Below are 109,328 nucleotides of genomic sequence, written 5' to 3'. Positions count from 1 at the left end.
CGCCGGGAGCGCCCGCCACTACGGCGTCGGGCGGATGGCCTACCCACCGCAGCTCGCCGACGTCGTCCGCGACGCGCTCGGGCTCGACGGGTCCGGCCGGCTCCTCGACGTGGGCTGCGGGCCGGGCTCGCTCACGCTGCTGCTCGCACCGCTGGTCGAGCAGGCGGTCGGCGTCGACGCGGACCGCGACATGCTGCACGAGGCTGACGCCGCGGCGTCGCGCGCGGGCGTCACGAACGTGGAGTGGCGTCACCTGCGGGCTGAGGACCTGTCCGCCGAGCTCGGCATCTTCCGGGTGGTGGCCTTCGCGCAGTCCTTCCACTGGATGGATCGCCCGCTGGTCGCGCAGAAGGTCCGCGGGCTGCTCGATCCGGCGGGGGCGTGGGTGCACGTGAGAGCGATGACCCACCGCGGCGTGCCCGGTACCGCCGGTGCGCCGCCCTGGGACCTCGTCGACGAGCTCGTCGTCCGCTACCTCGGCCCGGTGCGCCGCGCGGGCAGGTCGGTGCTGCCCGACGGCACGGCCGGTGGCGAGGAGGACGTGATGAGAGCGGCCGGCTACCGGGGGCCGCGACGCATCGAGATCGCGCGCGGAGATCTCGTGGAGCGGTCCACCGACGAGGTCGTCGCGGCCGTGCTCTCCCTGTCCAGCTCGGCCCCGCACCTCTTCGAGGACCGGCTGGCGGCGTTCGAGTCCGACCTGCGCGCGCTGCTCGGACGAGCCTCGCCGGAGGGCCGGTTCGTGGAGCGCACGGTGGACGTCGAGCTCGTGATCTGGACCCCGTGAGCGCCGGGGTCGTCCCGCGGTGCCAGCACCTGGGACAATGGGCGCATGACCGAGACTGATCCTGCCCTGGTGCTGCCCGACGAAGAAGGCGACGCCCAACGCGAGCAGGCTCTGCGCGCCGGCCTGACCGAGTACGAGCTCGAGGACGAGGACCTTGCCCTCCTGCACTCCGACGAGGACGGGGACGGCGCCGACGAGCGCGTCGTCGTCTACCCGGTGCTGGCCGTGGTCGGCCGCCCGAACGTCGGCAAGTCGACCCTCGTCAACCGCATCCTCGGCCGCCGCGAGGCCGTCGTCGAGGACAAGCCGGGTGTCACCCGCGACCGCGTGAGCTACCCCGCCGACTGGTCGGGACGCCGGTTCACGCTCGTGGACACCGGTGGCTGGGAGGTCGACGTCGCCGGCATCGAGGCGCGGGTCGCCCAGCAGGCCGAGGTCGCGATCTCGCTGGCCGACGCCGTGATCTTCGTCGTCGACGCGACCGTCGGCGTGACCGAGACCGACACCCAGGTCGTGCGGCTGCTCCGCCGCTCGGGCAAGCCCGTCGTGCTCTGCGCCAACAAGGTCGACGGTCCCGCGGGCGAGGCCGACGCCGCGAACCTCTGGTCCCTGGGCCTGGGGGAGCCGTTCCCGGTCTCCGCCCTGCACGGCCGCGGCACCGGCGACCTGCTCGACGCTGCGATCGACGTGCTGCCCGAGGTCTCCGCGCACGGCACCCCGATCCCCGACGGCCCGCGCCGCGTGGCCCTGATCGGCCGCCCGAACGTCGGCAAGTCGTCGCTGCTCAACAAGGTGCTCGGCTCCGAGCGCGTCGTCGTCGACTCCGTCGCCGGCACCACGCGGGACCCCGTCGACGAGCTCGTCGCGCTCAAGGGCAAGCCCTGGGTGTTCGTCGACACCGCCGGCATCCGGCGCCGCGTGCACCAGACCTCCGGTGCCGACTTCTACGCCTCGCTGCGCACCCAGGCCGCGATCGAGAAGGCCGAGGTCGCCGTCGTCCTGGTCGACGCGTCCGTGAAGATGACCGAGCAGGACACGCGCGTGATCTCGCAGGTCATCGAGGCCGGCCGCGCCCTGGTCATCGCCTACAACAAGTGGGACCTCATGGACGAGGACCGTCGTCCGTTCCTCGAGCGCGAGATCGAGCAGGACCTGGTCCAGGTGACCTGGGCCCCGCGCGTGAACATCTCCGCGATGACCGGCTGGCACACCGACCGCCTGGTCCCCGCCCTGGAGAAGTCCCTGGCGTCCTGGGACACCCGCATCTCGACGGGCCGCCTGAACGCGTTCCTCGGCGAGCTCGTCGCGTCGCACCCGCACCCGCTGCGCGGCGGCAAGCAGCCCCGCATCCTGTTCGCCACCCAGGCATCCACCCGCCCTCCGCGCTTCGTGATCTTCGCGACGGGCTTCCTCGACCCCGGCTACCGCCGGTACATCGAGCGTCGCCTGCGCGAGACGTTCGGCTTCGAGGGCACGCCGATCTCGATCTCGGTGCGCGTCCGCGAGAAGCGCAAGCGCTGATCGGCCGATTGCGTGCAGGGACGCCCCCGACTCTGAGGTAGAGTTTCCGAGGCTCCTGCGGGGGCCATCGGGCTGTAGCGCAGCTTGGTAGCGCACTTGACTGGGGGTCAAGGGGTCGCAGGTTCAAATCCTGTCAGCCCGACCGATGTACTTGCAGGTCAGAGGCCGTTTCCGGAGTTTCTGGGATCGGCCTCTGCTGCTGCCCGGAACCGTGATGACACGAAACTGACACGAGCTACGCCGGGTGTGTCACAGGCCCGCCCGCTGCATCGCGTCGCGCACCCGTTCGTGCTTGCCCGTCCTTCATCGCGCGGGCGTACACCTGCGTCGTGATGTGCACCGAGGCGTGCCCCATGATCGTGGACACCAGCGGGATCGATAGCCCAACGTCGATCAGGTTGGAGCCGAAGGCGTGCCGGGCGTCGTGCAGGCGAACCACCGGCACGCCAGCTGTCCGGCACATCGCCTTGAACCGGTCCGAGCACCGGGGGCTGACAGGCCGCCCGAGCGCGTCCACGGCCACCAGGCCGCTCTCCTCGACCCGGCCCGCGTCCTGGGCGCTGTTCAGCTGTGCAGCACCTGCCCGGTCACGGAGCACTTCCGAGCTGCGGGCGACGACGAGCCGGACGGCATCTGGGGCGGCATCCCACGCTCACCGGCCATGCGGCGGGCCCTGAAGGAAGCCCTGGCGGCGGAGGCTCAGAGTGTCAGTGGTGCCCCGTAGCTTGGGCCGTGGAGTGTCGTACAGCGGGGCCCCTCCCGGACGGTCGCCAGGGAGGGGCCTCGCCCTGTGTAGCGGCCTACACCCATTGAAGGGGCGCGATGCCCTACACCGGAGGGCCGCCTTCAGCGGGGTGCTCCCGGTCCCAGAGGTACAGGACGAGGGTGACCATCCCCACGAACCCGAAAGCTCCGGCCACCCAGTTCCCCGCGGTGTCGTCGATGAGCAAGCTCAGGACCGGCTTCGCCACGAACAAGCCCACAAGGAACAGGGCGAGCGGCGCCTTCCATGTCTTGACGCGGGGCATCGGGCTCCCTGCCTGTTCTGCGTCCGCCGTGGGCAACCCGCACGCTACCTCGCGCATCGGAGCGCCGCCTGGCCTACTGCTCGCCCTCCGGCCCGTCCCCGACGCGCTCCATGGCGTCGAGCCGGTCTGCCGCCTGGGCGGCACGCCTGGCCCGCAGAGCTGCGACGGCGCCCGGGTGGATCGTCTCGACCGGGACGGTCCGGCGTCGCTGCTGCGACTTCGGTTCGTCCACCGTGTCGCCGCCGGACGGGAGGGCCGAGCGACCAAGGATTGCAGTGAGCCTTCTGCCGCGCGATGCGCTTCTCCTCCCAGTCGAGCAGTTGGTCGAGTCGCCAGCGGTCGGGGTGGGTCATGACCGGCGGCAGTGACCTCGTCCCTGGCGGAGGCGTGGGACCACCGCGTCCCAGCTGGATACGTCGGCCCAGGCGCCCTGTACGAGCACGATCGTTGGGCGGGTTTCGGTCGGCGTTGTGGTGGTCGTCATGTCGCCTGTCCTGTCGCTGGTGGTGAGCGTTCAGTGGGAGTCCCTCAAGCGTGGATTGGTCCAGGTCCCGTGAGTGGACCGGACGCGCGAGAGCCTCCTCCCGCGGGGACGATTCGCACGGGAGGGTGCTCTCGTGGCGGGAGGGTTACGCGTGTGGGGTGTGACCAGGTAGAACGTGGGGGATGAGCGCTGTTCTCGATGAGCCGGGCGGGTCTGTGATCGCGGACCTGAGCCCGGGTGTGTGGGTGGTCCTGGGCAGCGCACCGTCGGGTGACTCGACGGGTGCACCGGCGGACGCTGCGGGGGCCGTTGTCGTCCCGGTCGTGGTCGGGTCTGGTGTTGCGCCGGGGGCGCCGCGGACGTTGTCGCGGTCCGCGGTTTGGCTTGAGGGACGCCCCGACGGTGCGGTGCGGGTCGTGGCTGCGCAGCGGCACGGGACGGTGCTGCTTGACCGGCACCGGTGGGGGCAGGAGGCAAGTCTGCCGTTCGGTGGGGAGCACGTGCTCCGGTCGGGGGTGTTCACGGTTGAGCTCGTCAATGGGGGGTCGTTGGCGAAATTCGCGGTGACGACCGGGTTGGGTGATGTGCGACCGCCGGGGGTTGACGGGCAGATAGATGGAACGGCGCCGCGGTGGTCGCGGCGGGACGTGTTCAACCCCGCGGTGCCGGCACGGACGGTCGCGGCGCTTTGCGTGCTGGCGTGCGGGTGGCCGGGTCCGGTGCAGTCGATCGGGTCGGCGAAGCTGGTGGGGCACATGGTTGACGACCTGCTCGGGTTGAAGAAGTCGGACGGGTTCCTCACGCGGCGTCTGGACCAGGCGCTCGCGGATCTAGGAGTGGTGGTGTTCCCCGGGCAGGACACGGTCCCGACGATCGCGGAGCAGATGCTGCGGGGCGGAATGCTCGAGGACGCCGTGTATGTCGAGCTGGGGCAGCTCCTGGAGCAACGCCGCCGTGAGGGTGCCCGCGCGGTGGCGGAGCGTGCACGTGCTGAGCATGGGCGCACAGCCCGTGTGCGTCCGGCGCCGCCTCAGTCGCCACCGTTTGGGGGTGCGCAGCGATGAGGGCTGGGCAGCTTGAGCAGATGTGTTGGTCGCGGTCCTGGGGCCGGACACCGGTGGTGGGCTGACGTCCATCCCGCTAGACCTGGGTGTCAACGTGGCAGCCGCATCGGCGCCGCCGTCCGGCGGTGACGAACCGGCGAGCTCGCCCGCAGCGCCTCCCGCCATAACGCCGCACACGGATGCGGTGAACTACCCGCGGGCGCTCAGGCTGAAGGGTCGGGCCAGCGTGTCGGGGCGTCGATGACGGGCGTCTCGACTCCTTCATAGACGGGAAGAATGTGGGTCTCGATCTCCGCGTCCGTCATGGTGCGGAGGTTCGTGGCGAGCGCTGCAACGTCCGCGGCGATAGCCGACGACGACCCGTCACGTGGTTGTCCCTGCCACATCTCGTGTACATCACGCGCGGGCCACTCGTTTTGAGGCATGCTTGAGAGGTCGGCGAGCGCGCGGTCGGCGGGGAGCGAAGCCCCGCGTTTACCCCACGAATTCAAGGCTCGGCGACGCTCAACAACAGTCAACGATGCGCGATGTTGACCGCCGCGGATCGCGTAAATGCGCAGATCACCTGCGGTTTCACCAGATGGTGCGAGAAGTCGGGGGAGAGGTTGTCCGCGCCGGGATTCTTCAAGGGGTCGCGGGTTCAAATCCTGTCAGCCCGACCGGTGAACGCACAGGTCAGGGGCCGTTTCCGTAGTCACGGAGACGGCCCCTGATCTCGTTCGGGGAGTCACGCGGGGAGTCACGCTCCGCCGCCGGGGAGTGAGCCGAGACCGTGCGCTCGGCGGCGTGCGGTTCGAGCAGGAGAGGCTTGTGTGGCCCGCGTGCCTCAGTGCACTCGGTCTGACGTGAGCGACCGCGTCGAAGCTCTTCACTCTCGGCGTCCCGTGTCGTTCGGTGTGAGCGATTCGCACGGCGGGGGCAGTGGACCTAGACCCCACGCGGACCTTGTTCGCCGCCGGCAAGGGTCGGTGCGCTGGTTGTGCCTCGGGGTCGCGGTGACCGGGTGGCTGGTGTGGGGTGTCACTTCTCCGGTGCCGCTGGGGTCATGCTTCGGGGGCGCTCTTGATGACGGTGAGCTCATGGATCTCGTCGACCTTTTCCAGGACGTCGGCGACGTTGGCGTCCTCGTTCTGGATGACCTCGATGCGGGACGCCTGCCACGCCGCGAGGTGACCTGCGACATTGGCGTAGATGGACACCAGGGCTAGGTAGAGGATCGACGCCTGCTTCCACGCATCGGGTGCCCAGATGTAGACCGCGATCACGGGCGGGAAGTTCAGCAGCCAGAAGATCGTCAACCACCCGTTGATCTTGCGCATGAACACGGGGTCCTCCTGGATGGAGGCCCACAAGCTCTGTGCCACGGTCATCAATGCCACGCACCTTCGGTTTCGGGAATTTGTCGTCGACGCATTTTGCGCGGTACTCGCAGCATCTGGGAGCGCGTTGCGCCTGGTGGGAGGGGTAGAGCGGCCAGCGGCGGACCGCCCGCGGGAGCGCGAGTCGCAGGTTCACGTGCGGTGAGAGGCCGCTCGCCGAAGGCCCACAGGGTCCTTCGCGACCCGGCCGCGGATGCCCCGTCGCCGGATGACCGGCGGTACGGGTCAGGACCTCGGGCCTGCGCGGCTCTCGAGGGCTTCGATGACGGTCTCGGCGATGTCGATGTCGTACAGCCTCTCGACGCTCTGGAACCCGCCGGGACTCTCCGGGTTGATCTCGACCACCTGGCTGCCGATCACGTCGATGCCCACGAGGAACAAGCCGTCGGCGACGAGCTTGTCGCCCATCGCCTCGACGACGGCGAGCTCGGCCTCACCGACCTCGAGGGGCACCGACCGACCGCCGGTGCTGATGTTGGCGCGCGGGTCGTTGCCGGTGGGCACGCGTCGGAAGGCGGCCGGCCTGCCGTCGCGCTCGAGGATGCGGCCCTCCAGCAGGAAGATCCGGGCATCGCCGTCCGTGGCTCCGTCGATGAACTCCTGGACGATGGCGTAGCCGTCCTGCAGCACCGCCTCCGTCATCTGCGCGAGGTTGGTCTCGCCCGGGCCCTCGATCATGAAGACATTGCGGCCCTTGGCCCCGTACAGCGGTTTGACGACGCAATGGCCGACTTCGGCGACGAACTGCTCGATCGCCTCCGGATTTCGTGTGACCAACGACCGTGGCCGGATCTTCTCTGGGAACTCCTCCAGGTAGAGCTTGCTGGTCGCTCGATGGAGGGTGTTCGGGTCGTTGACCACCGTCACACCTCGGGCCGCGAGCATCTGTCCGAACACCACGCCCATCGGGCTGGCCCACGGGCGCTGCTGGAGGTCGTCGATCGACTCGTTGCGCAGGAACAGTGCATCCAGGTCGTCCATGACGACCCGCTCGGCGTCGCGCGCCTTGATCCCCTGCATGAAGGTCGCGAGGGTGTCGTCGTTCTTCCATCTCGCGGCGCGAGCCCCGGCAGTGAGCAGCCCGTCGCTGCTGCCGAGCTCGAGGTCCCCGAGGCCGACATACCAGGTTTCGTGCCCGCCCTTGGCTGCGGCTCTGGCGAGTCGGGTGGTCGTGTACTCGTCCACCTCGGTCTCGACGTCGTTGACCAGAAATGCGATCCTCATGCCGCCACGTCTCCCTCGTAGAGGTCGGTGACCGTCGCCCCCGCGCGCAGCCTCTCCAGACGCTCGTGCGTACCGGGCATGTCCAGCCATCGTGGTCGAACCCACGGCGCGTGGAGCACCTCGCGGTCGAGCAGGTCCTGCACCAGGGGGATGTGGTCCAACGCGAGCTTGCCGACGAGCAGGACGTCGAGGCTGCTGCCCTCGGCGAGTGCGTCGAGGATGCGCGAGATCCCGCGCAGGTAGATCGCGTCCTTGACCCAACCGCCCCCGACGACGACACGGATAGCGATGGACCACGCGGTCCGTGCCGGGATCCGGTGGTCGGCCCGCAGCGACTCGAAGATGTCCAGGAATCCCGCGCCGTCGAGCAGCTTGCCGACCGCGACCACTCGCGCCGCGAGGACGCGCAGTCGCCGCGGGTCCAACCCGCCGGTCAGGTACTCGGCGAGCACGGCGAGGCCCTCCTGCGTCTCGTCGTAGCCGGGCAGGCCGATGGTCAGCAGCGTCAGTGGCTGTCGGGCACCGTTCTGGTAGGTGACCACGTGGGTGCCGACCTCGTGGTGCAGCAACGGCTCGACCCGGTCGGCCCGGAAGGCCGCGGACTCCGGGATGAGCAAGCGGCCGAAGGAGACCATCAGCTCGGAGATGTCGTCCCGTACCTCGACACGGACCGGGAAGTCCGGGTACACGGCGCGGTAGCGCTCGAACTCCGCACGGGCCGCGTCGGCGAACGCCCCGGCGGTGACGGTCTGCGTGCTGGGCGCCTGCGGGGGGATGGTCTCGAGCAGTTCCTGGGCCACCGCGGCCAGCGGAGGGGCCACCGTTCCGTAGAGCTGGAGCGACCCGTAGAGGAACCGTGACGTGTCGCGGTCCTCCAACGCGGTGATCTGCCGGGCGATCTCGTCCCTCTTCGCCCGGAAGAGCGTGTGCAGCGCCGGGTCGTCCACCTTCTCGACCTCGAGGTCGTACAGGTCCCGCTGCGCCAGGTCCGGGTCGAAGTCCAACGGCCGCAGCCGCAGCGTGGGGGCCGTGCCGAAGTCACTGCGTTCGAAGTCCGCCCAGGCCTCCGCCGCGTTGAGTGGCGTGACGTTGACGAGCAGGTTCACGCGGCGCTCGATCTCGGTCAGCCGGGCGTCGACGTCGAGCGCGGGCGCCAGCTCATCCAGAGACTCAAAGCCATCGTTGTGCACGTTCGTCATCGTTAGCCGCTCCTGTCGTCAGGCCGGGATTGCGGTTCGGCACAGATCACGTCCTCGGGATGTCGCCCGGCGCCCATCGAGCAGCCGCCCCAAAGAAGAACTCGCTTTCACGTTTGGGCCGCGTAGGTGCGGGTCCGCGCTCATCTCCCATGACAGGAAAATGGCACTGCAGGACGACGACGGCGCGGCGCGCGCCACTCTTCATCCTTGCGGGTGACCCGGCGCGGGGTCAGTTGGTGACCGAGCGGCGGCCGCCGACGCGGATCCAGATCAGCAGCACGATGATCGCGCCGATGATCGACCCGATGAGGCCGGCGGGCTGCAGGAAGCCGTCGTCGGCGTCCTTGTGGAACAGCAGGTAGCCCAGCAACCCGCCGACGAACGACCCGATGATCCCGATGACGATCGTCATGGCGATGGACAGGTTCTGCTTGCCGGGGACGATGAGGCGCGCGAGCAGCCCGGCGATGAGCCCGACGATGATGATGGTGACGATGAGTCCCAGCATGGTGGTGCCTCTCTAGTCGRTACGTACCGCACGACYTCACCACCCCTAGGGYSGGTGCRGYACACCCCTAGGGGSGTMTACGGTCGAGSSRTGMCYCRGTCTGGACGACCCATCACGGTTGCGCTCGTCGACGACTACGACGTGGTGGTCCTGGGCGTGGCCAAGATCCTGGACCAGTACCGMGATCGCGTGGTCGTGGCGGAGATCGACACCAACAAGCCGGTCGAGGACGTGGTCGACGTCGTGCTCTACGACGCGTTCGCGCAGCCGGAGTCCGACCAGCACGAGGTSGGCGTCCTGGTGCGCAACCCGAACGCGCGCCGGGTGGTCGTGTTCACCTGGAACTTCCATCCGGACCTCGTTGCCAGTGCCCGAGAGCAGGGTGTGCGCGGGTACCTGTCCAAGGCGCTGCCCGCGCGTGAGCTCGTCGCGGCCCTGGAGGCAGTGCACGCCGGCGAGGTGGTGATCAGCGAGGTCCCGGGCCGCGCGCGTCCGGCGAACGGGCTGGACTGGCCCGGGCGCGGGGAGGGGCTGACCGACCGCGAGGCCGAGATCCTCGCGCTGATCACGCAGGGCCTGAGCAACGCCGACGTCGCCGCGCACACCTACCTGAGCCCGAACACGGTGAAGTCCTACATCCGCTCCGCCTACGGGAAGATCGGCGTGGAGAGCCGGACGCAGGCGGTGCTGTGGGGCGTCGAGCACGGCTTCCTGCCCGACCACCGCCGCATCGACCACTGGCGCGGCGGCCCGTAGAGGGCCAGGTGTAGCTCGCCGTGACGTGTGAACGCGGTCTGAAGAGACGGCGCTGCCGATGCCGGTGTGGGGTCGGTGGTGGTTGCTGTGACGCAGCCAGGCGGCGCAGGTAGCTGCACGGGCTTCGTCATGGACGTAGGCCGTGGCGTAGGCCGTGGGCGGGCGCGGATCCAGAACGCCGCGGCGGTCTACTTGCGCTCGTCGGAAGGGTCTCGGAGTAGGCCAGCCGGGAGTGGTCGTCGACGGCGTGGTGGATGAACCGGTATCCGCGTGGGGTCGCCGCTCCGGCCCGGGCTGCGCGGTCCTTGGCGACACCGACTCCCTGCCCAGTGCGGTGTGTGCCCCCGTGCGGCTGCCGTCGCGGGCGATCGATTGTGGGCATACGTTCAGTTCTTCATGGGCGTGCAAGGGTGCTCGCCCTCAGCGATGGGCGGTACCGCATGTGGCTCCACAAGCTGTGGCTGACGGTCCGCAACAGCCTGTGGCTCGTGCCCGTGCTGTTCGTTCTCGGTGGCGTCGCCCTGGCGCTGGTCACCATCACCATCGACCGCCGATTCGACTACTCGTTGATCCCGACCTCCGTGGTGGGCGGCCCGGAAGCCGCGATCGCCACACTCTCGGTGGTCGCGGCCTCCATGGTCAGCATGGCGGCATTGGTGCTGACGATCACGATGGTCGTTGTCCAGCTGGCGATGGGACAGTTCTCTCCCCGTATCGTGCAGCGACTGCTGCGGGACAAGCCCAGCCAAAGCGCCATCGGGCTGTTCGTCGCGACATTCGCCTTCGCGATCGTCGCGCTGCACGAGGTGACGTCCAACGGCGACGGCACCGGCCATGTGCCCGGGACCGCCGTGCTCACCTCGTTCGTGCTCGTCATCATCAGCATCGCGATCCTGATCGTCTACGTGCACCACATCGGGCAGTCGCTGCGGGTCTCGAGCCTGATCGAGCTCGTCGGCGAGCAGACCCGCAAGCTCCTGGACGAGATCTACCCAGACAAGGGAGAAGGCGCCCCGGAGGACGGCCGGCGTCTGCTGCGTGCGCCGCAGTCGGGTGTCGTCACGGTGATCGGGTACCAGCATCTGGTGGACGAAGCCACGAAGGCGGGCTGTGTCCTCGAGCTGCTGCCCGCGCTCGGTGAGTTCGTCCCGTCCGGGGCTCCGCTGTTCCACGTGCACGGCGAGCCAGTCGACCTCGACGAGCGCAAGGTCAATGAGGCTGTCGTCCTGGGTCTCGAACGGACGCTCGATCGAGACGCCGCGTACGGGTTGCGCCTGCTGGTTGACATCGCGCAACGCTCGATGTCCGACTCCCCGCTGCAGGACCCGACCACTGCGGTGCAGGCGATCGACCGCCTGCACGACTGCCTGCGTCAGATCGCCCGGCGGCCGTTGTCGGACGGCATGTACCGGGATGCCGACGGCGAGATTCGACTGATGGAGCCGGTGATGGACTGGGAGGCCTACGTCCACCTCGCCTTCGACGAGATCCGCATCGTCGGCGCCACGTCGCCGCAGGTCTCCCGGCGCCTCACCGCTGCACTGAGCGACCTCGCCGATGTCGCGCTGCCAGACCGCGCGGCTGCCCTCGAGCGCCAGCTCGCACTGCTGGGCGAGACAGTCCGGGAGTCAGTGCCCCGGGCCGGTGATGTTGAGGTCGCGCTCGGAGCCGACCGCCAAGGCCTCGGTGTCGCCGCGGGCGACGGAGAGCGTCGCCCGTAGCGCGGGTAGGAGAAAGCGGCGCGACGCTCGTGCGGAAATCCCGAGCTCCAGACAACGCGAGCGGCGGGCGGCCGCATCCCAGAAGAAGACCGCCGACTCTCGGACGGCTCGAGGGCCAAAACCGCAGTCGCGGGGGTGGATTTGTCGGAAATGGGGTGTCTGACGGCGCCTTTCGGAGCATTCTTGTCTCCAGCGTGGCCATCCCGACCGCGCACCCCTTGGGCATCCATGTTCGAGAGAGAGACACGCCATGAAGACTGCGTATCGGGTCCTCGCCTACCTCGTTGCTGCGGGCGTCTTCATCCAGGCCGGTCTGATCGCCCTGGCCTGGTTCACCGCCATCAACGACGTCGACAACGGAGCGATCATCGACTCGAGCTATGAGGGCAACTTTGCGCACTCGGCGCACGGCACGGTCGGGATGATGGTGATCCCGCTCATTGCGATCCTCTTATTCATCATCTCGTTCTTCGCCAAGTTTGCCGGCGCCGTGCGGTTCGCGGCGATCATCCTCGGTCTCGTCGTCCTGCAGGTCGTCCTGGCGTTCGTCGCGTTCGGCGCCCCGGTCGTCGGCGCCCTGCACGGGATGAACGCGCTCGTGATCCTGGGCCTGAGCATCACCGCCGCGCAGCGGGTTCCGCGAGTGAAGTCGGCGCCCGCGCCGGCTGACGCCCTCGCTTGACGGCATGACGGAGCAGGCGGCCCTTCGACGCAGGCGACAGGTCGTTGCCGGCGTCGTGGCCGCGCTGCTCGTCGTCGCTCCGCTCGCGTGGTTCTGGTGGACCAGCCTCGTTCCGGCACACGCCTCCGTGATGGACATGGGCTATGAGGACCTGGGCGTGGCGACCACGACGACGCACGGGCACGGAGGCTCCGACGTGCGCGGCCCCACGGTGAGCGTCGCCGACCTGACAGGACCGGCCGACGGCGCCCCGGACGTCGACGTGACCCTCACGACGGACCGCGGCGACGTCGAGCTCGCCGACGGGCGCAGCGTGCCCGGCTACACGGTCAACGGGTCGTCGCCAGGACCGACCATCGACGCGACCGTCGGGGACCTGGTCCAGGTCACCTTGGTGAACCGGTCGGTTGCGGACGGAGTGACGTTGCACTGGCACGGCGTCGACGTGCCCAACGCGGAGGACGGCGTCGCGGGTGTGACGCAGGACGCCGTGCCGGAGGGCGGCCAGCACGTCTACCGCTTCGTCGTCGACGACGCGGGCACGTTCTGGTACCACTCGCACCAGGTGTCGCACGCGCAGGTCCGCGGGGGACTGTTCGGTGCGCTCGTCGTGCACCCTGTGGCGACCGCCGATCACGACGTCGACGTCGTGGCGCTCGCGCACACGTACGGCGCGACTCCGACGGTCGGCGGGAACCCGGGCCCGATGCGGGTGCCCGCCGACCCCGGGGCGACTGCGCGGGTCCGCGTGATCAACACGGGTTCGGGGGTCCTGCGCGTCTGGGTCCCAGGCGCGAGCTACCGTCTGCTCGCGGTCGACGGGCGCGACGTGAACGGCCCCGGCGCGATCGATGGCCTGGCGGTCGTCGTGGCCGCAGGCGGCCGAGCAGACGTCGAGGTCGCAGCCCCGGACGACGGCACGGCGGTGCGCGTCCGGCTCGGGTCGCTCTCGGTGCTCGTCGGCGGCGGCGACGCCGTGGACGGCGCGGATCCGCGCGCCACGCTCGAACTCCTCGACTACGGGACGCCGGCTGACGTCGGCTTCGACCCGCAGGCGGCCGATCGACGATTCACGTACGCGATCGGTCGTCGGCCCGGATTCGTCGACGGTCTGCCCGGACTGCAGTGGACGATCAACGGGCACACGTATCCCGACGTCCCGATGTTCATGGTGAGCGAGGGCGACGTGGTCGCCATGACCATCCGCAACTCGAGCGGTCAGCCGCACCCGATGCACCTGCACGGGCACCACCTGCTCGTCCTCTCCCGCGACGGCCAGCCGTCGAGAGGTAGCCCGTGGTGGGTGGACTCGCTGGAGGTCGAGAACGGCCAGACCTACGAGGTCGCGTTCGTCGCCGACAACCCCGGGGTCTGGATGGACCACTGCCACAACCTCCCGCACGCGCAGCAAGGTCTCGTCGCTCACGTCGCGTACACGGGGGTGACCGAGCCCTTCCGGCTGGGTGGCGACGCCGACAACGATCCCGAGTGACTCGCTGTCCCAGCGGTGGCGCGGGCGGCGGCTCAGCCGGTCAGAGCAGCGGACTCGGTCTGCGAGACCTCACCCTGGCCGAGGACGGCCCTCACGTGCGTCCTGGGTGCCGAGGCGGTGGTCAGCCCAGTGCAACGGCGCTTTGGAACCCGAGCGGTGTGAAGCCCAGGCGGGCCGCCAGTCGGTCTGACGCCGTGTTCCCTACTCTGCTGCGCCACTGCACGACGAGATCCGCGTTCAGCGCCTCCGTCATGGCCGCCACCGATGCTGCCGCCGCGTAGCCGCGTCCGCGTTCTGCCGCATCGGCAGCAACGCCGATGTGCGCGATGTGCGCACCCCACTGCTCGTAGCCGGCGATCGCGCCGATGGGGCCTGCCGGCGTGACTGCTCCCCATCGCTGCGGCATGGAGGAGAGTCCGCTCTCGTCCCACTCCTCGGCGTGGATGCTCGATCGGAGTTGATCGACCATCGCTGGCTCAACACTCGTGATGGGGATGCTCGGCCGCTCGACTGGACGCCCATCGCGAAACGCGAGCCTGGCTGTGCCGATGGGATGCGGGTCGAACTCCCCGAGCCTCGCGGCCACGGCTGGCGCATCGAGGAGAGCCCGAACTCCGAGACCTTCGAGCACGAGCGTCACGCGCCGGGGTGCAACGACCACGCAGGACTGGCCAAGTCGGAGGACCACGACGGCGGTCGCCGCCTCCCGTGGGAAGAACTGAGTCCCCGCTGAGGTCAGTGCGTCAACGGGCAGGGCGAGCCGCTCGGCCCATCCCACCTGGACGCGCCTCAGTCCGGAGGGTGACAGGGCCGAGGAGGACGCCAGAGCGGGGTTCGACGACACACGCGTCATCGTGCCAGGGCGAGCGCGTCGCACAGTGTCGGTGTTCTCGGAGCGCCGCGCGCGAGGCCGACCCGCGACCGACGAGCTCACCGCGTGGCCGCACGGCGCTGACGCACGACTCGACCTGGTGCTATTCCGTTTGTGGGGGACTCTCGCCATCATGAGGTTGAAGACGGAGGCGATCCCGATGGGCATCGTTCGACGGGCCGCAGTGGTGATGGTGTCGATCCTTCTTGTCGCGGGGTGCACGGCGACTCCGCCCCCTGCCGTGGAATCGACGACCGCGATCCCCGCGGCGGAGCCGGGTTCGTTGCCCTCGCCTACGCCGGACGGGACGGTGGAAGGGTCCGAACTCGTCACGATAGACACCGACGTGTACGGACTTCTGCCGGTTGCGGATTCACCGGACTCGATCGTTGCCTGGGCGGAGGACTACTGCGAAGTCGCGAACCTCTCGCCGTGCACGGGTGTTGCGGATCGCGCCGTTGCCATGTGCATCGAGAGACGGGACTGCCACCCGGCCGTGCTCGTTCCGTTCGACGAGGGAACAGCCGCATTCCTCTTCGGCGGTAATTTCCAGGACTCTCAGGTGATCGCAGTATGGCGTCCCGAATCCGACCCCGATGTCGCGCAGTACGGCGGCGCACGGAAACTCCTTGAGGCCTACCTTCACACCGTGGAGGTGTACCCGAACCCGGCGGTTGGGAACAGCTAGCCGTCAGCCCGACCTGCCTCAGACCCCGCGCACGAACATCTCGGTGCGCGGACCGGCTCCGGCGAGAGTTCTCCTGCTGGCCCGGTGCGAGGCAGGCACAGCGATCAGCGGGGCCAGGCCGCCAGGCTCAACGGCGCACCTGGTAGCGCACGTGAAGCACGCCGGTGCCCTGGATCACCGCGTCGGGATCCTCCAGCAGCTGCTGTGCGTGCACCGACCCGAAGTAGCGCTTGCCGGACCCGAAGACGACGGGCGCGACGTCCATGCGCACCTCGTCGACCAGGCCCGCGGCAAGGACCTGGCCGCCGACGTCGCCGGCGGCGACCTCGACGGTGCGCTCACCCGCAAGCTCTCGCGCGGTGGCCATGGCGGACTCGACGCCGTCGACGAAGTGGAACGGCGCCTCGGGGTCCCAGCCGTCGGGCGGCGGCCGGTGGGTCACCACGACCACGTGGTCGATCCCGCTCGGAGGCTTCCCGTCCCAGCCGTCCGTCAGGTCGAAGACGTGGCGGCCGACGAGCGTCACCCCGATCTGGTCCCAGTAGGGCCGGGTGTAGTCGAAGGACGTCTGCGACACCGTCAGCGCGCCGCTCTCGTCCAGCGGGACGTCGCCGCTGGTCAACCACTCGAAGAGCGGACCGGGCTGGTCGTTCTCGTCCGCGATGAAGCCGTCCACGGACACCGAGCCGTACATGACCACCTTGCCCATAGGGCTCTCCTCTCCTCGGCCGCACCTGAGTACCGGGTTCTACGGGAAGCGCTCGTCGCCCGTCGGCTCGTAGTGCGGCACCGCGTTCATGCTGTGCCGCAGCTGCGACAGCTCCCCGTACATCCGCTTCCTCACGCGGCTCTGGTTGCCCAGCGGACGGTGCTCGGCGATCGTGTGCCACGGGTTGTACGACAACCGCTTCGCGAACTCCATCTGCGCGGGGGAGTCGAAGGTCTGCCTCGGCAGGCGGAGCGTGGCGACGGGCACGCGCGGTGACAGCTTCTCGGGCCAGAGCACGCCGGCGTTCTCGATCGGCATGAGGTGCGGGTCGGTCTGCATCTGTATACGCACCTCCAGCTCCACGTCCCCCTCCGCCAGCGACGTGACCATCGCCTCGCGCAGGTAGTCGTCGGGCGGACGGAACGGCAGACGCGGGACGCGAGTCCTCGTTCTCGACGTCGGCCAGACGGAGTAGGACATCGCCTGCCCCTCGCCCATCAGATACGGCACGCAGCTGAAGTAGGGCGCCTCGAACGGGCTGCTCTGGGTCTTGGTGTAGAGCCCCTGCATGACCATGTCGAGCACGTGCGGAGCGCGCAGGTTCAGGAAGTAGAAGAGCTGCGCGTTCTGCACGCTCCAGCGCTGGAGCGCGGCGTTCGCCCTCGCGTCGGGCGTGACGAAGGTCGGGGTCGAGACACCGAACATGTCGAGCGTGTGCCGCTCGTCCTCGAGCAGCTTCGGCCCCTTCACGCCCATGAGCTTGATGCTGATGCTCAGGAAACCGACGTCGTCGATGTCGGGCGTGATGTACGGCCCCGGCCCGGAGAAGCGCACCCACGCCTTGAAGGTCTGCGGCTTCGCGTAGATCCCGCGCCGCAGGTGCTCGGGCAGGTCGTCGTGGACCGTGAACTCGCCCCGGCAGATGCCGTGCGTCTTGGTGTTGCCGCCGCGCTCGACGCCGCCGGGCTTCCACAGGTCGGTCATCTGTTGCGTGAAGCTGCGCACGATCGAGTCGGTGAAGGCTTCCTCGTCGACCATCATCCTTTCCTGGGCGATCCTCAGGTGCTGGTCGCGGCGCTTGACGTTGATGACCGAGGTGGTGAGCCGCTCGAGCCGGGTCTTCAGGAGCGCGTCGAAGGCCGGGCGGACGAACGGGTCGAAGCGGCGTTCCAGCCGGAGCAGTGCCCCGCTGGTGTCGGCGACGAAGTCGCGCCAGGCCACGCCGGTGGCGGCGCGCGGCTGCGGGCGGCTGGCGTTGGAGCTCGTCGTCGGGGGGGTCACGACCGGCAGCCTCGAAGATCCGCCCAGCGTGTGTCCTGGCCGTCGGATCGCATCAGAGCCTCTCGAGGCGGCCGCCCTCAGTCGCGGGCGGCGAGGATCGCGAGCGTCGTGTTGCCCGAGGAGATGAGCGCGGTGGTGACCGCCGCCCGTCGCGGAAGGTCGCCGCGGATGCCGGAGACGACGGCGGAGACGGTGTCCGAGGCGTGGATGAGGATGGCCAGGCGGGTCAGCCTGCGTCGCGAGGCGTCGTCGGCCGCGAGCAGCTCGACACCGATGAGGATCGTGCGGATGCCGAACATGCGGAACGGGTACATCCCCGCCCGGGCGGCCTGCTCGTCCGGGGACAGCCGCCGCAGGAGCACCTGGGGAGCCAGGAGGCCGAGGGTGCCGTTGACGATGCGGACCACCGCCAGGATCTGACCCGAACGGCGTGCCACGGTCGATGTCGCCATTGCGTCTCCCCTGATCGAGTCCCGTGCCACGTTGGCATCGGTGCCGGTCGCTGTCAACGCTCAGGCGCCGTCCGGTATCGCCCGGTTCACACCTTTACAAGCCTGGGCGGCCGGGCCAGTCTGGAAGGCGATCAGGCCGAGCTCGATCCACCGGCCTGCGGGCGGGGGGAGGCCTGACCGTGTGGGGCAGGACTGCGACACGTGAGCGGACGACCACCGAGGCCACCCTGATGCGGCTCGGCAACCTGCTCCTCGACGAGCTCTTCCGTGCAAGTCCACCGGGCCCCATCCCCAAGGGAAAGCTCCGCGGGACCGTTCTGGCGTTTCCCGGCACCCGCGCGGTGAAGCCCGTCTCGAGGGTTGCTCGAGCGTTGTTCTGGCAGGGGAAGGTCGTCGACGCGCAGCAGGCCAGCCTGAAGAACCTGGTGAGCCCGTTCCGGCTGCCGTTGATCAAGGCGACGTTGTCCACGGCGGACAGCTGGGTCGACGGCGACCCGATCGTCCTCATCGACTACTCGCGCACCTCGCTCGTCGCCCGCATGGTCCGCGACGAGATCCGTCTCGTCGGGCCCGGCCTGTACCTCGGTGTCGTGTTCTTGTGGCGCTGGCGCGTCGGCTGGTTCACCCTCCGGCAGCGGGGATCCAAGTAGCACTCCGAGCTGGCTCGCGACGGGTGGGGCACGTGGTCGCAGAGGGGGTTCCATGCCGGCACAGGTAGCGGTGTGCGTCCAGGCAGAGCTCGACGCGGACCGCGAGCAGGCCGCTCGGGACTACCTGGAGCAGATCAGCGGCGATGACTTCGACGCCCTGGGCACCGTGCACTTCGCCCGCGCCTTCGTCCTCGACCGGGTGCTCGACAACGGAGGCCGTCCGATCCCGTCGTCGATCGTGTACATGGCCGACGTGGATGGTTCGGCAGACGGGCACTTCCGAGCCCTGCCGTCCGACATCCACGCGCTGTTCGAGCACTGCCTGGGCTACCCGAGCGCGGCCGGCGCAGCGCGCCTCGTGTGGCTGCACGAGCACGCCCTGCGGCCGGCCGCCTACTACCGGCACACCGCCGATCGCCCGGTGGACCAGATCAAGCGCGAGGCGTACCTGCGCGAGGAGGTCGAGGTCGTCCTCGACGAGCTGGGTGCCGGCACGCACACCTCGGTCGACGAGGTCACGCACACCGTGTACCGCGCGATGAAGCGGCGCCCCGACCTCTCGTGGGCGATCCGACGGCCGTCGAGCCCGGGGCTCGCCTACGGGGTGCTCCGGATCGCGACGCTCGTCGCCCTCGTCGTCGGCCTGCTCTTCGCCCTCCCGTTCGTCGGACCGTTCCTCGTCGCGTGGGTCCTCGTCGTGCGGTTCCTGGAGCTGCGGGACACGCAGGAGAGCGGAGCCGTCGACGTCGGGCACGTCGAGGCGGTCCGCCGCTACGAAGACCACGGGGTCCAGAACCCGTTCACCGGCGTCGGGTTCGTCAAGCCCGGAGTGGTGCGTCGTCTCACCATGCGCGGCGCGCTGCTCGGGCTCGACCTCGCGTTCCGTCTCGTCATGTACCGCGACAACCTGTCCGGGGTGCGGACCATCCACTTCGCCCGGTGGCAGCCGGTCGACGGCGGCCGCAGGTTCATCTTCGCCAGCGCCTACGACGGCAACCTCGAGAGCTACATGGACGACTTCATCTCCCGGCTGGCCTGGGGCATCAACCTCGTCTTCAGCAACGGCGTCGGCTTCCCGCGGACGCGCTGGCTGTTCTTCGGCGGCGCCAAGGACGAGATCGCCTACAAGCACTACCTGCGCCGCCACCTGGTGCCGACCGTGCTGTTCTACTCGGCGTATCCCACGCTCGCCGCGATCCACATCGACCGGAACGCGGACGTCCGTCGGGCTCTTCGCGCCCAGGACCCGCGATGGCTCGAGGCGATGTGAGCCCGGCGACGAGCGAGCTCCTCGACCTGCCGGACGTCCAGGGTCTGGTGGTGCGCGGCTACGGGAAGCTCCCGTCCGCGGCCTACCTGCTGCTGCACGCGCCGACGCCCGACGGGCTCCGCCGGTTGACCCGATGGGCCGCGTCGCGGGTCACCACCGGCGACGAGAGTCCGACCGACCAGGCGATGAACGTCGCCCTGACGCACGACGGGGTGCGCAGCCTGACCGAGTGGGACGACCTTCCCGACGGGTTCTCCGAGCCCTTCCGCACGGGGATGGACACCGAGTACCGCAACCGGATCCTCGGCGACACCGGGACGAACGATCCCCGCGGGTGGCTGTGGGGGCGCTCGGGTGCAGAGCCGATCCACCTCCTGCTCCTCCTGTATGCCCAGGACGCCCCGACCCTGGCCGAGCTCGTCGCCGAGGTCAGCGGCGAGGCCGAGCAGGACGGTGTCCGGGTGCAGCGGGTCCTGCCGGCCGACGACCTGAGCGACCGGGAGCCCTTCGGGTTCAGGGACGGGATCTCGCAGCCGACGATCGCCTCGGTCACCGGCGGGCACAACCCCGCCGAGGCGCTCATGCCGGGCGAGTTCGTGCTCGGCTACGGCAACGAGTACGGCCAGCGGTCGGAGCGGCCCTTGCTCCCGTCGTCCGCGGACCCCGAGCGGATGCTGAGCCGCGACCGCTCTGGCGCGCCGGACCTCGGGCGCAACGGCACGTACCTCGTGTTCCGCCAGCTCCGGCAGGACGTCGAGGGCTTCTGGGGCTACGTGAACGCGGCGGCCGACGGGAACGCGGCCGAGGCCGAGCACCTCGCGGCGCGCATCGTCGGCAGGTGGCCCGGCGGGGCGCCCGTGGTGCTGGCCCCCTCGACCGACGACCCCGCCCTCGCGGACGCCAACGACTTCGGATACCACCACGTCGACGCCGGTGGCCAGCGCTGCCCGGTGGGTGCGCACGTCCGGCGCGCCAACCCGCGGGACTCCCTGCCGCCGAGCCCCGGGACGGACTCCTCCCTGCGCGGTGTGCGGACGCACCGACTGGTCCGACGGGGCCGGACGTACACCGACGACGGTGAGCGCGGCCTCTACTTCGTGTGCCTCAACGCCAACCTGGCCCGGCAGTTCGAGTTCGTGCAGCACGGGTGGTTGAACGGCAACGCGTTCGTCACGCTCGACGACGCGGACGATCCGCTGGTCGGCTCGAGGGTGAGCGGCCCGTCGTCGTTCACCGTCCCCGGGCACCCCGTCCGTCGCCGGTACCGGGACCTCCCGCAGTTCGTCCAGATGCGCGGGGGCGCCTACTTCTTCCTGCCCGGCCTCAAGGCACTCCAGTACCTCGCAGCCCGTCCGCGTCGCGGTCCGGTTGCTTAGCAGGCACGTCAACGACACGGACTCCGGGGGAGCGATGCGGCAGCAGTCAACGTTCGGCAAGGTCGTCGAGTGGTTCGACAAGCGGTTCAGGTGGCACAGGTTCCCGACGTTCCTGGGGGTCCTGGCGCTCATCGGCATCCGGAACACGCTCCGCGCCCGCAACCTGTTCAGCACGACGAAGGGGTCGGGCGTCAAGGCGCCCGTACCGGCTCCGCCACGCCACCTCGTCGCTCGCACGACGGACGGCTCGTACAACGACCTGGCGCACCCGGCCATGGGGATGGCGAACACGCGGTTCGGCCGCAACGTCCCGCTCGAGCTGACCAAGCCCGAGGTGGCGCCGCGGCTGTTCACCCCCAATCCCCGGACCATCAGCACCGTCCTGCTCCTGCGCGACGAGTTCAAGCCCGCGACGACGCTGAACGTCCTCGCGGCCGCGTGGCTCCAGTTCGAGACGCGCGACTGGTTCAGCCACGGCACCGACATGGAGCACCCGATCCAGGTGCCGCGCCCGCCGGGCGACGACTGGCCGGCCGACCCGATGGAGTGGCCGAGCACGCCGAAGGACCCCACCAACCACGCGACCGACGGGTCGGCGACGTTCGTCAACACCGAGACGCACTGGTGGGACGCCTCCCAGATCTACGGGAGCGTGCCGGAGTTCGAGCAGGCCATCCGGACCGGCACGGGCGGTCGCGTGCGGATCGGGGCCGACGGTCTGATCGACGTGGACCCGGCGCTGCTGGGCACCTCGGGTGGTCGGGACGGGTGGTGGGTGGGCCTGGAGCTCATGCACACGCTCTTCATGCGTGAGCACAACGCGATCTGCGACCGGCTCGCGGCGTCTTACCCCTCGTGGAACGACGACCAGCTGTTCGAGAAGGCCCGGCTGATCAACGCGGCCCTGATCGCCAAGATCCACACGGTGGAGTGGACGCCCGCCATCCTCGGGCACCCCGTGCTGCACATCGCGATGCGCGCCAACTGGTGGGGTCTGGCCGAGGAGCGGGTGCACAACCTGGTCGGCCGGCTCAGCTCGAGCGACCTGGTCAGCGGCATCCCGGGCTCGCCGACGGACCATCACGGCGTCCCGTACGCCATGACCGAGGAGTTCGTCGCGGTGTACCGGATGCACCCCCTGATCCCCGACGACTACGAGATCCGCGACGCGGTCACGGGCGCCGTGCGGGAGAACCTCGCGTTCACCGACCTGCACGGGTTGAGCTCGCGGCCTGTCCTGCAGCGAGCGTCGGCGTCCAACGTGTTCTTCTCGCTCGGTGTCGCCAACCCTGGGGCCCTGCGCCTGCACAACAGCCCCCGCTTCATGCACCGGCTGGATCGCGCCGACGGCAAGCAGATCGACCTGGCCGCGATCGACGTCCTGCGCTCGCGCGAGCGCGGCGTGCCCCGTTACAACGACTTCCGTCGCCTGATGCACATGGCACCGGTGCGCAGCTTCGAGGAGCTGGGCGACGACCCCGAGACGGTCGCGCAGCTCCGCGAGATCTACGACGACAACCTGGAGGACGTCGACCTGGCCGTCGGCATGCTCGGCGAGCCGCTGCCCCGGGGCTTCGGGTTCAGCGACACCGCCTTCCGCATCTTCGTGCTCATGGCGTCGCGGCGGCTGAAGAGCGACCGGTTCTTCGGCGCCGACTTCAACTCGAAGACCTACACGCCCGAAGGCATGGCCTGGATCGACGCCAACGACATGTCGTCGGTCATCGTGCGGCACTACCCCGAGCTCGCGCCGGCCGTGCGGGGCGTACGCAACGCGTTCGCGCCCTGGCCGCTGCCCGCCTCGTAGAAGGGCTCGACCGGGGCGGGCCGGAAGCCGAGCCCGGACGCTGGTCGACGACAACCCGCCGCCGGCTCAGGTCGCCGAGTGGTGGTCGCAGGGCAGCAAGGCCACGATGAGTGTTGGGCAACGAGCGATGTCGAGGTGACCCATGAGCGTGTACCGAGTGATCGACGTGATCGGGACGAGTGCCACGTCCTGGGAGGACGCGGCCGCGGAGGCGATCCGCACAGCAGGCGGGTCGCTCCACGACCTCCGGGTGGCCGAGGTGGCGAAGCAGGACGTCGTCGTCGGCGACGACGGAGCGCTCGTGTACCGGACCCGGCTCCAGCTGTCGTTCAAGTACAAGCCGGAGTAGGCGACCGAGGACCCGGCGCGCCGGGTGTCACGCCGCGGTGCCCTGCGCCGCGGCCGCCTTGTCGCGCTTGGCGACCTCCTCCTTGACGATCGGGATCACGTACCGACCGAAGTCGGTGGCGTCGTCCAGCAGGTCGTAGCCGCGCGCGGAGATGATCTGCACGCCGAGGTCGTAGTAGGCGAGCAGCGCCTGGGCGACGGTCTCGGGCGTCCCGACGAGGGCGTTGGAGTTGCCGCCGCCACCGGTGGCCTTGGTCGTCGCGGTCCACAGAGCAGTGTCGAAGCGCTCTCCCTGCTCCGCGATGGCCAGCAGTCGCTGCGTGCCGGCGTTCTGGGGCGGGCCCGAGGACCAGCGCGACGGACTGCCGGCGCCGGCGGCCTTGCGGGCCTCGATCCGCGCGACGACGTCGTGGGCCTTCTCCCAGGCCAGCTCCTCGGTGGGCGCGATGATCGGCCGGAACGCGGCGTGGATGCGCGGCGGTGTCGTGCGTCCGGCGGCGGCGGACTCGGCGTGGATCCGCGCGATCTGCTCCGCGGTGTTGACCAGCGGCTCGCCCCAGACGGCGTAGATGTCGGCCTCGGCCGCACCGACCCGGTAGGCCGCGTCCGAGGAGCCGCCGAACGAGATCGTCGGCGATCGACCCTCGAACGCCTTGGCGTCGAGGACGAAGTCGTCGAAGTCGTAGAACTCGCCGTGGTGGTCGAACGGCTCCGTGCTGGACCACGCCTGCTTCACGATCTGGATGTACTCGCGCGTCCGGGCGTACCGCTCGTCCTTGGTCAGCCGGTCGCCCTCGCGTGCCTGCTCGTGGTCGCTTCCGCCGGTGATGAAGTGGACGGAGAGCCGCCCTTGCGACACCTGGTCCAGCGTCGCGAACGTCTTGGCGGCGAAGGTCGGGTAGGAGACGTTGGGGCGGTGCGCCAGCAACAGCTCGATCGAGTCGAGGCGACCGGCGATGTAGCCGGCGAGCGCGGAGGGCTCCAGGCCGCCCGAGCCGTAGGCGAACAGCACGCGCGTCCAGCCGTTGTCCTGGTGCGTCCGCACGATGCGCTCCAGGTAGCCGAGGTCGATCGGCCGGGTGGTGGCGGCGGTGGTCTCGGAGGCGTCGCTCGTGGTGGCGATCCCGAGGAACTCGACGGGCATGGTCTGACCTTCCGGTGGGCGGAGCACGTGGTGCCGCGCACCGTAGGAACCGGGCGGGTCCTGGTCAACGGCTGGGCGCGACTGCTCACGATGCGGACCATCCGCGGCTCGGCAGGGTGGGCGGCGTCCCTGTTGCGGACGTCGAGGTCGACGGGTCGACTGGCGTCATGAGCCCGGGCGAGGAGGTGGCGGGCGCACCGCGACGGGCGGCGGCGCACGCGGACGGGTACGACGCGGAGCTCCAGCGGCTCGACCCCGCGTTCCGCCGAGCCTGCGCGATCCGGCCCGGCGATCACGTCCTGGACGTCGGGTGCGGGACGGGATCGACGACGCGAACGGCAGCGGCCGCCGCGCACGAGGGCAGCGTGCTGGGCGTGGACGTCTCGCCGTCGGCCGTCGACCGCGCCCGCACGCTCGCCGCGGCCGAGGGGCTCGGCAACGTGGCGTTCGAGTGCGTCGACGCGCAGGTCCACCCGTTCCCGACCGGGCGGTACGACGTCGCGATCAGCCGCTTCGGCACGATGTTCTTCGACGATGCCGCAGCAGCGTTCGCCAACCTCGCGAGGGCGCTGCGCCCGGACGGCCGTCTCGTGATGCTGGTCTGGCAGGCGGGCGACCGCAACGAGTGGGACGTCGCGATCCGGCGGTCGCTGGGGGCCGGGCCGACCGTCGCGCCGGCGTTCTCGCTCGGGGACCCGCTGGAGACCGAGCGGCTGCTCGCGGCCGCGGGGTTCGTCGAGTGCGCGTTCGGGGAGGTCGAGGAGCCGGTCTTCTACGGCCCCGACGTGGACACCTCGACGGCCTGGATCCGCGGCTTCACCAGCACCCGCGAGGTGCTGGAGCGGCTCGGTCCCGACGGCCGCGAGGGCGCGCTGGCGCGGTTGCGGGAGACCGTGTCCGCGCACCTGCGCGAGGACGGCGTCTGGTTCGGCTCGCGATCCTGGATCGTCACCGCGCGTCGGGCCGGCGGGGCTGTCCGATCGGACTGATGCCGTTCGTGGTGGGGGTAGGAGGCGGTCACCGGGACCGCCCTGAGCTGAGGAGAGTCCGATGACGAAGGTCGTCGCCATCATGTCCATGTCGCTCGACGGATTCGTCGCCGACCCCGACGGCGGCGTCGAGGAGGTGTTCGACTGGTACACCTCGGGCGACGTCGAGTTCCGCACCGGGGGATCGGACCCCATGACGTTCCGCCTGTCCGAGCCGAGCGCCGACCACTTCCGCGCTCTGACGTCCCGCCTGGGCGCCATGCTGACGGGTCGGCGCACGTTCGACGCCGCCGAGGGCTGGGGCGGCAACCACGGATGGGGACCGGCGTTCGTCCTCACCCACGAGATCCCCGACGGCTGGCCGCGGCCGGGTTCGACCGTCCAGTTCGTGACCGACGGCATCGAGAGCGCGGTGGCGCAGGCCAAGGCCGCGGCAGCCGGCAAGGACGTCGGCGTGCACGGCGCCGTCACCATCCAGCAGTGCCTGAACGCGGGCCTTCTCGACGAGATCGCGCTCGACGTGGCCGCGGTCCTCCTCGGCTCCGGCGTCCGACTGTTCGAGCACCTCGACGCGACACCGGCCGTCCTGGGCAACCCGAGCGTGATCGCAGGGGTAGGTGTCACGCACCTGCGCTACCCGGTGCGCGCGTCCTCGTGACGGGCTGTCAGCCGGCCCGTCGGGCCCGGAAGTCGTCGGCGATCTGCTGCGCCTGGGCGATGACCAGCCTCCGGTAGTCGTCGTAGAGGCTCGCGATGCGGTCGTTGTCGGGTACGGGAGCGTCCTGGGCGCGGTTCCACGCCCGCTTGGCGGCCCGGATGTCGTCGTCGGTCACGTCGACGGTCCATGCCATGTTCACGCTGTCGCTGTCCACGGCTTCCATCGTGCGGGTTGACAACCAGTCACACGCTGCCCGGCGTCGACCTTCACCCGCAGCGTCACTCGACCTGGTGACATTCCGGCAAATGGGAACAATCGGCGCGTGTGGGCGGGCTCACGTCATCAGCCGTCCAGTCGGGCGGCGACATCGGCCGGGAAGCCGCCGGTGGCGATCGGGCTCCACCGGGTCGGGGTGATCCGGATCAGCGACTTGTCCTGGAGGCGCATCGCCGCGCGGTACTCGTCCCAGTCGGGGTGCTCGCCCGCGATGCACCGGTAGTAGTCGACGAGGGCATCCTCGGCCTCGGGCATGTGCAGCACCTCGGCGTCTCCGTCGACCTGCACCCAGGCGCCCCCGAAGTCGTCGGAGAGCACGCAGACGCTCACCCGCGTGTCGCGCTCGGCGTTCACCGCCTTCGCGCGGCCCGGGTACGTGGAGATCACGAGCCGGCCCTGCTCGTCGACACCTCCGCTGACCGGGGAGATCTGCGGGCGGCCGTCCGCGCGGGTCGTCGCGAGGACGAAGTGGTGCCGGTCGCGGACGAAGTCCAGGAGGGCGGTCAGGTCGACGGTGGTGGTGGTCGCGACGGTTCGGGGCATGGCCCCAGGCTAGGAGAGAGGCCACCCGCGTGTGGCTCGGGAACCCGCTACACGTACTCCTGGCGGCGCAGCCAGCGCATGGCGGCCGAGCCCCAGACGGGCGGGAGGTAGAAGGTGACGAGGCGGTAGGTGATGGCCACGGAGACGGCGATCGCGCTCGGGACGCCGATGGCCTGCAGGCCGACCGTGAACCCTGCCTCGGCGACCCCGATCCCGCCCGGGACGGGCATGAGACCGGCGAACAGGCTCACGGCGGTGTTGATCAGGACCAGCTGCGAGAAGTGCGCGGTCTCACCGAACGCGTGCAGGCAGAGGCCGAGCACGCAGGCCTGCAGGAGCTGCGCGCCGAGGTTCCCGCCGAGCATCGTCGCGACCTTCGCGGGCTTGCGCAGGACCCCGACCGCGCCACGGGCCGAGCCGACCTGCGCCGCGAGCCCGCTGCGGAGGCGGGGGACCACCGCGGTGGCGCGCCGCCGGAGCTGCGGCACCGCGACGACGACGAGCGCGCTGACCAGCACAAGGGCAACCAGCACGACGAGCAGCGTCGGGCCGGCGTCCTCGGTGCCCGAGGTCGAGCCACCGCGCGTCGCAAGGGTCGTGGTGAAGCCGGGCAGACCGCCGACGACGATCACCAGGATGAGCAGGCACTGCACGACGAACCCGCTGACGCTGTCGAGGAGGCTGAACGACAGCGCGGCGGCGGCCGGGATCCCGAACTTCTGGAAGAAGCGCACCAGGAGCGCGAGGCGTGCGGCGGTGGCCGGCAGCACCAGGGCGAAGAACTGGACGGCGTACTGCAGCATGAGGACCGGGAAGTAGCGCAGCCGTGCCGTCGTCGCCCCGATCGTCGACCACGCGGCCGCGGTCTGGATGAACGGCGAGAGCAGCAGCGCGGCGACGAGCCAGGGCACGCTGGCGGCGGCGAGCGCTGCGGCCACGCTGGCGAGGTCGGCACCGGCGAGCAGCGTGATGACCGCGTACGCCGCGACGGCGATGAGCAGCAGCCAGCCGATCGAGCTGGGAGTGACCCGTCGCAGGCGCTCGAGCGGCGGCTCCTCGACCCCGGCGGTGGCCACGGCGGCGGCGCGCAGCTCGTCGAGAGTCCAGTCACGGGCCCGGACCTCCGCCCGTGCGCCGTGCGCCAGGACGGCGGGCTGCAGGAAGGGCAGCACGGTCGCGAGCCCCTCCGGACCGAGGGCCGTCCCGGCAGCGGCGATCGCGCGCTCGGGCCCGACGACCAGGGCGGTCGCCACGAGGAGCTGGGCCTGGTCGGTGGCCAGGTCGCCCGGTTCGGCCGCCGTCTTGGCCGCGTCGAAGTCCGCGAGGGCGACCGCGTTGTCGGGCCGGACGACGACCCGGCGTCCGTCGATGCGTCCGTGGGCGATGCCGGAGCGGTTCAGGGTGAGCACGGCCCGCCACATCGCGGCGAGCAGCTCGGCGTCCACCAGCCCCGGCTCGTTCTCGCCGAGCTCCGTGAGGGTCGTGCGGGGCGCTCCGGAGACCAGCAGGGCGTCGCCCTGCTCGGCTACGCCCACGGCGACGACGTCCAGCGTCGCGACCCCCGCCTGGGCGGCGAGCAGCGTCATGAGCGCCTCGTGCTCGACGCGGGACCGCCGGCTGCCGCCCACGTGGGCCCGTTCACCGCGCCGGGTCAGGGCGGCCCAGAGCGAGCCGACCACCTGGCTGTCCCACGCGTCGCGCCCGTACACCCGGACGAGCAGCCCGGTGCCCGCGTCCGTGCGACCGACCAGCAGGTACGTCCCCGCATCCATGCTCGGGGCGGCGACGACCTCGACCGCATGGACTCCGAGGTCCTCGAGCGCGACCTGCACCTGCGCCGTCGTCAGGCGTCCCTGCGGTGACCCGAGGAGGAGGTGCGCGGCCGCGGCGGCGGCGATCCCGACCGCGATGGCGGCGCTCGCCCCGAGCAGGTGCGTCGTCTCCAGGCCGACTGCGCCCACCGCGCCGATCCCGACGACGAGGCGACCGGCCCACCGCCAGGGCCGCGCCAGGTGCGGCGAGACCGTCACGAGGACGGCCGTGAGCACCGCGACCCGGGTGGCGACGTAGACCACGGGCGGGCCGGACGCGCCGACGGCGTCGACGGCCACGGACGCGTCGGTCCCGGCGAGGGCTCCGGCTCCGATCGCCCCGACGAAGGCCAGGACCGAGGCCGTCGCCTGGTCGACCAGGAGCCGGCGTCGTCCCCGGCTGAGCAGCGCGAGCAGGACCACGGCCGCCGCCCAGACCGCGAGGAGGGCGTAGGCCAGGCTCCAGAGCCAGCCGAACACCGGGTCGAGCCAGGCGATCAGCGTGTCGAACGCCCGGTCCGCTCCGGTCGGCCCCGGCGCGGCCAGCGTGAGGACGCCGAGCGCGACGATCGAGGCGACGAGCAGGAGGACGTCGGTCGGCTGCCGCATCCGCGGGGCATCGGCAGACGACGACCACACCCGGACGAGCCCGAGCCGGTCGGGTCTGTCGGCCATGACGCCTCCTGACGATGTGTGACGTCGGCGCGGGAGAGCAGGACAGCGCGTCCGTGACAGACCCGCGCGCCGGAAGCCTAGTAGGCCCGGGCCGGCAGTTTGCCCGAGATGGGTGCGAATACCTCACGTGGGGAATAGGGTTGACTACGACCTGAGCCTGCGGACGGCGGTGAGGGGTCGGCGAGAGCCCCCCGAGGTCGGATCTGCTGGACGCCACGTGCCGGCGAGCAGCACGGCCCACCGCCCGCTCCGCGGGCTCTTCGCGTGCCCGCGACCTGCGGCGGGAGGCGACCGATAGTCTCCCGTCGAGTGGCAGGGCCGTGCTCCGGGGCCTCGCGCGCGTCGTGCCGTACGAGAGACCAGGAGGGCAAGCATGAGCACCGGTCCCGGGGAAGGTGTCGCGCCGAACGGCAGCCGTCGGTTGATGCTCCTGCTCGCCATGGCGATGTTCGTCCTCGTCGTCGACACGTCGCTGATGAACGTGTCGATCTCGGCGGTCGTCACGGACCTCGACACGACTGCCAGCGGCGTCCAGTCGGCCATCGCGCTCGAGGCCCTCGTGTCGGCGGCCTTCATCCTCATCAACAGCAAGGTCGGCGACCTCATCGGCCGCAAGAAGGCCTACGTCCTGGGCCTGCTCGCCTACGCGGTCGGCGCGCTGGCCATGACCCTGGCGCAGGACCTGACCGCAATCGTCGTCTTCTGGGCGATCATCGGCGGGCTCGGCGCCTCGTTGCTGCTCCCGGCGATGCAGTCGCTGATCCACGGGAACTTCGCCGGCGCCGCGCAGAAGCAGGCGTACGCGCTGGTCGGGGCGGCGGCCGCCATCGCCGCGGCGATCGGCCCGCTCCTGGGCGGCTTCGTCACGACGTACCTGTCGTGGCGCGTCGGGTTCGGGCTCGAGGTCGTCGTCATCCTGGTGGTGCTCAGCCAGATCCGCCTGGTCAAGGACGTGGCGTACACGGGCTCGCGCAAGGTCGACGTCGTGGGCGCCGTGCTCTCCGTGGTCGGCATGGGTGGCGTGGTGCTCGGCATCCTCGTCTGGCAGGAGGGTGGCGAGTACGTCCTCCTGCTGATGGTGCTCGGTGGCGTGGCTCTCGTGGCCCTCGCGCGCTGGCTCGTGAGGCGCAAGCGCCAGGGCCGCGTGACGCTGCTCGACCCGGACCTGTTCCAGCACCCCAACTTCACCGCCGGCGTCACGGGCCAGATGCTGCAGCAGGTCACGCTCGGCGGCGCGATGATCGCCCTGCCGTTGTTCTTCCAGATGACCCTGGAGTACAACGCCCTGCAGGCGGGGCTCTCGCTGGCCCCGCTGTCGCTCACGATGTTCGCCGCCGCGCTCGTGGCCGGGAAGCGGGCGGGCAACCGGCGTCCTGCGGCGATCATCCGCGCGGGGTTCCTGCTGGCCAGCCTCGGGATCGCGGTCATCATCCCGTTCGTCCCCCGGGTCGACAGCGGCTGGTACCTCGTCGTCCCGCTCGCGGTCGCGGGTGCCGGGCTGGGCCTGCTCGTGTCGCAGCTGAACAACTACACGCTCGCGCCGGTCGAGGAGGAACGCGTCAGCGAGGCGGCCGGCGTGAACTCCGCGGCCGGCTCGTTCGGGCTCTCGTTCGGCCTGGCGATGGCCGGTGGCCTGATGCTCGCCGCCCTCTCGTTCAGCTTCACCACCATGACCGAGAGCAGCGACGTCATCCCGGTGGCCGAGCAGCAGCAGATCGCGGCGGCGCTCGAGGAGGACGCCGAGATCATGAGCAACACCCAGCTCGCCGAGCAGCTCACCGGGCTGCCGCCGGAGGTCGAGGCCGCGGTGGTCGAGATCAACAACGACGCCCGCAACATCTCGCTGCAGATCGCGCTGCTGGTCCCGTTGCTCGCGGGCCTCCTGGGCCTGGCCAACTCGTTCCGGATGCTCCGCCTGCCCGACCAGAGACCGTCGTCGTCGCTCGAAGGGATGGACTTCGGGTGACCGAGACGTCGCGGCTCGTCCGCCTCCTCCCGATCGTCGGCTGGCTGCGGACCTACGACCGTCGGTGGCTGCGCGGCGACCTCATCGCCGGCGTCACCGTCGCTGCGCTGATCGTCCCGAAGAACCTGGGCTACGCCGACATCGCGGGGATCCCGCTGCAGAACGGCCTGTACGCCGCCGCCGCGGGCGCGCTCCTGTACGCGGTCTTCGGCACGTGCCGGCAGATCTCGATGGGTCCGAGCTCGGGCCTGGCGGCGGTCGCCGCCAGCGCCGTCGTCGCGGCCGGGATCACCGACGAGGTCGACATCGCGTCGTTCGTCGCCGGTCTGACGCTCGCGTCCGGTCTGCTCTTCCTCGTGCTGGCGGTCCTCAAGATGGGCTGGATCGCCCAGTTCCTCTCGCGCGCGGTGGTGACCGGCTTCCTGTTCGGGGCGGCGATCGACGTCGTCATCGGCGAGCTGCCCAAGATCAACGGGACGTCGGTCGAGGGGTCGAACTCGTTCCAGGAGCTGCGCTCGTGGATCGGGGCGCTGGGCGACGGCAACCGGGCGACCCTCGTCGTCGGCGTGGTGTCGCTCGTCGTCGTGTTCGGGCTGCGCGTCGTCGCGCCGCGGGTGCCGGGCGCCCTGGTCCTCGTCGTGGGCGGTCTCCTGGCGTCCTACCTGTTCGACCTCGGCGACCACGGCGTCGCGCTGGTCGGCGACGTGCCCCGCGGGCTGCCGACGTTCGCGCTGCCCGACCTCGGTCTCATGTGGGAGCACGTCGTGCCCGTGACGCTCGGGGCGTTCGCGCTCATGCTCATCGGGTTCTCGCAGACGGCGGGGGACGCCCGGGCGTTCGCCGCGAAGCACCGGTACCAGATCGACGTGAACCAGGAGTCGCTGGCGCAGTCGGCCGCGAACATCGGGTCGGGCGTGCTGCAGGGCATGCCGGTCTCGACGAGCCTGTCGGCGAGCTCGCTCAACGACCACTCGGGCGCCCGCACGGGGCTCGCGTCGATCACGTCCGGCGTGACCGTGCTCGCGACGCTGCTGGTGCTCGCCCCGGTGTTCTCCGAGCTGCCCAAGCCGGTGCTCGGGGCGCTCATCATCGAGGCCGTCGTGATGGGCATGATGAACCTGCCGGAGATGCGGCGGATCTACCGCGTCCAGCGGTTCGACTTCTGGGTCGCGATCGCGGCGATCCTGGGCACGCTCGTGTTCGGTGTGCTCGCGGGGGTCATGATCGGGATCGGCCTCTCTCTGCTCTGGCTCGTCGGGGTCGCCACCCGGCCCGGGATGCCCGTGCTGGCCCGTCAGCCGGGCACGCAGGTCTACCGCGACCTGGCCGAGAACCCCGACGACGAGCTCCCCGACGGTGTCGCCGTCGTCCGGATCGACGGCGGGCTCTTCTTCGCCACGTCGGACGCCCTCGAGGACCGGGTGCGCACGCTGATCCAGGAGACGCCCGGGGTGCACGGTGTCGTCGTGGTGCTCGAGGGAGTCAACTTCGTCGACTCGCAGGGCTCCGCGAAGCTCGACGACGTCCTGGTGCTCTGCCAGCAGGCCGGCGTGACGCTCCGGCTGGCCCGGTTGAAGCCACGGGTCCGGGAGGTGCTGGTGCGCGAAGGGTTCGTCGACCGGCTCGGTGCCGATCACATCCACGGCAACATCCATCGCGCCGTCGAGGCCCAGCGGGTCGGGGACGTCCCCTAGGCGCGACCGCGCGCGCACCACGCGACGGCGCTCACCTCGAACGCGCCCGTCGGCACCAGCTCGGCGGCGCGTGCCCGCAGGACGGCTCGTCGCTCGTCGGACAGCGACGCCACGTACGCGCCCGCAGGCCCGACACCGAGCGTGAAGGTCTCCCACCAGTCGTCGAACGACGCATAGGGCGCCCGGACGTTCTCGCTCCACGCCACGACGTCCGACAGGCCGGCGGCGCGGAACAGCTCGGCGAGATGCCCCTCGCGGGTGCCGGGGAGCTCGGCCTCCCCGGCCTCGTCGGGGTCGACGTCGTGCACCGCGCGCCAGAAGGTGTCCAGCGGGCCGTCCCGCCCGCCGTGGTCCCAGACGTTCGCGGCGACGATGCCGTCCGGCCGGGTCACGCGGGCCATCTCGGCGATGCCCGCGACCGGGTCGCTCATGAAGTGGACGACGAGCTGCGCGACGGTGAGGTCGAACGCGTCGTCGGCGAACGGCAGGGCCTCGGCGACCGCGACGAGCACCTGCGCGCCGGGGAACCGGGCCCGCGTCGCCGCGACGAACGACTCGGACGGGTCGACGGCCGCGACAGACCCCGGTCCCAGGCGTGCGACGAGATGGGCGGTCAGCACTCCCGGCCCGCAGCCCACGTCCAGCGCACGACCGTCGACGGCCGCGCCCAGGGCGCCGACGAGCTGTGCCGCGAGCGGCTCGGAGAACCGGCCCATGAACCGCTGGTAGGCCGTCGGTTCGACGTCGAAGCCCATCCGTCGACGGTACCTACGAGACGCGGCCCAGGGCGATCGCCGCGTACATGAGGGCGGCGACCGTCTCGCCGTCGGTGATGGTCCCGTCCGCGACGAGGCGCAGGACCTCGGCCCACGGCACGGTCCGGACGGCGGTGATGCCCTCCTCGGCCTGCTCGGCGGGCACGTCGGCGGGACGCAGCCCCCGGGCGAGGAACACGTGCTCGGGGGCGTGGCTCACGCCGTTGAGCGCGAACATGAAGCCGATGGGCTTCCAGCTGTCCGCGACGAGGCCGGTCTCCTCGCGCAGCTCGCGCTGCGCGGCGACCAACGGCTCCTCGCCGTCCGAGCCGCCCGCGGGGACCTCGAGCGAGCCGGCGCCCGTGGTGTAGCGCGCCACGTCCACCAGCACCACCTCGTCGTCGGCCGTGACGGGCACGACGAACACCGCGGGGTGGCGCATCTCGACCACGCCGTAGATGCCGGCGCCGCCGTCGGGGCGGTCGACCTGGTCCTCGCGCACGCGGATCCAGGCGTTCTCGTAGACGGTCGTCGAGGACCGGGTGCGCCACATGGTTCCCCAGCGTGCCGCACGATCCGGGCATCGCTCGCCGCGCCCCAAGGTTGCCGCGGTCCGTGCGCGGGCGGACAGTGGCGGCGTGGACACCTCGAGCGCGCTGCACCGCAGCCAGATCATCGACCTCACGACCACCGGCAGGAGGTCGGGGGAGCCTCGGCGGATCGAGATCTTCCTGCACGACCTGGACGGCCGGCTGTTCATCTCCGGCCGTCCGTCGCCGCACATCCGCGCATGGATCCACAACGTGAGCGCCGACCCGCACGTCGTGATCCACCTCAAGAGCGGGGTGTCGGCGGACGTGCCGGGGATCGCGCGGGTGGTCGACGACCCGGACGAACGCCGCCCGTTGATCGAGGCCGCGGCGAGCCGGTGGGGCCGCCACGACGTCGACCTGATGATGGCGCAGAGCCCGCTCATCGAGATCACGCCGACGACGGACGCCTAGCGAGGTGAATGCGCCGGCTGGGTTAAATGTTCGGCCGATCGATTCCGGCGCAGATCCGTTAATTGCGTCGAGTTGGGTGTTTGTCCAGGTCAGACGGCAGATGCGCGCAATGTCGATGCGGAGCGTGGCATTTCCGGCGAGGTAGCGCAGATGCGGGCCGCCGGGAATATGCTGGCGACCCGGACGGCTCGCCGACGTGCCGCCGATCCAACCGCTGCGGGGTGGGCATGAGCGAGATCGCAGGTGGCCGCGCGCCGGACCAGGCCGTCGAGGTCGCGCTGGCACTCGCTGCGATCGTCGAGTCGTCGCACGACGCCGTCATCGCCAAGGACCTCGACGGAGTCGTCACCACCTGGAACCACGGTGCGACGCTCGTCTACGGGTACCCGGCCGACCAGATGGTCGGCCGCAGCTACGAGACGCTCGTGGCACCCCAGGCGCTGGCCGAGGAGCGCGTCCGGCACGCCGAGGTCGCCGCCGGGGCAGCGGCCAGCGGCTTGCGTACCGTGCGGCTGCGGGCGGACGGCGAGCCGTTCGACGTCGTCATGTCGATGTCTCCGGTCCGAGCCGCGGACGGGACGATCGTCGGCGTCGCGTCGCTCTCCAGGCCGGTGAGCCACGAGGAGCGGGACGCCGAGCGCTACGCCTCGCTCCTCGAGGCGGCGCCCGACGCGATCGCGGGCTCCGACGCGAACGGCGTGATCGTCATGGCCAACGCACGGGCCTCCGAGATGTTCGGGTACGGGCGCGACGAGCTCGTGGGCATGCGGCTCGAGATGATGCTGGCCGCGGAGCTGCGCTCCCTCCACCTCGAGCGTCACCAGGAGTACCTGGACGACCCGGGTGCTCTCCCGAGGGGCGTCACGGTCGAGCTCGTGGGCTGCCGGCGGGACGGTTCGACGTTCCCGATGGCGGTCAGCCTGTCCCAGGACCGCAGCGACGTCGCCCACCCGATCGCGATCGCGGCGTTCCGGGACCTCACCGACCAGCGTGCGGCCGAGCAGAGCATGCGGGAGACCGAGACGCGGCTGCGGCAGCTCGCCGAGGGCGTCGACACGGTGTTCCTGCTGCTCCAGATCGAGCCGACCGCCTACCTCTACATCAGCCCGGGGACGGCCAAGGTGCTCGGGGTCGGGCCCGACGAGCTCCGGGCGGACCCGGAGGCGGTCGTGACACACCCTGAGGACCGCGACCGCGTCTGGCGGGACTTCGTCGAACCGACCCGGAACGGGATGGCGGCCGAGTCGGAGCACCGGATCGTCCTGCGCGGCGGAGCCGTCCGATGGATCCGCACGGTCTCGACGCCCGTCCTCAACCCGTACGGGCCGACCGAGCGCTACCTCATCACGATCGACGACATCACCGGCCGGATGAAGGCCGCGGCGGACCTGCGCGAGGCCGAGCTGGCCGCGCGGTCGGCCAACGCCGCGAAGAACGTCTTCCTCTCCCGGATGAGCCACGAGCTGCGCACGCCCCTGAACGCGGTGCTGGGGTTCGGGCAGCTGCTCGAGCTCGAGCTGGCGGGCACCCAGTACGAGGGAGAGCTGGCCCAGATCCTCAAGGGCGGGAGACACCTGCTCAACCTCATCAACGACGTGCTCGACGTGGCGCGCATCGAGGCCGGCGAGATGTCGATCAGCCTCGAGCCCGTCTCGACCGCCGAGCTCGTCGCGGAGAGCATCCAGCTCATGGCGTCGATGGCCGACGGCGCCGACATCGTGCTGGACGAGTCCCCGCTCGAGAGCTGGCACGTCGTCGCCGACCGGCAGCGGCTGCGCCAGATCCTGCTCAACCTCGTGTCCAACGCCATCAAGTACAACCGCGTCGGGGGGACGGTCTGGGTCGAGCAGCAGGTGCTCGGCGACACGGTCGCGATCACCGTCCGCGACGACGGCCCGGGGATCCCGCAGGCGCTCCAGGACCGGCTCTTCACCCCGTTCGACCGGCTCGGCGCCGAGGCGACCGGCATCGACGGGACCGGGATCGGGCTGGCCCTGACCCGCTCGCTCGCCGAGCTCATGGGCGGGACCGTCACCGCCGAGTCCGCACCCGGTCGCGGCTCGGCGTTCACGGTGACCCTGCCCCGGGCGGTCGCGACCCACGGCTCCCGCGCGGCCGGCCCGGACGCGGTGCTGGCCGGCGTGTCGCACGACCCCGCGACCCCCGTGCGGACCCTGCTCTACGTCGAGGACAACGCGCCGAACGTCGAGATCATCCAGCACCTGCTCCGGCTGCGGCCGCACTGGCGGCTCATCCACGCGGGGCTCGGTGGCCTCGGCCTCGACCTCGCCCGGGCCAACCACCCCGACCTGGTGCTGCTCGACCTGCACCTGCCGGACCGCTCCGGCCTCGACGTCCTGAAGTCCCTCAAGGGCGACCCGACCACGTGCGACGTCCCGGTGCTGATCCTCACCGCGGACGCCACGGCGGGGCAGGAGCGCCGCCTGCTCGACGCGGGCGCGGCCCGGTACCTCACCAAGCCGCTCGACCTGCGCGACGTCCTGGGCGCGCTCGACGAGGTCGGGGGTCGCGACGATGCTGGATAGGTCGCTCGAGCGCTTCTCGACCATGGTCGTGCTCGTCGTCGACGACAGCCCGAGCAACGTGCTGCTGCTGCGCTCGCTCCTGCTCCGGCAGGGCATGGAGCGGATCGAGACCGAGACCGACGCGCGTCAGGTCGGTGCGCGCCTGCCGCAGATCCACCCGGACCTGGTGCTTCTCGACCTGCACATGCCGGAGGTCGACGGGTTCGAGGTGCTCGCGCAGGTCCAGGCGTACGCGGCCGGCACCTACCTCCCCGTCCTCGTGCTGACGGCCGACACCACGACGACCGCCCGCAACCGCGCCCTCGGCCTGGGCGCTCAGGACTTCCTGACCAAGCCGCTGGACATCACCGAGACCTGCCTGCGGATCGCCAACCTGCTGCAGACGCGCGAGCTGTACTCGACGCTGCGCAGGTCGGTCAGCCCGGCCACCCCGCACCACGCCGACGACGAGGGCACGGCGCGGACCCGTGAGCGCATCGAGCACGTGCTGCGCAACGGGACGCGCGACATCGTCTACCAGCCCGTCGTCGAGACGCAGACCCTGCGGACCGTCGGCCATGAGGCGCTCTCGCGCTTCTCCGACCCCGCCCACGGCGGACCTGAGCGCTGGTACGCGGATGCGTTCTCCGTCGGGCTCGGCATCGAGATGGAGTGGTCCGCCGCGGTCGCGGCGCTGAGCTACCTCGACCGTGCGCCGGAGCCCCTGTTCCTGGCCGTCAACATGTCGCCGGCCACCGCGCTGTACATGCTCGAGCACGACCTCTGCACGCCCGAGATGGCCTCGCGCATGGTGATCGAGCTGACCGAGCACGTGCCGGTCGAGGACTACAGCGCCGTGCGTGGTGCGTTCGCCGGGCTGCGCACGCAGGGTGCCCGCCTGTCCGCCGACGACCTGGGCGCCGGGTACGCCGGCTTCCGGCACCTCGTGCGGCTCCGGCCGGACATCATCAAGCTGGACATCTCCCTGATCTCGGGGATCCACCGCAGCACGGAGAAGCGGGCGCTCACCCGCGCGATGGTGTCGTTCGCGCAGGAGGTCGGGGCGCAGCTCATCGCGGAGGGTGTCGAGGAGCCCCAGGAGCTGGCGGTCCTGCAGGACCTGGGCGTCCCGTGGGCGCAGGGCTACCTGCTGGGCCGACCGGGTCCGTTCGCGCCGGTGCCGGCAGCGAGCTGACCTGCTCCGTCGTCGGCTTCGGACGTGGCGAGGAGGCTAACCCTCGTCGGCGAGGTCCTCGACCTCGACGCGGTACGTGCCGTGGCCCTGGACCACGCGGCCGTCCTTGCCGAACACGAGGACCTCGTCGACGATGCTGCCGCGCTGGTTGCGGTACTGGAGCACCAGGGTGGTCACGCCGGCGAAGATGTCCACCACCGTGAAGCGCAGGTCGGGGAACACCCGCAGCCCCTCGGCCCAGTAGGCGCGGAGCTGCTCCTTGCCCCGCACGACGCCGTCGGAGCCGGGCAGGATCTGCGCGGCGACCGGGGACGTGAACACGACGTCGTCGTGGAAGTGGGCGAGCACGGCGTCGAGGTCGTGCGCGTTCCACGCGGCCTGCCATGCGGCACTGAACTGGACCGGGTCGGGGACGCTCATGACGCCAGTCTGGCACCGACGGCCCGCGCTGGACCGTCGGTGCCGCTCGGTCAGTCGATGGCGGCCAGGTCGCGGACGAGGATGGACCACATGGGGAACGCACAGGTCGTTCCGAGCATGCTCGGAGGCGCGACGACGAGGCTCTTCCCATGACCACGACGATGCGCGCCGCCCCGGCGGTCTCCGCGACGAGGCAGGCGGCGCCACGCCGACGCCTCTCCGCCGCGATGGCGACCCTGTGGCTGGGATCGCTGGCCGTCGTCGCGTTCTGGTGGTTCGGGACGTCGTCGGCCGCCGGTGCGACGCCTGGGGGAGCGCTGATCAGCGTCGGGGAGCTGTCCGGCCTGCTCGGCTCGTTCCTCGTCTGCGCGCAGCTCCTGCTCGTGGCGCGCGTCCCCTGGTTCGAACGCTCGGTGGGGCTCGACCGGCTCACGGCCTGGCACCGGTCGCTCGGCACGACGGTCGTCCTCCTGGTGCTGACCCACGTCGCGCTGGTGGTCGTCGGGGGCGCCCTGCTCGACCGGACGTCCGTCTGGTCGGAGGTGCCCGGCATCCTGGCCACCCAGCCGTACCTGTGGCCCGCACTGATCGGCACGGTCCTGTTCCTCGTCGTGGGACTCTCCAGCGCGCGGCTCGCCCGGCGCGCCCTCTCGTACGAGTGGTGGTTCGGGCTGCACCTGACCATCTACGTGGGGATCTTCCTGACGTTCTTCCACCAGATTGCGGGCGGGACGCACTTCGTCTCCGACCGGCTCGCGCAGATCGCCTGGATCGGCCTGTACTCGGCCACGGCGTCCGCGGTCGTCGTCTGGCGGGTCGTGCTCCCGCTGCTCGACACGCACCGGCACCAGCTCCGGGTCGCGTCGGTGGTGCCCGAGGCGCGCGGGCTGGTGAGCGTCTGGCTCACCGGCGCGTCGCTCGGCAGGCTCGACGCCCGCGCCGGGCAGTACTTCCTGGTGCGGTACCTGACGCGCGGGCACCTCGGCACCGCCCATCCGTACTCGCTGTCGATGGTGCCGACGGACGACAGGCTCCGGTTCACGGTCGGCGCGCTGGGCGACCACTCGTCCGCGGTCGACGCGCTGCGGCCCGGCACCCGCGTCCAGATCGAAGGTCCGTTCGGTCGGTTCACCGCGGACCGTGCGACGACGCACCGGGTGCTCCTGGTCGCGGGCGGCGCCGGCATCGGCCCCGTCCGCGCCCTGGCCGAGGAGCTGTTGCGCCGGGGCCACCACCTCGTCGTCCTGCACCGCGCCCACAGCGCCGACGCCCTGGCGCTGGCCGACGAGTTCACCGAGTCGCCGTGGCTGCACTACGTCCCGCTGCCCGGGCGCCGTTCCGAGCTGCGCTACGACCCGCTCGCCCCGGCGCACCTGCGGCGGCTCGTGCCCGACATCGCAGAGCGGGACGTGTTCGTCTGCGGGCCGGATGCCATGGCCACGACCGTCGAGCGCTCGGCCCGTGCACTGGGCGTGCCCGCGGGTGCGATCCACCGAGAGGAGCTGGGCTGATGGCCACCCGACCCTGGCGGGGGACCCTGCTGTACGTGGGTGCCGCCGCCGCCATGACCGCCGCCGGCGTCGCGAAGTTCGCCCCGGCGGTGCAGGACTCCTCCGCGGGAGCGACGACCGCACAGGGCTCGTCGACGGGTTCTTCGAGCGCCGACACGGCGACGAGCTCCGGGTCGTCCGACTCGTCCGCCACCGATCCCGGGTCCAGCACCGGTGGCGACACCACGACGTCGGACACCGTGACGATCGTCGGCGCGGTCGAGCAGACGCGGTACGGGCCCGTGCAGGTCTCGGTGACGTTCACCGGCAGCCAGATCGCGGACGTGCAGGCGCTCCAGGTGCCCAGCCGGGAGCGCGAGAGCGTCCGGATCAACGAGCAGGCGGTGCCGCTGCTCCAGCAGGAGGTCGTCGCGGCACAGTCGGCCCAGGTCGACACCGTCTCCGGGGCGACGTACACCTCGGAGGCCTACGCCGAATCCGTCCAGTCGGCGATCGACCAGCATGGCTGAGCGCGTGCGCCACCTCGAGACCGTGATGGGGATCCCCATGTCGGTCGACGTGCGCGACGGCGACGTCGGGACCGCGGAGCTCGTCGAGGCCGCGTTCGCGGTGCTGCGGGACGCCGACCGCCGGTTCAGCCGGCACGACCCCGACAGCGAGGTGAGCCGGTACGCCTCGGGTCGGCTTCGGCCCGCGGGGCTCTCGGACGACCTGCGTGAGGTCCTGGCCGTCGCGGGCCGGGCGTGGGAGGCCAGCGGGGGAGCCTTCCACGTGCGGCGGCCGGACGGGACGCTCGACACCGACGGCGTGGTCAAGGGCTGGGCGGCCCAACGGGCTGCCGACGTGCTGGAGGCGGGCGGTCTGCGCCGCTTCTGCCTGAACGCGGGCGGCGACGTGGTGACCCGCGGGGAGCCCGAGCCGGGTCGGGGCTGGCAGGTCGGCATCCGCCACCCCGCGGACCCGGGCGAGATGCTCGCGGTCCTCGAGCTGCGCGACGGCGCGGTCGCCACGTCGGGCACCTACGAGCGCGGTGCGCACGTCTGGGACGGGCGCACGGGCGCGACCGCGACCGAGCTCGTGTCCGCGACGGTCGTGGCCGCCGACCTCACGACCGCGGACGTGCTGGCCACGTCGGTGCTGGCGCTCGGGACCGACGGTGTCGCGTGGGCGGTGCAGCACGGTGCGGTCACCGTGATCGCGGTGACCGCGGACGGCACGGTCCTTACTGACGAGTCCGTCGTCAGCGGGCGTCGTGGAACGCCAGGAGGCGTCCGAGCAGCCGGGTGAGCTCGGCGCGCTCGGCAGCCGAGAGCGGTGTCAGCAGGTCGTCCTGGACGCGGCCGACCTCGGCGGCCAGCCGTTGGAGCCGCTCGCGACCCGGTGCGGTCACCGTCACGACGTTGCGACGGCGGTCCGCCGGGTCGGGCACGCGCTCGACGTAGCCGGCGCTCTCGAGGTCGTTGAGGCACCCGACCATGTCGCTCAGGTGGATGCCCGTGGCCCGACCCAGGTCCGCCTGGCTCGTCGCGCCGTGCTCGTCGAGCGTCGCGAGGACGCGGTAGTCGTACCCGCGCGCGCCGAGCGCCGACAGGCGTTCGACCAGGAGTCGGTGCGCGTGGGTCGACGTCTGGGACAGCAACCAGCTCGGCAGGGCCGTGATGCTCGACGGTCCGGGGGAGGTCATGGGGCGACGCTAGCAGGATCGTTCGTCACTCCAACGTCTTGTGCGTAATCATTCACCCGACTAACGTTAGCGACACCAACGAGGCACGGAGGAACGAACCATGACGCTCAACGGACGAGTCATCGGACAGGCCGAGCGCGCGACCCGAACCCTGCTGGACGTCCGCCTGCAGGGGTCGGGCCTGGCGTTCGAGGAGTGGGTCGCGCTGAACCAGGTGGAGGCAGGTGCCGGTGCGTACCCCGACGTCGTCGCACGCCTCGCCGGCGGGCTGAAGGTGGATGACGCGACCGCACGCGACGCGGTCGACAGCGTGCGCCGGCTCGGACTGGCGGACGAGGCCGACACGGGCGACCTGGCCCTCACGGCCGCCGGTCGGGAGCGGTTCGACGCCGTGATCGGTGAGATCGAGACGATCACCGCGCGGCTGTACGGCGACGTGCCGGCCGAGGACCTCGAGGTCGCGGGACGGGTGCTGACGCTGCTGACCGAGCGCGCGAACGCGGAGCTCGCCCGTCAGGCGGTCCCCAGCGTGTAGCGGACGTCCTGGTGCAGCCGGATCGCCCCGTCCTCGTCGCGGAACGCGTCGAGCTGGTCGGTCAGGAGCCCGAGGACCGACGCGTGGTCCTCGGGCGGCACCGCCTCCCACATCGCGCGCTGCCCGTGCGACCAGGAGAAGGTGACGTACTGGTCGGGGTCCCGGAACGTCGCGGTGACCGTCCGGTGCACGGTGCGGACGTCGTCGACGCCCGCGGCCGTGAGCAGGTCCTCCATGCCGGCGTCGTCGGCGAACGGTCCGCGGCGCCCGCTCGTGCGCGCGTCGAGCATGGCGGGCGGCAGGTACGGCGTGAACGCGGCGTCGAGCCCGAGCCAGCGCTCGTCCTGCTCGCCGAACGTCGTGATGCCGAGCCGACCGCCCGGGACCAGCAGGTCGGTCCACGCGCGGACCGCGGCGCCCGGGTCGGGCAGGAAGAAGAGCACGAGCGACGAGGCCACGACGTCGAACGAGCCCGCCGGCACCTCCGGGGCGCGGGCGTCGCCGACGCGCACCTCCACCTGGGGGAGCGACCGCAGGTCGTCGGCGGTGCGCTCGACCATCCGCGGCGCAAGGTCGATGCCCAGGACGCGCCCGGTGGGACCAGCGGCGACGGCGAGGGGGCGCAGCGCAGCGCCGCGGCCGCACCCGACGTCGAGCACGCGCTCCCCGGGCCGGACGGCCAGCTCGTCGACGAGGCCGAGCGCGATCGGCTCGAACCAGGGCACGCCCACGTCGTCGTACGTGTCGGCCGCTCGGTCGAACACGCCCGCGATGCCGTCCGGTGAGGTCATGGGTCCCACCCTGGTGCACGCCGCCGACGCGCGGAAGGGTCGAGCACCGTGCGGTGCGTCCTGGGAGGAGCCACCGGGACCTGCGCGGGGACGGGACCCCGACGTACTACGGTGACGGCAGGTCGCTGGCGAGGGGAGTCGTTCACGTGGTCGTCGACATCCGCGAGGTCGCGCGTCGCAGCGGGGTCTCGATGGCCACGGTGTCGCGGGCGCTCAACGCGCGCCCCGGCGTGAGTGCGGACACCCGTGAGCGGGTCGAGCGGATCGCGCGCGAGCTGGGCTACCTGCCCAACCAGCAGGCGAGGTCGCTCGTCCGGCGACAGTCGGACACGGTCGGCCTGATCTGGGACACCACCTACGCGTCCCTCGGTCGTCGCGTGCTGTTCCTCGGGGACCTGCTCATCGGGCTGAAGCTCGCGCTGGCGGACACCGGCTACCACCTGATGCTCGTGTCGCCCAAGGCCGCCGACGAGGACCTGCACGCGTTCGAGCGCGTCGCGGCGCAGCACAGCCTCGCCGGCGTCGTGCTGATGGGGGTCGACGAGCACCTGCCGGCCGTCCACGCGCTCATCACGTCGGGCATGCCCGTGGTGGGGCTGGACCTGCCGGTGCGCGGCGAACGCGCCAGCTACGTCAGCACCGAGAGCCAGGCCGGTGCCGTGGCGGCGGTGCGGCACCTGGCCGAGCTGGGTCACCGACGCATCGCCACGATCGCGGGACCGGCCGACCAGCTGCCGGCCATCGAGCGGCTGGCCGGCTACACCGAGACGATGGCCGACCTCGGGCTGGTGGTGCCGGACGGGTATGTCGTGCACGGCGACTACTTCCTCGACACGGGGCACCGGGCGATGCGTGAGCTGCTGGCCCTCGCGGACCCGCCGACGGCCGTCTTCGTCGCGAGCGACAGCATGGCGGTGGGCGCGTGCCGTGCGATCGGCGAGGCCGGGCTGCGCGTGCCCGACGACATCTCGGTCGTCGGGTACGACGACATCGAGCTCGCGGCTGTCGTCCGGCCCGCGCTCACGACGATCCGGCAGGACTACCTCGCCATGGGCGCGGCGGCGGTGACGCTGCTGACCGACCTGATCACCGCGCGCAGCGCGGGTGTCCCCCCGGACGACGCCGCCACCCTGCCGCGACTGCTGCCGGCCGTCCTGGTCATCCGGGAGTCGTCCGGCCCCGTGCCCGGCGTCCGGTAGAGCGACCGCACCTCGGCCCTCGGACGCCCGAATAGTCGTCTATGCCTCGACGTATCCCGGTCCGAGCCTCTACTGTTTCGACCGACGTAAACGTTTCCACATTTGCGCTCGTCTCCCGACAGAAGGTAGGACAACGATGTCCGAGCCCACCATCCACCCGCGCAGGGCGCGCTCACGGATCGGCCGTCAGGTGCTGATCGGCGTGACCGCACTGTCGATCGGTCTCGCAGGCGCCACGGGCGCGTCGGCCCACCCCAAGCCCGGACCGGGCCCGGCGAATCCCGACCTCGGCCCGAGCGTCACGATCTTCGACCCGAGCATGCCCGTCGCCGACATCAAGGCGAAGTTCGACGCGATCACCGCCGAGCAGTTCGACAACGAGTTCGGCCCGCGCCGCGACGCGGTCTACTTCCTGCCCGGCACCTATGGCACGCCCGAGGCGCCGCTCAACGTCCAGGTCGGCTACTACACCGAGGTCGCCGGCCTCGGGGCGTCGCCCACGGACGTCGTCATCAACGGCACGATCAACGTCTACAACCGGTGCCTCGAGGCCGACGAGACCAGCAACTGCCTCGCGCTGACCAACTTCTGGCGCTCGATGTCGAACCTCACGATCAACGTCAAGGGCGGGCTGCACACGGTGCTGGGCGAGGCAGCGCCGCGTCCGGACTGGTGCACCGACACCGAGTTCTGGGCCGTCTCGCAGGCCTCTCCGCTGCGCCGGGTCAACATCAACGGCGGCTTCTCGTTCATGGACTACTGCTCCGCCGGACCGCAGTACGCCAGCGGCGGGTTCATGGCCGACTCCCGGAGCAACGCCGCCGCGGTCGTCAACGGCTCGCAGCAGCAGTGGTACACCCGCAACAGCGAGATCACGTCCTGGTCGAACGCCGTGTGGAACGCGGTCTTCTCCGGCGTCGTCGGAGCTCCCGCGGAGACCTTCCCCACCCCGAACCCGTACACGGTGCTCGACACCACGCCGGTCAGCCGTGAGAAGCCGTACCTCTTCGTCGACGCGGCGGGCAAGTACCAGGTCCGCGTGCCGTCCGCGCAGACCAACAGCAAGGGCGTCAGCTGGGCGGCCGGCCTGACGCCGGGACGCACGGTGCCGATCAAGGACTTCTACGTCGCCAAGCCGGGCGACTCCGTCCAGACGATCAACAACGCGCTCGCCAAGGGGCAGAACCTGATCCTCACTCCTGGTGTCTACGACGTCGCCAAGACCATCAAGGTCAAGCGCGCCGACACCGTCGTCCTGGGCCTCGGCTACGCCACCCTGCACTCCGTCGGCGGCGCGACCCCGCTCGAGGTCGAGGACGTCTCGGGTGTCGTCGTCGCAGGCGTGACGGTCGACGCCGGCGAGGTCAGCTCGGCCGCTCTCGTCCGCGTCGGCAAGAAGAACGGCCACGGCGACCGGTCCGGCGCCAAGAACCCGACGACGCTCAGCGACGTGTTCTTCCGCGTCGGCGGCCCGTACGTGGGCCGCACCAAGGTCGCCCTCGAGGTCAACAGCGACAACGTGCTGCTCGACCACGCGTGGGTGTGGCGTGCCGACCACGGGGACGAGGGCTTCCCGACCGACACCGTCGTGCGGTCCGACGTCGACCGGCAGCGCACGGCCGACGGGCTGCCGCTGCTCAACGACGACGACACGCGCTGGGTGACGAACACGGCCCCCAACGGCCTGGTCGTCAACGGTGACAACGTGACGGCGACCGGTCTGTTCGTCGAGCACTTCCAGCAGTACAACACCGTGTGGAACGGCGAGAACGGCACCACGATCTTCTACCAGAACGAGCTGCCGTACGACCCGCGCACCCAGGCGGACTGGACGACTCCTGCCGGCACCCTCGGCTGGGCGGCCTACAAGGTCGGCGACCGCGTCAAGAAGCACAGCCTCTTCGGCGGCGGTGCGTACGTCTTCAACCAGAACGACCCGTCGGTCATCACCGAGAACGGCTTCGAGGTCCCGACGACCCCGGGTGTCCAGATCAAGCACGTGATGACGGTCAACCTCAGCCAGGGCACCATCCGCCACGTCATCGACGGGGTGGGCACCCAGGCGGACAACACGAACACCGGCACGCCGCAGTTCGTCGCGCAGTACCCGGCGCCGTGACCGCCGGGTAGTCGCACAGAGAAGGCGCCGGTGGGTCCTCGGACCCGCCGGCGCCTTTCGCTGTCCCTACACCTCGCCGGGGAGGGCCTTGCGGATGACGATCCGGGTCCACGCGCCGACGAAGAGCCGGTCGCCGTCCTCGAGCTCGCGGCGCTGGCCGGCCGGGACCGGGGTCGTCGGGACCGGCTCGCCCGGCCGGCTGACGTACGTGCCGTTGGCGGACTGCAGGTCCTCGACCCACCACCGCTGGCCGTCGGTGTTCAGCTGGCAGTGCCGTCGCGAGACGCCGGAGTCCGTGCCGCAGTCGACCTGCGGGTGGATGTTCCGCGAGACCGACGGCCGGCCCACGAGCACGCTGCGCTCACGCAGCGGCACCAGCCCGGGCAGGCCTGCGGACGGCATGGGGTCCTCGGGCTTCTGCGCCGCGTACCAGTCGGGGTCCACCCAGATCTCCGCCACCCAGGACTCGGTGCCCGGCGGCGGGGGAGTCGGGGACGACGGGACCGCCGGGGTCGGCGACGAGGGCGGCGCGACGACCGGGGTCGGCGCCGAGGCGGCGACGGGGAGCGACCCCGTCGTGAAGTCGTACCCGCAGGTCTCGCAGAACAGCGCACCGGCCGCGGCCGGCGAGCCGCAGTTCGAGCACGTGGTCGCCGCAGCGACGGGCGAGGGCGCCGGGTCGGCGGGGGCGGCCGGCGCCGCGGCGATCGGCGAACCGCAGACGTCGCAGTAGTCGGTCGACTCCGAGGCGTGGCCGTTCGGGCACTGGACCGTGCTCACCGGCGGACCCGGGTGGTCTTCGTGGAGGCGGTGTCGAGCGCCATCTCGTCGAGCTTGGCGGCGTCGCGCTTGAGGCGCACCGTGCCCTTCTCCTCGTCGTCGATGTCCACGACCCTGCGCAGGCGACTGGTCGCCTCCTCGTTCCCCGTCTCCTGGGCGAGCTGGACCGCGCGGCCGAGCTTGACCGTGGCCGTGGCCTCGTCGCCCGCCGCCTTGGCCGCCAGGCCCTCCTGGATGACCGACGCGAGCTCTGCCTGGCCCGTGTAGTGCGCGACCTCCGGGTTGATCCGGGCCGTGAGCGCGTTGTCGTCCGACCAGCGCGCCTTGACCAGGGCCGAGGTGAGCACCTGGCCGCCGACCGCGATCTGCACCCGGGCCGCGAGCTGCTCGGAGCCGACGGGCTTGGAGGGCACGCGGATGGCGACGTGGTAGTCGCGGGACTCGTCGCCCCACGCACCCGTCGGGTAGGCGCCGGTCAGCGCGTTCACCTCCGTGCGACGGGCGGTGAGGTCCTCGACCGTCGGGGCGACCCGGCGCACGAACAGCACCTGGGCCCCCTGCGGCGCCCACACCCGCAGCTCGGCGTCGGCGACGCCCTTCGACATCGACGCGGCGACGAGCTGGCGGAAGTCCTCCGCGATGTCCGCGGGGTTCGCGATGAGGTCGACGGTGCCGAGCAGCGCGGAGGCGATCTCCCGGAGCTCGGCGACCTCCCACCGGGCGCCCACGCCGCGGGCGTCGCACTGGAAGCGTCCCGTGACGTCCCGGATCGCGTTCGAGAGCTCCTCGCGCGGCTCGGACTCGTTCTTCCCGTCGGTGAGCAGGATCGCGTGCCGCTGCGTCGCCTGCGGGACGTGCGAGAACACCTGGTCGGCCAGGCGGAGCCAGGTGCTCATCGCGGTGCCGCCCGACGGCGACATGAGCGAGATCGCCCGCTTGGCCTCGCGGCGCGCGCCCGGCTCCATCTGCACGATCGCGACCGGGGCGTTCGGGTAGGGGAAGGCGCGCTGCGCGACGTGGCTGCCGCCGATGATCGCGAACCAGGTGCCGTCGGCGATCTGGTCGACGGCCACATGCGCGGCGTACTTGGCCGCATCGATGTTCGGTCCCTGCATCGAGCCGGACGTGTCCACCATGACGATCTCGGCGACGGTGCCCGCGGCCGACGCGGCGCCCGCGGTCCCGGCGCCCGAGCTGGTGACCGTCACGATCGCGTGCACGTCCGTGGCGCCCTCGGAGAGGAACTCGTTCTGGAACACCTCGGTGTGGAACTCGGCCACGTGTGGCTCCTTGTAGGTGAGCGGGTCAGCTGTGGACAGTATCGACCGTGACCGTGGCGTGCACGACCTCGATCCGGTGAAGCGCGGCGGTGATGTTGTCGGCACCGCCCTGCTCGTTCGCCCAGCGCACGAGCTCGGAGCAGATCGCCTCGGGTGCGTCCCCCGAGACCTTCTGCGAGCTGCGCACCAGGTCGGCCATCGCGACCGCCTCGGAGCAGTAGTTCCAGAGCCCGTCCGAGCACACCAGCACCCAGCCCGGTCCCTGGGCCCGGGTCGGGGCCGTGCGGGGGACGACGTCCTGGGCGTCCGCGCCGAGCCAGCGGGTGATCGCGTGCGCCTGGGGCGAGGACTCCGCCTTGGCCCGCGGCATGCCGAGGGCCATGAGCTCGTTGGCGCCCGAGTCGTCGCTGCTCAGCTGGATCGGGTCGCCCTCGTCTGGGATCCAGTAGACGCGCGAGTCGCCCAGCCACCCGGCGACGACGTGGGGTCCGTCGACGACGGCCGCGACGAACGTGCACGACGGCGGGTCGTGCCGGCCGGCCATGTCTCCGACCGCCGTGGCGATCGCCTCGTTGGCCGCCTCGGCGGCGCGCACCAGGGACGCGGACCAGGCGGCGACGCGCGCCGTGTCGCTTCCGCTCGGTGCGATGCCCGCCACCAGGACGTCACGCGCGGCGCGGGCGGCGGCGAGGCTCGCGATGTCGGAGTCCGGGACGCTCGAGACGCCGTCGCAGACGACGAGGACAGCGGCGTCCGCCGCGAGGCCGAGCGCCATCGCGTCCTCGTTCTTGTCGTGCCGGATGCCGCGGTCGCAGACGCCGCCGAGGGTGGGCCTCGGCGCCTCGGCCCAGTGGTCGCGCTCGGACGCCGCGGGCGTGCCGCAGTCCTGGCAGTACCCGTCGTCGGCGATGGTGCCGCCGCACGCGCGGCACGCCCGGAGGGCGGCCGTCTCGACGGGGGGCGCCGTGACGGCCACCGGTGCCGTGAGCGGTGAGCCGCACTGCTCGCAGAACTTGGACCCCTCCTGCGCGACGGTGCCGCACGACGCGCAGACGAGGCTCACCACGTGGTCCACCGGCGGACCTCGTGCGCCCGGTCCACCAGCGCGATGCGGTAGTCGTGGTCGTCGGTCAGCGACGCGAGCTGCTTCAGCGCCCCTTCGAGCGCGTCGCGCAGCTCGGGCTCGTGGGCCGGCACCCCGCCGAGGTCGACGTTGCGGACCGGGCCGTGCGCGACGACCGCGTCGAGCGCCGACCCGAGCACGACGACCTTGAGCTCGGCGTGCTGGAGCGGCGGCAGCACGACCGTCTGGACGCTCGCCAGGGCCTGCGACAGCGCCTTGACGTCACCGGTCGACTGCGCCAGGAGCCGCGCCCGCATCATGCGGGCGTCGACGTAGGAGCTTCGCGTGGACGCGACGAGGTCGAGCGCGTGCAGGGCGCCCTCGAGGTCGCCGCGCGCACTGCGGATCCGTGCGAGCCCGAACGCGGCAGGTGCCGTGTAGTTCGCGTCGGCGCGGGCGCAGATGACGTACAGGGACTCGGCGATGTCGGGCTCGTCGCTGCGTTCGCAGGCCGTGGCGAGGGCGAGCTTCGGGGCGAGCTCACCGGGCACCTGGCCGTACACGGCGTTGAACGACGCGCGCGCCGCCACCGGGTCGCCGTTCGCGAGCTGCGAGAGTCCGCCGAGCCAGGCCGCGCGCCACTCCCACGGGTCGTCGGCGAGCATCCGGGCGAGCGTCTCCGACAGGACGTCCTGGCGTCCCGCCTCGATCGCGGTGCTCGCCCGGCGCAGGCGCACCTCGACCGAGTCCTCGGGGGCGTTCTCCAGCGCCGTGAGCCGCAGGTCGGGGTCGCTGACGTTGACGCCGGACAGCCAGCTCGCCGCCGGGTCGCCCGCGTCGACCTTGAGCGCCGGCAGCTGGTCCCAGGCGAGCGGGTGGCCGGCCTCGTCCGACGCGGGCGCGTCGAACAGGACGGAGGCCGCCGAGTACAGGGCCGGGCTGCCCGGACCTCGGTCGGTCGCGACGACCTCCCGCAGGACGCCCAGCACCTGCGCACGTAGCTCGTCGACCGTCGCGAACCGGTCGGACGGGTCGACCGCGCAGGCCTTGGCCAGGAGGCGGTAGAACGAGTCGTACTTCTGGAACACGGGGGTGTCGGCCACCGACGGCAGCGACGCGACGAACGTCGTGGTGTTCCCGCGGAAGTCGAGGACGAGCGTCGCGAGCGTGCGACCGATCGTGTAGATGTCGGACGCCACCGACGGACCCACCTCGGGCACCTCCGGCGCCTGGTACCCGACGGTCCCGAAGATCGCGGAGCTCAGGTCGTCCAGCCGTCGCACGCCGCCGAGGTCGATGAGCTTGACGGCGTCCCCCTGCTGGATGACGTTGTCGGGCTTGAAGTCGCAGAACAGCAGGCCGACGTCGTGCAGGTAGGCGAATGCGGGCAGGATCTCCAGGACGAACGCGAGCGCCTGGTCGACGGGCAGGGGGCTGTTCACGCCCGAGTTCGCGTCCCGGCGGTCCTGCAGGATCTGCTTGAGCGACCGGCCGCCGACGAACTCCATCACCGTGTAGCCGGCGCCCTCGTGCATGGCGAAGTTGTAGATCTCGACGATCAGCGGGTGCTCGACCTCGGCGAGGAACTGCCGCTCGGAGATCGCGGCCGCGTACGCGTCGGGGTCGCCGGAGTTCAGCAGGCCCTTGAGCACGACCCACCTGCCGGAGACGTTGCGGTCCCGCGCGAGGTAGATCCAGCCGAGCCCACCGTGCGCGAGGCAGCCGACCACCTCGTACTGCCCGCCGACGACGTCGCCCGGGTTCAGCGCGGGCGCGAAGTCGAAGTGGTTGCCGCACTGCGGGCAGAACCCGGAGGTCCGGCCCGGCACGCCGTCGCGGGTGCGGCCCACCTCGTGCTGGCACGACGGGCAGAACCGCTTGCGCTCGGGCACCTCGGGGACGGCCATGACCGCCTGCAGGGGGTCCTGCACCGGGGAGGCGGGGACGGTCGTGAGCCCGGCGCCGAGGCGGGCACCGCGCAGACGCGTCGAGGACGTGCCGACGCGACGGGTCGGCCGGCTGCCGGTGGCCGCCGTCCGGGCCGAGCCGAGCGCGGCGGTCGCGAGCTGGGTGGAGCTGGTGCGCCCGGTGCGCGTGGACCGTTCCGCCTGCTCGTCCCCGGTCGCGGTGGTCGTGGCCTGCGCGACGCCCGTGCCGAGCAGCGTGGTGGCGGAGGCCGGCGAGGCGCCGGCGGGCTGCGGCGACCCGCAGACGTTGCACCACCCGTCCTCGTAGTAGCCGTCGCAGCCGAGCTCGGTGCAGTGGATGGCGGTCATCGCGATCCTTCCTGAGCTGCCGTGGGCAGGTCGCGGGTCAGGTACAGGTACTGCTCGACGAGGAATCGGGCCATGGTGACGTCGCAGGGTGACGCGGTCACGGCCGCGTGCGCCTCCTCGTAGCCCGAGCGGACGGTCGGCGAGGCGCTGCGGCCGTTCGCGTCGGCGGCGGAGTGCGCGCCGGTCAGCTTGTAGCGGAGCTCGGCGCGCTCGCGAAGCGGCGCGCTGTACGCGTCGGCGACCGCCTCGAACGCCCGACCGACGGCCGCGAGCCGGTCGATGTAGGCGTCCAGCTCCTGCCGGGTGTCGGGCACCGCCCCGAGCCGGGACACGTCGGGGACGGCCTGCTTGGGCGGGCGCGCGATCTCTCGACGGCACCGGTCGGCCAGCTCGTGCAGCGTGGGCTCGCGCCGTTCGAGGGCGGCGAGCGTCGCCTGCGCGTCCGCCCGCCCCTTCTCGAGGGTCCGACGCTGGGACACCTGGACGATCAGGTCGCGCTCGGTCCGCGCCGCGTCGACCTCGAGCTCTCCGAGCGGCCCGGTCACGTCGGCGCCGCGGGCGGCCTGCGTGACCAGCTTCTGCTCGCGCTGCCGGAGGGCCGCCACCCGCTCCGCCGACGCGGTGTCGGTCCCCGCAAGGTCCTCGCAGCGCACCAGACCGGCGCGCAGTCCGCGGAACCGCTCGGCCTGGTCCGCGCTGTCCGGGTCGAACGAGAGCCGGGCGCGGACCTTGGTGATCATCGCGTCGCAGAGAGTCACGGCCTCGACCAGCGAGACGAGCGCGGAGCCCAGCCCCGAGTCGAGGCGTCCCCAGATGAGGCGAGACATCTTCTCGCGGTCGACGACGTCGGCCCGGCCCGAGTCCCACACGACCACGAGCTCGTCGGCGCGCGTCCGGATGGCCTGCCACATCGTCATCGCGAGCAGCACGTCGGCCGTGTAGGTGTCGACCGTGGGGGAGGCCTGCGCTGCCGCGTCCAGGCGGTCCAGCTCGGTGCGCCGGTGGGTCAGCCAGGCGTCGAGCGCGCCGAGGTAGGTGAGCAGCTCCGGCGCGGGTATCGGCTCGCCGAGCCGCCCGGGGGCCTCCGGTGCGTCGGGCGCGATCACGAGGCCCGGCCGTACACCGACGGCGGCGGCACGGGCGCCGGCCCGAGCGCGTGCAGCCAGCGGTCGTACATCGCGGCCCAGGTGCCGTCCGCCTTGGCCCGGTCCAGCACCGCGTTGACGAAGCGGACCAGGTCGACCTGGTCCGCGGGCACCCCGACGCCGTACGGCTCGGAGCTGAACGCGTCGCCGACGACCTTGGCGTAGGGATCCTGCGCCGCGAACCCGGCGAGGATCGTGTCGTCGCCCGTGATCCCGTCGACGTCGCCCTCCTGGAACAGGACCAGGCAGCCGGTGTGGGTCGGGGCGCTCACGGCGGTGATGTCCGGGTAGTCGTCCTGGAGCCGCGTCAGGGTCGTCGTGCCCTCGGGTGCACAGACGCGCTGGCCGCCGAGGTCGTCGATGCTCGTGGCGGTCGAGTCGCGCGTGACCAGCACCTTCTGGCCCGCGTCGAGGTACTCCGCGGAGAACGCGATCTCCTGCCACCGGGCGCAGTTCATGGTGAACGTGCGCGCGACCAGGTCGACCTCGTGGTCCTTGAGCACGTCGAGCCGCTGACCGGAGGTGATGACCCGGAACTGGAGGCGGTTCGGGTCCCCGTCGAAGATCGCCGCGGAGACGAGGTGCAGGACGTCGATGTCGAAGCCCTCGATCTGGCCCGACAGCGGGTTGCGCGAGCCCATGAGCAGGGTGTCCGCCGAGACGCCGACGATGAGCGACCCGCGGTCCTTGATCGCCTGCACGGTCGGCCCGAAGGTCGCGTCGGGGGCGTACGACGTGGTCGCGTCGTCGCAGACGACGGCCGGTGCGGCGGGTGCCGCGGTCGGCTCCGGCGTCGCGGTGACCTGGGGCTCGGGCGTCGTCGAGGGGTCGCACGCGGACAGGACGACGACCGCGACGACGGCCAGTGCGCCGGTCAGGCCTCGCAGCATGCGGCTCACCGGTACTCCTCCACTCGCCTCGAGATGCCGCGCCAGCTCAGCACGGCCGCGATCAACCCGGCGACGAGGATCAGCCAGCCGACGAGGACCGCCGAGGTGCCGGCTCCGGCCAGCGCGTCGTGCGTCGCGGCCGCGGTGGCCTCGACGCTCGTGGACGCGGCGGTCGAGAAGTCGTCGAACGCCGCGTTCGGCGAGCCGGGGCCGTCGCTGATCGCCAGGGCGACCGCGTCGTCCCACTGACCGGCGTTGTCGAGGTCGCGGATCTTCTGGTGCTCGGCGGTCCACGCGTCGAGCGACTGCACGAGCGCGTCGTCGACGCCCGAGAGCAGGTCGCGGGCCTGCGCGGTCTCCTGCTGGAACGTCTCCTCGTACGCCTGGCCGGAGCCTCGCTTGATGAGCGTGAACGACTCCATCGACTTCGCGTCGTTCGCCAGCGAGTAGGCCTGCGAGACGGCCACGGTGTCCGCGTACGACCCGGTCTGCACCTGCGCGGCGTTCTTCGCGGTCGTGCCCAGGACGAACGCGCCGGCGATGCTCGCGGCGAGCGCCAGGATCGTGGCCCAGAACAGCCCGGAGTTGAGGCGGCGGTGCGTGCGGCGGGCGAGCCAGGTCTGCACGATGACGAAGGCGACCAGGGCGATCAGCCCGAACGCGAGCAGCCAGGGCGTGGCGGTCACCGCGGAGAACGACGAGTCGACGCGGTCGGAGTTGGTCTGGACCAGGTCGTCGAGCACCGGAAGCACGTCGGAGCGCAGCACCGCGGACGCCTGGTCGAGGTAGGCCGCACCCACCGGGAACCCCTGCCGGTTGTTGGCCCGGGCCTGCTCGACGAGCCCCGTGTACCGGGTCAGGCCCGCGGTCGCCTGGCCGAGCTGGTCGGCGTCGGCGTCGTTCGAGCCGGACAGCTGCGCCAGGCCGTTGGCGGCCGAGTCGATCGCGGCGTCGTACTTCGCCCGCTGCGCGGGAGGTTCGAGGCCGCCGACGAGGAACGCGTTGGTGGCCGTCGCGTCCGCGACGACGAGGTCGTTGCGGACGTCCTGGATGCCGACGAGCTGGCGGGTGTCGGCGTCCGCGCTGGCCAGCGCCGACGACTGCGCGAGACCGGCCTGGACGCCGAGCACCCCGACGGCGAGCGAGGCCAGGACGGCCACGACGCCGGCCAGACGCATCCGGCCGGGCGTCCTGCTCAGGGCCCCCCGGTGCGGGGTGGTCACGGGCGGCGCGGGGTCCGCCGGTGGAGGGGCCGGCTGCGGCGCTGCGATCGTCTGGGTCACGCGGGCTCCTCGATGTGTGTCGGCTCGTCGGCGGGTGGTGCGACCGTGTCGTCGGTGGGGGTCTCGTCGTCCGGTGCCGCCACCAGGTCCTCCGGGAGCAGCAGCCGCAGCTGCTCCACCGTCGGTTGCTCAACGTCCCGCAGGCGCCAGGCGTGCCTGGTGATCGCCTGGTCGAGCACGTTGCGTGCGTAGCGGCCGTTGCCGAAGCCCTCGTCGCGGATCTGCAGGGACGCGATCTCCTCGAACCGTTCGAGCGTCTCGGGTGCCGGCTCGAAGTCGGCCTTGCGGGCGGACCGCTCGAAGATCTCGCGCAGCTCCGTGTCGGTGTAGTCGGCGAACTCGACCGTGGTGGAGAAGCGGCTCTCGAGCCCGGGGTTCGTGGCGAGGAACGTGGCCATCGGCCGGGGGTAGCCGGCGACGATCACGACGAGGTTGTCGCGGTGGTCCTCCATGTCCTTGACCAGCGTGTTCACTGCCTCGGCGCCGTACTGGTCCTCGGCCAGCCCGTACGCCTCGTCGATGAAGAGCACGCCGCCGATCGCGGTGGCCACCACCTCGGACGTCTTCACCGCGGTCTGCCCGAGGTAGCCGGCGACGAGCTCGGAGCGGTCCACCTCGACCAGGTGCCCGGTCGAGAGCAGCCCGAGCGCGCGGTAGATGCCGGAGACCAGTCGCGCGACCGTCGTCTTGCCCGTCCCGGGGTTGCCCAGGAACACCAGGTGACGCGTGATCGTCGGCGCGGTCAGCCCTGCCTCGGTGCGCAGGCGCTCCACCCGCAGCAGCTGGGTCTGCTGCCGGATCTGCGCCTTCACGGCGGCCAGCCCCACGAGCGCGTCCAGCTCGGCGAGCAGCTCCTCGAGCGTGTGCTCGGGCGCGGCCGCGGGCGCCGGCTTGGTGGCGGGCGCCTGCGGACCGGGMACCGCGAGCGCCGGCGGAGCACCCGGCGCCGCCGACCGCTGGACGGCGGCGGTCGCCKACGCGCGCGCGATGACGCCGATGTCCGCCGTGCCGAGCTCGCAGGCGGCCGAGATGACGTCGGCGAGGGCGGCGGAGTACGTCGTCGCGGCGGGCGTGCCGGCGATCCCGGCCAGGAGGTCGGTCGGCGAGGTGCGCCACCGGCGCGCGCTGGCCGCCGCCTCGAAGAAGGCGCCGAACGACGCGTCGGGGGAGCCGACAGCGGCGAGCCACGCGCTCGGGGCGCCCGTGATCGACTCGGCCACCGCGGCGGACAGCCGGGCGCCCTCGTCGCGAGCGGCGGCGCCGTCCAGACCGGCGGCGGCGCCGGCGCGCTCGAGCGCGTCGAGGGCCTCGGTGAGGTTCATGGGTGCTCCGTCTGTGGGGTGTCGCGGCCGGCGTCGGGAGAGAGCTCGAGCGACGAGCCGCCGCCGAACTTCTCCGCGAGGAACAGGCCGTGCGCGACCAGCGCGTCGGCGTCCTGCCGGGAGATGGCGTCGGAGATCTTGTCGAGCGTGAGGTCGAGCAGGTCGAGCTGGTCGCACAGCAGCATGAGCGAGGTCTTGCCCCGGGACACCACGCGGCGGTCGGCGAAGTCGCGGGGGAGCCGCAGGTAGCCGCCCACCGCCTCCGGCAGGTAGCTCGTGGCCGTCGCGACGACGGTGAACGCCTGGTGGCTGCCCGCGCCGAGCCGGTCGAGCCGCGGCGCCATGTCCTCGACGGTCCGCGCGATGCTGTGCACGCGCGCGGTCACGGCTGCGGGCACGCGACCGACGATCTGCTGCTCGACCGCGTGCGCCGACGCGACGATCTCCGCCGACGTCGGTGCGGATGGCTCGGCGGGCAGCTCGGGCTCACGACGCCGCCCCCTCAGGCGTCCGAACCAGCTCATGCAGCGCTCGCTCCCCGAAGGTCCGGTGCCACTCAGCTCAGGCCGAGGTCGAGCGAGCCGCCGGCCACCTCGGTGGTGTCGGCCTTGCGGACGCGGTCGAGGTACGACTGCGCCTTGGTGGTCTCGGTCTGGAGCACGCCGACGGTCTGCGCCATCGAGTCGAGCGCCTTGACCTTGAAGTCGTCGATCGAGTCCATCGTCGCGTAGATGTCGCTGAACGCCTGCTGGAGCTGCGCCAGCCCGACCGTCGCGCTGGCGGCCTGCTGCTGGATGTCCGCGGACTGCTCCTTGAGCATCTTGGCCGTCGACGCGATCAGGCCCGAGGTCGTGGTGTTCAGCGCGGTGATCTGGTCGAGGACCAGCTTCTGGTTGTTCAGCGCCTGGGCCACGATCACGGCGGTGCGCAGGGCCGAGACGGTCGTCGTCGTGGCGCGGTCGACGCCCTTGGTGAGCTCGAGGTTGTTCTTGATGATGATGTCGATCGCCAGGTAGCCCTGGATGCTCACGGCGAGCTGCGTGAGAAGGTCCTGGTGCTTCTGCCGGACGTAGAAGAGCACGTCCTGGCGCAGCACCTTGGCCCGCTCGGGGTCCGTCGTGTCGAGCTGCGCGATCGTCGCCGACAGCCGGGTGTCCAGCGACTCGGCCACGTAGATGTACTGGTGCAGGCGGGCCATCGTGTCCCAGAGGTGCTGCTTCTCCAGGTTGAGCGCCGCGTTGTCCTTGAGCAGCTCGTCCTTGCCGTTGTAGAGCGCGCGCACGATGGCGTCGATCTGCTTCTGCGAGCTCTCGTACCGGCGGAAGTAGTCGGTGAGCGAGTCGCCGAACGGGATGAGGCCGAGGAGCTTCTTGCCGATCGTGGCCTCGCTGGGGTCGAGGTCCTCGACGGTCTTGCGCAGGTCGAGCAGCGACTTGCTGATCTGGGACGTGCTGGACACCCCGCCGTCGCGCATGGCCTTGACGGGCATCTGCAGCAGCCGGTTCGAGCTGTCCGCCGCGGCGCGGATGTCGGTGTCGCCCATGAGGCGGATGTCGTCGGCCTTCGCCGAGAGCTCGGGCGACCCTGCCTGCGCCGCCATGAGGCTGGTGACGTATGCGTCGACCTTGGCGTCGAGGCCCGGCAGCGCGGCCGCGTCGATCTTGGGGGCCATCGCGGGTGCCTGCGTGGTGGACACCGGTGCGGGCGGAGCGGGCGCCTCGAGCGCGAACACCGACTGCGGTGCCGGGGGCTGGAGGGGAGCTGCGTCGGTCATCGTCGTCCTTCACGTCCAGCACGGAACAAGCGATGCGCACGAGCGTCATCGCCATACCGCTCAATGGTCACGGGATGGTCAAGCAGGTCTCGCGCCGAACCTAGCACGGCCACCCCGAGAGCCTAGGCGTCCGGAGCCAGGGGCACGAGGGAGTCCGCTCAGGGTGGAAACCGGGGGGTACCCCGATGTTCTTGCGCACGACGACGAGACAGGCTGGAGGAACGCAGTCACCACCGACGAACAGGGCAGGGAACCACGATGGGAACGATCCACGACAGCATGACCGAGCAGGGGCTGGTCCGTCCGATCCAGGGCAGGGTGATCGGGGGCGTGTGCGCCGGCCTCGGGCGGCGGTTCGGCCTCGACCCGTGGCTGGCCCGGCTGCTCTTCGTCCTGATCCTGTTCGTGCTCCCGGGCAGCCAGCTCCTGGTCTACCCGATCCTCTGGATCCTCATGCCCTCGGAGCGCGTCGCGTACGTCCCGGTCACCCCGGCGGGTCCCACGCAGGCCGCCGCCTGAGCGACCGGGACAGCACGCGCTAGAAGTTGAGCGCGACCGGGTCGAGGAGCCGGAGCGCGTCGGGGTCCATCGTCAGGTCGATGGCCACGATCACGCCGTCCTCGATGGTGACCACGAACGCGGTGCGCGGGACGCCGCCGGGTGCCCACATGGCGCCGACGGCCCCGCCCAGCAGCGCGAGCTCCGCGGTCTGCGCCGCACCGTTGAACGCGACGGCGACCTCCCGGGCCCCGACGGTGTCCTTGAGGAAGCCGAACGAGGCGACCTTCGCGTCGACCCGCAGGACGACGTCGGGGTCGAGCGTCGCCAGCAGGGCCTCGAAGTCGCCGCCGCGGGCAGCGGTCAGGAAGGCGTCGACCACCTCGCGCTGACGGACCAGGTCGGTCTCCGCGCGGGCGGGGGCGCCCTGGACCCGGCGCCGGGCGCGGCTGGCGAGCTGCCGGGTCGCCTCAGGCGTCCGGCCGACGATCGGCGCGATCTCGTCGAAGGGCACGGCGAACATGTCGTGCAGCACGAACGCGAGCCGCTCCGCGGGCGCCAGGTGCTCCAGCACGACGAGCATCGCGAGCCCGACCGAGTCGGCGAGGACGGCCTCCTGCGCGGGATCGACGGCGTGGTCGTCGACCCGTGCGAGGGCGACGTCGAGCGGGTCCTCCCGCCGCGACGTCCGGGTGCGCAGGCGGTCCAGGCAGATCCGTGCCACGACGGTCGTGAGCCAGCCCGGCAGGTTGTCGACGCCGTCGGCATCGGCGCGGTCGAGCCGCAGCCACGCATCCTGGACGGCGTCGTCCGCCTCGGCGTTGGAGCCGAGCATGCGGTACGCCACGGCGGTCAGTCGGGTGCGGTTCTCCTCGAACCGGCGGGCGAGGTACTCGTCGTCGCTCATGGGGCCTCATCCTCTCGCGTCTTTTCACCCTGCTGACGGATCCCGGACGCATGGTGTGACCGTTGACCGCCGATGGGCGCGGTCCTACCGTCGAGAGAGCCGGCCAGCCGATGGTCGTCTGGCCCGCGCTGGAGGCCGTCATGCTCTCCGCCCACCCCGCGATCCCCGTCCTTGCCGTGACGGACGTCGAGCGGGCACGCGCGTTCTACGAGGGAACGCTCGGCTTCACCCCCGGGGACGACGAGGTCCCCGAGGGCGTCCTGTACACCACCGCCAACGGCGGGTTCCTCGTCTACCCGTCCAGCTACGCCGGCACCAACAAGGCCACCGGGATCTCGTTCCAGCTCCCCGGCGACGCGTTCGACTCCGAGGTCTCGGCCCTGCGCTCGGCGGGGGTCGAGCTGCAGACGTTCGACGTGCCCGACGGCGAGTGGGTCGACGGCGTCCTGGTGTCCGGGGGGATGAAGGCCGCGTGGTTCGCCGACCCGGACGGGAACGTCCTCAACGTGGAGACGAGCGCCTGAGCGGTCAGCCGTCGATCATCGTGCCGTCGGGTGCGATCACATACCAGACACCGTTGGCGTCCTGGCCGTTCACGTCACCCGGGGCCATGTCCTTGGCGAACGTGTAGATCGGCATTCCGTCGATGGTGATCTGCTTGCCGCCGTCCGCCGCCGGGATGGTTCCGACCGTCCCGGTGACGCCGTCTACGGTCGGGGTGTCGGAGGTCGTCTCGATCGCGGGCCAGGCCGTCGCGCAGTCGCCGGAGCACGCGCTCACGCCCGAGTCCTTCGTGTCCTTCGTGAAGTAGTACGCCGTCATGCCCTTCCCGTCGACGACGATGGTGCCGAGCGAGCTGTCGGCGGTGGACAGGTCGGCGCCCGTCGAGGCCCCGGCCGCGGTCGACTTCTCGGGGGTCGACTTCGCGCTGCTGGAGGAGTCCCCGCCTCCGTAGGCGCCCCCGCCGCCGGAGTCACCGTTCGAGTCGCCGCACGCGGCGAGGGTTCCGGCGAGGATCATGGCGATCGGGACAAGGGTCAAGATCCGCTGGGTCGTACGCACGATGCATCTCCTCGGTTCGGGCCACCGGTGCGACGACCGGCTACCTGGACCACGAGGCCGGGGCGGGTGAGGTTCACCGTTCGTTGAACCTCGTGCGTGCCGGTCCCGTTGACCGGGTAGGAGATCGGAGGGAGGGCCGTGGGCGACGAACCGGACGCGCTGATGCGCGCGCTGCACCAGGCGTACGCGCGTCCCCTGCAGTCGTACGTCGTCCGGCTGACCGGCGACCACGCGCTCGCCCAGGACGTGGTCCAGGAGGCCATGGTGCGGGCGTGGAAGCACCCCGAGGTGCTGGCCCGCGAGCAGGACGCGACCCGCGCGTGGCTGTACACGGTGGTGCGCAACCTCGTCATCGACGACCGGCGCAGCGCCCGGCACGTGCGCGAGCGGACCGTCGACCAGGCGCCCGAGCGCGAGCAGCCCGACGAGTCGCAGGCCGTCCTGGACGCCTGGCTGGTCTCGGACGCCCTCGCGCAGCTGTCCGCCGAGCACCGCGCGGTCGTCGTCGGCGCCTACTACGGCGGACGCTCGGTGGCCGAGCTCGCCGCCGAGCACCAGATCCCCGAGGGCACCGTGAAGTCGCGCCTGCACTACGGACTGCGCGCGCTGCGGCTCGCCCTGCAGGAGAGAGGAGTGTCGTCATGACCGGCCGCGACACGGAGGACCACCGGTACCGCGACTGGGACGCCGCGTACGTCCTCGGTGCGCTCAGCCCGCAGGACCGGCGCGCCTACGAGGAGCACCTGCGCACGTGCGACGAGTGCGCCGCGGCCGTGGCCGAGCTGGCCGGGATGCCCGGGCTGCTGCGGATGGTGCCGGCGCAGGAGGCCATGGACGGCGCCGACGACGCCGCCGCGGGCGACGTCGTGCAGCTGGCCGCGCTCGCGCACGCCGTCCGGCGCGTGCGTAGGCGTCGCATCGTCGCTCTCGTCGGCGCCGCCGCGGTCCTGCTCGTGGTCGGTGGCCTGGCCGGCACGTTCCTGGCGCGACCCGCGGCTCCGCCGCCGACCGCGAACCAGACGACCACCCTGCTCCTCGAACCGGTCGGCGACGTGGACGTCACGGCGGACCTCACGCTGGAGAAGAAGGGCTGGGGCACGCGGATCGACTGGCAGTGCACCTACCCGGCGGACGCGTGGCCGGACGGCGACGGGCCCACCTACGAGCTGGTCCTCGTCGACGACACGGGGGAGCGGACCGTCGTCGCGACGTGGCTGGCCCGCAACGCCGGCGCGCGGGGGCTCGGGGCGTCGTCGAGCATCGTCACGGAGGACATCCGCAGCGTCGAGATCCGGGTTGCGGGGTCGGACGCGCCGCTGGCGGAGGCGACGACCTAGGCTCGGTCGACCGTCGCCCGCCCCGACACCTGGATCGTGATCGCCGCGCGGTCGCCCAGCAACGCGCGCGCCGCGGGCGGAACCGGGACCCGGACCAGCCAGTGCCCCGGCGCGGTGTCCTCGTCCTTCAACGGCGGGGTGACCGCGGGGTCGGGCACCCAGTCACGGATCGCCCCGGCGATGGCCGAGCTCCAGACCGCCCACGACTGCGGCGGCGCCCCCTCCTCGAACGCGATGTCGACGACGAGGACGTCGGCCCAGTCGGCGGTCGACTCGAGGTGGTCGAGGAAGGAGAGGATGCCGCCCCTCTTGCGCAGCGAGACCAGCCTGAGCTGGAGCACGTGCCGCATCGTCGCGGACCGCTTCCCGGACGGATCGGTCGGTCGCGACGACGCCGTCGAGAGGTAGGTGCGCACCAGGGGCAAGGGGGTGCTCGCCTCGTCCGTCCGGGACGGGCGCTCGATCTGGATCGGGCACAGGTGGGCCGCGCTCTGCTCGTGCAGCACCACCGGGAGCCCTCGGATCGACAGCGACGCCTCGAGCTGCCAGTCCGTGTCGTCGTCGGGCAGGCCGGGCAGCGTGAAGTTGACCAGGTCGGCGCGGACCTCGACATCCCCGAAGAGGAAGCGCCGAAGGTTCTGGTAACCCTCCTCGGAGTTCACGATGCCGAACCGCCMGGAGTGGCTCCGGTGCACGAGCGCCCGCGGGGTCCCCTTCACGTAGGCGTTGTCGATCTGCACGAGGCCGTCGCTCCGGGCGCCCACCGCGCGGGCGGACAGGCCGGCGGCCGTCGCGTAGTCGGCCGAGTCCGTGCCGACGAGGCAGAAGAACCTGTCCTTGGGGAAGCCGTCGTCGGGCATCTCGGTCGCGTCGAACGCGTCCTGCTCGTGCGTTCCGGACCACGACAGGAACTCCCGCATGCGGGCCGGCCCGAAGATGTCGGCGCCGGCCACCCCCGTCAGGTCGCGCAGCCTCTCCAGCGATCCGAAGCCGACCGAGAACTCGATGCCGCCGTGCGGCGTGGCGTAGGTGAACACGCGGTCGACGAACGCCGTGGCTGCGTCCGCCCGCCCGCCCACCTCGGCGTCGTCCGGGATCGTGCGCTGGATCAGGGAGCGCACGATGAGGCCGCCCATCGAGTGCGCCACGAGGAACACCCGAGGAGCACCGGTCTGCTTGCGCACGAGCTTGATCAGGGTGAACAGGCTCTCGGCGGCGCGCTCGAGGCTGAACGCGTTGGGGTCGTTGGTGAGGTTCGGCGAGAACTCGTCGTAGAACCGGTGCACCCAGATCGACGCGGCCGGGATCGTGCCGGGCTCCTGGGTGCCCAGGTAGGCGAGCTGGTCCCCCTGCACGAGCAGCTGGTAGCCCTGGTCGATCATCAGGCGCAGCAGCGGACTCTCGAACTGGTGGAACACGGGCCGGTCGCCGCCGTCCACGCGGACCTGCACCGAGCCCTCGTTGAACCCGTAGAACGGGTCGTCCGTGGCTGCACCGATACCGGACGGACCGCCCGCGAACCCGCGGACGTAGATCACCGGAAGCCGGCCGTCGTTCGCGTACGTCATCGTCGCTCCTCGTCGTGCCCCGGTCTCTGTCCGGTCCGTTACCGGTGGATGTGGGCCCGCCAGTCGTCGGGGACCCGACCCTGCGGCCCGGGCACCGTCTGCTCGCGGGGCCGGTGCTCGGGCGCCGCGAGCGGCGGGCCGTCGGTGTAGTCGTCGGCCGGGAAGTCCCAGAACCAGTCCTCGTCGGGCTCGAACGTCCGCATGACCGGGTGGCCGGTCTCGCGGTAGTGCGCCGTCGCGTGCTGCGAGGGCGAGGTGTCGCAGCATCCGATGTGACCGCACGTCGCGCAGCGGCGCAGGTGGTACCACCAGCCGTCCGTCGCGTCGCACTCGAGACAGCCGGTGCCGCTGGGCGGTGCAGTCGGGTCGATCGTCACGCGGTGGGCCCCTCGGTCGGAGTGTAGGGAAGGCGGACGCGGAACCGGGTGGCGCCCGGCTCCGAGGTGACGGACAGGTCGCCGTGGTGCTTGCCGACGACGATGCGCCACGAGATGTCGAGGCCGAGGCCCGTACCCGAGCCCACCGGCTTCGTCGTGAAGAACGGTTCGAAGACGCGGTCGATGATCTCCGGCGGGATGCCCGGTCCGGTGTCGGCGACGACGACCTCGAGCCAGTCGTCGAGGCGCCGGGTGGAGATCGTCAGGGTCCCGGTGCCGTCCATCGCCTGGGCGGCGTTGTCGATGAGGTTCGTCCACACCTGGTTGAGCTCGGCACCGAACACGTGGATCGGCGGCAGGTCGCGGTCGAAGTCGCGCACGACCGTGATGCCGTCGAGCTTGCGGTCGAGCATCGTCAGCGTGCTCTCGAGCAGCTCGTGCACGTCGAGCACCTGGTCGGGTGCCCGGCCGATCTGCGAGTACTGCTTGGCGGCGCCGACGAGGGCCGAGATGCGCGTCGTGGCGTCCTCGACCTCCGACATCAGTGACTCGGTCTCGAGCGTGTAGGCGAGCCAGCGGACCGCCCCCTCGAGCACCTCGTCGCCGACGTAGGAGGCGACGTTGTCCAGCCACGCGGTGCTCAGACCGGCCGTCACGAAGCTCTCCGCGAGCTCCCAGCCGCCCTGGATGCCGTGGTCGTCCATCCAGTCGCCGACGGCGTCCTCGAGGTCCGACACCTCCATGGCGCTCGGCGTCTTGCCCGACGCGCGGGTCGCGGCGTACGCGGCGACCGCCTTCTCCTGCAGGTGGATGATCTGGGCCAGCTGCGCGCGGTCGTAGGTGCCGGACGCGATGAGCGCGAGCTTGTGGCGCATCCCGGCCACGCGTTCGCGCAGCGTGGCGGTCGCCCGCGTCGCCGCCGCGGCCGGGTTGTTGAGCTCGTGCGTGAGGCCCGCCGACAACGACCCCAGCGCCTGGAGCCGCTCGCGCTGGCCGATGACCTGCTGCGAGGTCTGCTGCCCGAAGAAGAGCCCCTCGAGCAGGTGCACCGCCATCGGGAACCAGTCGTTCATGAAGCTCGCGAAGTCGGCGGCGCCGAGGACGTAGTACCGCGACGGCTCGAGGACCCGCAGCGTCTGGGAGTAGACCTGCGGCACCCGGTCACCCAGGTAGGAGGCCCAGGCGCCGGCGTACACGCCCACCTGGCTGGTGCGCGCCACCTCGACGTCGTCGGTCCCGACCCGCCGGTACATCGCGAGCGACCCGTCGAGCATCACGTAGAAGTCCGTCGCCGGGTCGCCCTCGCGGTACAGGACGCCGGGGTCGATGTGCTCGACGTGGCCGCGAGCGCACAGCCAGAGCAGCTGCTCGGAGCTGAGCCGCTCGAACAGGAAGAGCGTCCGGAGCTCGTCGATGTCGCAGGCGAGCTGCTTGCGGGTGATCGTCGCCGGTTCGTCGATGGTGGTCACAGCTGCTCCAGGTAGCGGTGGAGGGTGATGGTCACAGCTGCTCCAGATAGCGGTGGACCAACATGACGGCCATGGCGCCCTCACCGACGGCGCTGGCCACACGCTTGGCGGACTCGGCGCGCACGTCGCCGGCCGCGAACACCCCGGGGACGCTGGTCTCCAGGTGGTAGGGCGGCCGGTCGAGCGGCCACGAGTCGGGCGTCTGCCCGTCGACGAGCAGGTCGTGCCCCGCGCAGACGAAGCCGTGCGAGTCGCGGTCGACCACGCCGTCGAGCCAGGTCGTCAGCGGGGCGGCGCCGATGAACACGAACAGCCAGCCCGTATCGACCGTGCGCTTCTCGCCCGTGCCGATGTCGCGCAGCACGAGCTGCTCGAGGTGGTCGTCCCCGACGGCCTCGACGACCTCGGTCTGCGTGACCACCCGGATCCGCGGGTTCCGCTCCACCTGCTCGATCAGGTAGTGCGACATCGACTGCGTCAGGGACGGCGCCCGGACGACGAGAGTCACCGAGCGCGCGTGGGCCGACAGGAACATCGCCGCCTGGCCGGCCGAGTTGGCGCCGCCGACGATGTAGATGTCCTTGTCGGAGCATGCGGTCGCCTCGGTGAGGGCCGATCCGTAGTACACGCCGCGACCGGTGAGGGCACCGATGCCCGGGCCGTCGAGCTCCCGGTAGGCGACGCCGCTGGCCAGGATCACCGTGTGTGCGTCGACGGAGCTGCCGTCGGCGAACAGGACCGACCGTGCGGCGCCGTTCACCTCGAGCCCGACCGCGTCCTGGGTCAGCACGATCTCGGCGCCGAACTTCAGTGCCTGCCGCCGCGCGCGGTCCGTCAGCTGCGCACCGGACACCCCGTCGGGGAAGCCGAGGTAGTTCTCGATGCGCGAGCTCTGCCCCGCCTGGCCGCCCGTCGCCGACCGCTCGACGAGCGCCGTCCGCAGACCCTCCGACGCCCCGTACAGCGCGGCGCTGAGCCCGGCCGGGCCGCCGCCGATGACGACGAGGTCGTAGAACTCCTCGGTCGGTGCGACCGAGAGCCCGACCTCGGCCGCGAGCTCGGCGTCGGTGGGGGCGACGAGGGCCTTCGCCGCCGTGGTGATCACTAGCGGGAGGTCAAGGCCGTCGGCGCCCGCGACCTCCAGGAGCCGCCGACCCTCGGGCTCGTCGGACGCGTACCAGCGGTACGCCACCTGGTTGCGGGCGAGGAACTCCCGCACCTCGGACGACCGCGCCGACCAGCGGTGCCCGACGACCTTCGTCTCGGGGACGGCCTTGCGCGAGGTCGTCTTCCACGCCTTGAGCTGCGCGTCGATGACCGGGTAGAACTTCTCCTCCGGCGGGTCCCACGGCTTGAGCAGGTAGTGGTCGAGGTCGATGACGTTGACCGCGTCGATCGCCACGTCCGTGTCGGCGTAGGCGGTGAGCAGGATGCGTCGCGCGTACGGGAAGAGGTCCATGGCCTGCTCGAGGAACTCCAGGCCGTTCATGTCCGGCATCCGGTGGTCCGCGAGCAGGATCGCGACCTGGTCGCCCCGCAGCTTCAGCTCCCGGCACGCGTCCAGCGCCGCGGCGCCCGACTCGGCGCGCACCACGCGGAAGTGCTCGCCGTAGTGGCGTCGCAGGTCACGTGCGACCGACCGGGACACGACCGGGTCGTCGTCGACCGTCAGGAGGACCGGTTGGCGTTGCACCTGCTCCACATGACTCCCTCGGCTCGTTCCTTCACCCACAGTCTGTGCTCCGCAGCCCGAATTGTCAGTCGCCGACGACGAGGGCACGACCCGCGGTGACGCGGACCAGCTCGTCGAACGACGTCGGGAAGATCGTGTGCGGCGTGCCGCCGGCCGCCCAGACCTGCGGATAGTCAGCGAGCGCGACGTCGACGACCGTCTCGACGGGCGCCGGGTGGCCCACCGGGGCGACGCCGCCGACGGCCTGCCCGGTCGCGGCGCGCACCTGGTCCGGCGTGGCGCGGGCGATGTGTCCCTTGCCCAGCGCGACCGCGAGTGCGGCCGTGTCGACCCGGTGCCGCCCGCTCGTCAGCACCAGCAGCGGTTCGTCGTCGGCCCAGAAGATGAGGCTGTTCGCGATGGCACCCACCTCGACCCCGAGCGCCGCAGCCGCCTCGGGCGCGGTCCGCGCGGAGTCGGGCAGCTCACGCACGACGCCGGTGACGCCCGCGTCGGCCAAGGCGGTCGCGACCAGTCGGGAGCGGACGGGAAGCTCGGTCACACGGACTCCTTCGGGGGCCGGCGGCGGCGGGGCTGCAGGCGGATGTTCGGCAGCTCCGGTGCGGGGATGCGCAGGTCGCCGTGACCCTGCACCACACCGAAGCGCTCCGCACGGTCGGGTGATTCCCAGTCGGCACGTGCGGCCGCGATGTCGGCGTGGTCGCGGCCGACGAAGTTCCACCACATCACGAGGTCGTGCTCGAACGGCGCCCCGCCGAGGAGCAGCACCCGCGCCCCGTCCCGGGACCGCAGGTGCACCGACGCGCGGCCGTCCCCGAGGTAGAGCAGACCGCTGGGCTCGTGAGGCGTTCCCGCGACCTCGAGCGCCCCGTCGACGACGAGGACGGCGTGCTCGAACCCGGGGACGAGGGGGATCTCGGCCGAGGCCCCGGCGTCGACCGTGACCTCGGCGCCCAGGAGGGGCGTGTGCACCCGTGCCGGCGACGCGAGACCGTCGACCTGCCCGATGAAGACGGTCGCCCGGACCCCGGGCGCCTCCCAGACCGGCAGGTCGCTCACCTGCTCGAACCCGGGGCCACCCTGCGACACCGGGTCGGGCAGCGCGACCCACAGCTGCGCGGCGTGCAGCAGCGGCTCGGAGCCCAGCGAGAACTCCGAGTGCGACACCCCGTGGCCGGCGGTCATGAGGTTCAGCTGCCCTGGCCGGACGATCGCCTCGGAGCCGACGCTGTCGCGGTGCAGGATCTCGCCCGCGATCGGCCACGTGACCGTCTGCAGGCCCGTGTGCGGGTGGGGGAGCACCCGCATGTCGACGTTCTGCGGACCGAACTCGTCGAGGAAGCACCAGGCGCCGACCAGCGGGAGGCCGCGCTGCGGGAGCGTCCGGCGCACCCGCATGGCGCGCACCCCGCCCAGCGGCACGTCGCGCGACGGATGGAGCTCGACCACGGGACCGTGCGTCGGCACCAGGTCGCACAGCTCGGGGACCGGTCGCACCTCGAGGTTCGTCACGAGCACCACCCTAGAAGTCGGACCTCACACGCGGCGACCGTCGCGCGTCTGCACACTGTGAGCGTGAAACAACCCTTCGAGCGGGTGGTCGCTGCGCACGGGCCCACCGTGCTGCGCGTCTGTCGCGCGGTCGTCGGTCCCGTGGACGCCGACGACGCCTGGTCGGAGACGTTCCTGTCCGCGCTGCGCGCGTACCCGGACCTGCCCGCCGACGCGAACGTCGAGGCGTGGCTGGTGACCATCGCGCACCGCAAGGCGATCGACGTCGTCCGCCGGGCCGCCCGCCAGGCCGTCCCGGTGGCCGACGTCCCGGACCGACCGGCCACGTACGACGGCCGCGACCTGGACCTGTGGTCGGCGCTGGCCGCCCTGCCCGACAAGCAGCGGCAGGTCGTCGCCTACCACCACCTCGGCGGCCTGCCCTACGACGACGTCGCCGCGCTGCTCGGCGGGACCGCCGCGGCCGCCCGACGCGCCGGCTCGGACGGCATCGCGACCCTGCGCAGGACCTACCCCGGCATCGACGGAGGACGACGATGAGCGACGAGACACCGACCGGCCTCCTGACGGCGGTCGACCCCTCCGACCTGGCGCGGCTGCACGCGCGGCTCGAGACGGACGCGCTGGTCGACGTCGCCTACCGGACGATGGACAGCCCGGTCGGCACCCTGCTGCTGGCCCGCACCCGCGAGGGCCTGGTCCGGGTCGCGTTCGCGGTGCAGGACCACGAGGCGGTCCTGCAGGCGCTCTCCGACGAGATCAGTCCGCGGGTGCTCGAAGCACCCGGACGGCTGGACGACGTCGCCCGCGAGCTCGACGAGTACTTCGCCGGCCGGCGCAGCGCGTTCGACGTGCCGCTCGACCTGCGGCTGCTGCGGGGGTTCCGCCGGGCGGTGGTCGAGCACCTGCCCGACATCGCCTACGGCCGGACCGCGAGCTACGCCGAGATGGCCACCCGGGCCGGCAGCCCGAAGGCGGTCCGCGCGGTCGGGACGGCGTGCGCGCTCAACCCGCTGCCGCTCGTCCTGCCCTGCCACCGCGTGGTCCGCTCGGACGGCTCCCCGGGGCAGTACGCCGGGGGAGCGGACGCCAAGCTGACCCTGCTCGCCCTGGAGACCCGGGGGATCGCCGCGTAGCGTCGGTGGCATGTGCCGGAACATCACCACGCTACGCGGCCTCGAGCCGCCCGCCACGTCCGAGGAGATCACCGCCGCCGCGCGCCAGTACGTGCGCAAGGTGACGGGGGTCCAGACGCTCACCGACAAGACGCGCGACCCGTTCGAGGCTGCCGTCGCGGAGATCGCCGCGATCACCGCCCGGCTGCTCGACGAGCTGCCCGAGCGCCGTCAGCCGCCCACCACCGTGCCGCCGCTGCGCCGCGCGGACGTGCAGGCGCGCATCGCGGCCCGCGAGGCGCACGAACGCGCCCACGAGCTGGGTCTGCCGCACGAGCACGAGGACGACGACGACCTGGCCCACGTCTAGCGCAGGGGCCACTCCACGAGCCGGGGGATCCCGGTCGGCGCGACCGCGGCCAGCGCCAGGAACCGTGCCTCGGCGCGGTGCAGGCGGATGTGCTCGTCGAGCGACCAGGTCGGGCCGTTGCTCAGCACCATCCCGCACGCGCAGCCGATGGTGACGCGGCCATCGTCTGTCTGGACGACCTGACCGACGGTGGTGTGCTCGGTCGCGGCACGCAGCTTGGCGTGCCGCATCTCGGCGCTGACGGCAGGTGGGGTCTCGTACGACACGGCCCCATCGTCCCTCATCGCTCGGAGTGCAGCTCTTCCATCTCCTGGTCGAGCTGGTCGAGCTCGAACGACTCGTCCCACGCGCCGCCGCCGAGGCTCGGCATCATGGCGCGCAGCCGGGGCTGCCACTCCTGCGCCCGGTCGGGGAAGCAGCGCTCGAGCAGGTCCAGCATCGTCGCGACGGCGGTCGACGCACCCGGCGAGGCGCCGAGCAGGCCGGCGATCGAGCCGTCGCCCGACGTGACGAGCTCGGTGCCGAACTCGAGCACGCCGCCGAGCTTCTTGTCCCTCTTGATCACCTGGACGCGCTGGCCCGCGGTGATGAGCTCCCAGTCGCGGGGGTGCGCGCCGGGCATGAACGCGCGCAGCGTGCGGAGCCGGTCGGTGTCGTTGGCCGTCACCTCTCCGACGAGGTACTTGACCAGGTCGAGGTTCTTCACGCCGACCGCGAGCATCGGGACCAGGTTGCCCGGGCGCACGGAGCGCAGCAGGTCGGTCCACGAGCCGTTCTTGAGGAACTTCATGCTCCAGCCCGCGTACGGGCCGAACATCAGCGCCGAGCCGCCGTCGACCACGCGGGCGTCGAGGTGCGGGACCGACATCGGGGGAGCGCCCACGTCGGCCTTGCCGTAGACCTTGGCCTGGTGCGCCGCGACGAGCTCCGGGTTGGTGGTGCGCAGGAACTGCCCGCTGATCGGGAACCCGCCGAACCCGCGCGCCTCCGGGATGCCCGAGCGCTGCAGGAGCCGCAGGGCGCCACCGCCCGCGCCGATGAACACGAACCGGGCGCTGACCTTGCGGGCACGCACGTGACCGTTCCAGCGACGGTCCTTGATGCGCAGGCGCCAGGTGCCGTCGCGCCGCTGCGAGAGCCGCGTGACCTCGCTCTCGAGGTGCAGACGGGCGCCGCGGGCGACCGCGTCGGTGACCATCGCGTTGGTCAGGCGGCCGAAGTCGACGTCGGTGCCGGCGGCCGAGCGGGTCGCGGCGACGACCTCGTCGCCGTCGCGGTCGGCCATGAGCAGCGGAGCCCACCGGGCGATCTGCTCGGGATCGGTGCTGAACTCGATGTCGTCGAAGAGCGGGTGCGTCCGCAGCGTCTCGTAGCGGCGACGCAGGTAGTCCGCGTTGGCCTCGCCACGCACGAACGTCATGTGCGGGGTGCTCGACAGGAAGCCGTCACCGCCCGGCAGCCGGTCCGCGGTGGCCAGGTGGTTCCACAGCTCGCGGGACAGCTCGAACTGCTCGTTGATCGCGACGGCCTTGCTGATGTCGATCGAGCCGTCGGGACGCTCGGGCGTGTAGTTGAGCTCGCAGAGGGCGGCGTGGCCCGTGCCCGCGTTGTTCCAGGCGTTCGTGCTCTCCTGGGCCAGACCGGGCCGGACCTCGTGGATCTCGACGGTCCAGGTGGGCTCGAGGGTGGTGATCAGAGCGGCCAGCGTGGCGCTCATGATCCCGCCGCCGACGAGGACGACGTCTACCGTTTCTTCGCTGTGCGCCACGTCTTCGATCGTATGTTGACGTCGAGATACCTCCACGTCCGGCGCCTGTGATCTTGGTCGCGGGCCTACGTCACACTTGTGCCGACCCGTGGTTCGTGCGTGCACCGAGGACCGGAGCGGGGTAGAACGAAGTCATGACCGCCGACCGGGACCTGACCTCCGACCCGTCCGCCGAGCACCTGGCGGACCGCCTGCAGTCGCAGGCCGATCTCGACGCGGCCGACGCCCGCTCGGGCGGCAACCCGTCGCGCGCGCCGCGCTCCCTGCACTCCGTCGAGCTCGAGGCCGACGACGAGGCGATCGCCAGCAGCGACGAGTGGGACGACCCCGAGCGCCTCTGAGCGGTCAGGTCAGCCGGATCCCGCGCGCCCGCAGCTGACGCGCCAACGACTGCCCGTCCGGACCCTGGATCACCGCGATGCCGTCGAGGCTCGCCCGGCGCTCGGCGCGCAGCGAGTCGGTCGTCGGCGCGGGGACGCCGTGCGCCAGGACGTGCTCGCCGAACGTCAGCTGACGGATCAGGATCGCGAGCACGTGCTCCGGGTGGTGCTGCGCGGCACCCGCGTAGATCTGCGGGTCGCGCTGCCCGTCGTCGCCCACGAGGATCCAGCGGACGTGCGGCAGCTCCCGCATGAGGCGGCGCAGCTGCGTGATCTTGTGGGCCGGCCCGCTGCGGAACCACCCGCTGTTCGTCGGACCCCAGTCGGTCATGAGCAGCGGCCCGGCGGGGAACCGGTACTCGCGCAGGAACCGGCCGACCGTCGGCGCCGCGTTCCACGCGCCGGTGGACAGGTACACGACCGGGAGCCGTTCGTCGCGGTCCAGCAGCTCGGAGTACAGGGACGACATGCCCGGAACGGGCTCGCGCGCGTTCTCGTGCCGCATGAACACGTTCCACGCCGCGACGAGAGGACGGGGCAGGCGCGTGACCATCACCGTGTCGTCGATGTCGCTGACGATGCCGAACCGCACCTCGGGCCCGATCACGTGCACCGGCGCGGTCGCCGTGGCGCCGTCCTGCGTGGTCAGCCGGATGTCGTGCCACCCAGGGTCGAGGTCCGCGGTCAGGACGACGTCGACGTACCCGCCGCGGTCCGTCGTGACGTGGTGCACCCGGCCGCCCACGTGGACGTCGATCACCGCGTCCGACACCTGCGCGGTCGCGAAGCTGCGCCACCCGCGCAGGGCGGGAGCGGCAGGCTCGCCGGCCTGCGCGTTCCCGCCCGCGCCGGGGAGGTCCTCGTCGCGCACGATGGGCGCCGCCAGCAGGGCCCGCGCCATGACGCGGACCCAGCCCGGGGCGCCGTAGCTGGCGTACGGCTCGATCCGGACCGTCCAGCCGCGCCGGCGCAGCCGGCTGGCCACGCGCCGGTCCAGCGCGCTCTCGAGGCGCGCCGCGACGTGCGGACGTGCGCTGCGCACCTCAGACGTCACGCACTGTCCTTCGTGGCGGCCTTCTTGGCCGAGGACTTCTCGGTGGAGGAGGTGCCGGTGGTCAGCTCGCCGCCCACGGACTCGAGGTGCGCGCGCACGAACCAGTGGAACAGCTCGAGCTCGTGCAGGTGCCCGATCAGCAGGTCGTTCGTCACGTCGTCGATCTCCTCGACGTCGGTGGCGGCCTTGCGGTGATCGGTGATGACGCCGACGTAGACCACGTCGAGAGCGCCGAGGTGCGCGATCGCGCTGTCCCGCCCGATCGAGTAGTCGTCCCAGGTGCGGTTCTTCACCAGCGCGCCCGGGGTGCCCACCGGAGCGACCCCCAGGGTCGCGATGCGCTCGGCGATCGCGTCGACCATGAGCCGCACGGCGTCCACCTGCGGATCGATCATCTCGTGCACCGCGATGAAGTGGGGTCCGACGACGTTCCAGTGGATGTGCTTGAGGGTGAGCGCGAGGTCGTTCAGCGCGTCGAGCCGCTGCTGCAGGACCGCGGCGACGTCGGCTCCCTGCTGGGCGGTCAGGGACGGGACGGTGTACTTGGGCAGTGCCATGACGACTCCTCGGATCTGTGTGTCACGCCACCGTGCCAAAGGTGTCGCGGTCTCGCCATCGCTCACGCGAAGGGGTCGCCTTTCTCCGCGTACCGCGCGACCACCTCGTCGGGTGTCAGCTGCTTCAGGCCGGGTCCGATCTCGTCCCACCAGCGGGGCGCCGCGACGTGCGGGTACTCACGGCCGCGCAAGGAGTAGGGCGTGATCGTGGTCTTCGCCGGGTGGTTCTGGGACCAGTCGATCAGCACCTTGCCGCCGCGCAGGTCCTTCTTCATGATCGCGACGACGAGGCTCGAGTTGGCCGCCGCGATCTCGTAGGCCAGGTCGTGGGCGTACTGCCGCACCTCCATGACGCTCTGGGTGCCCGGCAGCGGCGCGTACAGCTGCATGCCCTTGCTGCCCGAGGTCACGGGCACGATCACGTCGAGCCCGTCCTGGCGCAGCCGGTCGGCGACGAGGTGCGCGACCTTGGCGCAGGCCTCCAGGCCGGCCGGGGGACCGGGGTCGAGGTCGACGACGAGCCGGTCCGGCTTGTGGATCGCCCCGCGCGGCCCGACCCGCCACTGCGGGGTGTGCAGCTCCAGCGCGCCCTGGTTCGCGGCCCAGACGAGTCCCGCGAGGTCGTCGAGGAAGGGCAGCTCCAGCACCGTGCCCTCGTCGTCGGAGCCCGGGGCGGCGCTGATCTTCTGCCGACGGACCCATGCCGGCGCCCCGCGGGGCGTGTTCTTCTCGAAGAACTTCTCGCCGTCCACGCCGTCGGGCCAGCGGATGCGGGTCACCGGCCGGTCCTTCAGCTGCGCGAGCAGCGCCGGCGCGACGCCGACCGAGTAGTTCATGACCTCGGCCTTGGTCATCCCCGTCGCGGGGTACATGACCTTCTCCAGGTGGCTCACGCGGACCGCACGGCCCTCCACGTCCACCATCTGCCGTTCAGGCGTCACGGCTGCTCCCAGGGATCGGCGTCGGTGTCGGTGCGCACGCCGCGCACCACGGGCTGGCGCAGGCGCCCCGTCGGGTTGCGGGCCAGGTACAGGGTGTCGACGACGACGACAGGGTCGACCCAGTGCGTCCCGCGCGCATCCTCGGGCGGGATGTCCTCGTCGAACGGCGACCCGTCCCGCGCGTGCTCGTCCAGCAGCTGCCGCATCCGCGTCGCCTTCGCGCCGCTCAGCCCGCTGCCCGCCCGTCCCAGGTAGCGCAGCCTGCCGTCCGCGTCGCGGGCGCCGAACAGGACCGCCCCGAGCCGCCCGGACCCCGTGGTCTCGACCCGCCAGCCGCACACGAGAGCCGCCCGCGTCCGGCGGTGCGGGGCCTTGACCCACTCCTCGGACCGGCGGCCGGGGTGGTAGAGCGACGAGCGCTTCTTGGCGACGACGCCCTCGAGCCCGAGCTGCTTGGTCACGCCCCAGAGCTCCTGGCCGTCGGGGTAGACGGGCGAGAGCTGCACGTTCGCCGGCAGCTCGAGCTGCTGCAGGACGGCGCGGCGGTCGTCGTAGGTCGTCCGGGTGAGGTCGGCGCCCGCCAGCCGGAGGACGTCGAACACCATGAACGTCACCGGCTGACGCGCCGCGAGGGCGGCCGCCCGACGCACGTCGCGCACGTGCATGCGCTCGGCCAGGGCCGTGAACGAGGGGATCCCGTCGGCCAGGAGGACGATCTCACCGTCCAGGATCGCGTCCTGGACCGCGACCAGTCCGGCCAGCTCCGGGTAGGCGGGCGTGATCTCGCGCTCCTGCCTGCTCCACAGCCGCAGCGCACCGGACGTGGTGTCCGAGAGCGCCCGGACGCCGTCCCACTTGACCTCGTACGACCACTGCGGGCCGCGCGGAAGCTCCGTCGGACCGGTCGCGGGGGTGGCGAGCATGGGCTCCACGGGTACATCCTGCCTGGTAGCAGTCGTGCCTGGAGAGCAGCCGCGCGACCGAACCTCACACGGACGGAAGGCACACACACCATGCGAGCGATCTGGAAGGGCTCGGTCGCCTTCGGGCTGGTCAACGTCCCCGTGCGCCTGTACTCGGCGACGGGGGAGCACGAGGTGACGCTGCACCAGGTGCACCGCGAGGACGGCGGCCGGATCCGCTACCGCAAGTTCTGCAGCATCGACGGCGAGCCGGTCGAGATGTCGGACATCGCGAAGGGCTACGAGACCGAGGACGGCGAGCTGGTCGTGCTCACCGACGAGGACTTCCGCTCCCTGCCGCTGTCGACGGAGCGCGAGATCGAGGTGCTCGAGTTCGTGCCGGTGGACCAGGTCGACCCGATCCTGCTGCAGAAGACCTACTACCTCGAGCCCGAGAAGACCGCCGCCAAGCCGTACGCGCTGCTGCGCGGGGCGCTGGAGCAGGCCGACCGCGTCGCGGTGGTCAAGGTGGCGCTGCGGCAGCGCGAGTCGATGGCGATCCTTCGCGTCCGCGACAAGGTCATCGTCATGCAGACCCTGCTCTGGCCCGACGAGATCCGCGCCGTCGACTTCCCGGTCCTCGACGACGAGGTGACGGTCCGGCCGCAGGAGCTCGCGATGGCGTCGTCCCTGGTCGACTCGCTGGCCGCGGACTTCGACCCGAACCAGTACGAGGACCGGTACGCCGGCGCGCTCGAGGCGATGATCCAGGCCAAGGTCTCCTCCGGCGACACCCAGTCCGTGCCCGTGCCCCCCGGCGAGGAGGAGTCCGGCGAGGGCGGCGGCGACGTCGTCGACCTGCTCGCGGCCCTGCAGCGCAGCGTCGAGAAGGCCCGCAGCGCGCGGGGTGAGGAGCCGGCCGAGGCTCCCAAGGAGGAGCCGAAGAAGCGTAAGTCCAAGGCGTCGTGAGCCCGTCGGACCGCTCGGCGTCCGACCGGCAGGCGGACGCCGTGGCGGCCCTGCGCCGGATCGCGTTCCTGCTCGAGCGGGCCCAGGCGAGCGCCTACCGCAGCGAGGCGTTCCGCAAGGCTGCCGTGAGCGTCGAGAAGCAGGACGCGAAGCGGCTGGCCGTGCTCGAGACCACGGGTGCACTGGCGACCCTGCCGTCGGTCGGTGCACGCACCGCGGACGTGGTCGCGCACGTGCTGCGGGGCAAGCCGGTGGAGTACCTCGACACGCTCGAGGAGGAGTACGCGTCCTCGTCGCTGGAGCCCGCGGCGGCCGCGCTGCGCCGGGCGCTGCGGGGCGACCTGCACGCGCACACCGAGGCCAGCGACGGGTCCACGCCGATCCAGGAGATGGTGCTGGCCGCGATGGAGCTCGGGCACGACTACCTGGCGATCACGGACCACTCGCCCCGTCTCACGGTCGCGAACGGGCTGTCGGCACCGCGGCTGCGAGCCCAGCTGGACCAGGTCGCCGCGCTGAACGGCGTGGTCGGACCGTTCCGGGTGCTGACGGGCATCGAGGTCGACATCCTCGACGACGGCGGCCTGGACCAGGACCCGGACCTGCTCGACCAGCTGGACGTCGTCGTCGCGTCGGTGCACTCGAAGCTGCGCATGGACCGCGGACCGATGACCGAGCGGATGCTCGCCGCGGTCCGCAACCCGCGCACCGACGTGCTCGGGCACTGCACGGGGCGCCAGATCAAGGGCAAGAGCCGCCCGCAGAGCGAGTTCGACGCCCGCCGGGTCTTCGACGCCTGCGCCGAGAACGGCGTCGCCGTGGAGATCAACTGCCGACCCGACCGGCTCGACCCGCCGCACGAGCTCCTGGACGTGGCGATCGAGGCCGGATGCCTGTTCTCGATCGACACGGACGCGCACGCTCCGGGTCAGCTGGACTGGCTCGGTGCGGGCTGCGAGCGTGCCGCCCAGCACGACCTGGACCCCGCCCGGATCATCACGACGTGGCCCCTGGACGACCTGCTGGCGCGTGCGCACAGGTGACACGACACGCCCCGTCTCGGTCCCAGGGCCGTTCTCGGGTTAGTGTCAGCCGGTCGTCCCCGGGCAAGTCGGTTCTCCCTGCGCGCCCGGGCACACCTCGGCCCGCACCTGGGCCTGCATGTCCCGAGTGAACAAGGAGCACATCTAGTGAGCGTGAACCGCACCGAGCTCGTCCAGGCCCTCGCCGCCAAGGCGGGCCTCACCAACACGGACGCCGACAAGGCTCTGAAGGCCTTCCAGGAGGTCGTGGTCGAGAACCTTGCCAAGGGCGAGGCCGTCACGATCCCCGGTTTCCTCGCCGTCGCCCGCGCTGAGCGTGGTGCCCGCACCGGTATCAACCCGCAGACCGGTGAGAAGCTCGAGATCCCCGCGGGCTTCCGCGTGAAGCTCACCGCCGGCAGCGCCCTCAAGCGCGCCGTGCAGGGCTGACCCAGCACCTCCGTACGCCAGGCCGGGCCTCCGATCCTCACGGATCGGGGGCCTGACCTCGTATGATCTTGGGAACGACTCTCAGGAAGGTGGCTCTGCCATGGTGGTCGTCCCGCGTCAGACGCGGCAGCGTGCCGAGATCCTCGACCTGCTCGAGGACATCGACGAGTTCCGCAGCGCCCAGCAGCTGCACGAGATCCTGCGGTCCCGTGGCTCGAGCGTGGGTCTGGCGACCGTCTACCGGGCCGTGCAGAGCCTCTCCGAGCACGGTGACGTCGACGTCCTGCGCACGGAGGAGGGGGAGTCGGTCTACCGCCTCTGCGAGCAGCGCAGCCACCACCACCACCTCGTGTGCCGGTCCTGCGGTCGGACCGTCGAGATCGAGGCCGGGCAGGCCGAGTCCTGGGCCGCCCAGGTCGGCGCCGCCAACGGCTTCGACGACGTCGAGCACACCATCGAGCTCATCGGGACCTGCGCGGCCTGCCGCGCCGCCGCCGCGTCCTAGTCGGGAGTCCGGCGCCCCACGACCTGCGGCAGCACCCACCAGCACCCGAAGAGCACGACGACCGACGCGACGCCGATGATCCGCCCCTCGGTCCGGCCTAGGACGACGTCGAACAGCAGCATCGCGCCGCCGGCCAGCACGAGGGCGAGCACGAACAGCCCCACGCGGGCGAACGCGTTCCCCCAGGCGACGAGCTGCGGCTTGAGGCGTCGGCGGAACAGCACCCGGTGCATGCTGACGGGCGTGAGCAGCAGCGCCGTCGCGAGCACGGCCAGGACGACCAGGACCAGGTAGAGGTTGCGCTGGTAGGTGTCCAGCGACTCGAACCGCTGCTGGAACGGGATGGTCAGCAGGAAGCCCGTGAGGATCTGCGTGCCGGTCTGCGAGACGCGCAGCTCCTGCAGCAGCTCGTTCCAGTTCCGGTCGGCGCGCTCGTTGGCTGTCTCGGTCCGGCCGTCGTCCGGGGCCACGTCGTCGTGCTGCACCCGACACCTCCTCGTGAGTTGCCAGGATCATGCCGCACGGTCGGCCCCAGGGCACACTTGAGCCCGTGACCCGACTGCACGACGCCGACCGCCGCGACTTCGCCTCCGACAACTACGCAGGGACCCACCCCGAGATCCTCGCCGCGATCGCCGCGGCGAACGGGGGCCACCAGACCGCCTACGGCGAGGACGTGTACACCGCACGCCTCCAGACCGTGGTCCAGGAGCACTTCGGGCCGACGGCCACCGCGTTCCCGGTGTTCAACGGGACGGGCGCCAACGTGCTGTCGCTGCAGTCGGTGCTCCCGCGCTGGGGAGCCGTGGTGTGCGCCGAGACCGCCCACATCCACACGGACGAGAACGGCGCACCCGAGCGGATGGGCGCCCTCAAGCTGCTGACCGTCAGCACGCCCGACGGCAAGCTCACGCCCGACCTCGTCGCCACCCAGGCGTGGGGGTTCGGCGACGAGCACCGCGCCCAGCCGGGCGTCGTCTCGATCACGCAGAGCACCGAGCTCGGCACGCTCTACACGCCCGACGAGATCCGCGCCCTCGCTGACCAGGCGCACGCCCTGGACATGCGGCTCCACCTCGACGGCGCCCGGATCTCGAACGCGGCGGCCGCGCTGGACCTGCCCCTGCGCGCGTTCACGACCGACGCGGGCGTCGACCTCGTCTCGCTCGGCGGGACGAAGAACGGGCTGCTGTTCGGCGAGGCAGTCGTGGTGCTCTCGCCGGAGGCCGACGGCGGCCTGACCTACCTGCGCAAGATGGACATGCAGCTCGCCTCGAAGATGCGCTTCGTGTCCGCGCAGCTGATCGCCCTGTACGAGGGCGACCTGTGGCTGCGGTCCGCCGGGCACGCGAACGCGATGGCGGCGCGCCTCCGCACGGGCATCGAGAGCCTGCCCGGGGTGCACGTCACGCGGCCCACCCAGGCGAACGGCGTCTTCGTCGTGTTCCCGGCGGGCGTCGCCGAGGCGCTGCGACGCCGGTGGCGGTTCTACGACTGGGACGTGGCCACCGGCGAGGTCCGCCTCATGTGCTCGTTCGACACGACGGAGGCGGACGTCGACGAGCTGGTCGCCGCCGTGGCCGACGCCGTCGTCTGACGGATCACGCCCGCCGCGCGGCGTCCTCGATCCGCGCGCGGTGGGCTGCCCAGTCGGCGTCGTCGTGGCGCGACGGGCCCGGGCCGACGAGCCCCTCACGCAGGATGTCGGCGTGGCCGGCGTGCCGGTTGGTCTCGGTCAGGACGTGGACCATGACGTTGAGCAGGAGCACGTCGGGACGCGGCCACCACGGCACGTGGCCGGGGGCGTCGATCGGCAGCGCCTCGATCGTGTCGTCGGCGTGCCGGCACGCGCGCTGGTACCGGTCGACGATCTCGGCGCGGGACTCGCGCTCCGACACCCACATGTGGTCGGGGTTCGCGTAACCCGGCTCGTCGAACCGCGGCAGCGGATCGGAGAACGGTCGATCGAAGACCAGGCCGAGGTAGCACGCCTCCGACAGGGTCAGGTGCTTGACCAGGCCGAGCAGGTTCGTCCCGGTCGCCGTGAGCGGGCGGCGGACGTCGTACTCGGACAGGCCGTCCAGCGTCGCCAGGAGCGAGCCGCGCACGTCGCGCAGGTCGTCGAGGAGGTAGGCCTTGGCGAAGTCGTCGATCATCCGACAGAGCCTGTCAGACGAACGACGCCCCCGGCTCCGAGGAGCCGAGGGCGTCGTTCAGGGGTTCGTCAGCTGCGGCCGCGGGCCGGGCCGTGGCTGGGGCGCGAGGCGCCCTGGCCCGGACGCGGGCCCGTGTCCTGACGGATCCGCAGCGGACGGCCGGCGACGCGCGTGCGCGCCAGACGGTCGATGACCTCGGGGGTCAGGCCGGCCGGGATGTCGACCAGCGCGAAGCTGCCGAAGATGTCGATCTTGCCGACGTCCTTGCCGGTCAGGCCACCCTCGCCGGTGAGCGCGCCCACCAGGGCGCCCGGCTGGAGACCGTCACGGTGACCGACCGCCACGCGCCAGCGCGGGGACCCGCCGGCGATGTGCGTGCTGGTGTTGCGGCGCTCGCGCTCCGGACGGTCGTAGCCTCGCTCGTTGTCGCGGTCACGGCCGTTCCCACCGGTCAGGTGCGCACGCGACAGGGCGTCGTCCAGGTCGTCGCCGGACGCGGCCACGGGGCCCTCGTCGCCGACCGCGAGGGCGGTCAGGACAGCAAGGAGGTCGACCGGGTCGACGTCGGGGTTCTGGGCCAGGTGGACGGCGATGGCCTCGCGGTAGAGGTCCAGACGCCCGATCTCCTTGCGCTCGGCCGTGCGGGCGAGCAGCCCGGTGACCTTGTGCGCGGAGACCTCGACGGGCGTGGGGATCTCGACCTGGATCAGCGACTGGCGCGTGGTCCGCTCGATCTGGCGCAGGCGCGACTGCTCGGCGGGCGTGACGAACGACAGCGCCTCGCCCTCGCGGCCGGCGCGTCCGGTGCGGCCGATGCGGTGCACGTAGGTCTCGGGCTCGCGCGGCACGTCGAAGTTCACGACGAGGCCGATGCGGTCGACGTCGAGGCCGCGAGCCGCGACGTCGGTGGCGACGAGCACGTCGAGCGCGCCGGTGCGCAGGCGGTCGACGATCTTCTCGCGCTCGGTCTGGGCGACGTCGCCGGAGATGTACGCGGCGGAGATGCCGCGCTCGACCAGCGCGCTGCCGACCTCCTCGGCCGCACCACGGGTGCGGACGAACACGATCGCCGCGTCGGCCTCGGACACGGCGAGCACGCGGGCGAGCGCACCGGTCTTGTGGCGGTGGGGGACCACGGCGTAGGTCTGGCGGACGCTGGTCACCGTGGACGCCTGGCGCGAGACCGTGATCTCGACCGGACGGCTCAGGTGCTGCTCGGCGACGCGGCGGATGGGCGGCGGCATCGTCGCGGAGAACAGGGCGACCTGACGCTCCTTGGGAGCGGCGGACAGCACGCGGTCGACGTCCTCGGCGAAGCCCATACGGAGCATCTCGTCGGCCTCGTCGAGCACGAGGAAGCGGACGTCGTCCATCTTCAGGGTGCGGCGGTCGAGGTGGTCGAGCACGCGGCCGGGGGTACCGACGACCACCTGGGCGCCCCGGGCCAGCGCGCGCTGCTGCGGCAGGAACGGCGAGCCGCCGTAGACCGCGAGCACGTTCATGCCGGGCAGGTGCGTCGCGAACGACTGGATCGCGTCGGCGACCTGCATCGCGAGCTCACGCGTCGGGGTCAGGACGACCGCCTGGACGGCGTGCACGTCGGGGTCGATCGACGCGAGCAGCGGCAGGCCGAACGCGGCCGTCTTGCCGGTGCCGGTCTGCGCGACGCCGACGATGTCGCGGCCGCTCAGCAGGGCAGGGACGGCCTGCGCCTGGATGGCGGACGGAGTGGTGAAGCCGAGGTCGGCGATCGCAGCCTCGAGCGCCGGGGGGAGGCCCAGCTCGTCGAAGGTGCCGTTCTCGGGCATGGAAGAGGGCGCAACAGAACTCATGGAAAGGGGGAACCGATCATCGCGGGGCGGAGCCCTGAACCGTGCACCAGGTCGGCGAACAGCGGGTCGCAGCCCCGGACCACCCAGTGGCGACCGCATCTCGCGGTGCCTAGACCTCACAACAAGAGGCGGGCCCCGACCGCTGTCAGATGGACGACAACGGTGGTGGCGACGCCTCGAAGGGGGACGCGACGAACTCCAGATTCGACGTCAGTCTAGCCGGGGGAGCGGTCGCCTGTCCGGCACCGTGCGCGTGACGTCCGGCACAGGGTCACGGCAGGCCGAGTCGGGGGCCCTCGATGGCCGGGCAGGCGTTCATGACGACGTCGAGCCCGGCGGCCTCGGCACGCGCCGCGGCGTCCTCGTCGACGACGTCCAGCTGGAGCCAGACCGCACCCGCGCCGATCGCGATGGCCTGGTCGACCACCTCGCCGGCCAGGCTGCTGTTCACGAAGACGTCGACCACGTCGACATGGCCGTCCACCTCGGCGAGCGAGCTCACGCCCGAGGCGCCGTGCACCGTCTCGGCGCTCGGGTGCACGGGGACGATCTGGTGGCCGATGCCGCCGAGGTACGCCGAGACGCCGTACGCGGCCCGGGCCCGGTTCGACGACAGGCCGACCACGGCCCATCGCCCGGGGGTGCTCAGCAGCCGTCGGATCACCTCGGGGTCGTTGCGATGCGCCATGACGCCAGCGTCGCACCATCAGTCGGGATCCGCCGCGCGCCACGGTCGGGAGCCGTCGCGACGCCCGCATAGGATCGACGCCGCACAGTCGGCACGGGTACTCGGGGAGGCAGGCCATGGCAGACGACCAGGCCGTCTCCTCGCGCGTCCTGACGGTCCCGAACGCGATCAGCTTCGCCCGGCTCCTGCTCGTGCCCGTCTTCGCGGTGCTGCTGGCCATGGGCAGCGACGGCTGGGCGATCCTCGTCCTGGCGGTCTCCGGCGCCTCCGACTGGCTCGACGGGGTGCTCGCGCGCCGCCTCGGGCAGGTCTCGCGCCTCGGTCAGCTGCTCGACCCCGCCGCGGACCGCCTGTTCATCATCGTCACGCTCGTGGCCCTGGCCTGGCGGGACGTCGTCCCGTGGTGGCTCCTGGTCGTGCTGGTCCTGCGGGACGTGGTGCTCGGCATCATGCTCCTCGTGCTCGGCCGGGCGGGCTACGCACCGCTGCCCGTGCACCTGGCGGGCAAGGCCGGCACGTTCGCACTGCTCTACGCGTTCCCGCTGCTGCTGCTCGCCGAGGTCGACTCCTGGGTCGGTGTCGTCGCGGGTGTCGTCGGCTGGGCGTTCGCGCTGTGGGGCGTGGCGCTGTACTGGTTCGCCGGAGCGCTGTACCTGGCGCAGGCCGCCCGCCTGCTGCGCGCGCCCGCGGAACCGGCATGACGTCCCGGCACGGCGCCGACGGCGGCCTGCCGGTCGCGCCCACCCGTCCGCCCGACGCGTCCATGACCCTGCTGACGGAGGTCTACCGCCGGCCGCTCGACCCGGGGTACGCCGAGGCGGCGGCCCGGCGGGCCGAGGGCAAGGCGCACCCCCGCACGGCGCGCTCGGTCTCGACCCTCGTCGCGATCGCGGTGGTGCTCGGGCTCGGCACCACCGCCGCGACGATCGCCCTGCGCCAGCCCGCGAGCTCGGTGCAGCGCGCGCGCGAGATCCTCGAGGACCAGATCGGGGAGCGCACGGACAAGGCCGACGACCTGCAGACCCAGATCGACGACCTCACCGCGGAGGTCGGCACGCTCCAGAGCGAGGTCCTCGGCGACGACGACCTCGCTCTGCGGGACGCTGCCGACGACGTCGCGGTCGAGTCGGGCGTCGTGCCGGTCGAAGGGCGCGGGCTGCGCCTCGAGCTCTCGGACGCCCCGTCGGACGATCCCGACACCCAGGACCCGCGGGAGCGCGTGCAGGACGGCGACCTCCAGGTGGTGGTCAACGGACTGTGGGCGTCGGGGGCCGAGGCGATCGCGATCAACGGGCAGCGCCTCACGTCCATGACGGCCATCCGGTCCGCCGGCGACGCGGTCCTCGTCGACCTCGTGCCGCTGAGCAGCCCGTACAAGGTGGACGCGATCGGTGACCCCGTCGCGATGCAGACGGCGCTCGCCCGCACCACCGCCGGCCAGCTCATGTCCACGCTGCGCACGACCTTCGGTATCGGCGTGCAGATGTCGTCGCAGTCCCGGCTCAAGCTCCCCGGCACCGGACCGGTCACGCTGCACGACGCGACCGTCCTCGGCTCGTCGGAGTCCGACGGCTCGACGGAGCCGACGCCGGACGACACGACCGGGTCGACCAGCGACGCGGACGGCGCGGAACGTGCGCCCGACGAGTCGGGTGTGGCATGGTCGGCACGTCTTTCGGGGAGGGGAGTCAGATGATCGCCGTCATCGGGCTGCTCATCGGCGTCGTCGGTGGGCTGCTCCTGCAGCCGACGGTGCCCACGGAGCTGCAGCCGTACCTGCCGATCGCCGTGGTCGCCGCCCTCGACGCGCTCTTCGGCGGCCTGCGCGCCATGCTCGACGGCATCTTCGACGACCGCGTCTTCCTCATCTCGTTCCTGTCGAACGTCGTGGTCGCCGCCCTCATCGTCTTCCTCGGCGACCAGCTCGGTGTCGGCACGCAGCTGTCGACGGCGGTGGTCGTCGTGCTCGGGATCCGGATCTTCTCCAACGCAGCCTCGATCCGCCGGCACCTGTTCAAGGCATGACCGTGGCGGGCTCTCCGAACGACGACGACGACGGCCGCTGCGAGGCCGACGCCGTCGTCGACCGCCCGAGCGACCTCGAGGTCTTCGACGCGCTCAACGAACCGCGCCCCGACCTCGCCGGGCCGGTCGTCAACGACGACGAGTCGCCGCTCGCCGCTGCGGCCGCCGCCGAGCTCGCGCGCGCCGAGGCCATCGAGCAGGCGCGTGCCGAGGCGATCGAGGAGACGTTCGCGGACGCGCTCGGAGATGTCGAGCCCAGCGCGGACGCGCCCGAGCAGCTGGAGGCCGAGGACACGGGACCGCAGGCCGCGACCGTCGAGCCGGAGCTCACGGTCGGGCCTGACGTCGACGACGAGAACGCGGTCGCGTCGTCGGGCCCGGACACGACCGACGAGCCGAACGAGGCCGAACCCGGCCCGTGGTCGGTGCTCGGCCGCGCCCTGCGACCGCGGATGACCCGGGCGCAGGTGCTCGCCGGCGTCCTGTGCGCCCTGCTGGGGTTCGCGCTCGTGGTCCAGGTGCGTCAGGCCGCCGGCGCCGACCTCAGCACGATGCGCCAGCAGGACCTGGTGCGCATCCTCGACGAGGTCACCAACCGCGGGGACGCCCTCGCCGACGAGTCCGCGGACCTGACGCGCGAGCGCGACCAGCTGCTCTCCGGCTCCGACCGGCGCCAGGCCGCGCTGGACGCCCTGCGCCGCAGCGCGGAGACCCAGGGCATCCTCACGGGCCGTCTGCCGGCCGAGGGCCCGGGAGTCGTCGTGACGCTCACGGAGCCCGACGGTCTGATCAAGCCGAACACGATGCTCGGCGTGCTCGAGGAGCTGCGCAACGCGGGCGCCGAGGCCATCGAGCTGAACGGTCAGCGGGTGACTGCGAGCAGCGCGTTCACGGGGACGGCGGGCGCGATCGTGCTCGACGGTGTGAACCTCACCTCCCCGTACATGTGGATCGCGATCGGCGACCCCGACACGATCGACCCCGCCCTGCAGATCCCCGGCGGCGCGATGGCGCAGGTCCGCAACAACGGCGGGCAGGGTGACGTGGAGCAGCGGGACAACGTCCAGATCACGGCGTTGCGGGTGATTCCCGACCCCGTGTACGCCACGCCCGTGCCGCCGTCGGGCGGATGATCCGGGTTTCGCGACACCACGTCGGGGGCACGCTCGTCGACGGTGCTGCGCGGGGCGGCCCGGTCCGCATAGGGTGTGTGGACGCATGACGACGAGCACGCACTCGTCGTCGGTACCGGGCCGGGAGGTGGCATGAGCAGCGAGGACCCGCAGGTGGGTGGACCGCCGTCCGGACCGGACACGACCATGAGCTTCGGCGCGATCGAGCCCGTCGAGGTCGAGATCGAGGCCGGCGCCCCGGTCGGGCTGACCCCGGACGAGGTCGGTGCCGTCAACGCGCTGCCCCCCACCTCCGCGCTGCTCGTCATGCAGCGCGGCCCCAGCGCCGGCGCACGGTTCCTGCTCGACGCGGAGCGCACCGTCGCGGGCCGGTCGACGGGGGCGGACATCTTCCTCGACGACGTGACGGTCTCCCGCAAGCACGCCGAGTTCGTCCGCGAGGGCAACCAGTTCGTGGTGCGCGACATCGGCTCACTGAACGGCACGTACGTGAACCGCACCCGCATCGACCAGTCGGTGCTCCGCTCGGGCGACGAGGTGCAGATCGGCAAGTACCGCATGACGTTCCACCCCAGCCCGCACCGGGACGCGGCAGGCGCGTGAACGGACCGAACGGATCGACCGGGGGCACCGCGTGGTGAGTGCACGACCGCAGCGGCTGGACGCTGTCGAGACGCCTGCACCCACGCAGGAGACGCCCGCGACGGACGAGCTGTGGCCGCGCGGCATCTCCCGTCGGGCGACGATGCGGATCTCCGACGTGCTCGCCTCGCTCCAGCTCGAGTTCCCCGCCGTGACCACGTCCAAGCTGCGCTTCCTCGAGGAGCAGGGGCTGATCGAGCCGGTCCGCACGGCGTCCGGCTACCGCCAGTACTCGCCGGCCGACGTCGAGCGCCTGCGCTTCGTCCTGCGCCAGCAGCGCGACCGCTACATGCCACTGAAGGTCATCGGCGAGCGCCTGGCCGCCCTGGACGCGGGGGAGGAGGACGAGCAGGCGCCCCGCGCCCGGCTCGCCACCCGTGACGGCGTCCGTGAGTCGTCGGGCCCGCGCCTGACCCTCGAGGTGCTCTCCCGCGAGGCTGCCGTCGAGCCGTCGTTCATCGAGGACCTGGTCACCGCCGGGATCCTGCGGCCGCACCTGTCCGGGGCGTTCGACTCGTGGGCGCTGCAGATCGTCGTCTCGGCGGCCGCGCTGGCCGAGCACGGGATCGACCCGCGGCACCTGCGTCAGTTCCGCGCCGCCGCGGACCGCCAGGCCGACCTCGTCGAGCAGGTCGTCGCGCCGTGGCGCGGGCAGCGCAGCGCGTCGAGCCGTGCACGGGCCGGGACGCTGGCCGCCGAGGTCGGCGAGCTGTGCACGCAGATGCACACGGCGCTCGTGCGTGCGGCCGTCGCCGACCTCGCACCGTAACGGGACCGATACACGCCGATCCGCACAAGGGGGGCGCCGGATCGCCTGCGGCGTCGTAGGTTGGGCCGTATGGGGGAAGACGCCGAGCTGATTCCCGTCGAGATCGTGGGTGTGCGTCAGCACCTCGCGGACGACGAGATCGTCGTGCTGCTCCTGGACCCCGACTCCGAGCTGCTGGTCCCCATTCTCATCGGCCCGTCCGAGGCCAGCGCGATCGCGTCGGCGCAGGCCGGCATCGTCCCGCCGCGACCGATGACGCACGACCTTCTGCGCGACGTCCTCGTCGCCACCGGTTCGGGCCTGACCCGGGTGGAGATCACCCGGCTGGAGGAGGGCGTGTTCCACGCCGAGCTCGTGCTGCGCACCGGTCCGCGCGTCGACTCGCGCGCCTCGGACGCGATCGCGCTGGCGCTGCGGTTCTCCTGCCCGGTGCTGTGCTCCGCCGAGGTGGTCGCGGTCGCCGGCGTCGAAGTCCGCACGACGTCGTCGGAACAGGACCTGGAGAAGTTCCGCCGGTTCCTCGACCTGGTCACCCCGGAGGACTTCGGCACCGGCAGCGAGCCGGACGACGAGGGCCTCTGACCCGAACCTTCGCGTTCAGGTTGAAGGTGAGACTCGCGGACGCCGACACGCCCGGAGGCGTCATGGCATCTGCCCCTCGACGGGCCTACTGTGGCACGTAGCCGGGGGTACCCAGGGGCGCAGTCGACCCGACCGGCGTTCGACGAGTGGAGGATTCGTGACCAGCACCGAGAATGCCGAGAGCGTCGGCGGGGTCGTTCCCCAGCGCGCACAGGGCATGCTGTTCGACGACGACCTCCCTGATCTCGACACCTCGACCGGCTACCGTGGGCCCACGGCGTGCCGCGCGGCCGGCATCACGTACCGCCAGCTCGACTACTGGGCTCGCACCGGGCTCGTCGAGCCGTCGGTCCGCCCCGCGACCGGCTCCGGGACCCAGCGCCTCTACAGCTTCCGCGACATCCTCGTGCTCAAGGTGGTCAAGCGCCTGCTGGACACGGGCGTCTCGCTGCAGCAGATCCGTACCGCCGTCAGCCACCTGCGTGAGCGCGGAGTCGACGACCTCGCGCAGATCACGCTCATGTCCGACGGTGCCAGCGTCTACGAGTGCACGTCGGCCGACGAGGTCATCGACCTGGTCCAGGGCGGTCAGGGCGTGTTCGGCATCGCCGTCGGCCGTGTCTGGCGCGAGGTCGAGGGCACCCTCGCGGCGCTGCCCAGCGAACGCGCGGACGAGGACGAGGACGTGACCGCCGAGCCGTCGCCGCACGACGAGCTCGCGATGCGCCGTCAGGCCCGTACCGCCGGCTGAACCGACGATCTCGTCCTGCGCGCGTCCTGCCTAGCGGCGGGGCGCGCGCAGTGCTCTGTCCAGCAGCGCGTCGAACGTCCGACCGAGCTCGGCGGACGCCGCCCCGGGCCAGGCGTGCACCGGCTGCGCGGCCCCCTGGGCCTGCTGCAGGGCGGCACGCTCGGGCACGAACGGCGTGAGCAGGAGCGGTCCGTAGAGCGTCTGGAGCTCCTCGAGCCGGAACGCCTGCTCCACCGAGCGGGCACGCACGCGGTTGACCACGATCCCGAGCGGCTGGAGCGCCGGCGCCGGGCCGCGGCGGAGCTCGTCGATCGTGCGCATCGCGCGGCCCACGGCCATGACCGCGAACAGCCCCGGCTCCGTGACGACGATCGCGCGGTCCGCGGCGACGAGACCCGTCCGCGTGAGTCCGCCGAGCGACGGCGGGCAGTCGATGAGGATCAGGTCGTAGCCGTTGACCCACGAGAGCGCGTACCGCAGACGCTCGACGTCGTTGTCGCGCATCCGGTCGTGGTCGGCCGAGCGCTCCGAGCCCACGAGGACGTCGAGCCCCTCGTCGGCCCACGACGAGCGGACCGTCGCCGCCTCCATCGTCGCGGCGCCCGGGAGCTCCAGCACCGAGGCCACGTCGGCGGTGTCCGGGCGCGTGCCGAGCGCCATCGTGGCGTCGCCCTGCGGGTCCAGGTCGATCACGAGGGTGCGCAGGCCGCGTTCCAGGGCGGCCGACGCCAGACCGAGGGTCACCGACGTCTTTCCGACGCCGCCCTTGAGACTGCACACCCCGAGCACCAGCACGGGCGACACCGTATCGGGGCCACGTGTCGTTCACGAAACACGCGCCGTGCGCGTTCGAGCAGCACCGGGACGCGTGCCGAGAGAGACTGCGAGTCATGAGCACTCGCCTGTCCCGCTGGGGCCACTCCTGCGTCCGTCTCGACCGTGGCGACGACCACCTGGTGATCGACCCGGGCGCCTTCTCCGACATCCCCGGTGCCCTCGACGGCGTCTCGGCCGTCCTGGTCACCCACGAGCACGCCGACCACGTGGTCCCGGACGCCGTGGTGGCGGCGGGGGTCGAGGTCTGGGCGCCGCAGCCCGTGATCGACCTCCTGGCCGAGGCGGGCGCGCCGGGCGACCGGCTGCACGTCGTGCGCGCCGGGGACACCGTCGAGGCGGGTGGCTTCGACGTCGCCGTACTGGGGGAGTGGCACGCGCTGATCCACCCCGACGTCCCCCGGGCCGCGAACGTGGGGTACCTCGTCTCGGGAGTCCTGCACCCCGGCGACGCGTTCGTCGACCCCCTCGGATCCTCCGTCGACGTGCTGATGACCCCGATCGGCGGTCCGTGGCTCAAGATCAGCGAGGTCGTCGACTACGTGCGATCGGTCGGCCCGGGCCGCCTCGTCACGATCCACGACGCCCAGCTGTCGCCACCCGGGGTGGGGCTCGCCTCGACGCTCGTCGGCCGGCTCGGCGGTGCCGGCGACCCGGTCCTGCTCGGCCCGGGGGAGTCGATCGAGCTGTAGAGGCAGCGCGCCGGCCCGCGGGTGCGTACCGTGAACCTCGTCGGAGGGAGACGATCGTGACGCAGCCTGCAGGCCACGACGGCCACTCGCACGAGGTGCCCGAGCTCGAGTACGACGAGTCGGTGCCGCCCCGCCCGGAGGAGGAGATAGCGGACGCCGCCCGGTCCGTCCCCGACCCGGCGGGACACGGCGGCTGACGGATCCGATCGCGGCGCGCGACGCGCCCTGACGGCGTCCGTGCCCGACGTGCGGCATCCTGTCCTGGTGCTGATCCAACGCGTGGGTGAGGACGACTGGGAGATCGTCCGCGACGTCCGGCTGCGGGCGGTCCGCGAGAACCCCGAGATCTTCGGCGCGTCGCTTGCCCGGGAGAACCGGTTCGTCGAGTCGCACTGGCGCATGCGCCTGCGCACGAGCCCCACCTGGATCGCCCTGGACGACGCCGGCACCGGCCGCGGGATCGTCCAGATGCTCCAGGAGCCCGGTTCGCCGGTCGACGACCGGCACATCATCTCGTTGTGGGTCGCGCCCGAGTCTCGTCGCCAGGGCTTCGGCTGGGCGCTCCTGGACGCCGTGCGCCAGGCGGCTGTACAGGACGGCGCGAGCACGCTGTCGCTGTGGCTCGTCGACAACAACCACGCCGCCGGCGACCTGTACGTCCGGGCCGGCTACGCGCGGACGGGGGAGCGGCAGGCGCTCTCGCGCGACGGCTCCCTGACCGAGGAGCGGTACGTCCTCACGCTCGCGCCGGCCGACGACGCGCCGTAGCGGTCAGCGCCGCCCGCGGCCCACGCGCACGCGCTCTGCGCCGATCGTCATGACGTCGGCGCTCCCTCGGCCGCCGCGAACCGCGCGCACGCCGCCTGTCGGACCAGGTGTCTCATCTCCGTCACGTCCGTCGCCAGGCGTGCGCCGTCCGCGTACGCGTCGGCCGCCGACGACAGGTCGCCTCCGAGCTCGTACAGGTGGCCGCGGACGGCGTGCCAGCGATGCCGGTTCCCGAGGACCTCGCGCAGGCGGTCGGTCTCGCGCAGCCCGGCATCGGCGCCCAGGACGTGACCGACCGCGACCGCCCGCCCGAGCACGGCGGCGGGGTCGAGGCGCACCGGGTCCTGGGTGAGGGCGACGAGGTCGTCGTACCAGGCGAGGATCTGCGGCCAGTCGGTCTCGTCCGCCCGCGCCGCGTCGTCGTGCAGCGCGGAGATCGCCGCCTCGATCTGGTAGCGACCGGGCCGCTGGGCCGCGAGCGCATCCTGCAGGACGCGCACGCCCTCGGCGATCTGACGCGTGTCCCACAGGGTGCGGTCCTGCCGGTCGAGCGTGACGATCAGCCCGTCCGGGTCCAGCCGGGCGGGGAGCCGGGCGTGGTGGAGGAGCATCAGCGCGAGCAGCCCGCGTGCCTCGGGCTCCGGGGTGGCGAGCGTCAGCTGGCGGGTGAGCCGGATCGCCTCGGCCGCGAGGTCGACCCGACCCGCATGACCCGCCGTGTAGACGAGGTAGAGCACGCGCAGCACGACCGCCAGGTCGCCGGGCTGGTCGAGCCGCCGGCCGCGCAGGTCCCGCTTGGCGCGGCTGATCCGCTGCGCCATCGTCGGCTCGGGGACGAAGAAGGCGTCCGCGATCTCCCGCGTCGTGAGGCCGCCGACCGCTCGCAGGGTCAGGGCGACCTGGGACGCGGGCGAAAGGTCGGGGTGGCAGCAGCAGAACAGCAGGAACAGCGTGTCGTCGCCGTCCTCACCGGCACCGGGGACCGGCTCGGCGTACGTGACCTCCTCGCGCCGGTCGCGTGCGGCCTCGCTGCGGCGGGCGTCGACGAGCCGTCGCGTCGCCACAGTCGTCAGCCACGCCCGGGGCTCGCGCGGGGGATGCTCGGGCCACACCCGGAGCGCCTCCAGGAGGGCCTCCTGCAGCGCGTCCTCGGCGGCGTCGAAGTCCTCGCCCCGCCGGACCAGGCCGGCGAGCACGCGCGGGACGAGGGCGCGTAGGGCGCCCTCGTCCAGCCCTGGGTCCGGCTCGGACATCAGTCGTTCGCGGGGATCTCGGACATGACCTCGCGGACGTCGATCCACTCGTACAGGGGAGTGCCACCGGGCCCGGGCTCCGACGACACGTACGCCGCGAGCTCGACCGCCCGCTCGTACGAGTCGACGTCGATCATGTACCAGCCTGCGGCCAGGTCGCTGGTCTCGGGCAGCGGGCCGTCGGTGACGACGGGCGCGGCGTCCGGGCCGCCGTAGCGCACCCACGAGCGCGCCGGCGTGAGCGCCTGCGCGTCGACGTACTCGCCGTTCTTCTCGAGCAGCTCCGAGACGTGCCTGAGGAACGCCATGTGCGCCTCGATGTCCTCGGGTGCCCACTGGTCCATCGGCGGGACCTGGCGGATGTTCTCGGGGCCGCCGCGGTAGTGCTTGAGGAGCAGGTACTTCGGCATCGTCGTTCTCCTGGTGTGTCGTGGGCCCCGTCTGTCGCGGCCCTTCACCTGGAGAGCGGAGCCGGTCGGCGCTTCTCGACATGAAATCACCGATCGACTTCGCTGCGTCGTATGTTGGCTCGGCTGGAGTCGAGAAGGGCGACGCGTGACGACGAGGACAGAGGGGATCGACCTCCCGGTCGAGCAGTTCCGCGCGGAGCTGCTGGCGTACTGCTACCGCATGCTCGGCTCGGCCCACGACGCCGAGGACCTGGTCCAGGACACGTTCCTGCGCGCCTGGCGGGCGCGGGACCAGTACGACGCGGCCCGCAGCTCGCTGCGCACGTGGTTGTACCGCATCGCGACCAACGCGTGCCTGACGGCGCTGGAGGTCCGCGGCCGCCGGCCGTTGCCGTCCGGCCTGGTGGCGGCGTCCGACCCACGCGGCCCTCTGGTCCCGGGGGAGCGCGTCGCGTGGCTGCAGCCGCTGCCGGACCCGCTGCTCGACGCCGTCGATCCCGCCCGCACGGCCGTCGACCGCAGCACTCTGCGCCTGGCGTTCGTCGCCAGCCTGCACCTGCTGTCGGCTCGGCAACGGGGTGCACTGATCCTGCGCGACGTGCTGAGCTTCTCGGCGTCCGAGTCGGCGGAGATCCTCGGCACGACCGTCGCGTCCGTGACGAGCTCGCTGCAGCGGGCGCGGGCACGGGTCAGGGCCGCCGGAGTCGGTCCGGAACCGCTGGCCGAGCCGTCCACCGCCGAGCAGCGCGCCTGGGTCGACCGGTACATGGTGGCGTTCGAAGCGGCGGACGTGGAGGGTCTCAAGCGGCTGCTCACCCACGACGTCCTCATGGAGATGCCGCCGATGCTCAACTGGTTCGTCGGCACGGACGGCTACGGCGCGTTCATGGACTGGGTGTTCGAGGTCGGTGGCACGGACTGGACCCTGGTCCCGGTCGCCGCGAACGGCCAGCCGGGCTTCGCCGCCTACCGTCGCGCCGGCGACCGCTACGAGCTGCACACGCTGCAGGTCTTCACCGTCACCGTCGAGGGGATCAGCCGCAACTCGGTGTTCCAGGACGCCGAGGTCTTCGCGTCGTTCGGTCTGGCGGCCGTCCTGGATGACCGCACGGTCCCGCGATGAGTTTCGGTCTCCCCGCCGGTATGTACTGACGAGTTCGCCGGAGCCCCGGCCGAACCGTTCAGGAGGGAGACACCGATGTCAGACAGTCGCGCGCAGGACGAGGCCGCCATCCAGGCGGTGCTGGTCGACTCCTACCGGGCGTGGGAGGCAGGCGACGCCGCCGGGATGGTGGCCGACTACACGGCGGACGCGACGGCGATCATGCCCGGCTCGCTCCGGGCGGGTCGCGACGCGATCCGCGACAGCATGGCGCTGGCCTTCGACGGACCGCTCAAGAACACCTCGACCTACAACCGGCCGCTCAGCCTGCGCTTCGTCGGCCGGGACGCGGCGATCGTGGTCAGCGAGTCCGGCATCCTGTTCGCCGGCGAGACGCAGGTGCCCGAGGCGCGGAAGGTGAACGCGACCTGGGCGTTCGAGAAGCGCGACGGGCGCTGGCTGATCGCCGGGTACCACAACAGCCCCGTGCTGCCGCCCGGCCAGTAGCCGCTGGAATGCCGCCCCCGCACCCGCGGGGGCGGCACGTCAGGCGGCCAGGTGGAACGTGCTCGCGAAGCGGTCGAGGAGGTCGCCGCGTCCGCGCAGCACCTCGACGGCGCCCGTCGCGATCGCGTGGTCGGGGGCGAGCCGCCCCGAGATGAGCCGGTGGATCTCCGGACCCGTGGCGAACGCGAGGTCGACCGGCCCGTCGCCGCGCGTCACGTCGAGCGTGGCGCCGTCCACACGGACGAGCAGCTCGACGGGTCCGAGGTGCGCCGCATAGGCGGTCGACGGCAGGTCCGCGGCCACCTGCGGACGGAACGCGGTGCGAAGAGTCATGGTCATCGCATCCGGAGTGATGATCTGCCCCTCGCGCGGGTCGCCCATCGCCTTGTTGCCCCAGGCACCGAATGCCAGGACGACCGGCTCGAGCTCGTGCCCGTACTGCGTCAGCTCGTAGACGATGATGCGCGAGCGCGGCGCCCGGCGGATGATGCCGGCCGCCTGCAGCTCCTTGAGCCGCGTCGCCAGGATGTTGCTCGGGATGCGGGGGAGTCCCGCGGCGAGCTCTCCGTAGCGACGCGGCCCGACGAGCAGGTCGCGGACGATGAGCAGCGCCCAGCGCTCGCCGACGAGCTCGAGGGCCTGCGTGATGCCGCAGTACTGCCCGTACTCGCGTGCCGGCATCGAGGTCAGGCCTGCTGGTCCGCGAGTGCCTCGGGAGCCGGGGCCGCGGCGGACGGGTCGAACCAGCCGAACTCGAGGATGTTGCCGTCGGGGTCGTTGAGCTGGCGCTGGTACATGAAGCCGTAGTCGGTCGGTTCGTGCGGTTCCGTGCCGCCGGCGGCGAGGCCGGAGGTGACGCGCGAGTCGACCGCGTCGCGACCCTCGAGGAAGATCGCGGTCGACACCGACGGGTTGACGGCCGGGTCGCCGATCGGGAGGTCGGTGAAGGTCTGGAAGTACTCGCGCGTGAGCAGCATGAGGTAGCTGTGGTCCGCCTCGACCACGATGCAGAGGCCGTTGTGGTCGGACATGGCGGGGTTGAACGTGAATCCGACCGCCGTGTAGAACGCCTTGGCGCGTTCCAGGTCGGTCACCGGCAGGTTGACGAACATCGCGGTCATGTCGAGCTCTCCCTTGTGTGTGGCGGTGGTGAGCGACTACGCGACGACGCGGTAGTCGAGAATCAGGTACCCCGTCGGCGACACCGTGCTCCGGATCGGGGTGAGGCGGATCGGCGGCAGCCCGTCGAGGAGCTTGCGGCCGGAGCCGGGCGATCGTCGGTGCGACCACGAGCCGCAGCTCGTCGACCACGCCCGCCGCGAGCAGCGCCTGCGCGACCGAGATGCTGCCGTGGACGCCGATGTCGCCACCCGGCTGGCTCTTCAGCTCACGGACGGCGTCGACCAGCGGGCCGTCGATGGCGCTCGCTCCGGCCCACTCCGGGGTGAGCGGCGTGGAGGTAGCGACGTGCTTCGGGACCGTGTTGATGAACGTGGCGAACGGCTCGATCTCGCTGTCCGGCCAGAACCCGACCCACTCGTCGTAGCTGCGGCGGCCCAGGATCACCGCGTCCTGCGTGCCGATCCAGTCGGCGCCGGCAGCGTCCGCCTCGTCGTCCCACTCGGTGAAGAACGACTGGGGGCTCTCGCCGACGCCGTCGAGGGAGAGCAGGTGGCACACGACGACTTTCCGGTCTGACGACATGAGGCGTCCTTCGTCTGGTCTCGGGGTCCAGCAGGTCGACGACTCGATACTTGCAAAAAACAAGTGCTGCGGTCAAGACTTCAGGGGAGGGAGCTCGGGGGAGCCACGCGGGCGACCGCCGTCAGGCGTTCAGGGCGTCGTGGGTCAAGAGAGCGAGCGGCCGGAGCACCAGCGTCAGGACACCGAGGACGATCGCTGCGACGGCAGACTGCCGCCGTAGCGTCGCGTCGTCACGCCGGCTCGGCGCTGTGCTGATCCGCCGGCCGGTCACCGCCGGGAATCCGTCCAGTGGCGCCGGCGCAGCATGGGCAGGCTGACCGCGAGCAGCAGCAGAAGGACCGTGCGGACGAGCATGGCGGGTCGCTCGCCTCGGGGAGGGCCGTTTCGTGCAGGTGCGGGTCGACCGCGCGGCACTCCGGAACCGTATTGTCATAATGTGCATTATCGGCGTTTGCCTCGGTATGTGCCGCAGACGGCTTTCCCGCATATCACCCGCTCGGGACGATCCCAGGATGAACCGGGCGCGGTCTACGCTCCGATGGACGGTCCCGCGTGCGAGACCGGCCCGACGGCGGACGCGGCTCGCCCGTACACCCTGGCGACGGCGCACCGCGTCGACGTCGGACCAAAAGGAGAACACGATGCCGCGGATGCTACGTCGCGCAGCAGTACTCGGGGCCACGGCCCACGTCGCCTCGAACCGAGGTGCCGCCCAGGCGAACGCAGCGAACGCTGCGGCGCAGGAGGCGAGCGCTCCGGAGCAGGTGGCCGCCCCGGTGGAGGCCGCACCGCCGGCCGCACCGGCAGCCGCACCCACCGACGTCTACGCGGACCTCGCCAAGCTCAAGGAGCTCCTCGACGCGGGCGTCCTGACCCAGGCAGAGTTCGACGCGCAGAAGACGAAGCTCCTCAACGCCTGACGCGCGACGCAGGACAGGTGCCGTCTTCCGAGGGCACTCGAACATCGGTGTGAAGGAGCTCAGCATGCCCATCGGTCCCGTCCAGCTGCTCGTCGTCGGTTTCGAGGAGCCCAACTTCTCCGGGGAGATCCTGGAGGAGCTCGCCCGGCTGCGGGAGAACGAGCTCATCCGCCTCATCGACGTCCTCGTCGTCGAGAAGACGGTCGACGGCGAGGTCGTCGCCCTGAGCTGGAGCGACCTGTCGGTCGACGAGGCGGAGGACTTCGGCGCCACGGTCGGCGCGCTCCTCGGCCTCGGTCTGGCCGGCGAGGCCGGTCTCGAGGCCGGCGCCCTGCTCGGGCTCGAGGCGGGGTCCGACGGCCACGTCATCGACGAGGAGCGCGCGTGGGACGTCGCGGCGCAGATCCCGAACGGGTCCGCGGCCGCCATCGCGCTGATCGAGCACGTCTGGGCTGCACCGCTGCGCGACGCGATCGCCCGCGCCGGCGGCGTCCCGATCAGCGACGGGTGGGTGCACCCGCTCGACCTGGTCGAGATCGGGCTGCTCGCCTCCGAGGAGTTCGACGACGCCTGACCCGACCAGGCCTCCCCCGCGACGGTCGTCGACCGGGCGGCTCGCGCGTCCCCCACGACGCGCGGGCCGCCGCGGCGGCCGACGCACGGGTCAGGAGACGGGCCGTCGGCTCAGCTCACGGCCGCTCTCACGAGCGCGGCGATGCGCTTCTCGTCGTCGTGCGTCAGTGCCTTGAGCGCGAACGAGGTCGGCCACATCGAGCCGTCGTCCAACGATGCCGTGTCGTTGAAGCCGAGGGTCGCGTACCGCGTCTTGAACTTCCCGGAGGCCTGGAAGAAGACCACGACCTTGCCGTCCTTGGCGTAGGCGGGCTGGCCGTACCAGGTCTTGGGCTCCAGGTCCGGCGCGACGTCGGTGACGATGGCGTGGACCCGCTCGGCGATCGCGCGGTCGGCGTCGTCCATCTCGGCGATCTTCTCGAGCAGGTCGGTGAGCCCGTCGACCTTCTTGCCCCTGGGGCGGACCTCCTTGGCACGCTCCTTCATCGCGGCGCGCTCTTCGGCGGTGAAGCCTTCGGTCGTGGTGTCGGTCCGGTCAGCCATCGGTCGATCCCTCCACAGGTCGTGCCTCGGTGGACCCCACGTCGTCGTGGGGTGACGAGCACCGCTCAGCAGCCTACGCAGCCCGCCAGGCGTCCGCCGAGATCCCGGGACGCCAGCTCGTGGCCGACGTCCCGGGATCGCTCGCGTCAGCCGACCGCCCGGGTCACCAGGTCGGTGATCCGCTGCTCGGCGGCGGCGGTCAGCCGGGTCAGCGCGAACTCCGTCGGCCACAGCACGTCGTCGTCCAGCGCGGCCGAGTCGCTGAAGCCGAGCGTCGCGTACCGCGCCTTGAACTTGGCGGCCGGCTTGAAGAACAGCACGACCTTGCCGTCCTTCGCGTAGGCGGGCATGCCGTACCAGGTCTTCGGCTCGAGCCCGGGTGCGGCGTCCGTCACCAGGACGTGCAGACGCTCCGCCATCGTCCGGTCGGCGTCCTCCATCTCGGCGACCTTCTCGAGCAGGTCGGCCAGCCCGTCGGCCTTCTTGCCCGCGGACCGCACCTCCCGGGCACGGTCCTTCATGGCGGCGCGCTCGGCGGCGGTGAAGCCCTCGGTGGCCTCGGTCGTGTTCGTCATGGCGGGTTCCTCTCGTGAGTGCCTGTCACCCACTCGACGTTCCTCGTCGGCCATGTGTGACAGGCGCCCGCTCAGGAACCGACGTACGCCGCCAGGTGCTCGCCCGTGAGGGTCGACCGGTCGGCGACGAGCGTCGCCGGAGTGCCCTCGAAGACGACCAGGCCGCCGTCGTGGCCGGCGCCCGGACCGAGGTCGATGATCCAGTCGGCGTGCGCCATGACGGCCTGGTGGTGCTCGATCACGATGACGGACTTGCCGGAGTCGACCAACCGGTCGAGCAGCCCCAGCAGGTTCTCGACGTCCGCCAGGTGCAGGCCGGTGGTCGGCTCGTCGAGGATGTAGACGTCACCCTTCTCCCCCATGTGCGTCGCCAGCTTGAGCCGCTGCCGCTCGCCACCGGACAGCGTGGGCAGGGGCTGGCCGAGGCGCAGGTAGCCGAGCCCGACGTCCACGAGACGGGCGAGGATCGTGTGCGCCGCGGGGGTGCGTGCCTCCCCCGTCCGGAAGAACTCCTCGGCCTCGGCGACCGACATCGACAGCACCTCGCTGATGTCCCGGCCAGCCAGGTGGTACTCGAGCACCGAGGCGTCGAACCGCCTGCCCTCGCAGACCTCGCACGTCGTCGCGACCGTGGCCATCGGACCGAGGTCGGTGTAGATGACGCCGGCGCCGTTGCAGTTCGGGCAGGCGCCCTCGGAGTTGGCGCTGAACAGGGCGGGCTTGACGTTGTTGGCCTTGGCGAACGCCTTGCGGATCGGCTCGAGCAGTCCCGTGTACGTGGCGGGGTTGCTGCGGCGGGACCCCTTGATCGCGCCCTGGTCGATGGACACGACGCCCGCGTCGTCCGGGATCGACCCGTGCACCAGCGAGCTCTTGCCGGAGCCCGCGACCCCGGTGATGACGACGAGCACCCCCAACGGGATGTCGACGTCGACGTCGCGCAGGTTGTTCGCCTTCGCCCCGCGGATCTCGAGCGTGCCCGACGGAGCCCGGAAGGTCTCCTTGAGCACGGACCGGTCGTCGAGGTGGCGGCCTGTGAGGGTTCCGCTCGCGCGCAGGTCGTCGACGGTGCCCTCGAAGCAGATCGTCCCTCCGTCGGTCCCGGCGCCGGGGCCGAGGTCGACGACGTGGTCGCCGATTACGATCGTCTCCGGCTTGTGCTCCACGACGAGCACCGTGTTGCCCTTGTCGCGCAGCGCCAGGAGCAGGGTGTTCATCCGCTGGATGTCGTGCGGGTGCAGCCCGATCGTCGGCTCGTCGAACACGTACGTGACGTCGGTCAGCGACGAGCCGAGGTGCCGGATCATCTTGGTCCGCTGCGCCTCGCCGCCCGACAGCGTTCCCGACGGGCGGTCGAGCGACAGGTAGCCCAGGCCGATGTCGACGAACGAGTCGAGGATGGCCCGCAGGTTCTTCAGCAGCGGTGCGACCGACGGCTCGTCGAGCCCGCGCACCCACTCGGCCAGGTCGCTGATCTGCATCGCGCAGGCGTCGGCGATGTTGACGCCGCCGATCCGGGAGGACCGGGCGCCCTCGTTCAACCGGCTGCCGCCGCAGTCGGGGCACCGCGTGAAGGTCACGGCACGGTCGACGAACGCGCGGATGTGCGGCTGCATCGCCTCCTTGTCCTTCGAGAGCATCGACTTCTCGATCCGCGGGATCAGTCCCTCGTACGTCATGTTGATGCCGGCGATCTTCATCCGGACGGGCTCGTGGTAGAGGAAGTCGTGCAGCTCCTGCTCGGTGAAGTCGCGGATCGGCGTCGCCGGGTCGAAGAAGCCGGACTCCATGTAGAGCCGCGTGTTCCAGCCGCCCCCGGTGTACCCCGGGATAGTGAGCGCGTCCTGCGCGAGCGACTTGGAGTCGTCGTAGAGCTGCGTCAGGTCGATGCTCGTGGCGCTGCCCATGCCCTCGCACCGCGGGCACATGCCACCGGTCACCGTGAAGCTGCGACGCTCCTTGACGGTCTCGCCGCCGCGCTCCATCGTGATCGCGCCGGCGCCGGACACCGAGGCGACGTTGAACGAGAACGCCTGGGGCGAGCCGAGGTGCGGCTGGCCCACCCGGCTGAACAGGATCCGGAGCATCGCGTTCGCGTCCGTCGCGGTGCCGACGGTGGACCGCACGTTGGCGCCCATCCGCTCCTGGTCGACGATGATCGCGGTGGTCAGGCCGTCGAGCACGTCGACGTCGGGGCGGGCCAGGCTCGGCATGAAGCCCTGCACGAAGCTGCTGTACGTCTCGTTGATCATGCGCTGGGACTCGGCGGCGATCGTGCCGAAGACCAGCGAGCTCTTGCCGGAGCCCGAGACGCCGGTGAACACCGTCAGGCGGCGCTTGGGCAGCTCGACGCTGATGTCCTTGAGGTTGTTCTCGCGCGCCCCCTGGACGCGGATCAGATCGTGGCTGTCGGCAAAGAGCTGTGCGGGCAACTGTGCAGGCAACTGCGTGTCCGTCCTCGTGAGGTGGAAGGTGTGGGCACCATCGTGCCAGCAGGCACCGACGCGTCCCTCCCCCGGGCGCGCTCGCGTCCTCACGGGCGATATAGTTGAACGTTGTATCACTCGACGAAAGGCTCCAGGGTGCCCGACTACGGCCATGACCTCGTGTTTGGCAGCTTCATCACGCCGTCGGCCAAGGACCCGCACCAGGTCGTGGCGCTCGCGCAGGCGAGCGAGGAGGTCGGCCTCGACCTCGTGACGTTCCAGGACCACCCCTACCAGCCGGCGTTCCTCGACACCTGGACGCTGCTGTCCTGGGTCGCCGCCTCGACGCAGCGGGTGCTGCTGTCGGGCAACGTGCTCAACCTGCCGCTGCGTCCGCCGGCCGTCCTCGCGCGGGCGGCCGCGAGCCTGGACCTGCTCTCGGGCGGCCGGCTGGCGCTCGGGCTCGGGTCCGGGGCGTTCTGGGACGCGATCGTGGCGATGGGCGCACCGCGTCGCACCCCCGGCGAGGGCGTGACCGCGCTCGACGAGGCGATCGACATCATCCGCGGCGTCTGGGACGCCGACGAGCGGACTCCGCTGCGGGTGCGCGGCACGTTCCACCAGGTCGACGGCGCGAAGCGGGGCCCGTCGCCCGCGCACGACATCCCGATCTGGCTCGGCGCCTACAAGCCGCGGATGCTGCGGCTCGTCGGCACCAAGGCCGACGGCTGGCTGCCGAGCCAGGGGTACCTGCAGCCCGGCGACCTGGGGCGCGGCAACGCGGCCATCGACGAGGCGGCCGAGGCCGCCGGCCGCGACCCGCGCGAGATCCGCCGGCTCCTCAACATCGGCGGTCCCCAGGGCACCCCCGAGCAGTGGGTCGACGAGCTCCTGCCGCTCGCGCTCGAGGACGGCATCGGCACGTTCATCGTCGCGGCCGACGACGAGCGCACGCTGGCGGTCTTCGGGCAGGAGGTCGCTCCGGCACTGCGTGAGGCCGTCGCCGCCCAGAGGTCCTCGGCCGGCACGGCGACCGGCGCGGTCCGGCCCGCGGCCGCCCTGGCCAGACGGCGTCCGGGGATCGACTACGACGGGCTGCCCGCGTCCCTCGTCGGCAAGGCCGTCGAGCCCGGAGACCGCGAGTACGGGCGCGTCCGTTCCACGTACATCTACGCGGGCTCGCCGGGCCTCGTCATCCGGGCGACCTCGCCGCAGGACGTCAGCGACGCCCTCGCGTTCGCCCGAACGCAGGACGTGCCGCTCGCGGTCCGCAGCGGCGGGCACGGGATCAGCGGTCGGTCGACGAACGACGGCGGCATCGTGATCGACGTCGGGAAGCTCGACACGGTGGAGGTGCTCGACCGCAGCCGCGGACTCGTCCGGCTCGGGGCCGGGGCTCGCTGGGGCGACGTCGCGGCCGCGCTCACGCCGCACGGGCTCGCGATCAGCTCCGGCGACTACGGCGACGTCGGCGTCGGCGGGCTGGTGACCGCGGGCGGCCAAGGGTTCCTCGCCCGCTCGTACGGCCTCACGCTCGACCACGTCGTGGCCGCCGAGCTGGTGCTCGCGGACGGTCGGATCGTGCGCACCGACGCGGAGCACGAGCCCGACCTGCTGTGGGCCGTGCGGGGTGCGGGCGCCAACTTCGGCATCCTCACCGCCGTCGAGATCGAGGCCGCGCAGGTGGGCAACGTCGTGCACGCGACGATCGTCTTCGACGCCACGGACACGGCGGCGTTCATCGAGTCGTGGGCGACGTTCGTCGAGGGGGCGCCGCGCGAGCTGACCAGCTTCCTGAGCCTGATCCCCGCGAGCGGGCAGAACCCGGCCATCGGCTACACGATCGCCGTCTGGGCGAACGACGACACCGAAGCGGCGGTCGCGGTCCTCGAGCCGTTCCTCGACCTGGCGCCCGTGCTGCAGCAGCAGGCGCAGGTCGTCCCCTACGCCGCCACCGTCGAGGCGCACCACGGTCAGCACACCGGCGGACCCGACTTTGCGGCGCGCGGCGGGCTCGTGGAGCACGTGACGCCCGAGCTGGCCAAGCTGCTGGCCGACCTGGTGCGCTCCGGCGTGTCCGGCATGGTGCAGCTGCGGGCGGTCGGCGGTGCGGTCAACGACCTCGACCCCGCGGCCACCGCCTATGCCCACCGGACGCAGAACTTCTCGCTCGCCGCGACGGCCGGCGGGCGTCGTCGCGCCGACATCGACGCCTGGTGGGAGCGGCTCGCGCCCTACCTCGACGGGGTCTACCTCAGCTTCGAGACCAACCAGTCCCCCGCCCGCGTCGCCGAGGCGTTCCCGCCCGCGACTCTCGCCAAGATCGGCCGCCTCAAGGCGCTCTACGACCCGTCGCACCTGTTCGACAGCAACTTCGGGGTCGCCCCCCTGCCGTCTGCGACGATGTCGTGATGAGTGCCGACGACGTCACCGAGATCCAGCGCACCATCGCGACCATCGAGCAGCAGGAACGCGACCTGGTGTTCACCACCTTCACCCACGACGACGCCTGGCGGCTCGGCTGCCTGCTGATCGAGCTGGGACAGGAGCGTGACCTGCCGATCACCGTGGACGTCCAGCACGGGACTCAGCAGGTGTTCCACGCGGCGCGGGCCGGGACGACGGCGGACAACGACACGTGGGTGGCGCGCAAGGTCCGGGTGGTCCTGCGCTTCGGCGCGCCGTCCTACCTGGTCGGGCTGCGCGCGAAGGCGAAGGGCACGACGTTCAACGAGCAGCACGACCTGCCCCTGCGCGAGTACGCCGCGCACGGTGGTGCGTTCCCGATCCGGGTGCGCGACGTGGGCGTCGTCGGCGTCGTGACCGTGTCGGGTCTCCCCCAGGCCGACGACCACGCGCTCGTCGTGGAGGCGCTGACCGCTCACCTGGCGGCCTGAGCCGACCACAGCCCCCGCCGGGCCCCCGAGCCCGCCGCGAGCCCGTTCCGCGCCGTCGTCCGGGGGCAACCTGGACGCATGACGGCGAACGAGGACGACGACTGGCTCGACGAGGAGTGGGACACCCAGCTCAGGGCGGGGCGCGGGGCGTGGGAGGCGCTGGACTGGGACGACGACGGTCCGGACGACGACCTGCCGCCCCCGCCGGGCGGGCCGGTCGGGACGCCCGACGACGCCCTCGGGGTGCTCCTCGGCCTCGTCGGCTACGAACGGTCCGGGGAGCCGGCCCTGTGGTTCGTGCTGCTCGACGCAGGCGGGTACACCCTTCCGGTCGCGCTGCCGATCTCGGACGTCGCGATGCGCGCCGAGCCCGAGGTCGTGAGCGGCATCCTGCACGTCCTCGGCTCGGTCCTCGACGAGTACGCGCCCGGCGGGTCGGTGCTCGTGGGTCTCGTCCGGGAGGCAGGCGGAGACAGGGGCCTGTTCGAGGCGTCGTGGGCGGGTGCCCTGCGCGAGGGTGCCGACGAGGCCGGGGTCCGCGTCTCGGGGTTCGCCGCGATCGGCGCCGACCGCGCCAGGATGCTCGAGTGGTGAGCCGGTCAGCCGACCGGGCCCGGCGATGCGTCGTCGATCGCGGCGAGCTGGTCGAGCGTCGGCTCCCACAGGATCGCCGCCACGTTCGCGCGCAGCTGCTCGGGCGTCCGGGCGCCGGCGATGACCGTCGAGACCGCGGGCTGGGCGGCGAGGCCACCCAGCGCCAGCGTCGGCAGGTCGATGTCCCACTGCCCGGCCAGCGCGGCGAGCGCGTCGATCCGGTCGAAGTCCGCGGCCGCCAGCCGGTCGGGCCAGCGGGACAGTCGCGAACCCTCGGGCGCGGTCTCGTCGCGAGAGTACTTGCCCGTCAGGAGCCCCGAGGCGAGCGGCACGTACGGGATCAGGCCCACGCCGACCTGCTCGAGCGCGGGGATCAGCTCGGCCTCGGCGTCCCGGGCCAGCAGGTTGTACCGGTTCTGGGCCGAGACGAAGGCCGTCGCACCTGCGGTCCGCGCGCTCCAGTCGGCGTCGACCACCTGCCAGCCCGCGAAGTTCGAGGACCCGAGGTAGCGGACCTTTCCCTCGACGACGAGCTCGTGCAGGGCGGCCAGCGTCTCCTCGATGGGCGTCACGGGATCCGGCACGTGCATCTGGTACAGGTCGATCCGGTCGGTGCCGAGCCGTTGCAGCGAGGCCTCGACAGCGCGCCGCACGTATGCGCGCGAGCCCGCCGCCTCGCCCTGCGGCGCGCCCGCCCCGAACTTGCTGGCGAGGACGATCTCGTCGCGACGGCCGGCCAGCGCGGCGCCCAGCAGCTCCTCGCTCTGGCCGAACGACCCGCCGTAGACGTCGGCCGTGTCGAAGAAGGTGATGCCGGCGTCCAGGGCCGCGCAGACCAGGGCCGGAACCCCGTCCGGGGCCAGCGTTGCGCCGAACGTGTTGCACCCGAGGCCGGCGACGGACACGCTCGGTCCGCGCTCGCCGAGCTGTCGGAACGTCATCTGCCTGGTGGGAGCCTGCGAAGTCACCCTGCGACCCTAAGCCTCTCCGCCACATGCTGAGGGCGTTCACAGTCCCTTCACCTCGACCTGGAACACTGGAGGGGCCCCCACCGTTAACACCGGTGGAAGTTCACACTCTCGACGGCCGTACAACGGCACGGAGGATCCCAAGATGGCAAACCGGTCCCTGCGCGGCATGCGCATCGGGTCCCACAGCATGGAGACGGAAGACGGCGTCGAGTTCGCGCCCCGCCTCCAGGCTCACTACGACTGCCCCAACGGGCACACGATCATCCTGCCGTTCTCGGTCGAGGCCGATGTTCCGGTGGTCTGGGAGTGCCGTTGCGGCGAGGAGGCACTGCTTCGCGACGCCTCGCGACCCGAGGTGAAGGCCGGCAAGCCCCCGCGCACGCACTGGGACATGCTGCTCGAGCGCCGCACCGTCGGTGAGCTCCAGGAGCTGCTCGACGAGCGCCTCGACCTGCTCCGCTCGGGGAAGCTGCGCCGCAGCGCCTGACGCGCTCGACAGCTAGGAACGCCTGAACGCTCCCGCCACACGGCGGGAGCGTTCTGCTATCCCCCACCGCGTCACGCTGACCAGGGCCTCGACGACGATCGCCCGGCTCATCTTGGACGTGCCCAGCTCACGCTCGACGAACGTGATGGGAACCTCGACGACGCGCGCGCCCTGCCGGACGGCCCGCCACGCCATGTCGACCTGGAAGCAGTAGCCCTGGGACGCGATGTCGTCGAGCGTGAGGTCCCTCAGCAGCGTGGCGCGGTAGGCGCGGAAGCCACCCGTGGCGTCGCCGAGCGGGATGCCCAGGATGATCCGCGTGTACGTGTTGGCGCCCCGCGACAGGACGTGCCGGCTCATCGGCCAGTTGAGCACCTTGCCGCCGGGCACCCACCGCGAGCCGAGCACGAGGTCGGCGTCCTGCAGCGCGTCGAGGAGCCGGGGCAGGTCCTCGGCGCGGTGCGAGCCGTCCGCGTCCATCTCGACGACGACGTCGTAGGACCGCTCGAGCGCCCAGTGGAACCCCGCGATGTAGGCCGTCCCGAGACCGAGCTTCCCGGACCGGTGCAGGACGTGGACGCGACGCGGTCCGTCGACCTCCTGATCGGCGATCTTCTCGGCCACCTCGCCCGTGCCGTCGGGAGAGCCGTCGTCGACGACGAGGACGTCCGCCTGCGGCACGTGCGCGCGCAGCCGGTCCAGGGCGAGTGGGAGGTTCTCGCGCTCGTTGTACGTGGGGACGACGACCAGCACGCGTCCGACGGAGCCCGTCATGCGGCGGTGCCGACCCGGTCCTGGCGACGGATCCCGCGGGCGCCGGCGATCCCGGCGGCGACCATGACGATCGCCAGGCCGTCGACGATCCACGCCGGCCAGGAGCCCAGTCGGGTAGCGGGCGTCAGGGAGTCGCGCAGCGGAAGGGACGCCACCATCTGCGCGGCCGTGAACAGGTCGGTGTCCTGCGCGACCACACCGTTCGGCTCGATGACCGCGCTGACGCCCACCGTGGAGATCTGGACGGTGGCCCGGCCGTGCTCGATCGCGCGCAGACGCGACATCGCGAGCTGCTGCGTGGACTCGTCGGAGACGCCGAAGGACGCGTTGTTCGTCTGCACGACCAGCACCTCTCCCCCGGCCCGAACGGCGTCGCGGACGATCGCGTCGTACGCGACCTCGAAGCAGATGACGTCCCCGATCCCGACCGTGCGGCCCAGCCGTTCGGACTGCAGGGGGATGTACCCAGGCTTGTTGCCGGGCAGCATATCGCGCGTGACCAGGTCGACCGCCGACGAGAACGGACGCACCAGCGAGCGCAGCGGGATGTACTCGGCGAACGGCGCGGGGTGCTGCTTGCTGTAGTACTCGGTGACACCGACGCCGGGCACCCAGAGCACGGCGGTGTTGTACCGGCCGCCGCTCTCGGGGTACTGCACGGTGCCGACGAGCATCGGGGCATCGACCGCGGTCGCGGCGTCGTCGATCAGCTTCGCCGCCCCGGCGTCCACCTGCGGGTCGATGTCCGTGCCGTTCTCGGGCCACAGGACCAGGTCGAGATCGCCGGGCTCCACCTGGTCGAGCAGCGCGTAGGTGCCCGCGACGTGGTTGTCGAGGACCGCCTCCCGCTGCCCGAACGCGTCGAGCCCGGTGCCGGGGACGTTGCCCTGGACGGCACCCACCTTGAGCGAGCCCTGCTGGGCCTGGGTGTCGAGCGGGATGGTCAGGCCGACGACGAAGATGACCGCGACCACCGCGCAGGCCACGCCGAGGCGCACCAGGCGCAGCCTGCGGGCCGCGAGCCAGATCCGCGCCAGGAGCACCCCGACCGCCACGACGACTCCGGTGAGCAACGGCGTCCCGCCCCAGGAGATGAACGCGGCGAGCGGCGAGTCCGCCTGCGAGAAGGCGATCCGCCCCCACGGGAACCCACCGAAGGGCCACGACGCCGCGAGCTCCTCCGTGGCGGCCCAGAGCACCGCGAACACGACGACCTGCAGACCTCCGCTGCGCCAGACGGCCTGCCCGCGCCGGGCCCACGACCAGGCCGCGCCGAACAGGGCGAAGTACAGCGCCTCGAGCGTGGACAGGGCGAACCACGGGACCTGTCCCACGGCGTCGCCCGTCCAGCTGATCAGGGGGACGAACAGGGCCAGGCCCCAGACGAACCCGACGAGGGCGTTCCAGCGGGCGCTGTCCCGACGCATCGCGAGGTAGACGAGCGCGATGCCGACGAAGGCCATCCCCCACCAGCCGGGAGCGGGAAAGGCGAGCCGGGTCAGATAGCCACCGGCGACGGCGAGAACGAGAGTCCACCAGCGGGCGGGTTCACGGGCGGGCACCTCAGGAGAGTACGTCAGGTGCATGTGTCGGGAGGTCGTCGCGACCGGGCGCCTGAGAATCGCTCAGGCGCCGACCGACCGGCCCGCGTGTCCTTCGT

At 71.8% G+C, this 109,328-nt stretch carries 117 protein-coding genes, 1 tRNA gene and 1 pseudogene (1 of these 119 only partly in view); 59 read left to right on the top strand and 60 right to left on the bottom strand.

Annotation, left to right across the window (positions count from 1 at the left end):
* From AC1DZC_RS03380 to AC1DZC_RS03370, 3 genes are all read left to right on the top strand, one after another.
* A protein-coding gene (locus tag AC1DZC_RS03380; protein WP_477042245.1) for a class I SAM-dependent methyltransferase crosses the window boundary here: on the top strand, positions 1-787 show its 3' portion. Its footprint begins 17 nt before the window's first position; the window shows 787 of its 804 coding nt (coding positions 18-804); the start codon falls outside the window, past its left edge; the stop codon is at positions 785-787.
* A 45-nt stretch (positions 788-832) separates the two neighbouring features.
* Complete coding sequence (gene der, locus AC1DZC_RS03375) at positions 833-2,308, top strand: ribosome biogenesis GTPase Der (protein ID WP_477042244.1); 1,476 nt, start codon at positions 833-835, stop codon at positions 2,306-2,308.
* 68 nt (positions 2,309-2,376) lie between these two features.
* Positions 2,377-2,450 (top strand) — tRNA-Pro (locus AC1DZC_RS03370).
* A gap of 93 nt (positions 2,451-2,543) precedes the next feature.
* Here the strand turns inward: AC1DZC_RS03370 and AC1DZC_RS03365 are convergent.
* From AC1DZC_RS03365 to AC1DZC_RS03355, 3 genes are all read right to left on the bottom strand, one after another.
* The gene (locus AC1DZC_RS03365) at positions 2,544-2,831 is read right to left on the bottom strand and encodes a tyrosine-type recombinase/integrase (protein ID WP_477042243.1); all 288 of its coding nucleotides are present in this window, start codon (positions 2,829-2,831) and stop codon (positions 2,544-2,546) included.
* Positions 2,832-3,135: 304 nt separating this feature from the next.
* The gene (locus tag AC1DZC_RS03360; protein ID WP_477042242.1) at positions 3,136-3,336 is read right to left on the bottom strand and encodes a hypothetical protein; all 201 of its coding nucleotides are present in this window, start codon (positions 3,334-3,336) and stop codon (positions 3,136-3,138) included.
* A gap of 73 nt (positions 3,337-3,409) precedes the next feature.
* Positions 3,410-3,568 carry a hypothetical protein gene (locus AC1DZC_RS03355; RefSeq protein ID WP_477038968.1) on the bottom strand — a complete coding sequence of 53 codons (159 nt, stop codon included), beginning with the start codon at positions 3,566-3,568 and terminating at the stop codon, positions 3,410-3,412.
* Positions 3,569-4,236: 668 nt separating this feature from the next.
* On the opposite strand from AC1DZC_RS03355, the gene AC1DZC_RS03350 reads away from it, so the two are divergent.
* Complete coding sequence (locus AC1DZC_RS03350; protein ID WP_477042241.1) at positions 4,237-4,884, top strand: hypothetical protein; 648 nt, start codon at positions 4,237-4,239, stop codon at positions 4,882-4,884.
* Between the two features lie 1,043 nt (positions 4,885-5,927).
* On the opposite strand, the gene AC1DZC_RS03345 is transcribed toward AC1DZC_RS03350, so the two are convergent.
* From AC1DZC_RS03345 to AC1DZC_RS03330, 4 genes are all read right to left on the bottom strand, one after another.
* The gene (locus tag AC1DZC_RS03345) at positions 5,928-6,254 is read right to left on the bottom strand and encodes a hypothetical protein (protein WP_477038966.1); all 327 of its coding nucleotides are present in this window, start codon (positions 6,252-6,254) and stop codon (positions 5,928-5,930) included.
* Positions 6,255-6,488: 234 nt separating this feature from the next.
* Entirely contained in the window at positions 6,489-7,487 is a 999-nt protein-coding gene (locus AC1DZC_RS03340; protein WP_477042240.1) for an ATP-grasp domain-containing protein, read from the bottom strand.
* Complete coding sequence (locus tag AC1DZC_RS03335) at positions 7,484-8,686, bottom strand: flavohemoglobin expression-modulating QEGLA motif protein (RefSeq protein WP_477038964.1); 1,203 nt, start codon at positions 8,684-8,686, stop codon at positions 7,484-7,486. The genes AC1DZC_RS03340 and AC1DZC_RS03335 overlap by 4 nt, the downstream gene beginning before the upstream one ends.
* Before the next feature lie 229 nt (positions 8,687-8,915).
* Positions 8,916-9,194 (bottom strand): GlsB/YeaQ/YmgE family stress response membrane protein, encoded by a 279-nt coding sequence (locus tag AC1DZC_RS03330; protein ID WP_477042239.1) that lies wholly within the window; start codon positions 9,192-9,194, stop codon positions 8,916-8,918.
* A gap of 141 nt (positions 9,195-9,335) precedes the next feature.
* Between AC1DZC_RS03330 and AC1DZC_RS03325 the strand changes: the two genes are divergently transcribed.
* The 4 genes from AC1DZC_RS03325 (at position 9,336) to AC1DZC_RS03310 (ending at position 13,845) form a co-directional block, all read left to right on the top strand.
* Positions 9,336-9,950 (top strand): response regulator transcription factor, encoded by a 615-nt coding sequence (locus AC1DZC_RS03325; protein ID WP_477042238.1) that lies wholly within the window; start codon positions 9,336-9,338, stop codon positions 9,948-9,950.
* 410 nt (positions 9,951-10,360) lie between these two features.
* On the top strand, positions 10,361-11,671 hold the full coding sequence (locus AC1DZC_RS03320; RefSeq protein WP_477042237.1) for a DUF2254 domain-containing protein: 1,311 nt from the start codon (positions 10,361-10,363) through the stop codon (positions 11,669-11,671).
* 250 nt (positions 11,672-11,921) lie between these two features.
* The gene (locus tag AC1DZC_RS03315; RefSeq protein WP_477042236.1) at positions 11,922-12,353 is read left to right on the top strand and encodes a hypothetical protein; all 432 of its coding nucleotides are present in this window, start codon (positions 11,922-11,924) and stop codon (positions 12,351-12,353) included.
* Positions 12,354-12,357: 4 nt separating this feature from the next.
* Positions 12,358-13,845 (top strand): multicopper oxidase family protein, encoded by a 1,488-nt coding sequence (locus tag AC1DZC_RS03310; RefSeq protein WP_477042235.1) that lies wholly within the window; start codon positions 12,358-12,360, stop codon positions 13,843-13,845.
* Positions 13,846-13,966: 121 nt separating this feature from the next.
* Here the strand turns inward: AC1DZC_RS03310 and AC1DZC_RS03305 are convergent, their stop codons facing one another.
* The gene (locus AC1DZC_RS03305) at positions 13,967-14,485 is read right to left on the bottom strand and encodes a GNAT family N-acetyltransferase (RefSeq protein WP_477042234.1); all 519 of its coding nucleotides are present in this window, start codon (positions 14,483-14,485) and stop codon (positions 13,967-13,969) included.
* Positions 14,486-14,849: 364 nt separating this feature from the next.
* Between AC1DZC_RS03305 and AC1DZC_RS03300 the strand changes: the two genes are divergently transcribed.
* Positions 14,850-15,404: a hypothetical protein gene (locus AC1DZC_RS03300; RefSeq protein WP_477039290.1), complete on the top strand. Its 555-nt coding sequence runs from the start codon at positions 14,850-14,852 to the stop codon at positions 15,402-15,404.
* A 127-nt stretch (positions 15,405-15,531) separates the two neighbouring features.
* On the opposite strand, the gene AC1DZC_RS03295 is transcribed toward AC1DZC_RS03300, so the two are convergent.
* The 3 genes from AC1DZC_RS03295 to AC1DZC_RS03285 form a co-directional block, all read right to left on the bottom strand.
* On the bottom strand, positions 15,532-16,113 hold the full coding sequence (locus AC1DZC_RS03295; protein WP_477039291.1) for a dihydrofolate reductase family protein: 582 nt from the start codon (positions 16,111-16,113) through the stop codon (positions 15,532-15,534).
* Between the two features lie 39 nt (positions 16,114-16,152).
* The gene (locus tag AC1DZC_RS03290) at positions 16,153-17,394 is read right to left on the bottom strand and encodes a catalase family protein (protein WP_477042233.1); all 1,242 of its coding nucleotides are present in this window, start codon (positions 17,392-17,394) and stop codon (positions 16,153-16,155) included.
* 77 nt (positions 17,395-17,471) lie between these two features.
* Positions 17,472-17,846, bottom strand: a complete 375-nt coding sequence (locus AC1DZC_RS03285; protein WP_477039293.1) for a hypothetical protein — start codon at positions 17,844-17,846, stop codon at positions 17,472-17,474.
* Between the two features lie 230 nt (positions 17,847-18,076).
* Here AC1DZC_RS03285 and AC1DZC_RS03280 point away from each other — a divergent pair, with 230 nt between their 5' ends.
* The 5 genes from AC1DZC_RS03280 to AC1DZC_RS03260 all read left to right on the top strand — a co-directional run bounded on the left by AC1DZC_RS03280 (position 18,077) and on the right by AC1DZC_RS03260 (position 23,298).
* Positions 18,077-18,496: a hypothetical protein gene (locus AC1DZC_RS03280; protein WP_477039294.1), complete on the top strand. Its 420-nt coding sequence runs from the start codon at positions 18,077-18,079 to the stop codon at positions 18,494-18,496.
* Between the two features lie 52 nt (positions 18,497-18,548).
* The gene (locus AC1DZC_RS03275) at positions 18,549-19,766 is read left to right on the top strand and encodes a hypothetical protein (RefSeq protein ID WP_477042232.1); all 1,218 of its coding nucleotides are present in this window, start codon (positions 18,549-18,551) and stop codon (positions 19,764-19,766) included.
* Positions 19,748-21,142: a Dyp-type peroxidase gene (locus tag AC1DZC_RS03270; RefSeq protein WP_477042231.1), complete on the top strand. Its 1,395-nt coding sequence runs from the start codon at positions 19,748-19,750 to the stop codon at positions 21,140-21,142. The genes AC1DZC_RS03275 and AC1DZC_RS03270 overlap by 19 nt, the downstream gene beginning before the upstream one ends.
* Positions 21,143-21,176: 34 nt before the next feature.
* Complete coding sequence (locus tag AC1DZC_RS03265; RefSeq protein ID WP_477042230.1) at positions 21,177-22,949, top strand: peroxidase family protein; 1,773 nt, start codon at positions 21,177-21,179, stop codon at positions 22,947-22,949.
* Between the two features lie 142 nt (positions 22,950-23,091).
* Positions 23,092-23,298 (top strand): dodecin family protein, encoded by a 207-nt coding sequence (locus tag AC1DZC_RS03260; RefSeq protein WP_477042229.1) that lies wholly within the window; start codon positions 23,092-23,094, stop codon positions 23,296-23,298.
* Between the two features lie 27 nt (positions 23,299-23,325).
* Here AC1DZC_RS03260 and AC1DZC_RS03255 read toward each other — a convergent pair whose 3' ends face one another.
* The gene (locus AC1DZC_RS03255) at positions 23,326-24,441 is read right to left on the bottom strand and encodes an LLM class flavin-dependent oxidoreductase (protein ID WP_477042228.1); all 1,116 of its coding nucleotides are present in this window, start codon (positions 24,439-24,441) and stop codon (positions 23,326-23,328) included.
* 167 nt (positions 24,442-24,608) lie between these two features.
* Between AC1DZC_RS03255 and AC1DZC_RS03250 the strand changes: the two genes are divergently transcribed.
* On the top strand, positions 24,609-25,430 hold the full coding sequence (locus tag AC1DZC_RS03250) for a class I SAM-dependent methyltransferase (RefSeq protein ID WP_477042227.1): 822 nt from the start codon (positions 24,609-24,611) through the stop codon (positions 25,428-25,430).
* 61 nt (positions 25,431-25,491) lie between these two features.
* A complete protein-coding gene (locus AC1DZC_RS03245; protein ID WP_477042226.1) occupies positions 25,492-26,088 on the top strand; it encodes a dihydrofolate reductase family protein in 597 nt (198 codons plus the stop codon).
* Between the two features lie 7 nt (positions 26,089-26,095).
* On the opposite strand, the gene AC1DZC_RS03240 is transcribed toward AC1DZC_RS03245, so the two are convergent.
* The 3 genes from AC1DZC_RS03240 to AC1DZC_RS03230 all read right to left on the bottom strand — a co-directional run bounded on the left by AC1DZC_RS03240 (position 26,096) and on the right by AC1DZC_RS03230 (position 29,393).
* Positions 26,096-26,302, bottom strand: coding sequence for a hypothetical protein (locus tag AC1DZC_RS03240; protein ID WP_477039302.1), 207 nt, complete (start codon positions 26,300-26,302; stop codon positions 26,096-26,098).
* Between the two features lie 128 nt (positions 26,303-26,430).
* Positions 26,431-26,907: a PPOX class F420-dependent oxidoreductase gene (locus AC1DZC_RS03235; RefSeq protein ID WP_477039303.1), complete on the bottom strand. Its 477-nt coding sequence runs from the start codon at positions 26,905-26,907 to the stop codon at positions 26,431-26,433.
* Positions 26,908-26,954: 47 nt separating this feature from the next.
* Positions 26,955-29,393 (bottom strand): lysylphosphatidylglycerol synthase domain-containing protein, encoded by a 2,439-nt coding sequence (locus tag AC1DZC_RS03230; RefSeq protein WP_477042225.1) that lies wholly within the window; start codon positions 29,391-29,393, stop codon positions 26,955-26,957.
* Between the two features lie 373 nt (positions 29,394-29,766).
* Between AC1DZC_RS03230 and AC1DZC_RS03225 the strand changes: the two genes are divergently transcribed.
* The gene (locus AC1DZC_RS03225) at positions 29,767-31,359 is read left to right on the top strand and encodes an MFS transporter (RefSeq protein ID WP_477042224.1); all 1,593 of its coding nucleotides are present in this window, start codon (positions 29,767-29,769) and stop codon (positions 31,357-31,359) included.
* Entirely contained in the window at positions 31,356-33,053 is a 1,698-nt protein-coding gene (locus AC1DZC_RS03220; RefSeq protein WP_477042223.1) for a SulP family inorganic anion transporter, read from the top strand. The genes AC1DZC_RS03225 and AC1DZC_RS03220 overlap by 4 nt, the downstream gene beginning before the upstream one ends.
* Here the strand turns inward: AC1DZC_RS03220 and AC1DZC_RS03215 are convergent.
* Positions 33,050-33,808: a class I SAM-dependent methyltransferase gene (locus AC1DZC_RS03215; RefSeq protein ID WP_477042222.1), complete on the bottom strand. Its 759-nt coding sequence runs from the start codon at positions 33,806-33,808 to the stop codon at positions 33,050-33,052. The two genes, AC1DZC_RS03220 and AC1DZC_RS03215, sit on opposite strands and share 4 nt — an antisense overlap.
* A 13-nt stretch (positions 33,809-33,821) precedes the next feature.
* Complete coding sequence (locus tag AC1DZC_RS03210) at positions 33,822-34,361, bottom strand: NUDIX domain-containing protein (RefSeq protein ID WP_477042221.1); 540 nt, start codon at positions 34,359-34,361, stop codon at positions 33,822-33,824.
* A gap of 85 nt (positions 34,362-34,446) precedes the next feature.
* On the opposite strand from AC1DZC_RS03210, the gene AC1DZC_RS03205 reads away from it, so the two are divergent.
* The 3 genes from AC1DZC_RS03205 to AC1DZC_RS03195 all read left to right on the top strand — a co-directional run bounded on the left by AC1DZC_RS03205 (position 34,447) and on the right by AC1DZC_RS03195 (position 38,532).
* Positions 34,447-34,812, top strand: a complete 366-nt coding sequence (locus AC1DZC_RS03205; RefSeq protein ID WP_477042220.1) for a nitroreductase/quinone reductase family protein — start codon at positions 34,447-34,449, stop codon at positions 34,810-34,812.
* 227 nt (positions 34,813-35,039) lie between these two features.
* Positions 35,040-37,358, top strand: a complete 2,319-nt coding sequence (locus AC1DZC_RS03200; RefSeq protein ID WP_477039310.1) for a PAS domain S-box protein — start codon at positions 35,040-35,042, stop codon at positions 37,356-37,358.
* Positions 37,348-38,532, top strand: a complete 1,185-nt coding sequence (locus AC1DZC_RS03195) for an EAL domain-containing response regulator (protein WP_477042219.1) — start codon at positions 37,348-37,350, stop codon at positions 38,530-38,532. Before AC1DZC_RS03200 ends, AC1DZC_RS03195 begins: the two co-directional genes overlap by 11 nt.
* Positions 38,533-38,568: 36 nt before the next feature.
* On the opposite strand, the gene AC1DZC_RS03190 is transcribed toward AC1DZC_RS03195, so the two are convergent.
* Positions 38,569-38,952: a nuclear transport factor 2 family protein gene (locus AC1DZC_RS03190; protein WP_477042218.1), complete on the bottom strand. Its 384-nt coding sequence runs from the start codon at positions 38,950-38,952 to the stop codon at positions 38,569-38,571.
* A gap of 149 nt (positions 38,953-39,101) precedes the next feature.
* Here AC1DZC_RS03190 and AC1DZC_RS03185 point away from each other — a divergent pair, with 149 nt between their 5' ends.
* From AC1DZC_RS03185 to AC1DZC_RS03175, 3 genes are read left to right on the top strand one after another with little or no spacing between them, the layout of a single operon-like run.
* Positions 39,102-40,463: a ferredoxin reductase family protein gene (locus tag AC1DZC_RS03185; RefSeq protein WP_477042217.1), complete on the top strand. Its 1,362-nt coding sequence runs from the start codon at positions 39,102-39,104 to the stop codon at positions 40,461-40,463.
* Complete coding sequence (locus tag AC1DZC_RS03180) at positions 40,463-40,972, top strand: FMN-binding protein (protein WP_477042216.1); 510 nt, start codon at positions 40,463-40,465, stop codon at positions 40,970-40,972. The genes AC1DZC_RS03185 and AC1DZC_RS03180 overlap by 1 nt, the downstream gene beginning before the upstream one ends.
* Positions 40,965-41,750, top strand: coding sequence for an FAD:protein FMN transferase (locus tag AC1DZC_RS03175; protein ID WP_477042215.1), 786 nt, complete (start codon positions 40,965-40,967; stop codon positions 41,748-41,750). Before AC1DZC_RS03180 ends, AC1DZC_RS03175 begins: the two co-directional genes overlap by 8 nt.
* On the opposite strand, the gene AC1DZC_RS03170 is transcribed toward AC1DZC_RS03175, so the two are convergent.
* The gene (locus AC1DZC_RS03170; RefSeq protein ID WP_477039316.1) at positions 41,704-42,147 is read right to left on the bottom strand and encodes a MarR family winged helix-turn-helix transcriptional regulator; all 444 of its coding nucleotides are present in this window, start codon (positions 42,145-42,147) and stop codon (positions 41,704-41,706) included. The two genes, AC1DZC_RS03175 and AC1DZC_RS03170, sit on opposite strands and share 47 nt — an antisense overlap.
* A gap of 100 nt (positions 42,148-42,247) precedes the next feature.
* Between AC1DZC_RS03170 and AC1DZC_RS03165 the strand changes: the two genes are divergently transcribed.
* Entirely contained in the window at positions 42,248-42,682 is a 435-nt protein-coding gene (locus AC1DZC_RS03165) for a hypothetical protein (protein ID WP_477039317.1), read from the top strand.
* Here the strand turns inward: AC1DZC_RS03165 and AC1DZC_RS03160 are convergent.
* A complete protein-coding gene (locus AC1DZC_RS03160; RefSeq protein ID WP_477039318.1) occupies positions 42,661-43,473 on the bottom strand; it encodes a class I SAM-dependent methyltransferase in 813 nt (270 codons plus the stop codon). The genes AC1DZC_RS03165 and AC1DZC_RS03160 overlap by 22 nt on opposite strands.
* A 146-nt stretch (positions 43,474-43,619) precedes the next feature.
* Here AC1DZC_RS03160 and AC1DZC_RS03155 point away from each other — a divergent pair, with 146 nt between their 5' ends.
* Both AC1DZC_RS03155 and AC1DZC_RS03150 read left to right on the top strand, forming a co-directional pair.
* A complete protein-coding gene (locus tag AC1DZC_RS03155) occupies positions 43,620-44,672 on the top strand; it encodes a LacI family DNA-binding transcriptional regulator (protein ID WP_477042214.1) in 1,053 nt (350 codons plus the stop codon).
* Between the two features lie 136 nt (positions 44,673-44,808).
* The gene (locus tag AC1DZC_RS03150; RefSeq protein WP_477042213.1) at positions 44,809-46,791 is read left to right on the top strand and encodes an adenylyl cyclase; all 1,983 of its coding nucleotides are present in this window, start codon (positions 44,809-44,811) and stop codon (positions 46,789-46,791) included.
* Between the two features lie 66 nt (positions 46,792-46,857).
* On the opposite strand, the gene AC1DZC_RS03145 is transcribed toward AC1DZC_RS03150, so the two are convergent.
* From AC1DZC_RS03145 to AC1DZC_RS03100, 10 genes are read right to left on the bottom strand one after another with little or no spacing between them, the layout of a single operon-like run.
* The gene (locus AC1DZC_RS03145; RefSeq protein ID WP_477042212.1) at positions 46,858-47,571 is read right to left on the bottom strand and encodes an FHA domain-containing protein; all 714 of its coding nucleotides are present in this window, start codon (positions 47,569-47,571) and stop codon (positions 46,858-46,860) included.
* Positions 47,568-48,851, bottom strand: a complete 1,284-nt coding sequence (locus tag AC1DZC_RS03140; RefSeq protein ID WP_477042211.1) for a VWA domain-containing protein — start codon at positions 48,849-48,851, stop codon at positions 47,568-47,570. Before AC1DZC_RS03140 ends, AC1DZC_RS03145 begins: the two co-directional genes overlap by 4 nt.
* 25 nt (positions 48,852-48,876) lie before the next feature.
* Entirely contained in the window at positions 48,877-49,926 is a 1,050-nt protein-coding gene (locus AC1DZC_RS03135; RefSeq protein ID WP_477042210.1) for a protein phosphatase 2C domain-containing protein, read from the bottom strand.
* Positions 49,911-52,190, bottom strand: coding sequence for a serine/threonine-protein kinase (locus AC1DZC_RS03130; RefSeq protein ID WP_477042209.1), 2,280 nt, complete (start codon positions 52,188-52,190; stop codon positions 49,911-49,913). Before AC1DZC_RS03130 ends, AC1DZC_RS03135 begins: the two co-directional genes overlap by 16 nt.
* Positions 52,187-53,296, bottom strand: a complete 1,110-nt coding sequence (locus AC1DZC_RS03125; protein WP_477042208.1) for a hypothetical protein — start codon at positions 53,294-53,296, stop codon at positions 52,187-52,189. The genes AC1DZC_RS03130 and AC1DZC_RS03125 overlap by 4 nt, the downstream gene beginning before the upstream one ends.
* Positions 53,293-54,225 carry a glutamate ABC transporter substrate-binding protein gene (locus tag AC1DZC_RS03120; protein WP_477042451.1) on the bottom strand — a complete coding sequence of 311 codons (933 nt, stop codon included), beginning with the start codon at positions 54,223-54,225 and terminating at the stop codon, positions 53,293-53,295. The genes AC1DZC_RS03125 and AC1DZC_RS03120 overlap by 4 nt, the downstream gene beginning before the upstream one ends.
* A gap of 5 nt (positions 54,226-54,230) precedes the next feature.
* A complete protein-coding gene (locus AC1DZC_RS03115; RefSeq protein ID WP_477042207.1) occupies positions 54,231-55,508 on the bottom strand; it encodes a hypothetical protein in 1,278 nt (425 codons plus the stop codon).
* A complete protein-coding gene (locus AC1DZC_RS03110; protein WP_477042206.1) occupies positions 55,505-56,830 on the bottom strand; it encodes an AAA family ATPase in 1,326 nt (441 codons plus the stop codon). The genes AC1DZC_RS03115 and AC1DZC_RS03110 overlap by 4 nt, the downstream gene beginning before the upstream one ends.
* A complete protein-coding gene (locus tag AC1DZC_RS03105; RefSeq protein WP_477042205.1) occupies positions 56,827-57,354 on the bottom strand; it encodes a hypothetical protein in 528 nt (175 codons plus the stop codon). The genes AC1DZC_RS03110 and AC1DZC_RS03105 overlap by 4 nt, the downstream gene beginning before the upstream one ends.
* Positions 57,355-57,386: 32 nt before the next feature.
* Entirely contained in the window at positions 57,387-58,604 is a 1,218-nt protein-coding gene (locus tag AC1DZC_RS03100; RefSeq protein WP_477039329.1) for a toxic anion resistance protein, read from the bottom strand.
* A gap of 258 nt (positions 58,605-58,862) precedes the next feature.
* Here AC1DZC_RS03100 and AC1DZC_RS03095 point away from each other — a divergent pair, with 258 nt between their 5' ends.
* Positions 58,863-59,123: a PspC domain-containing protein gene (locus tag AC1DZC_RS03095; protein WP_477039330.1), complete on the top strand. Its 261-nt coding sequence runs from the start codon at positions 58,863-58,865 to the stop codon at positions 59,121-59,123.
* A 19-nt stretch (positions 59,124-59,142) separates the two neighbouring features.
* Here AC1DZC_RS03095 and AC1DZC_RS03090 read toward each other — a convergent pair whose 3' ends face one another.
* A complete protein-coding gene (locus AC1DZC_RS03090; RefSeq protein WP_477042204.1) occupies positions 59,143-60,009 on the bottom strand; it encodes a sigma-70 family RNA polymerase sigma factor in 867 nt (288 codons plus the stop codon).
* Between the two features lie 62 nt (positions 60,010-60,071).
* Between AC1DZC_RS03090 and AC1DZC_RS03085 the strand changes: the two genes are divergently transcribed.
* On the top strand, positions 60,072-60,533 hold the full coding sequence (locus tag AC1DZC_RS03085; RefSeq protein ID WP_477039332.1) for a VOC family protein: 462 nt from the start codon (positions 60,072-60,074) through the stop codon (positions 60,531-60,533).
* A 4-nt stretch (positions 60,534-60,537) separates the two neighbouring features.
* On the opposite strand, the gene AC1DZC_RS03080 is transcribed toward AC1DZC_RS03085, so the two are convergent.
* Positions 60,538-61,074, bottom strand: a complete 537-nt coding sequence (locus AC1DZC_RS03080; RefSeq protein ID WP_477042450.1) for a COG4315 family predicted lipoprotein — start codon at positions 61,072-61,074, stop codon at positions 60,538-60,540.
* A gap of 135 nt (positions 61,075-61,209) precedes the next feature.
* On the opposite strand from AC1DZC_RS03080, the gene AC1DZC_RS03075 reads away from it, so the two are divergent.
* Positions 61,210-61,716, top strand: coding sequence for a sigma-70 family RNA polymerase sigma factor (locus AC1DZC_RS03075; RefSeq protein ID WP_477039333.1), 507 nt, complete (start codon positions 61,210-61,212; stop codon positions 61,714-61,716).
* Positions 61,713-62,408 (top strand): anti-sigma factor family protein, encoded by a 696-nt coding sequence (locus AC1DZC_RS03070; protein WP_477042203.1) that lies wholly within the window; start codon positions 61,713-61,715, stop codon positions 62,406-62,408. Before AC1DZC_RS03075 ends, AC1DZC_RS03070 begins: the two co-directional genes overlap by 4 nt.
* Here the strand turns inward: AC1DZC_RS03070 and AC1DZC_RS03065 are convergent.
* From AC1DZC_RS03065 to AC1DZC_RS03040, 6 genes are read right to left on the bottom strand one after another with little or no spacing between them, the layout of a single operon-like run.
* Entirely contained in the window at positions 62,405-63,976 is a 1,572-nt protein-coding gene (locus AC1DZC_RS03065) for an esterase/lipase family protein (RefSeq protein ID WP_477042202.1), read from the bottom strand. The genes AC1DZC_RS03070 and AC1DZC_RS03065 overlap by 4 nt on opposite strands.
* Before the next feature lie 38 nt (positions 63,977-64,014).
* Positions 64,015-64,353 carry a UBP-type zinc finger domain-containing protein gene (locus AC1DZC_RS03060; protein ID WP_477039336.1) on the bottom strand — a complete coding sequence of 113 codons (339 nt, stop codon included), beginning with the start codon at positions 64,351-64,353 and terminating at the stop codon, positions 64,015-64,017.
* Positions 64,350-65,822 (bottom strand): ATP-binding protein, encoded by a 1,473-nt coding sequence (locus tag AC1DZC_RS03055; RefSeq protein WP_477042201.1) that lies wholly within the window; start codon positions 65,820-65,822, stop codon positions 64,350-64,352. The genes AC1DZC_RS03060 and AC1DZC_RS03055 overlap by 4 nt, the downstream gene beginning before the upstream one ends.
* Before the next feature lie 31 nt (positions 65,823-65,853).
* The gene (locus tag AC1DZC_RS03050) at positions 65,854-67,524 is read right to left on the bottom strand and encodes an NAD(P)/FAD-dependent oxidoreductase (RefSeq protein ID WP_477039338.1); all 1,671 of its coding nucleotides are present in this window, start codon (positions 67,522-67,524) and stop codon (positions 65,854-65,856) included.
* A 55-nt stretch (positions 67,525-67,579) separates the two neighbouring features.
* The gene (locus AC1DZC_RS03045; RefSeq protein WP_477042200.1) at positions 67,580-68,056 is read right to left on the bottom strand and encodes a YbaK/EbsC family protein; all 477 of its coding nucleotides are present in this window, start codon (positions 68,054-68,056) and stop codon (positions 67,580-67,582) included.
* Entirely contained in the window at positions 68,053-69,027 is a 975-nt protein-coding gene (locus tag AC1DZC_RS03040) for a pirin family protein (protein WP_477039340.1), read from the bottom strand. Before AC1DZC_RS03040 ends, AC1DZC_RS03045 begins: the two co-directional genes overlap by 4 nt.
* Positions 69,028-69,090: 63 nt before the next feature.
* Here AC1DZC_RS03040 and AC1DZC_RS03035 point away from each other — a divergent pair, with 63 nt between their 5' ends.
* Genes AC1DZC_RS03035 through AC1DZC_RS03025 form a run of 3 tightly spaced genes read left to right on the top strand, consistent with a single transcriptional unit; the run spans position 69,091 to position 70,512 of the window.
* Positions 69,091-69,567: an RNA polymerase sigma factor gene (locus AC1DZC_RS03035; protein WP_477042199.1), complete on the top strand. Its 477-nt coding sequence runs from the start codon at positions 69,091-69,093 to the stop codon at positions 69,565-69,567.
* Complete coding sequence (locus tag AC1DZC_RS03030) at positions 69,564-70,163, top strand: methylated-DNA--[protein]-cysteine S-methyltransferase (RefSeq protein ID WP_477042198.1); 600 nt, start codon at positions 69,564-69,566, stop codon at positions 70,161-70,163. The genes AC1DZC_RS03035 and AC1DZC_RS03030 overlap by 4 nt, the downstream gene beginning before the upstream one ends.
* Before the next feature lie 10 nt (positions 70,164-70,173).
* Positions 70,174-70,512 (top strand): DUF2277 domain-containing protein, encoded by a 339-nt coding sequence (locus AC1DZC_RS03025; protein WP_477039343.1) that lies wholly within the window; start codon positions 70,174-70,176, stop codon positions 70,510-70,512.
* Here the strand turns inward: AC1DZC_RS03025 and AC1DZC_RS03020 are convergent.
* Entirely contained in the window at positions 70,509-70,778 is a 270-nt protein-coding gene (locus tag AC1DZC_RS03020) for a hypothetical protein (protein ID WP_477039344.1), read from the bottom strand. The two genes, AC1DZC_RS03025 and AC1DZC_RS03020, sit on opposite strands and share 4 nt — an antisense overlap.
* Before the next feature lie 14 nt (positions 70,779-70,792).
* Positions 70,793-72,280, bottom strand: coding sequence for a malate dehydrogenase (quinone) (mqo, locus tag AC1DZC_RS03015; RefSeq protein ID WP_477042197.1), 1,488 nt, complete (start codon positions 72,278-72,280; stop codon positions 70,793-70,795).
* A gap of 134 nt (positions 72,281-72,414) precedes the next feature.
* Between mqo and AC1DZC_RS03010 the strand changes: the two genes are divergently transcribed.
* Complete coding sequence (locus AC1DZC_RS03010; RefSeq protein WP_477039346.1) at positions 72,415-72,621, top strand: hypothetical protein; 207 nt, start codon at positions 72,415-72,417, stop codon at positions 72,619-72,621.
* 4 nt (positions 72,622-72,625) lie between these two features.
* On the opposite strand, the gene AC1DZC_RS03005 is transcribed toward AC1DZC_RS03010, so the two are convergent.
* The 4 genes from AC1DZC_RS03005 to ligD (AC1DZC_RS02990) form a co-directional block, all read right to left on the bottom strand.
* Positions 72,626-73,714 carry an App1 family protein gene (locus AC1DZC_RS03005; RefSeq protein ID WP_477042196.1) on the bottom strand — a complete coding sequence of 363 codons (1,089 nt, stop codon included), beginning with the start codon at positions 73,712-73,714 and terminating at the stop codon, positions 72,626-72,628.
* On the bottom strand, positions 73,711-74,271 hold the full coding sequence (locus AC1DZC_RS03000) for a Dps family protein (RefSeq protein ID WP_477039348.1): 561 nt from the start codon (positions 74,269-74,271) through the stop codon (positions 73,711-73,713). Before AC1DZC_RS03000 ends, AC1DZC_RS03005 begins: the two co-directional genes overlap by 4 nt.
* A 62-nt stretch (positions 74,272-74,333) precedes the next feature.
* On the bottom strand, positions 74,334-75,212 hold the full coding sequence (ligD, locus tag AC1DZC_RS02995) for a non-homologous end-joining DNA ligase (RefSeq protein WP_477042195.1): 879 nt from the start codon (positions 75,210-75,212) through the stop codon (positions 74,334-74,336).
* Positions 75,209-76,135, bottom strand: a complete 927-nt coding sequence (gene ligD / locus AC1DZC_RS02990; RefSeq protein ID WP_477042449.1) for a non-homologous end-joining DNA ligase — start codon at positions 76,133-76,135, stop codon at positions 75,209-75,211. The genes ligD (AC1DZC_RS02995) and ligD (AC1DZC_RS02990) overlap by 4 nt, the downstream gene beginning before the upstream one ends.
* A gap of 90 nt (positions 76,136-76,225) precedes the next feature.
* Between ligD (AC1DZC_RS02990) and ku the strand changes: the two genes are divergently transcribed.
* The 4 genes from ku (at position 76,226) to AC1DZC_RS02970 (ending at position 79,060) form a co-directional block, all read left to right on the top strand.
* On the top strand, positions 76,226-77,083 hold the full coding sequence (gene ku, locus AC1DZC_RS02985; RefSeq protein ID WP_477042194.1) for a non-homologous end joining protein Ku: 858 nt from the start codon (positions 76,226-76,228) through the stop codon (positions 77,081-77,083).
* Positions 77,080-78,126 (top strand): PHP domain-containing protein, encoded by a 1,047-nt coding sequence (locus AC1DZC_RS02980; RefSeq protein WP_477042193.1) that lies wholly within the window; start codon positions 77,080-77,082, stop codon positions 78,124-78,126. The genes ku and AC1DZC_RS02980 overlap by 4 nt, the downstream gene beginning before the upstream one ends.
* A gap of 147 nt (positions 78,127-78,273) precedes the next feature.
* Complete coding sequence (locus tag AC1DZC_RS02975; RefSeq protein ID WP_426595776.1) at positions 78,274-78,555, top strand: HU family DNA-binding protein; 282 nt, start codon at positions 78,274-78,276, stop codon at positions 78,553-78,555.
* Positions 78,556-78,655: 100 nt separating this feature from the next.
* Positions 78,656-79,060, top strand: a complete 405-nt coding sequence (locus tag AC1DZC_RS02970; RefSeq protein WP_477042192.1) for a Fur family transcriptional regulator — start codon at positions 78,656-78,658, stop codon at positions 79,058-79,060.
* Here AC1DZC_RS02970 and AC1DZC_RS02965 read toward each other — a convergent pair.
* Positions 79,057-79,545 carry a DUF6328 family protein gene (locus AC1DZC_RS02965; protein WP_477042191.1) on the bottom strand — a complete coding sequence of 163 codons (489 nt, stop codon included), beginning with the start codon at positions 79,543-79,545 and terminating at the stop codon, positions 79,057-79,059. The two genes, AC1DZC_RS02970 and AC1DZC_RS02965, sit on opposite strands and share 4 nt — an antisense overlap.
* A 29-nt stretch (positions 79,546-79,574) precedes the next feature.
* Here AC1DZC_RS02965 and AC1DZC_RS02960 point away from each other — a divergent pair, with 29 nt between their 5' ends.
* Complete coding sequence (locus AC1DZC_RS02960; protein ID WP_477039354.1) at positions 79,575-80,657, top strand: threonine aldolase family protein; 1,083 nt, start codon at positions 79,575-79,577, stop codon at positions 80,655-80,657.
* A gap of 4 nt (positions 80,658-80,661) precedes the next feature.
* Here AC1DZC_RS02960 and AC1DZC_RS02955 read toward each other — a convergent pair whose 3' ends face one another.
* From AC1DZC_RS02955 to AC1DZC_RS02945, 3 genes are all read right to left on the bottom strand, one after another.
* A complete protein-coding gene (locus AC1DZC_RS02955) occupies positions 80,662-81,216 on the bottom strand; it encodes a DinB family protein (RefSeq protein ID WP_477042190.1) in 555 nt (184 codons plus the stop codon).
* 68 nt (positions 81,217-81,284) lie between these two features.
* The gene (locus AC1DZC_RS02950) at positions 81,285-83,024 is read right to left on the bottom strand and encodes a DEAD/DEAH box helicase (RefSeq protein WP_477039356.1); all 1,740 of its coding nucleotides are present in this window, start codon (positions 83,022-83,024) and stop codon (positions 81,285-81,287) included.
* A 295-nt stretch (positions 83,025-83,319) separates the two neighbouring features.
* Complete coding sequence (locus AC1DZC_RS02945; protein ID WP_477042189.1) at positions 83,320-83,736, bottom strand: CoA-binding protein; 417 nt, start codon at positions 83,734-83,736, stop codon at positions 83,320-83,322.
* A 116-nt stretch (positions 83,737-83,852) separates the two neighbouring features.
* On the opposite strand from AC1DZC_RS02945, the gene clsA reads away from it, so the two are divergent.
* The 8 genes from clsA to AC1DZC_RS02905 all read left to right on the top strand — a co-directional run bounded on the left by clsA (position 83,853) and on the right by AC1DZC_RS02905 (position 89,638).
* Positions 83,853-84,437 (top strand): cardiolipin synthase ClsA, encoded by a 585-nt coding sequence (gene clsA, locus AC1DZC_RS02940; protein ID WP_477042188.1) that lies wholly within the window; start codon positions 83,853-83,855, stop codon positions 84,435-84,437.
* On the top strand, positions 84,434-85,432 hold the full coding sequence (locus tag AC1DZC_RS02935; protein WP_477042187.1) for a DUF881 domain-containing protein: 999 nt from the start codon (positions 84,434-84,436) through the stop codon (positions 85,430-85,432). Before clsA ends, AC1DZC_RS02935 begins: the two co-directional genes overlap by 4 nt.
* Positions 85,429-85,761, top strand: a complete 333-nt coding sequence (locus AC1DZC_RS02930; RefSeq protein ID WP_456824714.1) for a small basic family protein — start codon at positions 85,429-85,431, stop codon at positions 85,759-85,761. Before AC1DZC_RS02935 ends, AC1DZC_RS02930 begins: the two co-directional genes overlap by 4 nt.
* Positions 85,762-85,763: 2 nt before the next feature.
* Entirely contained in the window at positions 85,764-86,894 is a 1,131-nt protein-coding gene (locus AC1DZC_RS02925) for a DUF881 domain-containing protein (protein ID WP_477042186.1), read from the top strand.
* 132 nt (positions 86,895-87,026) lie between these two features.
* Positions 87,027-87,497, top strand: coding sequence for an FHA domain-containing protein (locus AC1DZC_RS02920; RefSeq protein WP_477039361.1), 471 nt, complete (start codon positions 87,027-87,029; stop codon positions 87,495-87,497).
* A 55-nt stretch (positions 87,498-87,552) separates the two neighbouring features.
* Entirely contained in the window at positions 87,553-88,305 is a 753-nt protein-coding gene (gene ftsR / locus AC1DZC_RS02915; RefSeq protein ID WP_477042448.1) for a transcriptional regulator FtsR, read from the top strand.
* A 69-nt stretch (positions 88,306-88,374) separates the two neighbouring features.
* Positions 88,375-88,887, top strand: coding sequence for a bifunctional nuclease family protein (locus tag AC1DZC_RS02910; protein ID WP_477039362.1), 513 nt, complete (start codon positions 88,375-88,377; stop codon positions 88,885-88,887).
* A 157-nt stretch (positions 88,888-89,044) separates the two neighbouring features.
* Positions 89,045-89,638, top strand: coding sequence for a MerR family transcriptional regulator (locus AC1DZC_RS02905; protein WP_477039363.1), 594 nt, complete (start codon positions 89,045-89,047; stop codon positions 89,636-89,638).
* Between the two features lie 30 nt (positions 89,639-89,668).
* Here AC1DZC_RS02905 and AC1DZC_RS02900 read toward each other — a convergent pair whose 3' ends face one another.
* Positions 89,669-90,433 (bottom strand): ParA family protein, encoded by a 765-nt coding sequence (locus AC1DZC_RS02900; RefSeq protein ID WP_477039364.1) that lies wholly within the window; start codon positions 90,431-90,433, stop codon positions 89,669-89,671.
* A 95-nt stretch (positions 90,434-90,528) separates the two neighbouring features.
* Here AC1DZC_RS02900 and AC1DZC_RS02895 point away from each other — a divergent pair, with 95 nt between their 5' ends.
* The 3 genes from AC1DZC_RS02895 to AC1DZC_RS02885 all read left to right on the top strand — a co-directional run bounded on the left by AC1DZC_RS02895 (position 90,529) and on the right by AC1DZC_RS02885 (position 91,932).
* On the top strand, positions 90,529-91,164 hold the full coding sequence (locus tag AC1DZC_RS02895) for an MBL fold metallo-hydrolase (protein WP_477042185.1): 636 nt from the start codon (positions 90,529-90,531) through the stop codon (positions 91,162-91,164).
* A gap of 56 nt (positions 91,165-91,220) precedes the next feature.
* Positions 91,221-91,361, top strand: a complete 141-nt coding sequence (locus tag AC1DZC_RS02890; RefSeq protein ID WP_477039366.1) for a hypothetical protein — start codon at positions 91,221-91,223, stop codon at positions 91,359-91,361.
* Between the two features lie 67 nt (positions 91,362-91,428).
* Positions 91,429-91,932 carry a GNAT family N-acetyltransferase gene (locus AC1DZC_RS02885; RefSeq protein WP_477039367.1) on the top strand — a complete coding sequence of 168 codons (504 nt, stop codon included), beginning with the start codon at positions 91,429-91,431 and terminating at the stop codon, positions 91,930-91,932.
* Between the two features lie 47 nt (positions 91,933-91,979).
* Here AC1DZC_RS02885 and AC1DZC_RS02880 read toward each other — a convergent pair whose 3' ends face one another.
* Positions 91,980-93,185 carry an RNA polymerase sigma factor gene (locus AC1DZC_RS02880; RefSeq protein WP_477042184.1) on the bottom strand — a complete coding sequence of 402 codons (1,206 nt, stop codon included), beginning with the start codon at positions 93,183-93,185 and terminating at the stop codon, positions 91,980-91,982.
* Positions 93,185-93,595, bottom strand: a complete 411-nt coding sequence (locus tag AC1DZC_RS02875) for a YciI family protein (RefSeq protein WP_477039369.1) — start codon at positions 93,593-93,595, stop codon at positions 93,185-93,187. Before AC1DZC_RS02875 ends, AC1DZC_RS02880 begins: the two co-directional genes overlap by 1 nt.
* Before the next feature lie 145 nt (positions 93,596-93,740).
* Between AC1DZC_RS02875 and AC1DZC_RS02870 the strand changes: the two genes are divergently transcribed.
* Both AC1DZC_RS02870 and AC1DZC_RS02865 read left to right on the top strand, forming a co-directional pair.
* On the top strand, positions 93,741-94,718 hold the full coding sequence (locus AC1DZC_RS02870; RefSeq protein WP_477042183.1) for an RNA polymerase subunit sigma-70: 978 nt from the start codon (positions 93,741-93,743) through the stop codon (positions 94,716-94,718).
* Positions 94,719-94,793: 75 nt separating this feature from the next.
* Positions 94,794-95,204, top strand: coding sequence for an SgcJ/EcaC family oxidoreductase (locus AC1DZC_RS02865; RefSeq protein ID WP_477039371.1), 411 nt, complete (start codon positions 94,794-94,796; stop codon positions 95,202-95,204).
* A 39-nt stretch (positions 95,205-95,243) separates the two neighbouring features.
* Here AC1DZC_RS02865 and AC1DZC_RS02860 read toward each other — a convergent pair whose 3' ends face one another.
* The 3 genes and pseudogenes from AC1DZC_RS02860 to AC1DZC_RS02850 form a co-directional block, all read right to left on the bottom strand.
* Positions 95,244-95,885, bottom strand: a complete 642-nt coding sequence (locus tag AC1DZC_RS02860; protein WP_477042447.1) for a winged helix-turn-helix transcriptional regulator — start codon at positions 95,883-95,885, stop codon at positions 95,244-95,246.
* Between the two features lie 5 nt (positions 95,886-95,890).
* Positions 95,891-96,325: a VOC family protein gene (locus tag AC1DZC_RS02855; RefSeq protein ID WP_477042182.1), complete on the bottom strand. Its 435-nt coding sequence runs from the start codon at positions 96,323-96,325 to the stop codon at positions 95,891-95,893.
* A gap of 211 nt (positions 96,326-96,536) precedes the next feature.
* Positions 96,537-96,908 (bottom strand): annotated as a pseudogene (locus tag AC1DZC_RS02850) (dihydrofolate reductase family protein); the annotation flags it as partial.
* 641 nt (positions 96,909-97,549) lie between these two features.
* Between AC1DZC_RS02850 and AC1DZC_RS02845 the strand changes: the two are divergent.
* Positions 97,550-97,828, top strand: coding sequence for an SHOCT domain-containing protein (locus AC1DZC_RS02845; protein ID WP_477042181.1), 279 nt, complete (start codon positions 97,550-97,552; stop codon positions 97,826-97,828).
* 64 nt (positions 97,829-97,892) lie between these two features.
* Positions 97,893-98,402 carry a hypothetical protein gene (locus AC1DZC_RS02840; RefSeq protein ID WP_477039377.1) on the top strand — a complete coding sequence of 170 codons (510 nt, stop codon included), beginning with the start codon at positions 97,893-97,895 and terminating at the stop codon, positions 98,400-98,402.
* A gap of 110 nt (positions 98,403-98,512) precedes the next feature.
* On the opposite strand, the gene AC1DZC_RS02835 is transcribed toward AC1DZC_RS02840, so the two are convergent.
* The 3 genes from AC1DZC_RS02835 to AC1DZC_RS02825 all read right to left on the bottom strand — a co-directional run bounded on the left by AC1DZC_RS02835 (position 98,513) and on the right by AC1DZC_RS02825 (position 101,951).
* Positions 98,513-98,944: an iron chaperone gene (locus tag AC1DZC_RS02835; RefSeq protein ID WP_477042180.1), complete on the bottom strand. Its 432-nt coding sequence runs from the start codon at positions 98,942-98,944 to the stop codon at positions 98,513-98,515.
* A 146-nt stretch (positions 98,945-99,090) separates the two neighbouring features.
* Complete coding sequence (locus AC1DZC_RS02830) at positions 99,091-99,519, bottom strand: iron chaperone (protein WP_477042179.1); 429 nt, start codon at positions 99,517-99,519, stop codon at positions 99,091-99,093.
* Between the two features lie 71 nt (positions 99,520-99,590).
* Positions 99,591-101,951: an ATP-binding cassette domain-containing protein gene (locus AC1DZC_RS02825; protein ID WP_477042178.1), complete on the bottom strand. Its 2,361-nt coding sequence runs from the start codon at positions 101,949-101,951 to the stop codon at positions 99,591-99,593.
* A 150-nt stretch (positions 101,952-102,101) separates the two neighbouring features.
* Here AC1DZC_RS02825 and AC1DZC_RS02820 point away from each other — a divergent pair, with 150 nt between their 5' ends.
* From AC1DZC_RS02820 to AC1DZC_RS02810, 3 genes are all read left to right on the top strand, one after another.
* Complete coding sequence (locus AC1DZC_RS02820) at positions 102,102-104,357, top strand: LLM class flavin-dependent oxidoreductase (RefSeq protein WP_477042177.1); 2,256 nt, start codon at positions 102,102-102,104, stop codon at positions 104,355-104,357.
* The gene (locus AC1DZC_RS02815) at positions 104,357-104,842 is read left to right on the top strand and encodes a heme-degrading domain-containing protein (RefSeq protein ID WP_477039382.1); all 486 of its coding nucleotides are present in this window, start codon (positions 104,357-104,359) and stop codon (positions 104,840-104,842) included. The genes AC1DZC_RS02820 and AC1DZC_RS02815 overlap by 1 nt, the downstream gene beginning before the upstream one ends.
* A gap of 78 nt (positions 104,843-104,920) precedes the next feature.
* Positions 104,921-105,436 (top strand): hypothetical protein, encoded by a 516-nt coding sequence (locus AC1DZC_RS02810; protein ID WP_477042176.1) that lies wholly within the window; start codon positions 104,921-104,923, stop codon positions 105,434-105,436.
* Positions 105,437-105,441: 5 nt separating this feature from the next.
* Here AC1DZC_RS02810 and AC1DZC_RS02805 read toward each other — a convergent pair whose 3' ends face one another.
* The gene (locus AC1DZC_RS02805; protein WP_477042446.1) at positions 105,442-106,377 is read right to left on the bottom strand and encodes an aldo/keto reductase; all 936 of its coding nucleotides are present in this window, start codon (positions 106,375-106,377) and stop codon (positions 105,442-105,444) included.
* Positions 106,378-106,549: 172 nt separating this feature from the next.
* Here AC1DZC_RS02805 and AC1DZC_RS02800 point away from each other — a divergent pair, with 172 nt between their 5' ends.
* Positions 106,550-106,894 (top strand): RNA polymerase-binding protein RbpA, encoded by a 345-nt coding sequence (locus tag AC1DZC_RS02800; protein ID WP_028046368.1) that lies wholly within the window; start codon positions 106,550-106,552, stop codon positions 106,892-106,894.
* Positions 106,895-106,906: 12 nt separating this feature from the next.
* Here AC1DZC_RS02800 and AC1DZC_RS02795 read toward each other — a convergent pair whose 3' ends face one another.
* The gene (locus tag AC1DZC_RS02795) at positions 106,907-107,668 is read right to left on the bottom strand and encodes a polyprenol monophosphomannose synthase (RefSeq protein ID WP_477039384.1); all 762 of its coding nucleotides are present in this window, start codon (positions 107,666-107,668) and stop codon (positions 106,907-106,909) included.
* On the bottom strand, positions 107,665-109,230 hold the full coding sequence (gene lnt, locus AC1DZC_RS02790) for an apolipoprotein N-acyltransferase (RefSeq protein ID WP_477042175.1): 1,566 nt from the start codon (positions 109,228-109,230) through the stop codon (positions 107,665-107,667). The genes AC1DZC_RS02795 and lnt overlap by 4 nt, the downstream gene beginning before the upstream one ends.
* Positions 109,231-109,328: the final 98 nt, after the last annotated feature.

The organism is Cellulomonas sp. P2_B4 (assembly GCF_056404795.1).
The sequence above is the reverse complement of the archived record's forward strand: the minus strand, read 5'-3'. Positions and strand labels throughout refer to the sequence as shown.

What these genes read in the sequence shown, in the direction of transcription:
- AC1DZC_RS02860 (WP_477042447.1), bottom strand. Translation starts at nt 95,885, where the DNA reads ATGCCGGCACGCGAGTACGGGCAGTACTGCGGCATCACGCAGGCCCTC.
- AC1DZC_RS03030 (WP_477042198.1), top strand. Translation starts at nt 69,564, where the DNA reads ATGAGCGACGAGACACCGACCGGCCTCCTGACGGCGGTCGACCCCTCC.
- AC1DZC_RS02955 (WP_477042190.1), bottom strand. Translation starts at nt 81,216, where the DNA reads ATGATCGACGACTTCGCCAAGGCCTACCTCCTCGACGACCTGCGCGAC.
- AC1DZC_RS02960 (WP_477039354.1), top strand. Translation starts at nt 79,575, where the DNA reads ATGCCGCACGGTCGGCCCCAGGGCACACTTGAGCCCGTGACCCGACTG.
- AC1DZC_RS03150 (WP_477042213.1), top strand. Translation starts at nt 44,809, where the DNA reads ATGTCCGAGCCCACCATCCACCCGCGCAGGGCGCGCTCACGGATCGGC.
- AC1DZC_RS03340 (WP_477042240.1), bottom strand. Translation starts at nt 7,487, where the DNA reads ATGAGGATCGCATTTCTGGTCAACGACGTCGAGACCGAGGTGGACGAG.
- AC1DZC_RS03160 (WP_477039318.1), bottom strand. Translation starts at nt 43,473, where the DNA reads ATGACCTCACCGGACGGCATCGCGGGCGTGTTCGACCGAGCGGCCGAC.
- AC1DZC_RS03170 (WP_477039316.1), bottom strand. Translation starts at nt 42,147, where the DNA reads ATGACCTCCCCCGGACCGTCGAGCATCACGGCCCTGCCGAGCTGGTTG.
- AC1DZC_RS03010 (WP_477039346.1), top strand. Translation starts at nt 72,415, where the DNA reads ATGACCGCCGACCGGGACCTGACCTCCGACCCGTCCGCCGAGCACCTG.
- AC1DZC_RS03285 (WP_477039293.1), bottom strand. Translation starts at nt 17,846, where the DNA reads ATGGCGACATCGACCGTGGCACGCCGTTCGGGTCAGATCCTGGCGGTG.
- AC1DZC_RS03360 (WP_477042242.1), bottom strand. Translation starts at nt 3,336, where the DNA reads ATGCCCCGCGTCAAGACATGGAAGGCGCCGCTCGCCCTGTTCCTTGTG.
- AC1DZC_RS03330 (WP_477042239.1), bottom strand. Translation starts at nt 9,194, where the DNA reads ATGCTGGGACTCATCGTCACCATCATCATCGTCGGGCTCATCGCCGGG.
- AC1DZC_RS03000 (WP_477039348.1), bottom strand. Translation starts at nt 74,271, where the DNA reads ATGGCACTGCCCAAGTACACCGTCCCGTCCCTGACCGCCCAGCAGGGA.
- AC1DZC_RS02835 (WP_477042180.1), bottom strand. Translation starts at nt 98,944, where the DNA reads ATGGCTGACCGGACCGACACCACGACCGAAGGCTTCACCGCCGAAGAG.
- AC1DZC_RS03310 (WP_477042235.1), top strand. Translation starts at nt 12,358, where the DNA reads ATGACGGAGCAGGCGGCCCTTCGACGCAGGCGACAGGTCGTTGCCGGC.
- AC1DZC_RS03345 (WP_477038966.1), bottom strand. Translation starts at nt 6,254, where the DNA reads ATGACCGTGGCACAGAGCTTGTGGGCCTCCATCCAGGAGGACCCCGTG.
- AC1DZC_RS03230 (WP_477042225.1), bottom strand. Translation starts at nt 29,393, where the DNA reads ATGGCCGACAGACCCGACCGGCTCGGGCTCGTCCGGGTGTGGTCGTCG.
- AC1DZC_RS02945 (WP_477042189.1), bottom strand. Translation starts at nt 83,736, where the DNA reads ATGGCGCATCGCAACGACCCCGAGGTGATCCGACGGCTGCTGAGCACC.
- AC1DZC_RS02865 (WP_477039371.1), top strand. Translation starts at nt 94,794, where the DNA reads ATGTCAGACAGTCGCGCGCAGGACGAGGCCGCCATCCAGGCGGTGCTG.
- AC1DZC_RS03175 (WP_477042215.1), top strand. Translation starts at nt 40,965, where the DNA reads ATGGCTGAGCGCGTGCGCCACCTCGAGACCGTGATGGGGATCCCCATG.
- AC1DZC_RS03120 (WP_477042451.1), bottom strand. Translation starts at nt 54,225, where the DNA reads ATGCTGCGAGGCCTGACCGGCGCACTGGCCGTCGTCGCGGTCGTCGTC.
- AC1DZC_RS03090 (WP_477042204.1), bottom strand. Translation starts at nt 60,009, where the DNA reads ATGAGCGACGACGAGTACCTCGCCCGCCGGTTCGAGGAGAACCGCACC.
- AC1DZC_RS03265 (WP_477042230.1), top strand. Translation starts at nt 21,177, where the DNA reads ATGCGGCAGCAGTCAACGTTCGGCAAGGTCGTCGAGTGGTTCGACAAG.
- AC1DZC_RS02970 (WP_477042192.1), top strand. Translation starts at nt 78,656, where the DNA reads ATGGTGGTCGTCCCGCGTCAGACGCGGCAGCGTGCCGAGATCCTCGAC.
- AC1DZC_RS03195 (WP_477042219.1), top strand. Translation starts at nt 37,348, where the DNA reads ATGCTGGATAGGTCGCTCGAGCGCTTCTCGACCATGGTCGTGCTCGTC.
- AC1DZC_RS02875 (WP_477039369.1), bottom strand. Translation starts at nt 93,595, where the DNA reads ATGCCGAAGTACCTGCTCCTCAAGCACTACCGCGGCGGCCCCGAGAAC.
- AC1DZC_RS03225 (WP_477042224.1), top strand. Translation starts at nt 29,767, where the DNA reads ATGAGCACCGGTCCCGGGGAAGGTGTCGCGCCGAACGGCAGCCGTCGG.
- AC1DZC_RS02800 (WP_028046368.1), top strand. Translation starts at nt 106,550, where the DNA reads ATGGCAAACCGGTCCCTGCGCGGCATGCGCATCGGGTCCCACAGCATG.
- ku (WP_477042194.1), top strand. Translation starts at nt 76,226, where the DNA reads ATGCGAGCGATCTGGAAGGGCTCGGTCGCCTTCGGGCTGGTCAACGTC.
- AC1DZC_RS03025 (WP_477039343.1), top strand. Translation starts at nt 70,174, where the DNA reads ATGTGCCGGAACATCACCACGCTACGCGGCCTCGAGCCGCCCGCCACG.
- AC1DZC_RS02855 (WP_477042182.1), bottom strand. Translation starts at nt 96,325, where the DNA reads ATGACCGCGATGTTCGTCAACCTGCCGGTGACCGACCTGGAACGCGCC.
- AC1DZC_RS03245 (WP_477042226.1), top strand. Translation starts at nt 25,492, where the DNA reads ATGACGAAGGTCGTCGCCATCATGTCCATGTCGCTCGACGGATTCGTC.
- AC1DZC_RS02910 (WP_477039362.1), top strand. Translation starts at nt 88,375, where the DNA reads ATGGGGGAAGACGCCGAGCTGATTCCCGTCGAGATCGTGGGTGTGCGT.
- AC1DZC_RS02805 (WP_477042446.1), bottom strand. Translation starts at nt 106,377, where the DNA reads ATGACGTTCCGACAGCTCGGCGAGCGCGGACCGAGCGTGTCCGTCGCC.
- AC1DZC_RS03250 (WP_477042227.1), top strand. Translation starts at nt 24,609, where the DNA reads ATGAGCCCGGGCGAGGAGGTGGCGGGCGCACCGCGACGGGCGGCGGCG.
- AC1DZC_RS03190 (WP_477042218.1), bottom strand. Translation starts at nt 38,952, where the DNA reads ATGAGCGTCCCCGACCCGGTCCAGTTCAGTGCCGCATGGCAGGCCGCG.
- AC1DZC_RS03280 (WP_477039294.1), top strand. Translation starts at nt 18,077, where the DNA reads ATGCGGCTCGGCAACCTGCTCCTCGACGAGCTCTTCCGTGCAAGTCCA.
- AC1DZC_RS03105 (WP_477042205.1), bottom strand. Translation starts at nt 57,354, where the DNA reads ATGAGCTGGTTCGGACGCCTGAGGGGGCGGCGTCGTGAGCCCGAGCTG.
- AC1DZC_RS02930 (WP_456824714.1), top strand. Translation starts at nt 85,429, where the DNA reads ATGATCGCCGTCATCGGGCTGCTCATCGGCGTCGTCGGTGGGCTGCTC.
- AC1DZC_RS02840 (WP_477039377.1), top strand. Translation starts at nt 97,893, where the DNA reads ATGCCCATCGGTCCCGTCCAGCTGCTCGTCGTCGGTTTCGAGGAGCCC.
- AC1DZC_RS02815 (WP_477039382.1), top strand. Translation starts at nt 104,357, where the DNA reads ATGAGTGCCGACGACGTCACCGAGATCCAGCGCACCATCGCGACCATC.
- AC1DZC_RS03235 (WP_477039303.1), bottom strand. Translation starts at nt 26,907, where the DNA reads ATGCCCCGAACCGTCGCGACCACCACCACCGTCGACCTGACCGCCCTC.
- AC1DZC_RS03095 (WP_477039330.1), top strand. Translation starts at nt 58,863, where the DNA reads ATGGGAACGATCCACGACAGCATGACCGAGCAGGGGCTGGTCCGTCCG.
- AC1DZC_RS02830 (WP_477042179.1), bottom strand. Translation starts at nt 99,519, where the DNA reads ATGACGAACACGACCGAGGCCACCGAGGGCTTCACCGCCGCCGAGCGC.
- AC1DZC_RS03270 (WP_477042231.1), top strand. Translation starts at nt 19,748, where the DNA reads ATGGCTCGAGGCGATGTGAGCCCGGCGACGAGCGAGCTCCTCGACCTG.
- AC1DZC_RS02810 (WP_477042176.1), top strand. Translation starts at nt 104,921, where the DNA reads ATGACGGCGAACGAGGACGACGACTGGCTCGACGAGGAGTGGGACACC.
- AC1DZC_RS03200 (WP_477039310.1), top strand. Translation starts at nt 35,040, where the DNA reads ATGAGCGAGATCGCAGGTGGCCGCGCGCCGGACCAGGCCGTCGAGGTC.
- AC1DZC_RS02795 (WP_477039384.1), bottom strand. Translation starts at nt 107,668, where the DNA reads ATGACGGGCTCCGTCGGACGCGTGCTGGTCGTCGTCCCCACGTACAAC.
- clsA (WP_477042188.1), top strand. Translation starts at nt 83,853, where the DNA reads ATGGCAGACGACCAGGCCGTCTCCTCGCGCGTCCTGACGGTCCCGAAC.
- AC1DZC_RS03315 (WP_477042236.1), top strand. Translation starts at nt 11,922, where the DNA reads ATGAAGACTGCGTATCGGGTCCTCGCCTACCTCGTTGCTGCGGGCGTC.
- AC1DZC_RS03335 (WP_477038964.1), bottom strand. Translation starts at nt 8,686, where the DNA reads ATGACGAACGTGCACAACGATGGCTTTGAGTCTCTGGATGAGCTGGCG.
- AC1DZC_RS03210 (WP_477042221.1), bottom strand. Translation starts at nt 34,361, where the DNA reads ATGTGGCGCACCCGGTCCTCGACGACCGTCTACGAGAACGCCTGGATC.
- AC1DZC_RS03165 (WP_477039317.1), top strand. Translation starts at nt 42,248, where the DNA reads ATGACGCTCAACGGACGAGTCATCGGACAGGCCGAGCGCGCGACCCGA.
- AC1DZC_RS03300 (WP_477039290.1), top strand. Translation starts at nt 14,850, where the DNA reads ATGAGGTTGAAGACGGAGGCGATCCCGATGGGCATCGTTCGACGGGCC.
- AC1DZC_RS03215 (WP_477042222.1), bottom strand. Translation starts at nt 33,808, where the DNA reads ATGGGCTTCGACGTCGAACCGACGGCCTACCAGCGGTTCATGGGCCGG.
- AC1DZC_RS02950 (WP_477039356.1), bottom strand. Translation starts at nt 83,024, where the DNA reads ATGCCCGAGAACGGCACCTTCGACGAGCTGGGCCTCCCCCCGGCGCTC.
- AC1DZC_RS02895 (WP_477042185.1), top strand. Translation starts at nt 90,529, where the DNA reads ATGAGCACTCGCCTGTCCCGCTGGGGCCACTCCTGCGTCCGTCTCGAC.
- AC1DZC_RS03180 (WP_477042216.1), top strand. Translation starts at nt 40,463, where the DNA reads ATGGCCACCCGACCCTGGCGGGGGACCCTGCTGTACGTGGGTGCCGCC.
- AC1DZC_RS03295 (WP_477039291.1), bottom strand. Translation starts at nt 16,113, where the DNA reads ATGGGCAAGGTGGTCATGTACGGCTCGGTGTCCGTGGACGGCTTCATC.
- AC1DZC_RS03070 (WP_477042203.1), top strand. Translation starts at nt 61,713, where the DNA reads ATGACCGGCCGCGACACGGAGGACCACCGGTACCGCGACTGGGACGCC.
- ligD (WP_477042449.1), bottom strand. Translation starts at nt 76,135, where the DNA reads ATGCTCGCCACCCCCGCGACCGGTCCGACGGAGCTTCCGCGCGGCCCG.
- AC1DZC_RS02880 (WP_477042184.1), bottom strand. Translation starts at nt 93,185, where the DNA reads ATGTCCGAGCCGGACCCAGGGCTGGACGAGGGCGCCCTACGCGCCCTC.
- AC1DZC_RS03260 (WP_477042229.1), top strand. Translation starts at nt 23,092, where the DNA reads ATGAGCGTGTACCGAGTGATCGACGTGATCGGGACGAGTGCCACGTCC.
- AC1DZC_RS03100 (WP_477039329.1), bottom strand. Translation starts at nt 58,604, where the DNA reads ATGACCGACGCAGCTCCCCTCCAGCCCCCGGCACCGCAGTCGGTGTTC.
- AC1DZC_RS03275 (WP_477042232.1), top strand. Translation starts at nt 18,549, where the DNA reads ATGCCGGCACAGGTAGCGGTGTGCGTCCAGGCAGAGCTCGACGCGGAC.
- AC1DZC_RS02920 (WP_477039361.1), top strand. Translation starts at nt 87,027, where the DNA reads ATGAGCAGCGAGGACCCGCAGGTGGGTGGACCGCCGTCCGGACCGGAC.
- AC1DZC_RS02935 (WP_477042187.1), top strand. Translation starts at nt 84,434, where the DNA reads ATGACGTCCCGGCACGGCGCCGACGGCGGCCTGCCGGTCGCGCCCACC.
- AC1DZC_RS03255 (WP_477042228.1), bottom strand. Translation starts at nt 24,441, where the DNA reads ATGCCCGTCGAGTTCCTCGGGATCGCCACCACGAGCGACGCCTCCGAG.
- der (WP_477042244.1), top strand. Translation starts at nt 833, where the DNA reads ATGACCGAGACTGATCCTGCCCTGGTGCTGCCCGACGAAGAAGGCGAC.
- AC1DZC_RS03130 (WP_477042209.1), bottom strand. Translation starts at nt 52,190, where the DNA reads ATGACCGCCATCCACTGCACCGAGCTCGGCTGCGACGGCTACTACGAG.
- AC1DZC_RS02845 (WP_477042181.1), top strand. Translation starts at nt 97,550, where the DNA reads ATGCCGCGGATGCTACGTCGCGCAGCAGTACTCGGGGCCACGGCCCAC.
- AC1DZC_RS03185 (WP_477042217.1), top strand. Translation starts at nt 39,102, where the DNA reads ATGACCACGACGATGCGCGCCGCCCCGGCGGTCTCCGCGACGAGGCAG.